The sequence below is a fragment of the Marinifilum sp. N1E240 genome, assembly GCF_009295825.1.
Classification (GTDB): domain Bacteria; phylum Bacteroidota; class Bacteroidia; order Bacteroidales; family Marinifilaceae; genus Marinifilum_A; species Marinifilum_A sediminis.
The window spans coordinates 1-115,343 of sequence record NZ_WHKF01000004.1 but is presented as its reverse complement, the minus strand read 5'-3'; the positions used below and the strand labels follow the sequence as shown (position 1 = coordinate 115,343).

Annotated in this window: 82 protein-coding genes (1 of these 82 running past the window's edge); 38 read left to right on the top strand and 44 right to left on the bottom strand. The window is 34.2% G+C overall.

The window, feature by feature from the left end; all coding sequences use genetic code 11:
* The 7 genes from GCQ56_RS11945 to GCQ56_RS11915 all read right to left on the bottom strand — a co-directional run.
* Window positions 1–297, bottom strand: the 5' portion of a protein-coding gene (locus tag GCQ56_RS11945) for an alpha-amylase family glycosyl hydrolase (protein ID WP_152734706.1). It extends 1,356 nt beyond the left edge of the window; 297 of the gene's 1,653 nt are visible here — the first part of the coding sequence; the start codon lies at window positions 295–297; its stop codon lies beyond the left edge, outside the window.
* Window positions 297–2,708 carry a TIM-barrel domain-containing protein gene (locus tag GCQ56_RS11940; RefSeq protein WP_152734705.1) on the bottom strand — a complete coding sequence of 804 codons (2,412 nt, stop codon included), beginning with the start codon at window positions 2,706–2,708 and terminating at the stop codon, window positions 297–299. Before GCQ56_RS11940 ends, GCQ56_RS11945 begins: the two co-directional genes overlap by 1 nt.
* Window positions 2,709–2,765: 57 nt before the next feature.
* Entirely contained in the window at window positions 2,766–4,628 is a 1,863-nt protein-coding gene (locus GCQ56_RS11935; RefSeq protein ID WP_152734704.1) for a glycoside hydrolase family 13 protein, read from the bottom strand.
* A gap of 73 nt (window positions 4,629–4,701) precedes the next feature.
* Complete coding sequence (locus tag GCQ56_RS11930) at window positions 4,702–7,014, bottom strand: glycoside hydrolase family 65 protein (RefSeq protein WP_152734703.1); 2,313 nt, start codon at window positions 7,012–7,014, stop codon at window positions 4,702–4,704.
* 113 nt (window positions 7,015–7,127) lie between these two features.
* Window positions 7,128–7,775 carry a beta-phosphoglucomutase gene (gene pgmB, locus GCQ56_RS11925; protein WP_152734702.1) on the bottom strand — a complete coding sequence of 216 codons (648 nt, stop codon included), beginning with the start codon at window positions 7,773–7,775 and terminating at the stop codon, window positions 7,128–7,130.
* 19 nt (window positions 7,776–7,794) lie between these two features.
* On the bottom strand, window positions 7,795–9,138 hold the full coding sequence (locus GCQ56_RS11920) for an MFS transporter (RefSeq protein ID WP_152734701.1): 1,344 nt from the start codon (window positions 9,136–9,138) through the stop codon (window positions 7,795–7,797).
* A gap of 520 nt (window positions 9,139–9,658) precedes the next feature.
* Window positions 9,659–10,693: a LacI family DNA-binding transcriptional regulator gene (locus GCQ56_RS11915; protein ID WP_299994044.1), complete on the bottom strand. Its 1,035-nt coding sequence runs from the start codon at window positions 10,691–10,693 to the stop codon at window positions 9,659–9,661.
* Between the two features lie 416 nt (window positions 10,694–11,109).
* Here GCQ56_RS11915 and GCQ56_RS11910 point away from each other — a divergent pair, with 416 nt between their 5' ends.
* The 5 genes from GCQ56_RS11910 (at window position 11,110) to GCQ56_RS11890 (ending at window position 22,454) form a co-directional block, all read left to right on the top strand.
* A complete protein-coding gene (locus GCQ56_RS11910) occupies window positions 11,110–14,076 on the top strand; it encodes a TonB-dependent receptor (protein WP_152734699.1) in 2,967 nt (988 codons plus the stop codon).
* An 11-nt stretch (window positions 14,077–14,087) separates the two neighbouring features.
* Entirely contained in the window at window positions 14,088–15,701 is a 1,614-nt protein-coding gene (locus GCQ56_RS11905) for a RagB/SusD family nutrient uptake outer membrane protein (protein ID WP_152734698.1), read from the top strand.
* 19 nt (window positions 15,702–15,720) lie between these two features.
* A complete protein-coding gene (locus GCQ56_RS11900) occupies window positions 15,721–16,758 on the top strand; it encodes a SusE domain-containing protein (RefSeq protein ID WP_193323772.1) in 1,038 nt (345 codons plus the stop codon).
* Between the two features lie 65 nt (window positions 16,759–16,823).
* Window positions 16,824–18,677 (top strand): SusF/SusE family outer membrane protein, encoded by a 1,854-nt coding sequence (locus GCQ56_RS11895; protein WP_152734696.1) that lies wholly within the window; start codon window positions 16,824–16,826, stop codon window positions 18,675–18,677.
* Window positions 18,678–18,764: 87 nt separating this feature from the next.
* The gene (locus GCQ56_RS11890; protein ID WP_193323771.1) at window positions 18,765–22,454 is read left to right on the top strand and encodes an alpha-amylase family glycosyl hydrolase; all 3,690 of its coding nucleotides are present in this window, start codon (window positions 18,765–18,767) and stop codon (window positions 22,452–22,454) included.
* A 67-nt stretch (window positions 22,455–22,521) separates the two neighbouring features.
* Here the strand turns inward: GCQ56_RS11890 and GCQ56_RS11885 are convergent, their stop codons facing one another.
* From GCQ56_RS11885 to GCQ56_RS11870, 4 genes are all read right to left on the bottom strand, one after another.
* Window positions 22,522–23,967 carry a hypothetical protein gene (locus GCQ56_RS11885; protein WP_152734694.1) on the bottom strand — a complete coding sequence of 482 codons (1,446 nt, stop codon included), beginning with the start codon at window positions 23,965–23,967 and terminating at the stop codon, window positions 22,522–22,524.
* Window positions 23,968–24,148: 181 nt separating this feature from the next.
* On the bottom strand, window positions 24,149–26,590 hold the full coding sequence (locus GCQ56_RS11880) for a PAS domain S-box protein (RefSeq protein ID WP_152734693.1): 2,442 nt from the start codon (window positions 26,588–26,590) through the stop codon (window positions 24,149–24,151).
* A gap of 145 nt (window positions 26,591–26,735) precedes the next feature.
* Complete coding sequence (locus GCQ56_RS11875) at window positions 26,736–28,085, bottom strand: PAS domain-containing sensor histidine kinase (protein ID WP_152734692.1); 1,350 nt, start codon at window positions 28,083–28,085, stop codon at window positions 26,736–26,738.
* Window positions 28,075–29,439: a sigma-54 dependent transcriptional regulator gene (locus tag GCQ56_RS11870; protein WP_152734691.1), complete on the bottom strand. Its 1,365-nt coding sequence runs from the start codon at window positions 29,437–29,439 to the stop codon at window positions 28,075–28,077. The genes GCQ56_RS11875 and GCQ56_RS11870 overlap by 11 nt, the downstream gene beginning before the upstream one ends.
* 260 nt (window positions 29,440–29,699) lie before the next feature.
* On the opposite strand from GCQ56_RS11870, the gene GCQ56_RS11865 reads away from it, so the two are divergent.
* Window positions 29,700–30,398: an ABC transporter ATP-binding protein gene (locus GCQ56_RS11865; RefSeq protein ID WP_152734690.1), complete on the top strand. Its 699-nt coding sequence runs from the start codon at window positions 29,700–29,702 to the stop codon at window positions 30,396–30,398.
* Window positions 30,399–30,410: 12 nt separating this feature from the next.
* The gene (locus GCQ56_RS11860) at window positions 30,411–32,843 is read left to right on the top strand and encodes an ABC transporter permease (protein WP_152734689.1); all 2,433 of its coding nucleotides are present in this window, start codon (window positions 30,411–30,413) and stop codon (window positions 32,841–32,843) included.
* A gap of 198 nt (window positions 32,844–33,041) precedes the next feature.
* Here GCQ56_RS11860 and GCQ56_RS20520 read toward each other — a convergent pair whose 3' ends face one another.
* Window positions 33,042–36,482 (bottom strand): hypothetical protein, encoded by a 3,441-nt coding sequence (locus tag GCQ56_RS20520; RefSeq protein WP_227006067.1) that lies wholly within the window; start codon window positions 36,480–36,482, stop codon window positions 33,042–33,044.
* A 626-nt stretch (window positions 36,483–37,108) separates the two neighbouring features.
* Between GCQ56_RS20520 and GCQ56_RS11850 the strand changes: the two genes are divergently transcribed.
* The 5 genes from GCQ56_RS11850 (at window position 37,109) to GCQ56_RS11830 (ending at window position 43,612) form a co-directional block, all read left to right on the top strand.
* Window positions 37,109–37,945 (top strand): S1 RNA-binding domain-containing protein, encoded by an 837-nt coding sequence (locus GCQ56_RS11850; RefSeq protein WP_299993998.1) that lies wholly within the window; start codon window positions 37,109–37,111, stop codon window positions 37,943–37,945.
* Window positions 37,946–37,969: 24 nt separating this feature from the next.
* Window positions 37,970–39,556, top strand: a complete 1,587-nt coding sequence (locus GCQ56_RS11845) for a dipeptidase (protein WP_152734688.1) — start codon at window positions 37,970–37,972, stop codon at window positions 39,554–39,556.
* 155 nt (window positions 39,557–39,711) lie between these two features.
* Window positions 39,712–40,869 (top strand): FAD-dependent monooxygenase, encoded by a 1,158-nt coding sequence (locus tag GCQ56_RS11840; protein WP_152734687.1) that lies wholly within the window; start codon window positions 39,712–39,714, stop codon window positions 40,867–40,869.
* Between the two features lie 22 nt (window positions 40,870–40,891).
* Window positions 40,892–41,431 carry a glutathione peroxidase gene (locus GCQ56_RS11835; protein WP_152734686.1) on the top strand — a complete coding sequence of 180 codons (540 nt, stop codon included), beginning with the start codon at window positions 40,892–40,894 and terminating at the stop codon, window positions 41,429–41,431.
* Window positions 41,432–41,581: 150 nt separating this feature from the next.
* The gene (locus tag GCQ56_RS11830) at window positions 41,582–43,612 is read left to right on the top strand and encodes an ATP-binding protein (protein WP_152734685.1); all 2,031 of its coding nucleotides are present in this window, start codon (window positions 41,582–41,584) and stop codon (window positions 43,610–43,612) included.
* Here GCQ56_RS11830 and GCQ56_RS11825 read toward each other — a convergent pair.
* Window positions 43,609–45,246 carry an ABC-F family ATP-binding cassette domain-containing protein gene (locus GCQ56_RS11825; protein ID WP_152734684.1) on the bottom strand — a complete coding sequence of 546 codons (1,638 nt, stop codon included), beginning with the start codon at window positions 45,244–45,246 and terminating at the stop codon, window positions 43,609–43,611. The genes GCQ56_RS11830 and GCQ56_RS11825 overlap by 4 nt on opposite strands.
* Before the next feature lie 108 nt (window positions 45,247–45,354).
* Window positions 45,355–46,653, bottom strand: coding sequence for a citrate (Si)-synthase (locus tag GCQ56_RS11820; RefSeq protein ID WP_152734683.1), 1,299 nt, complete (start codon window positions 46,651–46,653; stop codon window positions 45,355–45,357).
* Window positions 46,654–46,943: 290 nt separating this feature from the next.
* Here GCQ56_RS11820 and GCQ56_RS11815 point away from each other — a divergent pair, with 290 nt between their 5' ends.
* Window positions 46,944–47,303, top strand: a complete 360-nt coding sequence (locus tag GCQ56_RS11815; protein ID WP_152734682.1) for a DoxX family protein — start codon at window positions 46,944–46,946, stop codon at window positions 47,301–47,303.
* A 74-nt stretch (window positions 47,304–47,377) separates the two neighbouring features.
* On the opposite strand, the gene GCQ56_RS11810 is transcribed toward GCQ56_RS11815, so the two are convergent.
* From GCQ56_RS11810 to GCQ56_RS11785, 6 genes are all read right to left on the bottom strand, one after another.
* Entirely contained in the window at window positions 47,378–47,707 is a 330-nt protein-coding gene (locus GCQ56_RS11810) for a hypothetical protein (RefSeq protein WP_152734681.1), read from the bottom strand.
* 132 nt (window positions 47,708–47,839) lie between these two features.
* Entirely contained in the window at window positions 47,840–48,208 is a 369-nt protein-coding gene (locus tag GCQ56_RS11805) for a hypothetical protein (protein WP_152734680.1), read from the bottom strand.
* A 4-nt stretch (window positions 48,209–48,212) separates the two neighbouring features.
* The gene (locus GCQ56_RS11800; RefSeq protein WP_152734679.1) at window positions 48,213–48,689 is read right to left on the bottom strand and encodes a hypothetical protein; all 477 of its coding nucleotides are present in this window, start codon (window positions 48,687–48,689) and stop codon (window positions 48,213–48,215) included.
* Window positions 48,690–49,065: 376 nt separating this feature from the next.
* Complete coding sequence (locus GCQ56_RS11795; protein ID WP_152734678.1) at window positions 49,066–49,935, bottom strand: hypothetical protein; 870 nt, start codon at window positions 49,933–49,935, stop codon at window positions 49,066–49,068.
* A gap of 295 nt (window positions 49,936–50,230) precedes the next feature.
* Window positions 50,231–51,193, bottom strand: a complete 963-nt coding sequence (locus GCQ56_RS11790) for an ROK family protein (protein ID WP_152734677.1) — start codon at window positions 51,191–51,193, stop codon at window positions 50,231–50,233.
* A 24-nt stretch (window positions 51,194–51,217) separates the two neighbouring features.
* The gene (locus tag GCQ56_RS11785) at window positions 51,218–52,444 is read right to left on the bottom strand and encodes a sugar MFS transporter (protein ID WP_152734676.1); all 1,227 of its coding nucleotides are present in this window, start codon (window positions 52,442–52,444) and stop codon (window positions 51,218–51,220) included.
* A 257-nt stretch (window positions 52,445–52,701) separates the two neighbouring features.
* Here GCQ56_RS11785 and GCQ56_RS11780 point away from each other — a divergent pair, with 257 nt between their 5' ends.
* Window positions 52,702–53,580, top strand: a complete 879-nt coding sequence (locus GCQ56_RS11780) for an AraC family transcriptional regulator (protein WP_152734675.1) — start codon at window positions 52,702–52,704, stop codon at window positions 53,578–53,580.
* An 11-nt stretch (window positions 53,581–53,591) separates the two neighbouring features.
* Here GCQ56_RS11780 and GCQ56_RS11775 read toward each other — a convergent pair whose 3' ends face one another.
* Window positions 53,592–54,464, bottom strand: a complete 873-nt coding sequence (locus GCQ56_RS11775) for a metallophosphoesterase family protein (RefSeq protein ID WP_152734674.1) — start codon at window positions 54,462–54,464, stop codon at window positions 53,592–53,594.
* A gap of 111 nt (window positions 54,465–54,575) precedes the next feature.
* On the opposite strand from GCQ56_RS11775, the gene GCQ56_RS11770 reads away from it, so the two are divergent.
* From GCQ56_RS11770 to murB, 4 genes are all read left to right on the top strand, one after another.
* A complete protein-coding gene (locus GCQ56_RS11770; RefSeq protein ID WP_227006066.1) occupies window positions 54,576–54,905 on the top strand; it encodes a hypothetical protein in 330 nt (109 codons plus the stop codon).
* Between the two features lie 11 nt (window positions 54,906–54,916).
* Entirely contained in the window at window positions 54,917–55,465 is a 549-nt protein-coding gene (locus GCQ56_RS11765; RefSeq protein ID WP_152734672.1) for a hypothetical protein, read from the top strand.
* A gap of 94 nt (window positions 55,466–55,559) precedes the next feature.
* On the top strand, window positions 55,560–56,600 hold the full coding sequence (locus tag GCQ56_RS11760; protein ID WP_152734671.1) for a low specificity L-threonine aldolase: 1,041 nt from the start codon (window positions 55,560–55,562) through the stop codon (window positions 56,598–56,600).
* 42 nt (window positions 56,601–56,642) lie between these two features.
* Window positions 56,643–57,656, top strand: coding sequence for a UDP-N-acetylmuramate dehydrogenase (gene murB / locus GCQ56_RS11755; RefSeq protein ID WP_152734670.1), 1,014 nt, complete (start codon window positions 56,643–56,645; stop codon window positions 57,654–57,656).
* A 103-nt stretch (window positions 57,657–57,759) separates the two neighbouring features.
* Here murB and mltG read toward each other — a convergent pair whose 3' ends face one another.
* Window positions 57,760–58,830 (bottom strand): endolytic transglycosylase MltG, encoded by a 1,071-nt coding sequence (gene mltG / locus GCQ56_RS11750; RefSeq protein WP_152734669.1) that lies wholly within the window; start codon window positions 58,828–58,830, stop codon window positions 57,760–57,762.
* Between the two features lie 268 nt (window positions 58,831–59,098).
* Between mltG and GCQ56_RS11745 the strand changes: the two genes are divergently transcribed.
* Both GCQ56_RS11745 and GCQ56_RS11740 read left to right on the top strand, forming a co-directional pair.
* Window positions 59,099–60,226: a M14-type cytosolic carboxypeptidase gene (locus GCQ56_RS11745; RefSeq protein ID WP_152734668.1), complete on the top strand. Its 1,128-nt coding sequence runs from the start codon at window positions 59,099–59,101 to the stop codon at window positions 60,224–60,226.
* A gap of 147 nt (window positions 60,227–60,373) precedes the next feature.
* Window positions 60,374–61,354 carry a transglutaminase domain-containing protein gene (locus GCQ56_RS11740; protein ID WP_152734667.1) on the top strand — a complete coding sequence of 327 codons (981 nt, stop codon included), beginning with the start codon at window positions 60,374–60,376 and terminating at the stop codon, window positions 61,352–61,354.
* 555 nt (window positions 61,355–61,909) lie between these two features.
* On the opposite strand, the gene GCQ56_RS11735 is transcribed toward GCQ56_RS11740, so the two are convergent.
* Window positions 61,910–62,956 (bottom strand): nucleoid-associated protein, encoded by a 1,047-nt coding sequence (locus GCQ56_RS11735; RefSeq protein WP_152734666.1) that lies wholly within the window; start codon window positions 62,954–62,956, stop codon window positions 61,910–61,912.
* A 111-nt stretch (window positions 62,957–63,067) separates the two neighbouring features.
* Between GCQ56_RS11735 and GCQ56_RS11730 the strand changes: the two genes are divergently transcribed.
* Complete coding sequence (locus tag GCQ56_RS11730; protein WP_227006065.1) at window positions 63,068–63,754, top strand: prolyl oligopeptidase family serine peptidase; 687 nt, start codon at window positions 63,068–63,070, stop codon at window positions 63,752–63,754.
* 57 nt (window positions 63,755–63,811) lie between these two features.
* On the opposite strand, the gene GCQ56_RS11725 is transcribed toward GCQ56_RS11730, so the two are convergent.
* The 3 genes from GCQ56_RS11725 to GCQ56_RS11715 form a co-directional block, all read right to left on the bottom strand.
* Window positions 63,812–65,329: a PepSY-associated TM helix domain-containing protein gene (locus GCQ56_RS11725; protein WP_152734665.1), complete on the bottom strand. Its 1,518-nt coding sequence runs from the start codon at window positions 65,327–65,329 to the stop codon at window positions 63,812–63,814.
* A gap of 204 nt (window positions 65,330–65,533) precedes the next feature.
* Window positions 65,534–67,180: a hydroxylamine reductase gene (hcp, locus tag GCQ56_RS11720; RefSeq protein ID WP_152734664.1), complete on the bottom strand. Its 1,647-nt coding sequence runs from the start codon at window positions 67,178–67,180 to the stop codon at window positions 65,534–65,536.
* 242 nt (window positions 67,181–67,422) lie between these two features.
* Window positions 67,423–67,785 (bottom strand): hypothetical protein, encoded by a 363-nt coding sequence (locus GCQ56_RS11715; protein ID WP_152734663.1) that lies wholly within the window; start codon window positions 67,783–67,785, stop codon window positions 67,423–67,425.
* A gap of 320 nt (window positions 67,786–68,105) precedes the next feature.
* Between GCQ56_RS11715 and GCQ56_RS11710 the strand changes: the two genes are divergently transcribed.
* The 3 genes from GCQ56_RS11710 (at window position 68,106) to uvrB (ending at window position 71,860) form a co-directional block, all read left to right on the top strand.
* Window positions 68,106–68,699 carry an HAD family phosphatase gene (locus GCQ56_RS11710; RefSeq protein ID WP_152734662.1) on the top strand — a complete coding sequence of 198 codons (594 nt, stop codon included), beginning with the start codon at window positions 68,106–68,108 and terminating at the stop codon, window positions 68,697–68,699.
* A 9-nt stretch (window positions 68,700–68,708) separates the two neighbouring features.
* Window positions 68,709–69,722: a hypothetical protein gene (locus GCQ56_RS11705; protein ID WP_152734661.1), complete on the top strand. Its 1,014-nt coding sequence runs from the start codon at window positions 68,709–68,711 to the stop codon at window positions 69,720–69,722.
* 128 nt (window positions 69,723–69,850) lie between these two features.
* Window positions 69,851–71,860: an excinuclease ABC subunit UvrB gene (gene uvrB, locus GCQ56_RS11700; RefSeq protein WP_152734660.1), complete on the top strand. Its 2,010-nt coding sequence runs from the start codon at window positions 69,851–69,853 to the stop codon at window positions 71,858–71,860.
* A 61-nt stretch (window positions 71,861–71,921) separates the two neighbouring features.
* On the opposite strand, the gene GCQ56_RS11695 is transcribed toward uvrB, so the two are convergent.
* Both GCQ56_RS11695 and GCQ56_RS11690 read right to left on the bottom strand, forming a co-directional pair.
* Window positions 71,922–72,782: an RNA polymerase sigma factor RpoD/SigA gene (locus tag GCQ56_RS11695; protein ID WP_152734659.1), complete on the bottom strand. Its 861-nt coding sequence runs from the start codon at window positions 72,780–72,782 to the stop codon at window positions 71,922–71,924.
* Between the two features lie 114 nt (window positions 72,783–72,896).
* The gene (locus GCQ56_RS11690; RefSeq protein WP_152734658.1) at window positions 72,897–74,345 is read right to left on the bottom strand and encodes a S1C family serine protease; all 1,449 of its coding nucleotides are present in this window, start codon (window positions 74,343–74,345) and stop codon (window positions 72,897–72,899) included.
* Window positions 74,346–74,630: 285 nt separating this feature from the next.
* Here GCQ56_RS11690 and dapF point away from each other — a divergent pair, with 285 nt between their 5' ends.
* Together dapF and GCQ56_RS11680 are read left to right on the top strand one after the other, a co-directional pair.
* Complete coding sequence (gene dapF, locus GCQ56_RS11685; protein ID WP_152734657.1) at window positions 74,631–75,416, top strand: diaminopimelate epimerase; 786 nt, start codon at window positions 74,631–74,633, stop codon at window positions 75,414–75,416.
* 15 nt (window positions 75,417–75,431) lie between these two features.
* Window positions 75,432–78,242 (top strand): cache domain-containing protein, encoded by a 2,811-nt coding sequence (locus tag GCQ56_RS11680; protein ID WP_152734656.1) that lies wholly within the window; start codon window positions 75,432–75,434, stop codon window positions 78,240–78,242.
* Here the strand turns inward: GCQ56_RS11680 and GCQ56_RS11675 are convergent.
* The 5 genes from GCQ56_RS11675 to GCQ56_RS11655 all read right to left on the bottom strand — a co-directional run bounded on the left by GCQ56_RS11675 (window position 78,239) and on the right by GCQ56_RS11655 (window position 86,794).
* Window positions 78,239–78,805 carry a TIGR00730 family Rossman fold protein gene (locus GCQ56_RS11675; protein ID WP_152734655.1) on the bottom strand — a complete coding sequence of 189 codons (567 nt, stop codon included), beginning with the start codon at window positions 78,803–78,805 and terminating at the stop codon, window positions 78,239–78,241. The genes GCQ56_RS11680 and GCQ56_RS11675 overlap by 4 nt on opposite strands.
* 103 nt (window positions 78,806–78,908) lie before the next feature.
* A complete protein-coding gene (gene gyrB, locus GCQ56_RS11670; protein ID WP_152734654.1) occupies window positions 78,909–80,870 on the bottom strand; it encodes a DNA topoisomerase (ATP-hydrolyzing) subunit B in 1,962 nt (653 codons plus the stop codon).
* Window positions 80,871–81,267: 397 nt separating this feature from the next.
* Window positions 81,268–81,768, bottom strand: a complete 501-nt coding sequence (locus tag GCQ56_RS11665; RefSeq protein WP_152734653.1) for a hypothetical protein — start codon at window positions 81,766–81,768, stop codon at window positions 81,268–81,270.
* 132 nt (window positions 81,769–81,900) lie between these two features.
* A complete protein-coding gene (locus GCQ56_RS11660) occupies window positions 81,901–83,631 on the bottom strand; it encodes a TonB-dependent receptor (protein WP_152734652.1) in 1,731 nt (576 codons plus the stop codon).
* Between the two features lie 4 nt (window positions 83,632–83,635).
* Window positions 83,636–86,794, bottom strand: coding sequence for a tetratricopeptide repeat protein (locus GCQ56_RS11655; RefSeq protein ID WP_193323770.1), 3,159 nt, complete (start codon window positions 86,792–86,794; stop codon window positions 83,636–83,638).
* Window positions 86,795–87,075: 281 nt separating this feature from the next.
* Between GCQ56_RS11655 and GCQ56_RS11650 the strand changes: the two genes are divergently transcribed.
* Window positions 87,076–87,804, top strand: a complete 729-nt coding sequence (locus tag GCQ56_RS11650) for a cell division ATP-binding protein FtsE (protein WP_152734650.1) — start codon at window positions 87,076–87,078, stop codon at window positions 87,802–87,804.
* Entirely contained in the window at window positions 87,805–88,485 is a 681-nt protein-coding gene (locus GCQ56_RS11645; protein WP_152734649.1) for a rhomboid family intramembrane serine protease, read from the top strand.
* A gap of 267 nt (window positions 88,486–88,752) precedes the next feature.
* Here the strand turns inward: GCQ56_RS11645 and GCQ56_RS11640 are convergent, their stop codons facing one another.
* Together GCQ56_RS11640 and GCQ56_RS11635 are read right to left on the bottom strand one after the other, a co-directional pair.
* Entirely contained in the window at window positions 88,753–89,559 is an 807-nt protein-coding gene (locus GCQ56_RS11640; RefSeq protein WP_152734648.1) for a M48 family metallopeptidase, read from the bottom strand.
* Window positions 89,560–89,561: 2 nt separating this feature from the next.
* Entirely contained in the window at window positions 89,562–91,709 is a 2,148-nt protein-coding gene (locus GCQ56_RS11635; RefSeq protein WP_152734647.1) for a thioredoxin domain-containing protein, read from the bottom strand.
* Window positions 91,710–91,869: 160 nt separating this feature from the next.
* Here GCQ56_RS11635 and GCQ56_RS11630 point away from each other — a divergent pair, with 160 nt between their 5' ends.
* From GCQ56_RS11630 to GCQ56_RS11615, 4 genes are all read left to right on the top strand, one after another.
* Window positions 91,870–92,469, top strand: coding sequence for a GNAT family N-acetyltransferase (locus GCQ56_RS11630; protein ID WP_152734646.1), 600 nt, complete (start codon window positions 91,870–91,872; stop codon window positions 92,467–92,469).
* Window positions 92,470–92,535: 66 nt separating this feature from the next.
* Window positions 92,536–92,901 (top strand): cupin domain-containing protein, encoded by a 366-nt coding sequence (locus GCQ56_RS11625; protein ID WP_152734645.1) that lies wholly within the window; start codon window positions 92,536–92,538, stop codon window positions 92,899–92,901.
* Window positions 92,902–92,956: 55 nt separating this feature from the next.
* Window positions 92,957–93,829 carry a DMT family transporter gene (locus tag GCQ56_RS11620; RefSeq protein ID WP_152734644.1) on the top strand — a complete coding sequence of 291 codons (873 nt, stop codon included), beginning with the start codon at window positions 92,957–92,959 and terminating at the stop codon, window positions 93,827–93,829.
* 53 nt (window positions 93,830–93,882) lie between these two features.
* Window positions 93,883–94,410 carry a CIA30 family protein gene (locus tag GCQ56_RS11615; RefSeq protein WP_227006064.1) on the top strand — a complete coding sequence of 176 codons (528 nt, stop codon included), beginning with the start codon at window positions 93,883–93,885 and terminating at the stop codon, window positions 94,408–94,410.
* 2 nt (window positions 94,411–94,412) lie between these two features.
* Here the strand turns inward: GCQ56_RS11615 and GCQ56_RS11610 are convergent, their stop codons facing one another.
* The 5 genes from GCQ56_RS11610 to argS all read right to left on the bottom strand — a co-directional run bounded on the left by GCQ56_RS11610 (window position 94,413) and on the right by argS (window position 100,136).
* Entirely contained in the window at window positions 94,413–95,033 is a 621-nt protein-coding gene (locus tag GCQ56_RS11610; RefSeq protein WP_152734643.1) for a CPBP family intramembrane glutamic endopeptidase, read from the bottom strand.
* Between the two features lie 261 nt (window positions 95,034–95,294).
* Window positions 95,295–95,657, bottom strand: a complete 363-nt coding sequence (locus tag GCQ56_RS11605) for a hypothetical protein (protein WP_152734642.1) — start codon at window positions 95,655–95,657, stop codon at window positions 95,295–95,297.
* Between the two features lie 115 nt (window positions 95,658–95,772).
* A complete protein-coding gene (locus GCQ56_RS11600) occupies window positions 95,773–96,654 on the bottom strand; it encodes a bifunctional 5,10-methylenetetrahydrofolate dehydrogenase/5,10-methenyltetrahydrofolate cyclohydrolase (RefSeq protein WP_152734641.1) in 882 nt (293 codons plus the stop codon).
* Between the two features lie 71 nt (window positions 96,655–96,725).
* The gene (gene ffh / locus GCQ56_RS11595) at window positions 96,726–98,054 is read right to left on the bottom strand and encodes a signal recognition particle protein (RefSeq protein WP_152734640.1); all 1,329 of its coding nucleotides are present in this window, start codon (window positions 98,052–98,054) and stop codon (window positions 96,726–96,728) included.
* A gap of 288 nt (window positions 98,055–98,342) precedes the next feature.
* Complete coding sequence (argS, locus tag GCQ56_RS11590; protein WP_152734639.1) at window positions 98,343–100,136, bottom strand: arginine--tRNA ligase; 1,794 nt, start codon at window positions 100,134–100,136, stop codon at window positions 98,343–98,345.
* 383 nt (window positions 100,137–100,519) lie between these two features.
* On the opposite strand from argS, the gene GCQ56_RS11585 reads away from it, so the two are divergent.
* The 3 genes from GCQ56_RS11585 (at window position 100,520) to GCQ56_RS11575 (ending at window position 104,981) form a co-directional block, all read left to right on the top strand.
* Window positions 100,520–103,498 carry a tetratricopeptide repeat protein gene (locus GCQ56_RS11585; protein ID WP_152734638.1) on the top strand — a complete coding sequence of 993 codons (2,979 nt, stop codon included), beginning with the start codon at window positions 100,520–100,522 and terminating at the stop codon, window positions 103,496–103,498.
* A gap of 84 nt (window positions 103,499–103,582) precedes the next feature.
* Complete coding sequence (locus tag GCQ56_RS11580; protein ID WP_152734637.1) at window positions 103,583–104,560, top strand: isoaspartyl peptidase/L-asparaginase family protein; 978 nt, start codon at window positions 103,583–103,585, stop codon at window positions 104,558–104,560.
* A 79-nt stretch (window positions 104,561–104,639) separates the two neighbouring features.
* The gene (locus GCQ56_RS11575; protein ID WP_152734636.1) at window positions 104,640–104,981 is read left to right on the top strand and encodes an avidin/streptavidin family protein; all 342 of its coding nucleotides are present in this window, start codon (window positions 104,640–104,642) and stop codon (window positions 104,979–104,981) included.
* A gap of 43 nt (window positions 104,982–105,024) precedes the next feature.
* On the opposite strand, the gene GCQ56_RS11570 is transcribed toward GCQ56_RS11575, so the two are convergent.
* Complete coding sequence (locus GCQ56_RS11570) at window positions 105,025–105,318, bottom strand: hypothetical protein (protein ID WP_152734635.1); 294 nt, start codon at window positions 105,316–105,318, stop codon at window positions 105,025–105,027.
* Between the two features lie 157 nt (window positions 105,319–105,475).
* Between GCQ56_RS11570 and GCQ56_RS11565 the strand changes: the two genes are divergently transcribed.
* Window positions 105,476–106,291 (top strand): aminotransferase class IV, encoded by an 816-nt coding sequence (locus GCQ56_RS11565; protein WP_152734634.1) that lies wholly within the window; start codon window positions 105,476–105,478, stop codon window positions 106,289–106,291.
* On the opposite strand, the gene GCQ56_RS11560 is transcribed toward GCQ56_RS11565, so the two are convergent.
* Window positions 106,285–109,299, bottom strand: a complete 3,015-nt coding sequence (locus GCQ56_RS11560) for a histidine kinase (RefSeq protein WP_152734633.1) — start codon at window positions 109,297–109,299, stop codon at window positions 106,285–106,287. The two genes, GCQ56_RS11565 and GCQ56_RS11560, sit on opposite strands and share 7 nt — an antisense overlap.
* A gap of 257 nt (window positions 109,300–109,556) precedes the next feature.
* Between GCQ56_RS11560 and GCQ56_RS11555 the strand changes: the two genes are divergently transcribed.
* Window positions 109,557–110,117 (top strand): hypothetical protein, encoded by a 561-nt coding sequence (locus tag GCQ56_RS11555; RefSeq protein WP_152734632.1) that lies wholly within the window; start codon window positions 109,557–109,559, stop codon window positions 110,115–110,117.
* A 12-nt stretch (window positions 110,118–110,129) separates the two neighbouring features.
* On the top strand, window positions 110,130–112,559 hold the full coding sequence (locus tag GCQ56_RS11550; protein WP_152734631.1) for a cache domain-containing protein: 2,430 nt from the start codon (window positions 110,130–110,132) through the stop codon (window positions 112,557–112,559).
* Here the strand turns inward: GCQ56_RS11550 and GCQ56_RS11545 are convergent.
* Window positions 112,556–113,593 (bottom strand): type IX secretion system membrane protein PorP/SprF, encoded by a 1,038-nt coding sequence (locus tag GCQ56_RS11545; RefSeq protein ID WP_152734630.1) that lies wholly within the window; start codon window positions 113,591–113,593, stop codon window positions 112,556–112,558. The two genes, GCQ56_RS11550 and GCQ56_RS11545, sit on opposite strands and share 4 nt — an antisense overlap.
* Window positions 113,593–115,343 (bottom strand): gliding motility-associated C-terminal domain-containing protein (locus GCQ56_RS11540; RefSeq protein ID WP_152734629.1); only part of this gene is annotated, 1,751 nt, incomplete at its 5' end. The genes GCQ56_RS11545 and GCQ56_RS11540, both read right to left, overlap by 1 nt.

The window sequence follows — 115,343 nt, the reverse complement described above, 5'->3', positions numbered from 1 at the left end:
AGTAAACCAAATCGCATTAATTCCTAGCTTGGTAAAATAACCTTCTTTAATTTTCTGAGTGATACCTTTGATATCTCCTCCTTCGAATCCTCTTAATTTACCTGTTGGCAATTCTCGTTCGAAGTTCACATCGTTTGCTGTTGTTCCGTTATTAAAACGATCTGTCAGCAAAAAGTACAAATTAGCTCCTTCCCACACGAAAGGCTTCTTAGCTGTTTCAACTTTCTTTTCCACTGTCGAACAAGCCGAAAGTAAAAATAGTAATGCTGCAAAAATGCTGAATCCTTTAATCCTCATTATTTCGCTAGTTTTATAGTGATTGATTGATTTTTTCCTTCTTCTAATTCTCCACTAAACTGAATAGTTTTAGTTTCTTTATTCCATTCAAAATCGATGGATTTCTTATCCAATTTAATTTGCTTGGGTTCTTTATTGATGTTGTGAATCGTCCAACTTATCTTCTTATTGATAGACTGGTAATTTGCTCCCATTTCTGTACTTACATTCAAAACAATTTTCGATTTTGAAGATTTAGACTCAAATTTCAACAACTCATATTCCCCTTTCTCAAATGCATTTGGAGTTTCTCCGTTATCATTGTATAATTTTCCATTTGCTGATACAACTGAAGGTTCGTAGTAGTAATCTACATTCATATCTTCCAATGAATAATCTATCGTATTTTTCATTCCTTTTTTTGTAGGAATAAAAGACCCACCACGAACAAATACCGGAATATGATCTTCTTTCAGGGCAATTGTATACGATTTTCCTCCTTCATATTTTTTATCCGAAACAAAGTCGAACCAAATCGATCCGTTTGGAAGATACACCTCTTTTTCTTTTAATCCCGCTTCCGTTACAGTAGACACCACAAAGGCATCTCCCCATAGGTAAGTATCAGAAATATGCAAAAGATCTGTATTTGATTGTTCTTCGAAGAACAATGGTCTCATCAAAGGCAATCCTGTTTGATTGTTCTCAAATGCCAATGTGTAAATGTAAGGCATCAATTCATATCTTAATTCGATTGATTTTTTTGCCAATGCTTTTGTCTTAGGCTCACGAAAAACAGGTTCAGATGGAACTGCTTCCTGTGCATGAGGACGGAAAATTGGTTGGAACACTCCATACTGTAACCAACGTGTGTACAATTCATCATCCAAATTATCGCCTGCAAAACCACCTAAATCGGAATGCATGTAGGAAATTCCCTGTAATCCCATCTGTAGGGATATTTCAGTTTGTGGTTTCAGTCCATCCCACGATCGACTCACATCCCCAGTCCATGGAACCATTCCATAACGCTGAGATCCTACAGCACCAGCTCTCATCAAAATAAATGGTCGCTGATTCGTAATCTCTTTTTGATAGCCATCATGTACCAGCTTTGCCCAGTAATGTCCGTAAATATTGTGAACTTCATCGGCACTTCCATTTACATGTTGCAACGCAGAAGGATGAACTTCTGGCTCACCAAGGTCTCCCCACCATCCGGCAACACCTTTATCGGCTAATCCTTTATAGATATTCCAAAACCAATCAATTGCCTCAGGTTTAAACACATCAACCAAACCTGTATTTCCAAAATAGAAATCATAAGTATAAGGATTTCCCTTTGTATCGGTTCCCAAAACCTTGCTATCTACAGCTTCCTGCCATCTTTTTGATGTCGTTAAAATAAATGGCTCGGTAATCAGAACGGTTTTTACACCCTTAGTATTCAAATCTGAAATCATTTTTTCCGGATTAGGAAAAGAATCACGATGGAAAGCAAGATTACCCATCTCGCCTTTCATCTCTTTACCGAACCAAAACAAATCCAGGATTATAGCATCAACGGGTATAGAATCTTTCAAAAACTGATCAATGGTCTCTACCGTTTCTTTCTGAGAATGATATCCAAAACGACTTGAAAAGTTACCAAAACTCCAACGTGGAAGCATAGGTTGTCTTCCTGTTAGATTAGTAAATTCATAGATGAAACGTTCCCAAGTATCAGAAGCAATTACCTGATATACTTTTCTTCCACTAATGGTTTCGTATCGAAGTGTATTTGTTTTTTTGCTGTCTAAATCAAGATAACCTATTGGGGCATTATCGAAATGCACCGCATATTTTTTAGAAGAAATAACAACAGGCATCGTATAATTCATCAACTCAGAACGTGTTCCATAACCATAGTGAGCTCGGTTATACAATTGCAATCTGTTACCACGTCGGTTCATTCCCAAAACCCTAGCACCACCACCAAACAAAACCTCGTCGTTTTCAATGGTAAAATCTATATTTTCGGTACTATCGGTTTTTACGTATCCTTCTTTTTCTGATAAGAGTTCATTCCCTTTATAAAAGTATTCGATATTGAAAGGTGATTTCATTACAACAACCACTATACCTTTTGTTTTATAAACCAACTGATTTTTCTTATCAGACAATTTTGCCAACTGATTGTTAGGCTTTAAAACAACTGCATGAGATTCTTTTACAAATTTTTCTTCATTAGGAACAAATGCCGTTTCTACAATGTTTTGATTGTAAAATTGAATCAGATATTTACCTTGATTGGTTTTTACCAACAAACCATTTTCTCCCACCGAATGAGATTGATAAACTCTTTGGCTATTTTGAGCCTTTACAGTCATCGAGCCAACTGCAAAAACTATTAAAACTATAAGCTTTATTACAATTTGATTAATTCTAATCATATTCAGAGATAAATTGTTCTGTGATCCAAGATCACAGTATGTGCTAATATTTGATGTTTATTCTAATTCTAATATTAAAGATGTGTTTGGAGTCAAAGTGATTTTCCTTGTTGATAAATCATACTTTTTCTCACTTAAAATATCCTCTCCTGTACTGAAATTCTTTAAACTTTCGGAAAATCGATCTAAACTTATATTCTGTGAAATGTCACCACTATTAATCACAACCATTACCGTTTTGTTTTCGTTCGATCTAAAATAAACGTAAACATTGTTTTCTGGAATGTAGTGCATCAATTTTCCGGTATGGATGACTGGATTATTCTTCCGCCAATTCAATAATTTCTTCAAAAAATTAAAAGCTTCATTCTCTTTTTCGGTTCTTCCTACCTTGTTAAATGCATTTCGACCGTCACCATCCCAACCTCCGGGAAAATCGATTCTCATTTTACCATCACCATCACTTTTCTTTCCTTCCATCAAGATTTCTATTCCAGAATAGATTTGAGGAATTCCACGTGTAGTCATTAAAAATGTCATCATGAGCTTAAACTTTTGAATATCTCCCTTTAAAGTTGACATGATCCGATTGGTATCGTGATTTTCTGAGAATACCAACAAATTTTCTTTGTCTAGATAAAGATAATCCGAAGCCAAACTTTTGTAAAGTCTCACCATGCCATTCTCCCATTCCTGTTTCTCAAGAAAAGCTTTTTCCAAAGCAACAAACAATTGGAAATCCATAACGCAAGGCAAATTCGAATTGTATCCATCGGCATTTAGAGCATCCTTTTGCCAATAGGCAATATCAGCAGCAGATTTATACCATGTCTCTCCGACAATATTCAAATGAGGATACTCGTTAAGCAGAGCTTTTCCCCATTTGGACATTCCCTTAGGATCATTATAAGGATGAGTATCCATACGAATTCCATCCAAATTGGCATATTCAACCCACCAAATGCTATTTTGAATTAAGTAAGTCATCAACAATTCATTTTGCTGATTTAAATCGGGCATGCTTTTATCAAACCAACCATTCGAAAATTGAATTTTATCCGCTTTAGAAGCGTATGGATCTTGAAGTGTAGATTTTCGGTGATTTGAATTCATATATTCATCGTGCACATGAACCCAATCTTTTTGTGGCAAATCATTCATCCACCAATGAGCTCTTGCGCAATGATTAAAGACCATATCTTTAATCAATTTAATGCCGCGTTTTTTACATTCTTTGGACAATTGCAAATAGGCTTCATTACCACCATATCGAGCATCAATATTGTAATAATCGGATATTGCATAAGTGTGATAAGAACCTCTGGCTTCATTATCTTCAAGCAATGGTGTATTCCACAAGGCAGTTACTCCCATTTCTTGAAGGTAATCAAGATGATTGATGATTCCTTGAATATCACCACCATGACGTCCATCGTAGTTTTCACGATCAAGTTTTTCAGTCAATCCTTCAACTGAATCGTTTTCAGGATTTCCATTAGCAAACCGATCCGGCATCAACAGATAGATCACATCTGATGAATCAAATCCTTTACGATCAGCAGAAGCCTCTTTTCTCTTTTTTAATTCGTATTGATAGACTAGTTTCTTTCCTTCTTTATTCACAAAGGTCAAATCGAAAACTCCGGGCTTAGCCTTCTTTGTAATCAACAAATCAATAAATAGATAATTCTTATTCTCGACTTCCCGAATACCCTTTAATTCAACTCCTGTAAATGAAAACTCAGGTTTATACTCTCCAATTCCTTCACCGTAAACCAATAATTGTAGATTTTGATTTTTCATTCCTGTCCACCAAAACATAGGTTCCAGCTTCTCTATTTTAGTTTCTTGTGCTAGTGCACCTACAGCTAAAAAAGAAATGAAAAGTAACGTGAATAAAAATTGTCTAACTGAGTTCATACTTTAAAAAACTATGATTTAAAAAATCAGGATAAGAGATGCTTCCCCTATCCTGAAATTTCATTACTAATTATTAGGCATGTTCGATTACCAAACTGCTCTCTTTTTCAATTTTATATTCGTCATCCTTAATGAAAATGCTGATATTTTCACCTTCTTCGTTGATAACGCCAACACCTTCATCCGAAACGGTAACATTAATCAAGTTCCCTCTGAAACGAACTTTGAAAGAGTATGATTTCCATTCTTTCGGAATCAATGGGTTCAATACCAATTGACCATTCACAACGCGTAACCCCCCGAATCCTTCAACAATCGACATCCATGTTCCAGCCATACTTGTAATGTGCAGACCTTCGTGAACCTCTTTGTTGTAATCATCCAAATCGAGACGAGAAGTTCTCAAGTACAAATCGTATGCTCCTTCAATATCACCAACCTTTGATGCAAGAATGGAATGAATACATGGAGAAAGAGAAGACTCGTGCAATGTTCTTGGCTCGTAGAAATCGTAGTTCTTCTTAATTGTTTCCAAATCGTACTGATCTTCGAACAAATAGATTCCCTGCAAAACATCAGCTTGCTTAATGAAACATGAACGCAAAATTCTATCCCATGACCAATGCTGGTTAATTGGGCGAATTGCCGGATCAAGATCAGCAGCTAAAATTTGTTCCTTATCCATATATCCTTCCTGTTGCAAGAAAACACCTGTTTCCTCATCAACCGGGTAGAACATATTTTCAATAATATCATTCCACTTTGCAGTCTCTGTTGCAAAATCGAAATTCAAATTGCTCATTATCTCATTAAAACGAGTAGCATCTGAATCTTTAACAATTTGCATTGCCTCCTGTGCATATTTCATACACCAGGTTGCAATTGTACTAGTGTACCAATTGTTATTGATATTGTTTTCATATTCATTAGGTCCTGTAACACCAATCATCACATACTTTTTCTTAGCTTGAGAAAAAGAAACACGTTGACTCCAGAATCTAGAAATACCTATCAAAACGTCCAATCCAAATTCCGCCAAGTATTTTTCATCTGCAGTATGACGGACGTAATTGTAAATGGCAAAAGCAATGGCTCCATTACGATGAATTTCTTCAAATGTAATTTCCCACTCATTATGGCACTCCTCACCATTCATGGTTACCATTGGATACAAAGCAGCTCCATTGGTAAATCCAAGCTTTTCCGCATTCTCAATCGCTTTTTGTAATTGCTTGTGACGATAAATCAACAAATTTCGAGTAACCTCTGGCTTAGAAGTACTCAAATAGAAAGGAACACAATATGCTTCAGTATCCCAATAAGTTGATCCACCATATTTCTCTCCAGTAAATCCTTTTGGACCAATATTCAATCTTTCATCCTCTCCAGTATAGGTCTGGTTCATTTGGAAAATATTGAATCGAATTGCCTGTTGCGCTGCTACATCTCCTTCAATTACAATATCACTATTTGCCCACTTATCAGCCCAGGCATTAACATGTTCTTCCAATAAAGCACCGTAGCCTTTAGCATAGGCAGCAGAAACAACAGTTTGTGCATCCGATGCAATATCAGATTTACTGTGATTTAATGAACTTAGAACACCTGCATATTTGTAAATAGACAATTCTTGGTTTTGCTCTACTTCAAACTCTAGAGTATTTGAAATGTATTTTTCTTCTTCGTTCAAAGAAGGATTTAGCACCAGTTTCTGACCATCCTTGTAAACATCATATTTTATGCTCATACAAACATGAAAATCTAGTTTTTTGGTTTTGGCAGTTACAAATCCTTCTCCAGATAATGATTTTACCTGTAGGATTTCCCAAAATTTCTCATCGTAATTTGAATCCTCGTTCATAACATCGGCATCGATGTATGGAGTGAAGCTAATTTTACCATCAAAATTTAAAGGAGTTACTGAATAACGAATTGCACCAACTTCCGATGTAACAATACTCAAAAATCTTTTGGCTTCAATCTTTACTTGATTGCCATTAGATAGTTTTGCAATGAAAGAGCGTTCTAAAACACCTTCCTTCATGTTCAAGGTACGTACAAAACCACTCACCTCACACTTTGCCAAATCAAGCATTTCTCCATTGATTTTCACATCAATTCCAATCCAGGTTGGAGCGTTTAATACTTTTGCAAAATATTCAGGGTATCCGTTTTTCCACCAACCTACACGAGTTTTATCAGGATAATAAACTCCTGCAACATAGGTTCCTTGTAATGTTTCTCCTGAGTAATGTTCCTCGAACATGGCACGCTGTCCCATATTACCATTACCCAAACTAAATATGCTTTCAGATGCGCGGTGGTTTTCAGGATTAAATCCCTCTTCAATTATGCACCACTCATCATGCTTTAAATACTCGTTCATGATTAATTTCTTTAAAAATGTAATCCTACCGCAATAACAGTATCAGTAAACAGCAATTATTTTATTCACCGTTAACCACTCACTGTTTGTTTTACACTATTTACTGATTCTTATTAAAAATTTAATTGAGCCATGGTAAATCCTACGAATCCCGGAACAACAATATTTGCTTTTCCGAGTACTTCTGGTGAACCAATCCCAACACATCTCATATTACCATTAATGGCAGCTTCGACACCTGCTTCGGCATCTTCAAAAACGATACATTCCGATGGTGAAAATCCTAATAGCTCGGCTCCTTTCAGGAACACTTCAGGATCAGGCTTTGCATTGCTAACATGAGTTCCGTCAACAACAGCATCGAAGTAATCAGTCAATTCCAACTGATTTAAAATAGTCATGGCATTTTTACTTGCCGAACCCAAAGCTATTTTCACCCCTTCCGCTTTTAGTTCATTAAAGAAATCTTTTACACCTGGAAGAATCTCGTCCGGAGTCATTTTCAAAATAAACTCCACGTAGTTTTTGTTCTTTTTATCAGCTAACTCTAGCTTTGTTTTATCGTCTAATTCAACTCCCCCAATTTCTAATAAGATATCTAATGAAGTCATTCTACTAACTCCTTTTAATCTTTCATTATCTTCCTCGGTAAAGTCAAATCCCAATTCATTTGCTAAACTTTTCCATGCGATGTAATGATACTTTGCTGTATCAACAACCACTCCATCTAAATCAAAGATGCATGCACTAATCTTTCCCATCGGTTTGTTTAAATAAATTTTAATTTTCTGATTGCTTAACAAAAAGCACAGATATGGATCCTAAAATCATAATCACTCCGGCAAAAACAAGAATATAGATTCCTTGTCCACTGAAGAAAGTTCTAAGAATAGGACCTCCAAATACACCACTTAAAATCTGTGGCACAACAACAGTTAAATTGAATAATCCCATGTAGATTCCCATACGCTTTGCAGGTAAAACTCCTGATAAAATCGTATAAGGCATTGCAAGAATTCCAGCCCATGCTATTCCAACTCCAATCATCGAAATCAGAAGCATGTATTGATTTGTAAATAACATTGTAGAAATGAATCCTAATCCTCCAACTAATAATGCTCCAGCATATACAGTTTTACGACTTGTTAAACTGATTAATTTAGGCATTACAATAGAGAACAAAGCTGCAACTAAACTGTACATGGCAAAGCACATTCCAACCCAGTTTCCAGCCTCATTAAAGGCACTTAAAATATTAGTATTCGTCTCTGTCTCGGCATTAAAATCAATTGGAACACCAAAATAATGTTGTGAAATTGCTGTTGTAGAGTAAACCCACAATAAGAAAAGCGGAAACCAAGAAAACAGCTGTACAATTGACAGTTGCTTCATTGTTTTTGGCATATTCATCAATAAAGTCCAAAAGCTTTCTTTTACAGATTTATCTTCTTCAGTAATATTATTGTATGCTTCGAATTCTTCCGGTGGATATTCTTTTGTTTTAAATACAGTAACCAATACACTGATTAAAAGAAGAGATCCTCCTATATAAAACGACCATATAACAGAAGGTGCTACATTACCACCAATAGAATCATTTGAAATTCCTGCAGCTGTTAATATAAATGGCAAAGCCGATCCAATTACAGCTCCAACATTAATTAGGAAACTTTGAACAGAATAACCTACATTTCGTTGTTCCTCTGGTGTCATATCGGCAACCAAGGCTCTAAATGGCTGAAAAGTTACATTAAATGAACCATCCATTAGTGCCAACATTACCACACCAAATATCAATGCGCTTCCGCCTTTAACTATCATAGGAGCGTTTGGCATAAAGAACATGGCTAGCATAGAAACAATAGCTCCAAAAAGAATGTAAGGAGATCTTCTTCCAAGTTTATTCCAGGTCTTGTCACTAGCTGCTCCAACTACTGGTTGAACCAGTAATCCCATAATAGGTGCTACCAACCAGAAAAATGATAATTCGTGTGGGTCGGCTCCCAAACTTGTTAAAATTCTACTTGCATTTGCATTTTGTAGTGCAAAACCGAATTGTACTCCAAGAAAACCGAAACTTAAATTCCAGATTTGCCAAAAGCTTAAACGAGGTTGTTTCTTCATTTGATCAATTTTAATACTCTGTCTTAAAAAATACAGACGTTTGAATTTGCTTATATTAGTATAACTCTAGCCTAATGAGCCTACAATATCGCAACAATTTATTAGGAAGAAGAAACAAAGAAAGGATCGTGAATCAATGTGAAAGAACACACTACAAAGACCAACTAACCATTAAATATCACAACTAACATTTAATAGATTCAGATCGTTTACATTTCCTTCGTCTATCCGGAAATGAGATCATATTTTTGTAAGGAAGTATATTACTTAAGTCGGAAATGAGGTTTCCCTCTGTGAGCAAAATTAAAGAAAATTAACGAATCCATCAAAATTTCTATAGCACACAAAACTCTACAACCCACTAATTACGGGCTGAAACACCTATATCAAACGTTTGCAACAATTTGTAAAAAAAAATCATTTTTGTATCAGGAATTAACAATTTTCCTAGGCTTATTTCATTTTGCAAACAAAAAAAGGCTGCAAAATGCAGCCTGTATATTATTATATAAGTAAAAATTTAAAGTTTCTTTGTTGACCCTCTAACAATCAAATTCGTTTTTACAACTTTGGTAACAGGCTCATAATCCATATCTCCTTCTTTAATACGCCCTACCAACAATTCACTGGCTCTTAAACCAACCTCATAACCATGCTGCTCCAGAGTTGTTAAGTTAGGATCAGTAGTCCTGGACACAAGTCCATCAGTAAAACCAACAATTGAAATATCCTCTGGCACTCTAAAACCAACTTTTTTTACTGCCGTTAATGCCCCTGCTGCCGTTAATTCATTAACTGCAAAAATCGCATCAGGCGGTGTGGATAACTTTAACAGTTCAGGTGTCAACTCAATTGATTCTTCATAACTATCGCACTTAATAATCAAATTTTCATCAATTGGCATTTTGTGCTTTAACAGAGCCTGGCGATATCCTTTTAGTCTGTTTTGTCCTAACAGCATATGCTGCGGTGCAGATAAATGTGCAATACGTTTACAACCTATATTAATTAAGTGCTCAACTGCCGCAAAAGCTCCAGCAAAATCGTCAACAATTACATTATCAGAAGAAAGTTCATTACAAACTCTATCGAAAAATACAATTGGGATACCATTGTCTCTCAACTCTTTAAAATGACTAAAATCTTTAGTTTCCTTTGACATGGAAACCAAAACGCCATCAACTCGACTTGAAAGTAGAGCTTGAACATTGGCAATTTCCCTCTCAAATGATTCATTAGACTGAAACATCATTACATTATACCCAGCTTTATTAGCAATTTCCTCAATTCCACTTATAACCGACGAAAAAAAATGGTGTACAATTTCGGGTATAATAACACCAATTATATTGGTCTTACTATGTCGCAAACTTAAAGCAACAGCATTAGGCTTGTAATGCCACTCCTTAGCTAACTTATTTACAGCCTCTTTGGTTTTTGAACTGATATCAGGATGATCTTTTAAAGCTCTTGAAACCGTCGAAGCGGAAATTCCCAATTCTTTTGCGATATCTTTTATAGTAACTTGACCGCTTCTCATAAAAATTTCATAAATTAATAAATCAGAGAATTGAATGCAACTTTAATGTTATCAAAGCATTAAAACACTTTAATGGCTGTGGTTTTTTTATAGCTGCAAGCTTCGTAAATATAGAAAAAATTAAACAATTTAATCCTTTTAAATACTATTTATTTGGATAATATTCAATTATTTCAATATTTAAATATCAAACGATTGCGGTAACGATTGCGATGATTTATTCACACTTAACTATCAATCATTTATAAGATCATTACGACAATATTTATCTTTGATTACAGAAAAAACTAAGGCTAATTTAAGGTTTTGATAACTTTAACATGATTTTAATGTGGGAAGCTTAAAAGTCGGAAATTTGAGTTCATATTTGCATCTTGTTTAAAGGATCTTAACCTATAACTAATTTCTAATTTATCTTAAATTTCTATTTTATGGAACTTAACATTAGTATGCTAAGAAAACTGCTTCTTATGCTTGTTATGGTATTTTCGTTTACCATTATACATGCACAAGAAAAAGTGGTTAGCGGTACAGTTACCGATGCAAACGATGGCATGGGTATTCCCGGTGTTTCCGTAGTTGTAAAGGGTACTACTATTGGTACAACAACTGATATCGACGGAAGATATACACTTAGTGTAGATGCTAATTCTACAATTGTATATTCATTTGTAGGTTACAGACCTCAGGAAATTTTGGTTGGAGATCAAACTCAAATCAATGTGGTTTTAAGTATTGAGACCGAAAACCTTTCCGAGGTTGTGGTAATCGGATATGGACAAGTTAAAAAGGAAGATAAAACTGGCTCGGTAACGAGTGTTTCTTCAAAAGACTTTAATAAAGGTAATATTACCTCTCCTCAAGATTTATTAGTAGGAAAAGCTTCAGGTGTAGTTATTACATCTTCTGGTGGTGCTCCTGGTGGTGGCGCTACAATTAGAATTCGTGGTGGTTCTTCACTAAATGCTTCTAATGATCCTTTAATTATCGTAGATGGTGTACCTATCGAGAGCGTTGGTAACAATGTAAGTGGTAGTTCAAATGCACTTTCGTTTATTAATCCAAACGATATTGAAACATTTACCGTACTTAAAGATGCATCGTCAACTGCTATTTATGGTTCTCGTGCTTCCAATGGTGTTATTATTATTAACACTAAAAAAGGTGCAAAGGGAAAACCGATGCGAATATCTTATAGTGGTAATGTCTCAATTTCAACACCTGAAGATTATGTAGATGTATACTCTGGTGATCAATTAAGAAAAATTGCTTTCGAACGACCAGAACTATATGATCCTTTAAACTACGACAAATTAGGAACCGAAAACACAGACTGGCAAGACGAAATTTTCAGAACTGCCATTTCTCAGGATCACAATGTTGCGGTATCTGGTTCATACAAAGATCTACCATATAGAGTTTCTTTGGGGTATACTGATCAAGAAGGTATCTTAAAAAACACTGACATGCAAAGATTTACAGCTGCTGTGAATTTAAATCCAAGTTTTTTCGATGATGCCTTAAAGGTTAGTGTAAATGCTAAACTGATGAGCACTAACAATAACTTTGGTGATGATGGTGCAATTGGATCTGCTATTTCAATGGACCCAACTCAACCTGTGTATGATGCCAATGCTCCTGAATTTGGAGGATATTATCAATGGCAAAAGTATGGTGCTTCACTTGGAACTCCAAACCCGGTTGAACAAGCTCTAGCTGTAGATAATACATCTGACGTAACAAGATTTGTAGGTAATCTGAAATTAAACTACAAACTGCCATTTATTCCTGAATTACAAGCTAATTTAAACCTAGCAACTGATTATACTGAGAGTGATGGAAAAAACAATCGTCCTATTACATCTCCTTCAACTTTAGTAACGGCTTGGGGTAAGTTAAGTGACTATTCTGCGGAGAATAAAAATAATCTTCTTGACTTTTACTTAAACTATGTGAAAGAATTAAATGAAGATCATAGAATTGATGCGACTGCTGGTTATTCATGGCAACATTTTAAAAGAGAAAGTAAAAATTATACAAGATCGATTGTAGATGCTGATCATCCTCTAATTGTTGATAATGATACAGAATCTGCAACTGAAAACTATTTGGTTTCTTTCTTTGGACGTTTAAACTATGCTTTCAAAAACAAATATCTTCTTACAGGTACATTTAGATATGATGGTTCTTCTCGCTTCTCTGATGATAACAGATGGGGATTCTTCCCTTCTGCAGCAGTTGCTTGGAAAATTCATGAGGAAGATTTCATGAAAGATTTAGGTTTCCTTTCTGATTTAAAACTAAGATTAGGATGGGGTGTAACAGGTCAGCAAGATGTTGGAAATGATTATCCTTCCCAAGCAAGATACACATCTTCTCAACAAGGGTATTACTATCCAATCGATGGTGTATTTTCTCCAACCTTAAGACCAGATACATATGACCCAGATATTAAATGGGAAGAAACAACAACTCAAAACATTGCATTAGATTTTGGATTCTTAAACAACCGAATCAACGGTTCGATTGAATACTATTTCCGTGAAACTAAAGATCTTTTAAACGAAGTAACAATTCCTAGTGGAAGTAACTTTTCAAACAGATTGTTGACTAATGTTGGTAGTATGGAAAACAAAGGTATTGAGATTTCCATTAATGCAGTACCAATTTCAACACCTGATATGTCTTTAAATATTGGGGTAAATTTCACTCATAATAAACAAGAGGTTACCAAATTATTACTAACAGATGATCCTAATTATATTGGTTTAACTTATGGTAGTGGTATGACAGGTGTTACCCAGATAACAAGAGTTGGTGAAGAAGCTTATTCATTCTTTGTAAACAAGCAAATCTACGATAACAGTGGTAACCCAATTGAAGGTTTATACGAAGATATTGCTGGCAATGGTGGAGTTATTAATGGCGATAATGCTAACAAGTACATTTATCACAGTCCAACACCTGACTATATCTTAGGATTTTCAGCAAGGTTTAATTACAAGAATTTTGATATGTCAACAGCTTTAAGAGCGAATATTGATAACTATGTATTGAATCAAGTGGCTTCCGGAGCATCATATGACCAGATGCAACAAATTGGTTACTGGAAAAATATGCCTACTCACCTAAGTAAAACAAACTTTGTTAAAAGACAGTTTACTTCAGACTATTTTGTAGAGAATGCTTCATTCCTAAAGATGGATAATATTAGTGCTGGTTATACATTTGAAAAATTTGCAGGACAAGACATGAATGCAAGAGTAAGTTTTACAGTTCAAAATGTATTTACAATTACAAACTACAGTGGTCTAGATCCTGAAGTTGATGGAGGTATTGATAGTAATTTTTATCCAAGACCTCGCACATTCACATTAGGAGTGAACTTAACATTCTAAAAAATCACAAAATGAAGATAAAATATTTAATATTAGGAATTCTGGCATCTGCTATGGTATTTACCTCTTGTACAGATGACCTGGATGTGAAACCAATTGACCCTAATCAAATATTAGCTGGTAATCTTGGTGACGATCCTGTATATATGGAACAAACTTTAGCAAAAATATATGCAAGTTTCATAATTTCAGGACAAGGAGATGGAGATGCAGATATAACATCGGATGATGATGGTTTCTTTATCACAATGAGAGCATTATGGAATTTACAGACAATTACCACCGATGAAGGTATAAATGCTTGGGGTGATGTAGGTATTGCGGATTTAAATACTCAAACATGGAGTCCACAAAATCCATTCCTTACAGCGGTATATCAAAGATTAAGCTTAAGTATTACTTATGCTAACGATTTTTTAAATACTTCAGCAAGTAGTGAAAATCCTGATATTATTCAATTCAGAGCTGAAGCAAGATATTTAAGAGCATTAGCTTACTATTATTTAATGGATTTATTTGGAAATCCTCCATTTACAACTGAAGCTGATGGTGTAGGTAAATATTTCCCAGAACAAATTCAGAGAGCACAATTATTTAATTTCATTGTAACTGAATTAAAAGAAATTGAATCTGACTTGGGTGAACCTGGATTCTCTTATCCACAAGCTGATAAAGCTTCTTGCTGGATGTTACTTGCACGTATATATCTAAATGCAGAAGTTTATACCGGAACTCCACAATGGGGTGAATGTAAAACCTATTGCGATTTGGTTATTAACAGTGGAGCTTATTCACTTGCTACAGATTACAGACAAAACTTTAGTGCTGATAATGATAGAGGTCATGGTAATAATGAAATGATTTTTGCCTTTGCTGAAGATGGTCTTAATACTCAAGGTAATGGTGGTACTACTTTCCTTATTCAGTCTTCAAGTGATGGAACTTATATCGATGCCGCAACTATGCATGACCTTCCTGATAATCCAAACTGGAATGGTAACAGAGCAAGAAAAGATTTTATGAATATCTTGGTAGATACTATTGCTACCTATGGTAATGTTCCTGTACCAGCTGATCCATATTTTGAAATGGCTGCTGACGGTAGAGTTTATTTAGCACAAAAAAGATCAATTAATATTCCTTCTCCTTCTTCAAGCGGAGATTTTGGAATCGGTGTTTATAAATTTACTGCTAGAAACCACGATGGTACACGAGCTGATAATTACAGTCCAACTTTTGCCTCAACAGATTTTCCTGTATTCCGTTTAGCAGACGCTTATTTAATGAGAGCTGAAGCTTTGTTTAATACAGATGGTGCTGCTGCTGCTGTTGCTGATATTAATATTATCAGAGAAAGAGCATATGGTGACAATAGTGGGAATGTTACAGCTGGAGATATTGATGCTAACTTCATCCTTGATGAGCGTGCTCGTGAATTCTACTACGAAGGACAAAGACGTACAGACTTAATTCGATTCGGTCAATTTACTGATGGTGCTTACCACTGGCAGTGGAAAGGCGGTACTTTTGATGGTACTGGTACAAGTAGCCACAGAAATCTTTTCCCAATTCCAGGCGATGAAATTTCTGCTAATCCTAATATCAAGCAGAATAGTGGGTATTAATAATTTAAATCCAATAAAAATGAAAAAATACTATATATTTCTTTTTGCATTAGTAAGTATGCTGGGCATTTTCACGAGTTGTGATGAAGATGGAGAGCAACTAGTAATGCGAGAAAACGTCATTGCTCCCTCAATAACATCAATGCCAGATTTGACATTGATTAGAGCAAATGGAGCTAATGTACTAACTTTTACATGTACTCCTGTAGATGCAGGTTTTAATGCCTCAGCTACTTATTTTCTTGAAGCTGCTCCTACTGGAGATAACTTCCAAAATGTCACGCAAATTTATAGTGGATTTACATGTGACAATATTGAAATAACAGTAAGTGAATTAAATACTCTATTGTTAGACATTCTTCCTGCCGATCAAACATCATCTGCAGATTTTAGAATACGTAGTGTATTAGAAACTGATGCTGGTCTTGGAGTGGAAGAATTTGAATATACCTCTGAAATCAACACAGCAGATGCTACTATTTTTGGTTTACTTCGTTTAGATGTAATTATTGCTGGAAAAGAAAATCAAAACATTAAATCCCCGGGAAGCAATGGAATTTATGAAGGTTTTGTAAAAATTGGTGCTGGTGAAGAATTTACTTTACTTGATCCAGATAACAACATCTCTTATGGTGCTGGTGGTTCTGGTTTAGCTATTGATGGTTCTGGAATTTCGGTTGTTGATGCCGGATGGTACAAACTTACTGCAAACATAAATGATCTAACTTATGCGAATGAAGCTCACTTCATAGGACTTGTTGGTAGTGCAACTCCTAACGGATGGGATGCTCCTGATCAAAAAATGGACTATGATCCAGTAACTAAAACATGGTCAATTACACTTGACTTAGTAGATGGTGTAGTGAAGTTCAGAAGAAATGATGGATGGTCATGGAATATGGGATTTGTAGAAGGAGAAACTCCAGGATTTACCGGAGCGTTACAACAAGGTGGTGTTGGAAATGACATTCCACTTCCTGATGGACCAGGAAACTATACTGTGATCTTAAATATCATAAGTGACGCAGCTGGTACTTACGAATTTATCAAGAACTAATTGTATTAGTGAAATAATTTAGTATTCTGTCTTTATACAGGCAGAATACTTAAAAAAGATGAAGTATGAAAAATAATATATTTATCAAATTATTAGGACTAGCTTTCGCTTCTTTGTTATTAGTGTTTGTTGGTTGTGATAAAGATGATCTTCCAAGATTAGATGCCGAAATGGCTACTTGGAAATCGGATGGAATTACATCTACTTCCGTACTCTTAAGCGGTATTGTTGTTGCTGAAGGTGACGGTATTGCAGAATATGGAGTTGTTTGGGGATTAACTGAAAACCCTACAATTGCAGATACTAAAAAAGTAGCTGATAAAGTAGAAAAAGCTGTTTACTGGATAACTGTTGATGGCTTGGAACATTTAACTACATATCAATACCGAGCCTATGTAATAATGGAAGATGAAACTGTGGTGTATGGTGATAACGACACTTTTACAACATTAGCAAATATTGCAACTGTAACGGCCGGTGATGCAACAGGTATTACTGATATTTTTGCACAAGTAGCTGTTGAGGTGCCTTATGATGGAAAAGCAGAAGTAACTTCAAAAGGTGTATGCTGGAATACAGAAACTCTTCCTACTATAGAGAACGATTCAACTCTAAACGGAAGTGATATTGGTGGATTCACAGCAGATTTAAAAGGTTTATTACCAGCAACAACTTATTATGCTCGTGCATATGCTATTAACTCTGTAGGAACCGCCTATAGTAGCGAAATTACATTCACTACTAATATTGGAGTTGCTGTATTAACAACCGATAGTGTAAGAGATGTAACCAAAACAACAGCTAATGTTTATGCTAATGTAATCGTAAATGGTGGTGTTGATATAACAGAAAGAGGTTTTGTATACGCAATGGCCGAAAATCCAACTATTACTGATACAAAAATTTCAGATGCTGAAAACACAACAGGAACTATGACTGCAGCTTTAACAGAGCTTGCTTCAGGAACAACTTACTTTGTTAGAGCATTTGCTACCAATAGTGAAGGTACTGCTTATGGCGATAACATTCAGTTCTCAACAATAGCCGATATTACAACCTGGTATTTACCTGGAGATTATATTGCTGCAAGTTATCCTGGTTCTACATTTGGAGATTGGGATCCTGCAAATTCTCCTATTGTAATGAACACTGTTGACGATGCTACTGCATTAGAGGGATATGTATATATGGCTAACTCAAGTAATGGTTGGAAGTTTGCTTCTCAACCGAATTGGGATGGTCCAAATTATGGTGCTGGTGCAAACGCTGGAGAATTAGATGCTTCTGGTGACAATATCAGTTCTCCAATGGGCTATTATAAAATGAATGTAGATCTTTCTACTACTCCAATTACCTACACTGCAGTAGCAACTGACTGGGGTGTTATTGGTAGTGGAACACCTGGAGGTTGGGATTCTGATACAGACCTAACTTACGATCCTGCTTCAAGAACATGGAGAGGAACAATCCATCTTACAGCTGCTGAAATCAAATTTAGAGCAAATGACGATTGGGGCATTAATTATGGATTAAATTCAGGAGAAGAATTTTTAGGTGAAGGTGATTCTAATATCGCTATAGATCAAGAAGCTGATTACGATATTACTCTTGACTTAAGCACTCCTAATAAATATACCTATATGGCAAACAGATGGGGACTTATAGGTGATGCCACTCCTGGAGGATGGGATACTGATACTGATATGACTTGGGATGCTGGAAACAATGTATTCTCTGTAACATTAGATCTTACTGTAGGTCAGTTTAAATTTAGAGCAAATGATGACTGGGCTGTTAACTATGGTGGCGATATTGCTGCATTAACTGCAGGTGGAGCTAACATTGACGTTGCGGAAGCTGGTAATTATACTATTACTTTTGATACAATGACAAATGTTGCAACTGTAACAAAGAACTAAATCATACAATTTAAAAGAGCATACTTCGGTATGCTCTTTTTTTACATACAACAAGCCAATTTAAAAGGATTCAATACAAAGCTAACTATGAAGAATTTTTACACATACATCCTTTCATTGTTATTACTAGTTCCTGTAATAACAAAGGCACAAATCACAACTGTACCCGAATTTCCTAATGCCAATTCTGAAATCACAATTACATTTGATTCCTCACAAGATTCAAGATTAGGAACATTTACCGGAGAATTATATGCTCATACAGGAGTAATGATTGAAGGAAATGCAGATTGGCAACATGTTATTGGTTCATGGGGAGATAATACTGCACAACCACAACTAACGAATAACAACGATGGAACTTACACTCTTGTTATTACACCAAATATTACCGATTTTTATTCTGTTACTACAGGAGAAGTCGTGACCCAAATTGCTGCTGTTTTCCGCTCGGCAGATGGCAGTCAACAATCCAACGATCTATTTATTGATATCTACCAAGAAGGTTTAAACGTAAGTTTCTCCTCTCCTACTGATAATAAAATGATCGCAAAAAATGAAGAACTTCAAGTTGAAATTAAATCAAATATCAGCGAAAGCTTAAGTCTTTATCTTGATGGTGATTTAGTAGAGAACACAACAAGCGAACAAGAAATTAATACAAGCATACAAAGCACTGTTTCTGGAAATCATGAATTAGTTGCTGTTGCCACCTCTGGTTCAGAAGAAGCCCGAGAAACAATTCATTTCTATGTTAGAGAAGATGTAATTGTAGAAGATATGCCTACCGGAGTAATCGAAGGAATCAATTACATTGATGATAATACGGTAACTTTAGCGATGTATGCTCCTAAGAAAGATTTTGCTTTTGTAATTGGAGATTTTACCAATTGGGAAGTCGACAATGCATATCAAATGAAAAAAGATGAGGATTATTTTTGGATTACTATCGACAATCTTACTGCAGGACAAGAATACGTCTTTCAGTATGTTATCGACGGTGATGTTAAAATTGCAGATCCTTATGCCGATAAAGTTTTAGATCCTTGGAATGACCAATATATTGACGATTCAACTTATCCAGGTTTAATTGATTACCCTTCAGATAAAACTACAGAAATTGCAAGTGTTCTTCAGACCGGACAAACTGCCTTTAACTGGACCGATTCTCAATTTACAATGCCTGCCAGCGATGATCTTGTTATTTATGAACTTCATGTTCGTGATTTTGTTGCAACAGGTAATATAAAAACAGTAACCGATACTCTTGATTATTTAGATCGTCTTGGAGTAAACGTAATCGAACTGATGCCTTTTAACGAATTTGAAGGAAATGATTCGTGGGGATACAATCCATCATTTTACTTTGCTCCTGATAAAGCATACGGCACAAAAGAAGATTACAAAACATTCATCAATGAATGCCATAAAAGAGGTATTGCCGTCTTTATGGATATGGTATTAAACCACACTTATGGTCAATCGCCATTTTTAAGGATGTACTTTGATGGTACAAATCCTACAGCAGATAATCCATGGTACAATGAAAATCATAATTTTGAAAACACTGATGCTCATTGGGGTTATGATATTAATCACGAAAGTGAAGCTACACAGAAATTGGTAGATCGTATCAATGCATATTGGATGAATGAGTACCACATTGATGGTTTCCGTTTTGATTTCACGAAAGGTTTCTCTAATAAGAATCATCCCAATAGTGGATCTGATGTCTGGGGAAGTGATTACGATGCGGATAGAATCAGATTGCTAAAAAGAATGGCAGATGAAATTTGGAAAGTGAATTCTGATGCTATTGTAAGTTTCGAGCATTTATCTGACAATACAGAAGAAACAGAACTTGCCAATTATGGAATTCATTTGTGGGGAAATGCAAATGGAAACTATAATGAAGCCACAATGGGATACAATGAAAATAACAAATCCGATTTAAGCTGGACCTCCTGGAAACAAAGAGGTTGGAATGCTCCGAGAGTTGTGAACTACATGGAAAGTCACGATGAAGAGCGTTTAATGTATAAAAACCTACAGTACGGAAACTCATCTGGTGATTACGATGTTACGGATTTAAATACAGCTTTATCAAGAATTGAAACTGCCGCAGCCTTTTTCTTTACCATTCCTGGTCCTAAAATGATCTGGCAATTTGGCGAGTTGGGTTACGATTTTTCAATCGAGGAAAACGGAAGAGTTGGCAAAAAACCAATTCGCTGGGATTATCAGGATAATGCCAATCGCAAAAGACTGTATGATGTATTTTCAGCCTTAATCAAACTTAAGAAAGAGGAAATTGCATTCGAATCAGATGATTTTGTTCTTGCTACAAGTCAGGCACTAAAAAGAATTGAGATTAATCATTCTGATATGAATGTTCGTATCATTGGAAATTTTGATGTTGTAGCTGGAGAAATCAATCCTAATTTTAGCGAAACAGGAAGCTGGTATGATTATTTCACAGGAAAGGAAATTACGGTTAGCAATCCAACTGAAACAATAGCATTAGAGCCTGGTGAATATCACATTTATACAAACAAACAATTAACTACACCTGATATTCCTGCTGCACCAATTGCAAATAATGTTGTAATTAATGGTACATTCAAAGAGTTAGAGACATTAACAGCTAGTTACGATTACTCCGATATAAATAATGATTTAGAAGGAAGTTCAATTCTTCAATGGTATCGAGCTGATGATTCAAATGGAACAAATGAAGAATCAATTACCGGAGCGACGCAATTGACCTACACATTAGCTGCCGCTGATAGAAATAAATATATTCGTTTCTCGGTTACTCCTGTTGCTGCCACCGGAGAACCTGCTAGTGGTGAAATCGTATTTAGCAATTATACCGATAAGATTGTATCAATTGTAAATCCTCCTGTTGCAAGTAATCTTGTCATAAGCGGAACAGAACGTGAAGATGAAATTTTAACAGCAAGCTACGATTACTCTGATATTGATGGCGATTTGGAAGGAAATTCCACTTATCAATGGTATCGTGCAGATGATGCTTCCGGAACAAATGAAGAAACAATTGCCGGAGCAACTGATTTAACTTACACTTTAACTGCTGACGATAGGAATAAGTTTATTCGTTTCTCAGTTGTTCCAGTTGCAGCAACTGGAGATCCTTCAAATGGCGAAATTGTGTTTAGTATTTACACCGGTGAAATTGTGTCTTTGGTAAATAAACCACTTGCTAGCAATGTATCAATTAGTGGAATTTACCGTGAGGATGAAACCTTAACAGCTAACTACGATTATTCTGATATTGATGGCGATTTGGAAGCTAGTTCAATTTATCAGTGGTATCGAGCAGATGATGCCAATGGTACCAATGAAGAAGCAATTACCGGAGCCACAGAACTAACATATACATTAGTTAGAGATGACAGAGGAAATTTTGTTCGATTCTCAGTAATTCCTTTTGCTGCAAGTGGGGAATTATTACAAGGAGATATTGTATATAGTTCTTACTCGGATGAAATTTCGTATTCCACAGGAATAGATGATGTTCTTAAGAAAGAACTAAGGCTTTATCCAAACCCAGTGAGAGATATTCTTCATTTGGAGAATTTAAAAGATGTGAAAACTTTATACTTATTCAATACATCTGGCAAAGCAATTGTATCTGTAAATATGCCTAATGCTTCCACAGAATTAAATTTACGGAATTTGGCTAGCGGCGTTTACATATTGATTTTTGAATTGGAAGATGGTTCCAAATTGAGTAAGAAAATCATAAAACAGTAATCAAGTTTTCTTTATAGTTTATAAATCAGTAAAATCCCGCAAGTCATAACTGGCTTACGGGATTTTTTTATTTTATTTCCAACTCCAATCTATAACGTATTTCTGAATCACCAGGCTGCATTATCAACTGATAATTCCCAGGAATTAATGGATCATCAGGCATCGAAATCTTAAATACAAAAGGAGAATCTCCATAGCTTCCAATCTGTTCCCGAACCAAATTCTCCTTAGCATCGATTATCTTAAGATTAAGCTCCTTATCAAAAAACTGCATCAGATGAAATTGCACAAATACATTTTCCGATTCTGAATAATAGTAGTCCTGATCTGCCCCCATAAACTCTTCTCTCTCCTGCTTATTGTTTTCGTTAAGGTCAATAAATCCGGTAAAAAAGAAAAATCCTTCTTGCCCTTTTTTAAAGTTTGGAGCCATATTATCTACATTTTCGCTTATCCCCATAGCCATTTTAGGAACTTCTGGTAAAGAATCTGTTACTACAACCAATTCTGGTTCCGAATCAGCACTATCTTCCATTTCCGGGTCAGAAATCAATTTTTTAATGGTATCATTCACCTGAACTAACAATCGGTATTGCTTAGGAGTATCCTGCCCGAAAGATGCTGTTATCATATACTCACCTGCTGGTGCTTCTTTCAATATCCTTAAAAACTCATTTCCCTTACTCAAAGTATCTCTATTCATTGTATAATGCTGCAAACTATCCATTTTAGAAATGTTCATAGCAATGAGATCATATTTTGAATTCCATATCTGATAAACAACTTCTTGATTGCTCATAGGTAAATTTAATCCTATCTGAAAGTTTACATTTCCCAAATCAAATTGATACTGATTTAACCCTAATACTTCAGTACTATCCATTTTCATATCTCCATCTTCATCTATCCATTCTCCAAACAGATGAAAACTCTCTGGCAGCAGCTTCTTTCTTATTTTTAAGAAAGCTTTTCCATTGGGTTCTTTTAATGAAAAGTTTATTTGGTAGGTTTCGGCGTTATTTTCAGGATTTATAGTTAATATGTAATCGCCTACGGGTAGAAACGAATCAAAATTTGAATAAGAGAACATTGGATTACTAGTATATATCTTTCTTATGGTTCTTATGAGGTTACCACCTGTATCCCAAATTCTCAATTTTAAACTTGTTCCTTCTTTTATTTTAGGATCGTATAAAGTTGCGCTAATGGATTCTCCTTTAGAAAATGATTCTTTGCCTAAACCAAAAAACTCATTGCGCTCTACAATTTCATTTTCATTCAAATCAACCCATTTATTATAGGCAAACAATCCTATGGGAATATCATTCTTTTTTTGAATAATTTCAGATTCTACATTAAACACTTGTTGATCTTCTATCTTTTCTTTTTTCTCTGTTATTGGAGGATCATTTGTAGCCTGCTCCTGGCTAAACGAAATTATTACACTAAAGAAAAAAATGGCAAGTGCCAACAAACACCTGCCAAAAATACTTTTGAATATTCTTTGTATCATGGCTAAAGGTTTAAAGCTGAAAAAAGGTTGCTATTAATTTAAATACGTTCTTAATAGCCTATATGTTTTAGCTTTACGCCATTAGTTTGATGAATTGCAGGTGAAAAATGGTTAAAATTCCTTAAGAATTGTTACACAGGAACTAATGGCGATGAAATTCCAGTAAATTTCGGCTTTATAACTAATAGGGATGCGTAAAATTAAATGTTGTTCCCACATCTAATTGAGATTCGATACTAATTTCCCCACCTAATAATCCGACTAAACTTTTGGTAATAGACAAACCAATACCAACCCCGTCGTGTTGTCTATTTGCTTCAGCATTTACCTGTCTAAATTTATTAAAAATGGTATCTTGCTGATCTTCTGGAATACCTATTCCCGAATCCTTCACAAAAAAATACAATTGATTATCTATACTCTCATTAGCAATCAAACCATATTCAACACTTCCTGTATCCGTAAATTTCAATGCATTTTTCAGCAAGTTCAAAAAGATCTGTTTTATACGATTAGAGTCAGTTAAGATGTTTTTACCAATAAATTTTTCAGGAATATTTAATATTAAATCTATATTTTCTTTACCTAATAGTTTTTGTTCAATTTTAATTACTTCATCAATGTCTTCAAACAGTTCAGTAAGTAGGCATGTCTTCTTATTTATTTGCATAACTCCCGATTCAATAAGAGATATATCAAATAAATCTTCAACAATACTAAGTAAATGATTCCCACTTTGATTTATCATTTTACAATAATCTATTGCGGTATCCATTGTAGTGTACTCATCCACTAAATCAGAAAAACCAATTATTGCATTCAAAGGAGTTCTTAATTCATGCGACATAGTGGCTAGAAATACCGATTTTAAACGATCCGATTCTTTAGCTTTTTGCAGTGCCACTCTCAAATCATCTTCTATTCTTTTCTTTTCAATAGATATACTAATTTGATGAGAAACCAACTCTAACACTTCCTTATCTTCTTCCGTAACCGCTGTTTCATCATCATAACTTTGAATAACCAAAACCCCAATTGTTTTACCATTTCCTTTCAATGGCATTCCTAGCCAAATTTTAGAAGGGACTCCCTCAAGAGCTAAATCACCTTTCTCTGCCATTTTCTTCAAGGTTTCAGCTGTAGCTAAAAGTGGTTTACCATTATCTATAATCCATCCTGAAATTGTCTTCCCTTTAGGAAATTTATCAATCGAATCGAATTCATCGTTATGATAGGGCATGTGAAAATACTCACTTTCCTCATCATATAATGCAACGAAAAAATTAGTCGTATCAATTATTTTACTTAACTCTTCCCGAATAAATTGAATGAATTCAACCAATGTATAGTCTGACAGTACGGCATTTGATATATTTAGAATAATTTCCTGTATCTCATCCTGTCTCTTTTGCTCGGTGATATCTTCCTTAATCGCCAAAAAATTTATGATGTTACCATCATCACCTTTTATTGGAGAAATACTCGCTCGCTCCCAAAACAATCCACCATTCTTCTTTTTGTTATGAAACTCTCCTCTCCATTCTTTACCAGAATTTATAGATTCCCACAAAGACTCATAAACCTTTTTTGAATTTAATCCCGAACTTAAAATTCTAGGATTTTCCCCAACGATTTCTTCTAAGGAATAACCTGTTAACTCAATAAACTTTGGATTAACATATTCAATGGTTCCTTCCTTATTTGTAATAATAATTGATACTGGACTTTGAATAACAGATTGAGAAAGCTTAAGAACTTCAGCCCTGGCATTTTTGTAATTGGTAACATCGCGTATAGAAAGTAGACAAACCTCTTTATTTTTAAATGTGGAATTCTTAATCTTAACTACAACATCTATTCTATTGTCACTTTTACTAATCCCAATTCCTTGAATTTTATGCCTAAAATTTCTTGATTTCTCAGTAAGAGTATTTACCCAATATTCTTCCTTAATCAAATTAAAAATTGATTTTCCAGATAAATCTTCTTCAGAATACCCAAACATCTCTTCTGATTTCTTATTTACCTCTATTATCTTATCTCCTTCGAGAATAAATACCGCCTCATTGCTAGCATTTGCTAATGTTTTAAATTTATTCTCACTTTCTTTTAGTTGATTAATAATTCGATGACGATCCAATACAATTGCTGTAATTTCCGCCAATTCTAAAATCAATTCGTAATCTTGTACATGAGGAGTATTTGGAGAACGATGATATATTGCAAAAGTACCTACAACTTTACCCGAAGGATCTTTTATTGGTTCAGACCAACAAGATGCCAAATTTGCTTTATTAGCTAACTCCCTATAATTCAACCAATAAGGATGCGTATTTATATTTTCAACGATAACTCTCTCGCCTCTATAAGCTGCCGTTCCGCATGATCCTTTGCAATCCCCAATTGGAAATCCATTTATAGCCCGATTGTAAAAATCTGGTAAACCAGGAGCAGCTTTCGACAATAAATATTTTCCATGATCATCAACCGTTAATATTGAGCATATTGAATTTTTTCCTGTTTTTTCAGCATTTTCAATAATTTCTAATAATATCGCATCTTCCGAATACCCATTATACAACATCTCTAAAATTCTCGATCGTAATGCTTTTTGCTCTCCCATTTTCCTAAAATATCATTTTTTTTGCTTCACAAACACTTTCTAAATCCCGAAAAGAGCTATTTTCATTTGTTATAAATAAGATTGGAACTAAGGTTTCTAAAAATTTATTAACAAAACATATAATAATTATGTTTATTTTTTTGATTCATATCTGTTTTGATTTTAACAAAACAGATACTGTAGTACCTTGTTTCAGGTCTGATTTTAGACTGATATTCCCCTTATGCAAACGAATTATTTGTCGAGCAACACTCAATCCAATTCCCGAACCTTCCTCTTTTGTCGTATAAAAAGGTACAAATACATTTTTAAGGTCCTCTACAGTTATTCCACAGCCAGTGTCTGCAATACTAATCTTCACAAAATGATCTTCCTCAAATTCTGCATTAATCTTAATTTCGCCCTCATTATGAATTGCTTGTTGAGCATTTTTAATAAGGTTAATAAGCACTTGCTTTAGTAAGATTTCATCGGCATGAACATTCAAATTTTCGGGATATACATTAAAATGAAACTGTATTTTCTCATTTGACTCTAAATTTAGTAACTCCTTAAGATGCAAAAACAGTTTGGCAACCGAAACACTTTTTAGCAATGGCTTTGGGATACGAGACAATTCACGGTAAGCCTCAACAAAATACATTAAACCTTGCCCCTGCTCTTTAATAACCTGAAGACCATCTCTGGTTTTATTAAGAACGGATTCGGTAAGAATTGTACCGGCTTCTATTTTTCGATAGTTGTTTTCCAATTTTTCAGATAAACAAGTTAAAGGTGAAACCGAATTCATAATTTCATGCGTGAGAACATTTATTAATTTCTGCCATGATTCAAGTTCTTTGGCATCTATTTCATTTTTAATATCTGCAATTGATACCAATTTAAACTCTACATCAGTTAATACTATACTCGTACAGGAGATCAATAAATATCTATTAATCTGATTTTTTTGAAAATTATGAGCTTGTGTTTCTCCAGGTTTAATCCTCATCATTAACTTCACCAACTCCTCATCGATCTTTAGCAAAGCTTTAATATTTATCAAGTTATGAATCCCCAGCAACTCCCTCCCTTTTATATTTATACATCCAACAATTCCATCTTTATTAAAAGAAAGCAAGCCAATTGATGCGTGCTCTATTATGGCTTCACTATGCATTTCTTTACGTTGAAATTGCAAACGCAAATCTCTTATGGTTTGATTAATCTCGTACATACTTTTATGCAATTCCTCAAACGATTTTCCCTTTACATTACGAGGAACCTTTATGCTTATATCATCATTTTTTACCGAGAGAAAAAACTGAGTCAACAAACGATTGGTTGCATTTAAATAATGAATTAATCGATAGCTAAACCATATCAAAACAAGTAAAAGAAGATAAGCTATTAATTGAAATTTTGTTTCCCAATAAATAAAACCTGCAACAAAACTTAATAAAAGAATCCCCACTAAACGAATCACAATCTGAACAAGTAGATTTTTATAAATCATATTTTTTTATTTTGTGATAGAGAGTCGGACGAGTAACACCTAATTCCTTTGCCATATGAGTAAGGTTGCCTTTGTATCGATCCATTGCCATTATTATCATTTGTTTTTCCATCTCTTCAAAACTTTTAGGCGATATCCTAACAGCTTGTCCATTGATTTGTTTAAATAGAAAATCATCACTGGTAATCATATTTTGTTCTGAAAGAATTACTGCTTTCTCAACAGCGTGTTGCAACTCCCTTACATTCCCAGTCCATGAATAATTTCGAAGCTTATCACGTGCTTCTATTGTAAAACGCAGCTTTCCTTTATTGTATTTTTTCGCATATTTCAGAAGGAAATATTCAGCTAGCAAAACAATATCTCCGCCGCGATCACGTAAGGCCGGTACATCAAGCCGAATGGTGTTAATTCTATAAAGCAAATCTTCCCGAAAGCTTCCTTCTTCCACCATCTTTTCAAGATTTTTATTGGTAGCACATAACAAGTGAATATCGATATTTCTTGCTTTATGATCACCTACGCGAGTCACTTGTCTACATTGCAATACGGAAAGAAGTTTCGCTTGCATTTCCAGACTTAAATTCCCTATTTCATCCAAAAAAAGAGTTCCTCCTGATGCCAATTCAAAACGTCCAATTTTCGCTTCTTTAGCATCGGTAAAGGCTCCCTTTTCATGTCCAAACAATTCACTTTCAAATAATGATTCGCTAATTGCTCCCATATCAACCGAAATAAATACATTTTCACATCTATTTGACAATCGATGCATTTCTCTTGCAACAACCTCTTTTCCCGAACCATGCTCGCCTAATATCAACACATTAGCATCGGTTTTCGCCACCTTCGAAATTACTTTCTTCAAATCCATCATAACTTTCGATTGTCCAATAATCTCAGTCTGATTGTGATTTAACTCTTTTGACAGTTCCCTTTTATCAGATTCTAATTTTTGAATCTTCAATTTAGAATTGCGCAATTTCAATGCTGTTTTTAGAGTAATAATCAATTTATTATTGTCCCAGGGTTTCAATACAAAATCACTTGCTCCATTTTTTATGGCATTAACTGCCAATTCAACATCGCCATAAGCTGTTAATAAAACAACAACTAGATCTGCATTCTGTTTTTTTATTTCCTGCATCCAAAACAATCCTTCATTTCCTGTATTTATACCTGCTGAAAAGTTCATATCCAAAAGAACAATATCATATTGGCAAGACTGGAGTTCACTTAGTAAGCTTTTAGGGTTCGAAAGTGTATTTACAAGCTCAAATTCATCCTGCAATAACATTTGTAAGGAAACACGAACTCGTTTGTGATCGTCGACAATTAAAATTTTTTCTGATGACATATTTTAGAATTAAGACAACCAAATGTAGAAAAATGAGATTAACAACTCAACAAAATGTAAAGAAACTATACAGTTAAAATAAAAGAATTTTACATTTTTTTTATCACTAAAAATCCACCATTACACTCTAACGACCTATTAACAGATCAATTAACAAACATGGCACATCAATTGGTTATTGTCAGATAGAATTGAAATCATAAAATAATTTGTGATTGTAGAGTTTAACATTTAGAATTGTAATTCAAAATCCAACACTAATGATTAAAATTGAAAATCTGACGAAAGTTTTCAAAACTGAAGACATAGAAACAACAGCCCTAAACAGTATAAACTTAGAGATTAAAGAAGGTGAATTTGTCGCTATTATGGGACCTTCTGGATGCGGAAAATCAACACTTTTAAATATCTTAGGAATACTTGATAGTCCATCTGATGGACGATATTTCTTTTGTGATGATGAAGTTGGAATGCAAAAGGAAAATCAAAGAAATAAGCTTCGAAAAGGAAACATCAATTTTGTTTTTCAATCGTTCAATTTAATTGATGAATTGAATGTTTATAAAAACGTAGAACTCCCTTTAAAATATTTGCACTATTCTTCAGCAAAAAAGAAAGAACGTGTTTTGGAAATGTTAGATCGAATGAAAATAGGTCACAGAAGAAATCATTATCCACAACAACTGTCAGGTGGACAGCAGCAAAGAGTTGCCATTGCTAGAGCTGTTGCAGCAAATCCAAAACTTTTACTTGCCGATGAACCTACTGGTAATCTGGATTCGAAAACCGGGCTGGAAGTAATGAATTTATTAAGCGAATTAAATAATGATGGAACTACAATAGTAATGGTTACCCACTCAGAACGAGATGCCGAATTTGCTCATCGTGTTATTCGATTGTTCGATGGAGAAATTGCGCTTGAAAATACTAAAAAGGAAATTGCACAAGTTGTATATTAATCAATAAAAGCTATGAAAATACTATCTCAAAAAAACAAGTGGGCTACGATTAATATTATTGGTATTGCTATTGCGTTTGCTGCTATTTTATTGGTAAGCACCTACACCATACACGAATTGTCATTTGACAAATTCCATTCAAAGGCAGATAATATCTACCGATTAAACGTAGATAAACCTGGAAGAGTAGGATTTATGGAAACTGCTGACAATCTTCAAACAGCTTCCTTAAATGGTTATTACACATCGAGTTTATATGATTATTTTCCCGAAATAAAAGATGTTACCTTACTAACTAATACTTACAATTTAAGCTTGAAAGTCGGAGCTGAAACATATAGTATTGAAAAATCGTTTTACACAGATCATTCCTTTTTTAACCTATTCGATTTTAACCTTCTACAGGGAAATAAAAATGATCTTTTTAAAAATACCAATGAAATTGTTTTAAGTAAAAAAGCCGCGCTTAAGTATTTTGGCGATACTAAGGTTGTTGGTAAGGAAGTAAAAATAAAATCGGAATATGATAATAATGATGGAACAAGCTATACCGTGAAAGCTGTTTTTGATGATTTTCCATCTAATTCTCATATGACTTTCAATTTACTGATTTCAGAGAAAACAGAAAACCTGCAAAGTCCATATGGTACTGCTTTTACTTATTTACTTCTGCAAAAAGAGAGTAATCCAATTCAACTAGCAGATGCTTTAAATCTGTATTGGAAAAAAAATGTAAAAGAGAGTGAATTAGCGCCCACGTTCAAATTAATGAATCTAAAAGATATTCATCTAAAAAGCCACATGCGTGATGAACTGGGATCAAATGGCAATTTGAATTCCATTATAATTCTGGTTATTGGTGCATTAATAGTATTCCTAATCGCCATTGTAAATTATTCAAATTTAAATTTTGTACAGTTTACTACCAATCTAAAGGATTTAAAAATAAAAATCATTAATGGAGCTTCGCTTTTGAATTTATCAACAAATCAAATTGGTGTATCTCTTTTTCATACCTGCATTGCTATTGTTATTGGAACTTTAATTGCTATAAATTTTGATAATATTTCTAATTTTAATCTGCAGTTTAATTTCTCAATAAAACTCTTTTTATGTGTATCGATTTTTTTTGCAATTCTATTTAGTTTTATTGCTTTGCTGCCTCTTTATACAAAAAACATATCGAATAACTTAAGTAAAACTCCTGATCAAGGATCCAAAAAATTTATCATTTCACTTGTATTCCAATTTGTATTGTCAATATCAGCAATAATACTTACCATGGTATTACACAAGCAAGTTGATTATATCCAAAAAACACATCCAGGAGAAGATAAAGAATCCATATTAACCATTAGCAATTTTCCATATGAGGCTATAGCTAAATTTGATTTGTTAAAAGAAAAAGTGCAACAACACTCCGAAATTGAATATTTAAGTTCCACATTCATGCCACCTGGAATCTTTCCTGATTTCGAGCACTCTTTCGAAATGGAAGGAATTGAAAACAGCAAGGAGAATAGAATCATGATTAATTCAGTAGAAAAAGACTTTTTCAAACTATTCAATATTAAAGCCTTAGTTGGAAATTTAGAATTACAGAATGGATCAGATTTTATCTGGGAATGCAAAGCAATAACACCCAATAGCGAGATAGCACTCCAGAATTTAGAAAAACTCGATCCTATCCACAAAAATTTTAAAGAGCAATACATATTAAATGAATCAGCGGTTAAAAAACTAGGGTTTAAAAATCCCGAAGATGCTATCGGAAGACAATTTCAATATCATTTTAGAGCTCCTCGGTATTTTAAAAAGGGGGAAATTGTAGCTGTAATTAAAGATTTACACTATGCTGATCTTTTTTCGAAAGAATTACCAATGGTGATTGGTCTTAAACGTATTTTTAATGGAACTTTTCTAGTGAAAATTAATAAAAACAAAAAAGCCGAAGCAATCCAGAAACTTACTAAAGAATGGAATCAGTTATTTCCCGATTCGCTAATGAAATATAAATTTCTTGATGATATTTACGCCGAAATTTACAAAAACCAATACAAGGAAATGAAAGCACTTACATTGTTCGCTATTCTTTCCATATTACTATCAATTTTGGGAATGTTTGCATTATCATCCTACAGCATTCAGCACAAAACCAAAGAAATTGGAATTAGAAAAGCAAATGGAGCTAGTTCTTTGGAAATTATGATACAATTAATTAGGGAATATGCTATTTGGGTTGCTCTGGCATTTATTATCGCCTGTCCGCTAGCCTATTATACTGCAGAAGACTGGTTACAGCACTTTGCTTACAAAACAGATTTATCATGGTGGATATTTGCCCTTGCTGGTATCATAGCTTTGATCATTGCAATTGTTACGGTAAGCTGGCAAACCTGGAATGCAGCAAGAAAAGATCCGATTTATGCTCTTAAGTACGAATAATAAATACACAGACTTGAATCGTGGGAACTTGTTTCATGAAAAACCGTAATTCGGATTAAATAAAGTCCGGACTATCATAAAAAGTTGTCCGGACTTTTTTTTCTCAGATCAAGAGTTTTGCGCTAAATTTTATTCAAAAAAAGTGCCACTCCGAGGAGCAGCACTTTTAGGTTGCGTGTAAAATATATAGAGAAAACTTTACCCTACTAATCTGCTTTTAGGCTTCTGTGCCATAAGCATTTCTTTTGTTTTGATATCAAGCTTTGATTCTTTCTCCTCAGGCTGAGTAATTTCTCCGGTTGCTTGAGTAGAATCTCCTCCCATACTATACAATCCCTTAAGCATCATAGCTTCTTTCTCTTCTGCAGGAATTGCTCTGTAAGCAGCTTTCTTCTCGTCAATGATTCTTTGTTTTTCTTCCTCTTCAGCATTTACTTTTTCGTAGTAAGCATCGGCTTTTCTGTTTTTCAAGAAAGGACCAGCAACAGTTGGGAATAATTCCAACAATAGCATTTCTTTTTCGTTTTCAGCCAATTTAACTCCACCAAACTCATCCAATACTGGATTCTCCGGTGATTGATATTTACTTACATCAAAGTCAGTTGCTTCGCTCTGACCACAGATCTTATGACGGTATTCCGGATCGATATCGATTGGAGTTTCACCGTACTCCCCTTTTACAAGGTTAAAGAACTGGTTATTTACGTTTGTATATGGAGCTTTACCGCTGTTCACATCCAATACATAGTTTACTGCCTGTACACCGATAATTTGCGATGATGGAGTAACCAATGGAGGACAACCTGCTGCAACTCGTACTTCCGGTACTTTCAATAATACAGTTGGCAATAAATCTTCCAAACCTAAGCTTTTCAACTGAGCCAACATATTGGTGTACATGCCACCTGGAATTTCAGCAGCTTTGACCTCTTCGTTTGGTGCCGGGAAGTTGAAGAACTTATCAATAGCGTTACAAACCTCTAACAATTCTTCTTCCTTATCAGCTTTAGCTAATTCAATAGCTTTATCGAATAATGAATCAATCTCTTTTGGAAGATAATCAGCAGTAATATCAAATTCTAATGGGAACATTTTGTAAGAATCGAATTCTGCAATTCTCTCACGAATTCCCTTTAATTCCTTGTTGATTTCAACAACAGCCTCCAGATTCACACCTGTGTCCAAACCTAACTTATCAGCAAAAATCTGAATGATTTCGAATGCCGGAGCAGCTGGTCCACCTGCAAAATTCAAGATGTTTGTATCAACAATATCAACACCATTAACAATTGCCATTAAAACAGCACCTAAACCATAACCTGGAGTACAGTGAGTATGAAAATCAATAGGAAGATCAATCTCTTTCTTCAAACGCTTGATAATCTTACCTGATAATGATGGAGGAATCAATCCAGCCATATCCTTTACGGTAATCATATCAGCTCCCATTGCTTCCATTTGCTTCGCTTTGTTAACAAAATAGTCAACATCGAAGATCTTCTTAGGCAACTTCTTACCCGCAAGTAATGCTTTCCATCTTTGCTTTCTTGTAAACTTAGGATCTACAGTATAACAAACAGCACAGTCGGCAATACCGCCTGCCTCTTTCATATACCTAATGGTAGTTTCCATGTTCTTCACATCGTTCAGACAGTCGAAGATACGCATGATACCCAAACCGGATTTCACAGCATTCTTATTGAAACCTTCGATTACTGACTCTGGATATGGAGAATAACCAAATAAGTTTCTACCACGAGATAGAGCTGTTAAATGTGAAACATCACCAATAACTTCTTTAATAGACTCTAATCGATGCCATGGATCCTCATTCAAGTAACGCATTACAGAATCAGGAATTGCTCCACCCCATACTTCCATTGCATAGAAGTTAGCATCTTTGTACAAAGGCAGAACTGTTTCAATTTCAGCCTGAGGAACACGAGTAGCAAATAATGATTGCTGACCATCACGAAGGGTAAGGTCACGAATCTTTAATCTACCTGTACGTTTGATTGCAGCTCTTTCAGCAGCAATTTTCTTGCGATTTGCTTCTCTTTGTGCTTCGAATTCTACTTTACGCTTTCCTTCTAAGTAACCTTTAGCTACCAATGGGAAAAGTTCTAGCAACATGAATTCTTTATCGTCCTTAGCCAATTTTACGTTTCCGTACTGTGGCAATGTTGGATTTTCAGGAGATACATAAGCATCTACATCATATTCTACTTTTTCAGCTTTTCCTGTGATTTTTTCACGAAATGCAGGAACAATATCAATTGGAGTTGTTCCATATTCACCTTTAACCAAATTAAAGAATTGGTTGGATACGTTAGTATAGAACGGACGACCAGAGTTCTCATCGATTACACAGTTTACAGCCTGTACACCTACAATTTGAGAAGAAGGGGTTACCAATGGCGGACAACCTGCATCCAAACGAACCACCGGTACCACTTCTAACACTCTCTCAAGCAGGGTTTCCAAACCTAAAGCTTTCAACTGGTTTAGCATGTTAGTGTACATACCTCCAGGAATTTCCGCATTCTTAACCATTTCGTTAGGAGCTGGGAAATTAAAATATTCTTCAATTGCATGACAAGCTTTCAACAATTCTTCCTCGTTGTCTGCTTTTGCATGCTTAATTGCCACATCGAATAATTGATCAATGTTTGCTGGCAATTTATCTTTTGTAATATCAAATTCAATTGGGAATTGCTTGTAGCTATCTACATCAGCCAAAGCATTCGTACGAATCTCTTTCAGAATTTTGTTGATTTCTACAACAGTTTTCGCATCACCATCTAATTCAATGCCCAATTTCTGGCAGAATAAATATACCAATTCGTATGCCGGAGCTGCTGAACCACCAGCAAAGTTCATGATGTTTGTGTCGATAATATCAACACCATTAACTATCGCAGAAAGAGCAGAAGCTAATCCGTATCCAGGTGTAGAATGTGAATGGAAATCAACAGGAATACTTAATTCTTCTTTAAATCGGCGAATGATTTTACCTGCAAATGAAGGTGAAGCTAATCCAGCCATATCTTTAAGTGAAATCATATCGGCTCCTAAAGCTTCAAGCTTCTTCGCCATGTTCACAAAGTAGTCAAGATCAAAAATTTGCTCAGGAAGATCCTTAATTGTTAATCTTTCCAAATCTTCTTTTTTAGTAGGAAACTTGGAATCTACAGTGAAACACACAGCACAATCAGCCAAACCTCCAGCTTCTTTAACGTACTTAATTGTAGATTTCATATTTTCGATATCATTCAAACAATCGAAAATACGCATGATACCCAAACCTGATTTTACGGCTTGTGTATTAAAATTCTTAATTACTGTTTCAGGATAAGGGCTATAACCAAATAAATTTCGTCCACGAGATAAGGCGGTAAGTTTGGAAACATCACCAATCACCTCTTTAATGGACTCTAGACGATACCAAGGATCCTCATTCAAATAACGCATTACAGAATCAGGTACTGCTCCACCCCACACTTCCATTGCATAAAAGTTTGCTTTCTTATACAGGTGCAATACTTTCTCGATCTCTGCTTGCGGCATTCTAGTCGCAAAAAGAGATTGCTGTCCATCTCTTAATGTTAGATCCCTGACTAATAGTTTCCTTTTTTTCATACCCTGACTTATTAAATATTCAAATCAATATCACTCGAGAGAGTTCTTTTTTTGGAATCAAATCTGATTGATGATTGTTTCCGGATCAAAAATAAAAACTATTTTTTATTGAAGAAATATTTCTTCAATAAAAGCTGTGTGTTGTACGATATCAAGATTAATGAGTATAAACACCCACCTTAATTAGTGATTTTTTTCCTTAATAACTTCGTTTCTATTTCGCAATCGATAGCAAAAACTGTAATCCAGAGATTGCAAAATATGAAAATCTTAATAAATTCGGGACGATGGTGAGATCGATATAAATTCATACCAAAATTAACCGATAGAACCTACTGTTAACTAATAATAGGGGTAAAACACCCATTCTTATTTTTTTAATTTCAAAAAACTGCTAAACAACATATCAATACTCGACTTTTGTAGGAAGAGAATTTCATTCAAAGCAAATTTTAGGTGTAATATTTAAATCCCATATCCACTAAATTAAATCAAAAGTTCAGTTTTGATCAATCTCCTATTCATTTCGTAAAAAGATGATTACTTTTGCCCTGTTAAAATTGAATCAATAAAAACCGCATTTGCTCTTATTGTAAAAATGGGAGCAAAGCACTAAATAGCAGGTCGTGAGTATAATCGGACAATACGCAGAATTAAAAGTTGCCAAACTAGTTGATTTCGGAGTTTTTCTGGAAGGTGAAGATGAAGCTTTAATATTGCTTCCAAATCAATATGTTCCAGCCAAAACACAAATTGATGACACTATTAAAGTCTTTATTTATCGTGATTCTGAAGATAGAATTATTGCTACAACACTGACTCCAAAAGCTATTGCAGGAGAATTTGCGGTTATGAAAGTTAAATCAGTAACCAATGTTGGTGCCTTTTTGGATTGGGGTTTAGCCAAAGATCTTTTGGTACCTTTCAGTGAGCAAAGAGATAAATTGCAAGAAGGGCTATCCTATCTGGTTTTCGTGTACATAGATGAATCAACGGGAAGAATTGTTGCAACTGCTAAAATTGAAAAAATTCTTAAAGATGTAGAGTTATCTTATAATGAAGGTGATGAAGTAGATATTTTAGTTGGGAAGAAAGGAGATTTAGGTTTCCAAGTCTTAATTAATGATGATGCATTAGGAATTATCTACAAAAATGAAATTTTCGGTCACTTAAAAACCGGAGATAAAAGAAAAGCTTACATCAAGAAACTAAGACCTGACGGAAAAATCGACATTAGCCTTCAACAGCAAGGATATCAGAATGAAGTACCAAAATCGGGACAACAGATCTTAGATATGCTTAAAGATGAAGAAGGATTTCTTCCTTTAAATGATAAAAGTTCTCCTGATGACATTTACTACACACTAAAAATGAGTAAGAAAAACTTCAAAAAGGCTATTGGACTTTTGTACAAGCAGAAACTAATTACAATTGAAGATGCCGGAATTTATCTGGTTCAATAATACTAAACCACAACTAACTTAAACATGAACAATTACCTTAAAACATTATCTCTTGCCGTTGTAATGCTATTTTCAGCTACAACAATGGCACAAGACAAATCAGATTGGAAAGCTGGTGTTCCTGAAGGCTGTACTACCATCACAGTTGGAAAAATGGCAACAGTTGACGGATCTGTTATTACATCACATACTGATGACAGTCACCGAACTCGCGCATGGATGAATGTAATGCCTTCAAAAAAGCACGAAAAAGGAAGTAAGTTTGATCTTTACGAAAGATCGGCATATGATAGTTTAGCTATGCCAACTTATCAGCATAAAAAAATTGGAGAAATTGATCAGGTTGAAAAAACCTACCAATATTTGAATACTGCTTATCCTTGTATTAATGAAAAGCAGTTGGCAATTGGTGAGTCTACATTTGGTGGACGTGAAGAACTCTTCTCTAAAGAATGTTTGATTGATTGCCAGCGTTTGCAACAATTAATGTTGGAAAGGTGCACAACAGCACGTGAAGCGATCACCTTAGCAGGTGATTTATTAGCTAAATACGGTTGGAGAGATTATGGAGAATGTTTGACTATAGCCGATAAGAAGGAAGTTTGGCATTTCGAAGTTGTTGGTCCAGGTGAAGGAAAAATAGGTGCAATTTGGGTAGCACAACGTGTTCCTGATAATCATATCTCAGTTAACGCCAATGCTAGTACAATAAAAGAAATTAATCTTGAAGACAAGGAGCATTTTATGGCTTCTAAAAACGTCTATGCTTTAGCAAAAGAAAAAGGATGGTGGAAAGAAGGTGAAACATTCAAATGGAATGCTGTTTATGCTCCTAAAAGCAGACTATCATTAGCTTCAAGAAGAAGAGAGTGGAGAGTGCTTTCAATGGCGGCTCCTTCTTTAAATTTAGATGCGAATGATAAAAATTATCCTTTTTCGGTAAAACCAGATGAAAAAGTTAGCATGGATAAATTGGTAGAAATTTTTAAGGACTACTATGAAGGAACTCCATACAACTTTGTAAAAAACATCAAACAAGCCGATGAAGATGGTAAGGAAGTATTGTCTCCATTTGCCAATCCATTTATGCCTTATGGTATGAATCGTCTTTTCCGTGTAAACGGAGGTTGGGGTGAACTTGGAGAAAGAACCATTGCTCGTTGGTACACTATGTATGCGACCATTATTCAGTGTCGTGACTGGTTGCCTGATGATATAGGAGGAATTGTTTGGTTGGCTCAAGATAATGTGGCCACATCAATTTATATTCCGGTTTATGCAGGAACAACTGATTTAGCGGAAAGTTATAAAGTTAAAGCAAGAAGAACTGGTTATACTCGCACATCTGCATGGTGGGCATTCAACCGTTTAGGAACACTTACAGCTCAACGTTGGGGAGATATGAGACATGATGTAGATAACGTTTTTGTTCCTCTTCAGAAAAAATATTTTGAAGAGCAAGCTAAAATTGATGATGAATATCTAAGTTTGAGCAAAAAGAAACGTAAAAGTTTCCTTACCAATAGAAGTATACAATTAGGTAACGAAGTTGTAGAGAAAGCCTGGGAAATTGGCGATGGACTTTGGACCAAATACGACGAGAAATTTTAAGATTAAAATATTTTGAGAGTAGCTTTTTTAGCTACTCTTTTTTTATGCAAAAAAATCGAAACCTTCAATAAACAACTCTTTAATAGACGCTTATTGCTTACAACACTTTAATATCTATCCTTATAGAAGATTTTAAACTCTTTTTATCTGCATAAATGAAGAAAGGTATTATTATTGGCGGTGGAATTGCCGGGTTAACAGCTGCTATAACAATGGAACAAGCCGGTTTAGATTTTACTGTATACGAAGCAGCACCTGAACTAAAACCTTATGGAGCTGGTATTTGGATGGCACCTAATGCCATGCAGGTATTCGATAGAATTGGTGTTAAGAATGCCGTTTTAAATGCTGGTATTGAATTGGAAAGAGTAGGTATAACCAATGAAAATCTACAGCTAATCCATGGATTGGATATGAGCAGAATGAAACGAAAGTTCGGTTCTTCAATAGTGGCTGTTCATCGTGCCAAACTTCAACAGGTTTTATATTCGTTTGTTAGCCCTGAGAAAGTAATATTAAATAAAGCATTGGTTTCAGTAAGCGATAATAGCAATAAAGTTGAAGTAGAGTTCGCAGATGGAACAAAAGCTGAAGCTGATTTTGTGATTGGTGCAGATGAGATGAATTCTAAAGTTAGAGCTCATATTTACCCTGAATTCCCATTGCGCTATTCTTCTCAAACCTGTTGGAGAGGTATGGTAACTCATGATCTTTCGAAAGAGTGGAAAAATTCTACTCTTGAGTTATGGGGTAAGCAATTGCGATTTGGAATGGCTGAAATGGCAGACAATCAAATTTATTGGTTTGCTGTAAAAACTGCACCTGTAGGAGAACAAGATACAACCGTCAACATTAAGGCTTATCTTTTAGACGAATTCTCTCAGTTCGATGGACCTGTGCATGAATTAATAAATGCCACTCCTGATTATATGATTCGAAGGACTGATTTGTTCGATCTTCCCGGATTAAAACAATGGCATAAAGGAAAAGTGTGTTTAATTGGAGATGCAGCACACGCAGCAACACCAAACTTGGGACAAGGTGGAGCACAAGCTGTCGAAGATGCTTATTCTCTTGTTACCAAATTGAAATTTGAAGGTAACATAGAAAAAGCATTCTCTACTTTCAGAAATGAAAGGTATGGTAAAGTGAGAAAGATAATATTCGGATCCTATTGGATTGGAAGAGTTGCACATTGGAAACACTTTAGAGGAATTCGTAATTTCTTCCTAAAGTACACTCCATCTTTCATGGAAAACATCCAACTGGATAGTATATATAAAATCAATTCGTCGAACAATAAAACTATCTGATTGTTTCTAAGAAAAATCAAATATGAAAAAATTAATAATTTTATTAACGGTTATGTGTTTTGCATTCGCAATTACATATGCACAAAGTAATATTTATCAATTTAAAGTTGAAGATATTAATGGTAACGAATTTGACTTTTCTCAGCTAAAAGGTAAGAAAGTAATGATTGTTAATACGGCGTCAAAATGCGGACTTACTCCTCAATACAAAGATTTAGAAAGCTTGTATCAAAAGTACAAAGATCAAAATTTTGTCGTTATAGGTTTTCCTGCAAATAATTTTCTACGACAAGAACCGGGGACGAATGAAGAGATAAAATCTTTCTGTTCTCAAAATTACGGAGTAAGTTTTCCTATGATGTCCAAAATTTCTGTGAAAGGTGATGATATGCATCCTGTTTATCAATGGCTAACTCAGGAATCATTTAATAAAGTTATCGATTCCAAAGTAAAATGGAATTTTCAAAAATATCTTCTCAACAAAAATGGAGAACTGTTCAAAGTTATTTCTCCAAGGGTAAATCCGATATCAGAAGAAATAACATCCTGGTTGGAGAATTAATTTTCATTTCTAATTAAGAACAAAAGGCTTTAGTGTGATTCTAAAGCCTTTTGTTGTTTCATAAAAATTTATTATTAACTTATCAGATACTTTTATTATATTTATTTAACCATTGATGATTTACTGAAGACCAGCAATTAGCAAAAAAAAATGACATCAAAACTTAAAAATAATTTAAATAAAAGCATTGCCCCAAAAGATATCTCTAACCGATTCTTTTTTTCATTGCTTCTTATCATTTTGATATTTACAACCGTCTTTGTTTACACGTATAAAAAAAATACAGACAAATTAAATGAAGATCATTTACAACAAAGTAAGGAACAAATTATTCAGGCTAAAAAAGATTACCTGAAAGCAGTTGTTGACAGAACCATTTCTGAAATTGAGTTGATTGAAAAAATGCATCTTCAGCTGAACAACAATCCCGATGAATCCACTTATAAACTAATTAAAGAACAAGCCAAGGCATTTATTCGAAACACCATACTACAAGATTCAGGCTACATTTGGGTGGATGAAGTCATTAGTTACAATGAAGGAGACAAATTTGCCATAAGAATGGTTCACCCTAATCTTCCAGAAACTGAAGGTGACACTATTTCTACCTCTACCAAAGACATCAAGGGAAATACTTTTTATCTAACTGAATTAGAAGGTGTAAAACGATATGGAGAATTATACTTTTCATATTGGTTTAAACATTTTGGCAATAATAAAATTTCCCAAAAACTCTCTTATGCCAAATTATATAAAAAATACAACTGGATTATAGCTTCAGGTGTTTATTTAGATGATGTTGATGAATTTATAGCCAGCGAAACAAGTAAAAGCGTACTAATAACCACCGAACACAATAAGCTAGCTGTTATAATTGCACTAACAACTATTTTGCTATCAATAATTAGCGCCCTGTTTTATCGCAAAAGAATCACCAATATTTTAAAATTCTACATGAATAAAGTACATGAGCGAGAAAATGCCTTGAAAGAAATAAATTTGTCTTTGGAAAATATCGTAGAAGAAAGATCAAGACAGCTTTCTGAAAGCGAAAAGAGATATCAGGTAATTTTTAGAAACAATCAATCAATTATGATGTTACTAAATCCATCAAACGGTGACATTTTAGATGCAAATGATGCGGCCTTAAATTTTTATGGCTATTCTTTAGATGAAATTACCTCAATAAATATAAGTAAAATTAACACCTTAAGTAAAAAGGAAGTTGAACTGGCAATACACGAAACCAATAAATCCGGATCCAAGTATTTTTTATTTAAGCATCGCCTTTCGAACGGAAAAATAAAAGATGTAGAAGTATACACAGAGAGAATGACAATAAATAGTAAAGAGGTATTTTTCTCAATCATTCATGATATCTCTAAATTGCGCAAAACCCAGCAGGAATTACTAATTGCAAAGAAAAAAGCTGAAGAAAGTGACCAATTAAAAACCGCTTTTTTAGCCAATATGAGTCATGAAATTCGTTCCCCTTTAAATTCTATTTTAGGATTTACTGATTTACTGTCTGGATCAAACATTAGCATCGATCAAAAATCACGATTCACACAAATTATAAATAACTCAGGAGAACAACTCATGAGAATTATTGATGATATTATTGATATTTCGCACATTGAATCAAATCAACTCACCTTATCAATTTCTTCAATTTCCATTAACAATAGCTTAGAAGAAATAGTCACCGGATTTAAAAACTCAAGGATGACATCAAAGAATAAAAACATTGATTTATATTTGCAAATACCTAATAAAAAAATTGATTATAAGATTAAAACAGATGAAGTAAGATTTACTCAAATTTGTAATAACTTATTAAATAATGCATATAAATTTACTGAAAAGGGATCTATTGAAATTGGATATACTCTTGGTGATTCATCACAAAATAAATATCTAAATTTCTATGTTAAGGATACCGGACTTGGTATCCCTAAAAATAAATTCAATTTAATTTTCGATCGTTTTTCTCAAGTTTCGCATAATGATTATCGAGAAGGAAATGGTCTCGGACTAAGTATTACAAAAGGTTTGGTACAGCTGTTAGGTGGTGAAATAAATGTAGAATCGACCTTAGGTAAAGGCACAACTTTTTATTTCACCATTCCAATAACTTACAAAAGCCAAAAGCAAGAAAAAGTTGATTCTGATTATGTCTAGTTCTTGCGTTCAAGCTCCTTTAAGTTTTCCATCTTTTTAATTGATAGATATGAATTAATATCACCAAGGTGCTCTTTCACTTTTTTATTACCAAACTCATATACCTTTTCAACCAAACCATCAAGAAAATCTCTATCGTGAGAAACTACAATTATGGTTCCATCAAAATCTTTAAGAGCTGATTTTAAGATATCTTTGGTTTTCATATCCAAGTGATTCGTAGGCTCATCCAGAATCAATAAATTAACTGGTTCCAAAAGAAGTTTAATCATTGCCAATCTGGTTTTCTCTCCACCTGATAAAACTTTCACCTTTTTGGTTGAGTTATCACCTCCAAACATAAAAGCACCTAGTAAATCCTTAATTTTAGTTCGGATATCTCCTATTGCCACATGATCAATGGTTTGAAAAACAGTTAAATCTTCATCCATTAATGATGCTTGATTTTGAGCAAAATAACCAATCATACTATTGTGACCCAAAGTAAGTGTCCCACCATGATCAATTTCCTGCATAATGGCTTTAACTAAGGTCGATTTTCCTTCTCCATTTCTTCCAACAAAGGCAATTTTCTCTCCTCTTTCAAGCGTTAAGTTCACATTCTCGAAAACAAGGTGGTCTCCATAATTTTTAGACACATCATCCATAACAACTGGATAATTACCCGAACGAGGCGATGGTGGAAATTTTAATCGAAGAGCTGAAGTATCTTCCTCATCCACTTCAATTATTGTAAGCTTCTCCAACATTTTAACACGCGATTGAACCTGCAAAGTTTTTGAGTAAGTTCCTTTAAATCGCTCTATAAAAGCTCTATTTTCAGCAATCATCTTTTGTTGCTCATCGTAAGCTTTTTGCTGATGAACTCTTCTCTCCTTTCTCAACTCTAAATATTCAGAGTAAGATGCTTTATAATCGTAAATTCGCCCCATTGTAATTTCTACAGTACGAGAGGTGATATTATCAACAAAGGCACGGTCGTGAGAAATTACCATCACAGCTTTTCCTGAATTAATCAGGAAATCCTCTAACCACTGAATCGATTCAATATCCAGGTGATTTGTCGGCTCATCTAATAAAATTAAATCAGGTTTTTGTAATAGAATTTTAGCCAATTCAATTCTCATTCTCCATCCGCCACTAAACTCATTGGTTGGTCGGGTAAAATCTCCACGCATAAAACCCAATCCCAAAAGGGCTTTTTCCACTTCCGCATCATAATTAATCTCCTCAATAGAGTAAAAATTTTCACTCAAAGCAGAAACATCTTCAATCAACTTGTAGTAACTTTCCGATTCAAAATCAGTACGGGATGCCAATTGTGCATTCAACTCCTCAATTTGCTTTTCCATATCAAAAATATGGGCAAAAGCCTGAGCTGTTTCCTCAAATACTGTTCTTGTATTTGAAGTTATAAGATGCTGTGGCAAATAGGCAATGGTTTTGTCTTTAGGAACCGAAACTCTACCTCTTGATGGAGTATCAACACCAGCTATTATTTTTAACAAGGTTGATTTACCAGCACCATTCTTACCCATTAGGGCAATACGGTCCTTTTCATTAATAACAAAGGAAATATCTTTAAATAGAGTTGTTCCACCAAACTCAACAGCTAATGCATCTACGCTAATCATCTTTTCAATTTTATTAAGCCGCAAAGATAATTACTTTATACAATTCCTAAAGAACCAAAGTCATTTACGTAAATTTTTAATTGTTTTCTATTTAAGATCCTCAAGAATTTAAGCATTAATTTTATTGTTTTTGAGATGTTCAACCACCCATTTGTTGGTAACACTTTTAGGTCTTATAATAGGCTGACCTAATCCTTGCGCAAGAATATTTTGTGCGCAAAATCCTAAAATTCTTGAAACTCCAAACAAAACTGTATAATAATCAAATTGATCCATACCAAACTTTAAAAGAAGTGATCCAGAAGCAGCATCAACATTTGGCCATGGATTTGCAACTTTTCCACCATTATAAGTTTTAAGAATATTAGGTGTAACCGCAAAGAGCATTTTTGCAATTTTAAAACAATAATTCTCCTGACAATATTCGTCACCAAATTTCATAAATGCTGTAAAACGTGGATCCGTAACTCTTAAAACAGCGTGTCCGTATCCTGGAATCACTTTTCCAGAATCAAGAGTTTTCAAGACAAAATTCTTCACATTATCCAATGTTACCGCAACACCATACCTCTCATGAATTTTTAAAATAAACTTTAAACACTCCTGATTGGCCAAACCATGCAGTGGACCTGCCAAACCATTCAATCCTGCAGAAATTGCATAATACAAATCCGATAAGGCAGAATTTACCACACGAGAAGTAAAAGCACTTACATTCCCTCCTTCATGATCACAGTGAAGAACCAGGTACAATCGAATTAGTTTAGCAAATTTTTCATCCGTACCGGAGATTCCCAACATATTTGCAAGATTTCCTGCCCAATCTAAATTAGGGTTGTGCGGAATTAACTCACCATCTCCGAAACGAATTCTATATATTCCAGCAGCCAATTCAGGCAGTTTCGCAAGCACATTTAAGGCATCTTCCAATGTATATTTCCAATATTCAGTCTTTGCTATCCCTTTCTGATATTCACGTTTAAAAATCGATTCATTCTCCATTGACAAAATTCCTAAACTTAACATCGTCATAGGATGTGTGTCTTTAGGAAGAGCCCTAAGAACATCCCAAGTATACTCAGGTACACCTGTTCGCTTATTTAGCTCAATCCTAAACTCGTCTAAAAAATCGCTTTCGGGAAATTTCCCCGTACATAATAGGAAAAAGATCTCTTCGGGGTAACGAGATGAAAAATCTTCTGTGGTGTATTCTCCAATATGCAAACCTGAATATGGATCAACATAGGAAGTATTGCAGACTAAAGCTGTTAATCCTCTCATTCCACCATAAACCTGACCCACTGTCACTTCAGATAAAACCGCACTTTTGCCCTGTGCAAAAATGGAATCTATTTCGTTTTGTAAATTATTTAGATTTAATCGTATTTCTTCTTTTAAAATGGACATATCCTACCGTTTTAATCATTACACCAACTATCCAAAAAAAAGTACGTTATACACGTCATTAAGAGACTTATGAAGTCTTAATAAGTTACAAAAAAAAGATTAGAATATCGGTTAAATAGAAGTCGAACATATGGCTTATAAAACACAATAAGGAAGTTCTGTAATAGAATTGTCTTCTTAATTACATTTCAGGTTTTTTTTATCATCCTTTACTGATACTTCATTGAATTTACCTAACTTATAAGAAGTTAATAATCAACGAATCTAAAATCAACATTAATTTGGATCAAATGAAAAAGAAAAATAAAATTATCTACTGGATAGCTACAGGATTACTTACGGCGCTCATGCTTATGTCGGCAAGCATGTATTTTTTAAATTACGAAATGGTAAGCCAAACTTTTAACAATTTGGGCTTTCCAACTTTTGTTATCTATCCATTAGCTATTGCTAAGATTCTAGGTTTAATTGCAATTTTAAGTCGTAAATCTCAACTATTAAAGGAATGGGCTTACGCCGGATTTTTCTTTGATTTCCTTTTAGCCTTTGGAGGACATTGGATTGCTCAAGATGGGGAATATCTTATGGCACTAGTTGCTATGATTCTACTAGTTGTATCGAGAATATACGACGGGAAAGTATTTAAATAGTAGGATTCTATAAATAAAAAGGCTCCAAATATAGTTTTTGGAGCCTTTTCTTAATATAAATCGTTAATTACTGCTTAATAATTTTCCAGATACTCCTTTCTTCGCCAATAACAATTACCATGAGGTACAAACCAGCAAAGTTTATCACTCAAGTTAATGTTGTTGGTTTGTGAAAGTATGTTGGTTCTGTAAATTAAATTCCCACCCGAGGCAAACACCTGTATGGAAGAATTAGTACTTAAATCTTCGTATCCTAAAATATCCACCCGAAGTTGCCCTCTGGTTGGATTAGTATAAATTTTGATTTCTTTCTCTGCCAAAACTTCGGTAAAGAAATCTTCTATTTTCTCAGAAGTAAATCCCTCTGTTCCTGCACCGTTTATTTCTGTTTTGGCGCCGCCCAAATCAATGGTTCGGCTTACTCGGTTGCCTGCGGCATCGTAAGCGAAATTTATGGTGTTTTAGCTCTTCCCACTTACATCACATACAAAGCAAAAATCAATATTGTATTAATATGCTTCATATTCATTTAATAGTTAATTTATATTCCAATACATACGAAAAGATTTTAGATGTAAACCTTCTCTATAAACATTTATAATTTCGGAGCCCGAGTTTTTTACAATACTATCACTCTCATTTACATATTCAAAGAAACCACTTTTATCTGCATTCCAAAATGTTTTCATGATTACTCCTGATCTATCCAAAATAAGAGTTTTATTATTATGGTTTTTCTGGTCAATATATTTCTTACTAACAATTCCAATATATTCCTTTTCAACCTGTCCTTTAAATAATTGAGGTAATTTGGAACTCTGTTTTTCTATAGTATAAGTGAAAAATAAAATTCCACTGATAATTATTAAGCCTATATAAATAGACTTGATCCAATTTCTCTTCATATTTTCAACTCTTGAAATCTTTCAATAATAAATCCTTTAATTCTGGAGTAAAGTGAGACCAAACAAGGTAAAAAAAATTACCATTGTGAAGAATAATTTTACACCCCTCTTCTTTTTCTTTTAGGGTGAACATTATCGTCTCATTTTTAATTTTCACTTTGTTGATATCAAAAACTAATTGCTGACTTTTATAATTTAGTATTTTAAAAGTTTTTATAATTAATTTATCGTTAGCTATTGTAATATTACTCACTGTGTTGTTAACTGTCCGTAAACACTTAAGCAATCCTCCAATATTAAATACTACCATAACCACGGTAAGAAATATTCCTAAGTATTTTATACCTTCGCTTCTAGCACTAAATATCATGAGAAAAGAGAAGATACCTATAAATAGTGGTGAAAGGTAAAAATATTGATTGATATTTTTTTTACTCTTGCGCAAATAGGAATCTCCATTTGAGTTTAATTTATATTCCATTTTTAATGATTATAATTATATAATACTTGAACCTCTGAAACTACAGAATAAGCTATACCAACTTGAACATCAAAACATTTAATGGTATTAGCAGGATTGAGGCTTATAACCATACTCCTCAATGATAATACACTTCCACCAACAACAATAAATATTGTAAAATCATTTAAACAACTCCATTCAAAATGGGAAAATACAAAAAAGCGCCTCATTTTTACCACAAGACGCTTTTTATGTTTACACAAGCATTACTGCTTAATAATTTTTCTGGTCCTCCGCTCCTCAGCAATGGTAATTAGACAAAACATTTGAGACCTAAGCATAAAAAAAGCATCCCAAAATGGGATGCTCTTATAACAAGCTCTGTTTGTATATATTATTTCACTGCAACTACTAAGTATTTAGAAGCTTTCCAGAATTCTTCAGGATTTAAGATTGTAATTGCTTCAATCTCTTTTTCTGTTCCTTCAATTCTGTATGAATCACTTGGGTGTGAAGTTACCAAGCTAACTTTCTTACCAGAAACCGGAATGCTTGTTGTTTGAGTAATATCAATTTCGTTGAAGTTCTCAGGATTAATTTTTTGGTTCAACTTGTTAGTTGCTCCAATTCCTAATAAACCACCTTCGCTAGTTACAACTTGCTTCATCTTCAATTCCTTGATATCTCCAATTACGTAATGTGCTGTATTCAAGTCGGTAGTTTGCTCTTCAATCACTTTTGCTTTGTTGTCATTTTCAGTGTTTAATGCTACAACTGTACCATTCAACTCAGTCACCTGACCATTCAAATTCTCTACTTCAACATTTAACTGTGCAACTTGATCAGTTAAAGCCACTAATGATGCATCTTTCTCTTCGATTTGAGTTTTTAATCCAGCAACTAATTTCTTCAATTTCGAATTTTGATACCAACTATTCTTTAGTTTCTTATCTAAACTCTCAACCTTAGCTCTGTTTTCTTCTAAAAGATCACGAACCAAATTCAAATCGTTAACAATTTGCTCTTTCTGTCCAACTGAAGGATTTTCATTTGCGTTAACTGCAATAATTTGTTCCTTCTCTTTAATAATGTCCAAATTTGCTGCGATCACATCAAATGATTCAACAAAATCATCAATTGTAGAATCCTTTTCTTGAGCCATTTGTGTAAGCTGTACATTTTGCTCACGTAATTGTTTTAATTCTTTCTGGTTACAAGCTGTAAAAAACGGTAACACTAATAATGCAAATACTAACTTTCTCATAATTCTTAATTTTTAAACAGGTTTACATCAATTCAAATTCACGATTACATATGAGAATACTGTGCCGAAAATATTTTCAATGCCATTTTCACACACCTATAATATTTAATCATCTAGTTTTCAGTCTATCAATAAAAAATATTTATTTGGCACATACAATTATTGGTTGTTCGTGTATTAAAAATGTGTGGGAAAGATTCCACACTTTGTAGAAATCCGCTCTACAAAAAAAGCCTGCACATGGCAGGCTTTTGGGAGGGGACTTTTGGTTTTACCCAAAAGTTATCGATTTTCGTTAATTTCTTTCATCCTTTTTATTCCAAATTAAAGCTGCTGCACCTAAAACTGCTGCATTGTCTTTAATTCCCGAAGGCAATACTTTTATTTTATCCTTATAGATTGGTAAAAGATGTTTTTCCAGTGTTTCTCGAACCGGATCAAAAAGAATATCTCCAGCTTTTGTCAGACCACCAAATAAAAAGATGGCTCCCGGACTGGTAACAGCTACTACATTCGCCAAAACTTCACCAAGCATTTGAGCAGTATAAGCAAAGGTTTCATTTGCAACCAAATCTCCTCGATCAGCAGCTTCGGCAACCATTTTTGCGGTAAGCTGACTGAATGGCACATCTCTCAATTCGCTATGCCCAAGATGACGAGCCAATAATTTATAAACAGTTCTTTTAACTCCTGTAGCCGAAACGTAAGTTTCTAAGCAACCTTTACGCCCACAACCACATTCGCGTCCACTTTTACGAACAATCATGTGTCCAACTTCTCCAGCAAAACCATCATGTCCATATAGTAAATCACCATTTACCACAATACCACTACCCAATCCTGTACCCAGAGTGATCACCATGAAATTGTTCATTCCTTTAGCTGCTCCAAATACCTTTTCTCCCATTGCCGCAGCATTGGCATCATTGGTAATAATTACCGGAACATCTAATCTTTCTTTCACTAGAGAAACTAAAGGCACACTTCCCTTCCATCTTAAATTAGCAGCTTGTTCAATTGTTCCTGTATAATAGCTTGCATTTGGTGCTCCAATACCTATTCCAATTATTTCTAATTCCTCATTCGACTCTTTAAGTTTTACCTTAACACACTCGAACAACTCATCTAAATAATCATTAATATCTGCATGCTTTTGAGTTGGAATACTTCCTGTCACCAAACATTTCCCCTCTTTATCTATGCATCCAAACACAGTATTGGTTCCACCAATATCAATACCTAAAGCGACTTTTTTCATTTCTACTTTTTTCAATATTTTATTCTAGTGTTTATGCCCTTTAAATGCATAATACAATATATAAGCATAGCATAAAATGGCTACTACAAAGGAATTGGCTAATCCAAAACTATCTGCTAACATTCCCATAACCATAGGAACTACCGCACCTCCAACAATTGCTAAACAAAGAATTCCCGATCCCTGGCTAGTATGCTTACCTAATCCATCAATAGCCAATGTAAATATTGTAGGGAACATGATTGAATTGAATAAGCCAACCAAAACAATACTCCAAAGTGCAACATATCCTGTGGTAAGCATGCTAATAACAATTAGAACAACTACCATTACAGAATTAAAAGCCAATACTTTTGCTGCAGATATTTTTTGCATTATTGCAGAACCAACAAATCGTCCTACCATAGCTCCACCCCAAAAAATAGATACATATCTTGCTGCATCGGCTTCACCAAACAAGTGCAAACCCTCATCTCCAAAATACATCACTAATGCACTACCGATCGATACTTCGGCTCCCACATAAGTAAAAATACCAACTGCTCCTAAAACAAGGTGACGAAATTTCCAGGCAGAACCTTCTGCTTTTGCATCCTCAGTATCCTGTATCTTAGGCAATTTTACAAAAGCAAAAACAAGAGCAATTAACACTAAAGTTAAAGCTAAACCAACATAAGGCAACTGCACAGCTTCAGCTTTACTTGCCAAATCCTGATTTGTATTATCCAAAATTAACCATGCTCCAAACATAGGAGCTACAGTTGTACCCAAAGCATTAAACCCTTGAGTTAAATTCAATCGACTCGATGCCGTTTCAGGAGTTCCCAATTCTGCAACATAAGGATTTGCAGCTACCTGTAAAACAACTATTCCAGATGCTAATACAAACAAAGCAAACAAGAAAAATGGATAAGAATGAAATGCTGCTGCCGGATAAAACATTGCTGCTCCAATTCCTGCAACTCCCAATCCTGTAACAATTCCCATTTTATAACCAATCTTTCCAATAATCCATCCTGATGGAAGTGATATTAGAAAATAAGCACCGAAAAATGAAAACTGAACCATCATTGCCTGAGTGATAGTTAAATCGAACAGACCTTTTAAATGAGGTATTAAAATATCATTCATACAGGTTAAAAATCCCCACATGAAAAACAGAGATGTAAGAAGCCATAGTGCTCCTTTATAATTCATTCCTTCTTTTGCTCCTGATGTATTCGAAGCAACATTTGTGTTAATAGAGACCATATTGTAATATTTTCAATCGTTTGAGTAAGTGTTGACAAATCTCTACTATTTTCTACAAACAACATTTTACTATTTTACCATTTAATTGTACTATATTTGCACTCGATACATACAATGATATATATCGTGGTAATTTAATACACCTACTAGCTTTCAAGCTAGCTTTGATCCTCTTTTTAATTGCACTGTGATTGGATAGTATTATATTAGCAAGGTACAAGCTAAATACAACACGAATAAGATAAAATAATACAAGTATGTCTTTAATCCTGGAAGAAATATCTGTTAAAAATGAACATTCTTTTCGCTCAAAAGTTGATGTATTGCCACATATAGAAGTACCCTGGCATCATCATCCGGAATTTGAATTGATTTACATTGAAAAGAGTAAAGGAACTTTGGTTGTTGGTGATTGTATTGACCACTTTAAAGATGGTGATATGGTTTTTATTGGTCCTAACACACCGCACGTAATGAAAAACGATGATCCGTACTATCAAAACAATCCAGAATTAAGAGCTATCGCTTGGGTGGTTCATTTTAAGGAAGATACTTTTGGTAAAGAGTTTTTCCTTCTTCCCGAAATGCAAAGAATTAGAAAATTCTTAGTTAAATCATTCCAAGGAGTAAGAATTGAAGGCAGCACCAAATACAAAATCATACAACATTTAAAAACTCTTCATTCATCAGATTATTCACAAAGAATTATCGTCCTGCTTCAAATACTTCAAATCATAGCTCAATCAGAAGATTTAGAGTATTTGGCTTCTGACAATTTTGTGGAATCATTCAGTCAAACAAGCAATCAAAAGTTATACAAAATATACGAATACGTAAGTAAAAATTTCCAGCAAAAAATAGAATTAGACGAAGCTGCAAAAGTGGCTAATATGAGTAAGACAGCTTTCTGTCGATTTTTCAAAAGCAAAACAAAGAAAACCTTTTCAGAGTTTTTGAATGAAATGCGTATCAACTATGCAAAGAAATTATTAGCCGAAGGGAAATTAACCGTTTCTCAGATTGCCTACGAATGTGGTTTTAATAGTCCTTCGTATTTTAACAAGCAATTTAAAGCCAGTACGGGAAAGGCTCCGTTACAATTGCGCGGTCAAAATTTCAATGAAACTATTCATTAAAAGATGTAAGTTTAGAATAAGTCTCGACAATATTCGATTAGTTCCAAAGAATCCTGATACTTTTTTGAGGCATCAATTAACAAGAATTTCTTTTCCAAATCACGCAAGCATCCTGCACTGGTGCAAACTCTCAGCTGATTGTCTCCAACCATTTCGGCTCCATAATCGGCTGCAATGTGTCCGCAAACTATATTGTTCATTGGTGTTTCTAATCTATCTTGGCTGGTAACTCTCAACAAATCCTCTACATAATTCAAATATTCATCATTGAATTGTTTCTCGTTCCCATTCATTAAAATGTCCCACAAAAAATCTCCCTTTTCAGTATTCATAAAATCTGAACCTATTTGTGGATCAAACTTTTTTATATTTTCTATATGCCTGGTAAATTCATCCTGATGATTGAAATTCTTTAGATATTGTAGATTAAATTTCTCATCATCTTTATATCTGTTCGATGCACCAGTGTGATTTATTAATGTTCCTCCATCAGTTCGAAGCATTAAAGGCATATTCATAAAAAACTGAATCACCTCTTCCCTACACTTTTGAATTCTGTATTCGAACCATGAAGTAAATTCTAAAGGACCTTTTGCCAAAGGAATATGGTAAATGTGTACAAACTCATGATTCCCCAACAGACAAATTACATCACTATCAGGATCATTGGCTTTCAGATCCATCAATTCTTCTATCATCTCAAGCGATTCATCCTTCTGCTTGCCAGGATATGCATGAATTAAATCACCCAAAAACACCAGGTAATCGGCTTTTCCTTTTGATTTTAACTCTTCGTATGTTTTCAAAACTTTCCTAAAATCAAATCCATTTCCATGTAAATCGGAAACAATCATTAATTTTCCAAAGGAGATATCTCTAATCATTTTAAAAATAATTTATGATGACGACCCAAATGATCTGCAAAAGTTCTAAATTTTTAATAAATTAAAAAAGTCTGAGGTATTTTTATGTGGAACTTTAAAATGATTACGATTATGCTGGAAGAATTAATAAAAAATACACACAAATATTACTGGCGAATTAATAAGGATGGTGATTTAATACTTGGCAGTTCGGATATAGAACCAAAAGCCAAAGTCATTTTCACACGCACTAAAAAATGGGTAAATCTGGCTCCTATTGTGGAAGAATCTCCTGGAGTTTACCTGGGTAAACCACATAACTATCTAAAAAAAAGTGAGGAGTATGAACAAGTCACTGAATTATTTAAGCTGGTTAATGCATTTTTGAAAGATGATCCTAAAATAGACCACGATAAAGCTTTCAAAAATACAATGAGATTACTTCAAGAGTATTATCACTAAAATTAAACTTCATGTGTAAATCCATCCTGATATTTATTTTATGCAGTTTACTTTTTATTCCGAATGGAAATGGTCAAACTGTTGATAAGTTAAAACTTGGAGATACATTTCCTAATTTGAATGGTGAGCTTCTGTCTTCGAAAAAAATAAGTCTACCTGATCATTGCAAAGGAAAAGTTTCCATTTTGATCGTAGCCTTTAAAAGAGGAACCCAAACTCAGATTGATACATGGGCAAAACCTTTACTTCATGAATTTAGCATGATGGAAGATTTTCGTTTCATAGAGATACCTATGATCAGTAATTTTTATTCATGGATATCGAGTTACATTGACAATGGCATGAGAAAAGGCATAGTACCTTCTATGCACAAAAATGTGATGACCTATTACGGTCCTTTATCAGATTATTACAAATACTTTGATGTTGCAGATAAGAAACTTTGTTACCTGTTTCTGATAGATCGAACCGGTAAGATTCAATTTCTTGAAAAAGGAGAAGCAAAAGAAGAAAACCTACAATCACTAATAGAAATAATAAAAGATCTAATCAATTCATAAAGCCATTACAATTGCACTTTCACCTTTTTATGATTTTTTTCTGAAGTTTAGCTAATAAAATATAAATTTACGCTTTAAATTAAACTCAGACAAAATGAACAAAAGAGGATTTGCAAGCGATAATTTTTCCGGAGTTTTGCCAGAAGTAATGGAAGCAATTAACCAAGCCAATAACGGACATGTTATGGCATACGGAGGTGATCCATATACTGCATCTGCAATAGAGAAATTCAAAAAACTATTTGGAGATAAGATAGATGTTTACTTCGCATTTAATGGAACAGGAGCTAATGTTATCGGCTTATCGACACTAACGCAATCCTATCACTCAATCATTTGTCCATCAACAGCTCACATACAAGTTGATGAATGTGGTGCACCAGATAAGTTTACTGGCTGTAAGGTTATTCCTATTGATACGCCAAATGGAAAATTATCTCCTGAATTAATCAAGCCACAACTGCATGGTTTTGGCTTCGAACATCACTCTCAGCCTAAAGTAATTTCTATTACTCAATGTACCGAATTGGGAACCGTTTACACTCCCGAAGAAGTTAAAGCGATTTGCGATCTGGCTCATGAACATGACATGTACGTTCACATGGACGGAGCTCGTTTGGCAAATGCTGTTGTTAGTTTAGATGTTGATGTAAAAGAATTTACAACAAATGCAGGTATCGATGTTCTAAGTTTTGGGGGAACCAAAAATGGAATGATGCTAGGCGAAGCTGTAATTTTCTTTAATCCAGAACTGTCGAAAAATGCTAAATACATTCGCAAACAGAGCATGCAACTATGTTCTAAAATGCGATACATTGGTGCTCAGTTCGATGCCATGTTAAGCAACGATCTTTGGTTAAAAACGGCAAAACATGCCAATGCAATGGCAAAATTACTAAAGACAGAAGTTGAAAAAATTCCACAAATCAAAATCACTCAGGAAGTGCAAGCCAATGGAATTTGGGCTCTTATCCCTAAAGATAAAATCGAAAAACTTCAAGAAGAATATTTCTTTTGGATTTGGGATGAGCATGCGGGAGAAGTTCGCTGGTTGTGTTCTTTCGATACGACCAAAGAAGATATTCTGGGATTTGTTGATTTATTAAAAGAAGAACTGTCTGTAGTTACCGAATAACATCGATTTAATTATTACTGAAATAAGCTTTTAGCTATACATATGGCAGAATTATTAGAGAATTATTCTCTTAAAAAACACAATACTTTTGGAATAGAGGCAAAAGCCCGATATTTCTTTCGTTTTTCTTCAACCGAAGAGATCAGCACTTTCATGCAAAACAATGAAATTGCAAACACCAGTTATTTAATTTTAGGCGGTGGTAGCAACATGCTTTTTACCGAAGATTTTGATGGATTGATATTGCATCCCGATATAAAAGGAATCGAACTCCTTGATGAAGATGAAGACAGTGTATTACTGCGCGTTGGTTGCAACGAAGAGTGGGATGAATTTGTTGGATGGGCTGTTGACAACAACCTTTATGGAATCGAAAATCTTTCACTAATTCCTGGTGTTGTGGGTGCTGCACCTGTACAAAACATTGGCGCTTATGGTGTGGAAGCTAAGGAAGTAATTGAAAATGTTGAAGCCATTTCTATTGAAAGCAAACAACCGGTAGTTTTTAGCAATATGCATTGCGAATTCGATTATCGAAATTCAGTTTTCAAGAAAGAATACAAAAATCTCTTTATCATTACACACGTTCAGTTTCGTCTAAAAAAGAAAGCCGAATTAAAAGTTCATTATGGTGCCATAAGTAAAGAACTGGAGGCTTATGACGAAGTCAACTTGAAGAACATTCGAGAGGTAATTATTAAAATCCGTGAAAGTAAATTACCTGATCCTGAAGAATTGGGTAATGCTGGTAGTTTTTTCAAAAACCCTGTTGTGGATAAAGAAAAAGCTGATGCCTTAAAAGCCAAATACGAAAACATGCCAATATATGAGGTGAACGATTCGGAAACAAAAATTGCAGCCGGATGGTTAATTGAACAATGTGACTGGAAAGGCAAACGGTTTGGCGATGCAGGCGTTCATAAAGATCAGGCATTGGTCCTGGTGAATCATGGCAATGCGAAAGGCTACGAAATTTTGAAATTAGCCAACGATATTCGAAAATCTGTTCTCTTTAAATTCGGTATCAAGCTGGAAATGGAAGTCAACGCGATATAATTAAAATATCTTGATATAAAAAGACCTGACAGGTGTTGAAAACCTGTCAGGTCTTTTTTATTTATTAGTAAAGGCAATACCTTGGCTTTACATGTTTTATATCTTATTTCATAATTCCACGCTTATTTAACGCATTCTGATAGTTTCTAGCATTTCGATTGTGTTGTCGAAGTGTACGTGCGAAGATGTGATATCCTGAAAAGTCGGGATTGGCACAGAAATAAATGTACTTGTGTTTTTCGTAATTCAAGACTGCATTCAGCCCAGAAACTGAAGCTTGTCGTATTGGTCCCGGAGGTAAACCTCTGTATTTATACGTATTGTAAGGCGAGTCTATTCTTTTGTGCTTGTTTAACACTCGTTTAATGCTAAAATCGCCTAAAGCAAACTTAAGAGTTGGATCAGCATCCAGTTTTATTCTGCGATTCAAGCGATTCATATACACGCCCGCTACTCGGGATTTTTCATCGCTCTTAATGGTTTCTTCATCGACAATAGATGCCAAAATACTTACCTCTGCGGGTGACAATCCAATTTTCTCCGCCTTTCTCATTCTATCGACATTCCAAAATCTTGAGTACTCTTTATACATTCTATCCATAAAGGATTTTGAATCTGTATTCCAGTACAATTGATAGGTATTCGGAATAAACATCCCGATTATCGTTTCAAGTTTAAAACCGTACTTCGAGATCAATTCTTCATCCTTCAAACTAGTCAATATACTAATTGAATCTGCCTCGATTTGTCCTGCTATTTTCCCAGCAAAATCTTCAAGAGTTCTTGTGTTGTTAAAAGTAAGTTGAATGGGAACCTGTGAACCCGATCTAAGTACGTCAACCAAATCGTTATTACACATTCTATTCTTAATCAGGAAACGACCTGCATGAATTCGACGTGCATAATTCTTCTTATTCATTACCCATTCCAACGAATTGATATTTTTAATGCATTCATCTTTTTCTAAAATGGCGAGTATATCTTCCTGACTAGCACCTGTTGGAATGTATAAGAATGTACTTTGCTTATCTCCTAAATCTATATTTGTAGAAAATATTTTCATGTAAAAATTGAACAGAATAGCTCCTGCTACAATTAAAATCAACATGATTACTGCAATTAAAACTTTCCATTTTCCTGAACGAATATCGCGTAGACGCAAAAGATTTATCATTTGTTTAGTGTTGAATGAGAATACTAAGTTCGCAAAAATAAAAGAAATAATCAGATCATATTGATCTGAGAAAAGATTCTGATAAAAACATATTTATAAATAATCATACCTCTGCCTAGCTGCATCTCCTCTAAAAGGGAGAAAACCATCTCTATATAGTCGAAAAATAATACAAATTCATCATTTAACTGATAACTGTTAACCCATAACTGTTCCCTGATAACTGAGAATTATTATCTTTGGGATGCACACAATTAAAACAACGCACATGAACATTTCAGCCAATTTTGATAGTGGTAAGATTAAAGTAATCGATGCTACTGATCCTCAAAATATTCAACTTGTAATTCCTAATGATACCAATTCGGAACATTTCCAGTGGTTTCACTATCGCCTAAGCGGAATGCAAGGTCAAGCCGTAAAAATGACCATTACCAATGCACACGAAGCATCTTATCCTGAGGGATACGAAGCATATTATACTGTTGCATCTTACGACAGAGAACATTGGTTTAGAGTACCTACTTTTTACAATGGGAAAGAACTAAGCATTGAGCACACTCCTGAGTTCAACTCGGTATATTACGCTTATTTTGCGCCTTACACCTACGAGCAACATTTAGATTTGGTTCACAATGCACAACTATCACAAGAGTGTGAATTGGTTTCTATCGGTCAAACTATAGAAGGGAAAGATATCGACATGTTAATTGTTGGCGAAGCTGATGAAGCGAAGAAAAAGATTTGGGTAATTGCTCGTCAGCATCCGGGAGAAAGTATGGCTGAATGGTTCATGCAAGGCTTAATTAGTAAATTATTGGATGAAGATGATCCTGTATCGAGAACCCTGTTGAACAAAGCTGTTTTTTACATTGTTCCTAACATGAATATCGATGGAAGTATTGCCGGAAATCTACGTGTTAACACAAAAGGATTTAACTACAACAGAGAATGGGCAGAGCCAAGTATTGAGAATAGTCCTGAAGTTTTCCATGTTCGTAATCTAATGGACGAATACGGATGCGATTTGAATCTGGACATTCATGGTGACGAAGCTTTACCATATAATTTCATTTCGGGTATAGAAGGCATCCCTTCTTTCAATGAAAAATTGAAAAATTTAACAGAAAATTTCATTGGCACATGGATGGATACTTGCCCTGATTTTCAGGACACTCACGGCTATCCAAAGAACGAATCTGGCAAAGGAAACTTAGCAATTTGTTCAAAACACATTGGAGAACGATTTAAATGTTTATCTTTGACGATCGAAATGCCATTCAAGGACAATAATGATTTACCAGAACCTGAATGTGGCTGGTCACCAGACCGAAGCATTTTACTGGGAGAATCGGTTCTTCAACCAATTCTTAAAGTGGTAGATCACCTAAGATAATAAACGATTATACTTTACTAATAAGTATATTACTCGAAAGGCCCATACTCAAGCTTCCGTGAGCGTGGGCTTTTTTTTATTCCTCAATTTCACACAATATTCAGGCTCGATTCTTGTTATCATTTTTTATATTTTTAGAATCGAATCATGAATACAAATATGAAATACAAGATAAAAACACTCCTCACCTTCCTATTCGCTATTTTATTTTTTCAGGTACAGGCACAAGTAGATAAAGTTGTTGCTCAATATCCGAATCATTTTGCTTCAACCAATGAGTTGGTCAGTAAAATTGAGAATGATTTTACAACGGATAAAGACAAAGCAAATGCTGCTTTTAGCTGGATTGCCATGCATGTGGCTTACGACACCAAACAAGTTAACCGTTCGCAACGAGTTCGTTTTTCGTACCGAACAGAAGAAGAGTTGGCTGCCAAAAAAAGACAATTTCGAATTGATCTGGCTGAACGTAGCCTGAAAAAGAAAAAGGCATTGTGCGAAGGCTATTCGACCCTTTATCAGGAATTGTGCAATCAAATGAACATTGAATGTGAAATTGTTCCCGGTACTGCCCGCAGATATGTCTCAGAAATCGGAAATGAAAACCTCCCATCGAATCATGCCTGGAATGCTGTAAAAATTGATGGTAAGTGGCTATTACTCGACGTTACCTGGGCTGCTGGATGGGTCGATTATTCCAAGATGAAATTCAATAAAGAGTATTCTCCTGCCTATTTTGCCTCTGCACCAGAAGAATTTGCCATGAAGCATTATCCGGATGATCAAAAATGGTTGCTAACTCAAACCATCCAAAATACTTCTGACTTTGCGCTTCAGCCTATTGCTTTTAAGGCTTTTTTGGGTAAAGATATTGAGTTAGTCTCCCCAAAAAAAGGCATTCAAAACATCAAAAAGGGAGCTGCTCTTGAGTTTCAATTGTTAAATGTAACCGAAGGAACCGAAGTTGCTTATCATTTTAAAAGAGACAAATTTGGACAAAGAGTAAAAGCCATCCGGAAGAATGATTCCTTAATTTTTAAAATCTATCCTGAATTTAAAGGCTCTGATGAGTTGGTGATCTATTTCAACAATGAACCAGCCTTAGGCTATAAAGTTAAAGTAAAGTAGTTAAGCTTTAAAGTGCAATCTTATTTATTGTAAGACTTTGTTTATCACTAATAAATCAACTTCTTTACTTAAAACTTACACATCTTCGATAAAATGCTACTGCTCTGTAATGTGTTGGTTCATCTTTAAGTATTGTCGACACTTCTCTTAGATTTGTTGACACAAGCCAATGCCATTCCGAAAGAAGCCAAACTCTTGTCATTACATCCCATTGCCTTGTCGTCGCTTCCCAATGCCTTGTCGCTACACCTCTATGTCTTGTCGTCGCTTCCCTAAGGCTTGTTGGCACTCCTTTAACAATCCGCGTCTTCGACAACACTTAAATGTACACCTACAATGCTTAAAGTAGCCTCGACCATTTATAAATGCAGGCTTACCATCTTCAGATTAGCAATCAGAAATCTTGAACTTCTAAGCAAAAACAAAAGAAGCCTTCCCACAATTGAGAAAGCTTCCACTTTATACTTTATACTTTATACTTTATACTTGCTGCATTATACTAGTTAGCTTAAACTATAAACTTGTACAATAGGACGCAAAACATTGCGTCTCTACTTAATTCTCTTCTCTGAAAAACAGTTTGTAATAACTTAAATCACGAGCTGCGTCGTATCCTTTCTCGATAAACTTGCGCTGACCATGAATATAAACATGGAAATTTTTATCCAATTTTAGAATGTGCTTAAAGTATCGCTGCTCGCCTTTCACTGCATCATTATTAATATCGAATTCCTGCTCAATGGCAGTACCATGTTCATTCTGATAGTAATCTTTATACTCTTCGAAGGCAGAAGCTACCTCAGGCTCTTCAATCACTTCTTGCTTGAACAAATCCTCGTTAAATTCCTTCTTATCCTTAAAAAAGTTAATCGACTTGTTCATTAAATCAATCTGATCAGCCTTTGCTACTTCGTTCTCATCGTTATATACATCACCAATAAAGCCTTTACACATGTCCAAATAGTTTTGGGTGTGATAGAAGTTATCTTCTCTCAGTTTCAAATCCAAAAATTCGTCTTTCCAATACACAGCATCCTTGTTAGGATTGGTTTTATCAACGATACAAACCTTAAAACCTTTGTCTTTTTCGGTATTGAATATCAAACAACCCTTATCCAATTTCTTGATATTGATACCATGTTCGCAGCCCAGCTCAAAATTCTCTTGTTTCTGATACACTTTCAGGAACGTATCTTTGTTCTCCGATTTAAAAATACCAAGAGCGTCGCACACCTCTCCATCGACCACACAGCCCGAAAAAGCCACCAAGTAAAACTCTCCCCCTTTAATGTTCGGGTGATTCGATTTCTCGAACAAATGAACAGCAATACTGGTTGATTGATCGTAAAAACTCTCATTATTCTCGAAATATTCCGAAGCATAACAATACACTTCGTTCATGCTTAAACCAGCTTCATTCTGGAAATGATAGAACTCCTCCTTATTAAAAGCAGTCAAAAAATACTTTAATAGGATATCTCTAACATCTTCATCTTCAATCTGAATTTCCGATTTTGAAAGTTTCAGATCTTCTTCTAAATGCTTATTACCAACATTATGAACCACAATACGGTCCAAATTTATATCATCAAAATTAAACATGTACTAAATATTTAAGAACGCCACAAAGATACTCACTTTCGTTAAATAATAAATTTCCTTTTTCACATATCAATATCTATTACTAGATTTAGCTAAACTAAAATACTCAACATGTTTAAATTTTATTTTCTAAGCATTGTCTTATCAGTCTTATTTATTGGAAAAATGCAAGCACAACAAACAGAACAAGTCTCGAAATTAGGTGTTAAATATCTTGAATACTTTCCCGAAATTAACGAAGGTGATGAGAACTTGCCTTTATTAATATTCCTACATGGAATGGGAGAAAGAGGCGATGATTTGACTAAGTTAAAGCTTCATGGACCGCCATCATTTTTAGATGAGAAGAAAGATTTTCCTTTCATTACCATTTCTCCTCAATGTCCTGATACCATTTATTGGAACGAAGAAATTCTGCTTCCATTTTATGAAGAAATCATTGCCAAATATCTTATCGATAAAAAGAGGATTTACCTTACCGGATTAAGCATGGGAGGATTCGGGACCTGGGAATCGATTGTTGCCAAACCTGATTTATTCGCAGCCGCTGCACCCATTTGTGGTGGTGGAGATCCAAGTAAACTTAAGGCTGTAAAATCTATGCCTATATGGGTATTTCACGGTGCAAAAGATCAAGTTGTACCTCTTTTAAGATCAGAAGAGATGGTGAATAAACTTAAAGAAGTAGGCAGCAAAGTAAAATTTACGATATATCCAGAGGCTACTCACGACTCATGGACTGAAACCTATGCTAATCCTAAATTATACGATTGGTTGTTGTCCCATCAAAAGAAATAAGAAGAATCTATATTAGTTGCTCAGAATCTAAGAGATTCTAAGCAACTTCTTTGTAAATCACGCACTTCTTTTTCTCTGTTTTCTATATAGCAAATAACCAACTATCAAAATCCATAAAATGGATAAACCTGCAATGGGAATAAAAAGAATATAAAATTTACCAAAGATGTATTGATAAATTCTTCCGGTATGGATCTCTAGGCAAAGATTCCATAATGACATCCGACTACTTTCTATTTCCTGAGGCATTTGAGGAAAACCACTATTGTCGGAAAGATTGCCTGCTCCAAGATTGTAATCGAATAATATTTCCTTCCCCTCGGCATCTTTTAAATATCCCGCAATTGGGTGAGATGCAATTGGAGGTCCCATTCTTTTAACCGGGACATGTGGTTTTTTGGTAATATAATCGAATACCAAATTTCTTTCGGGCATCCAGTAAAATATCCCACTAAAAGAACCTACCAGATATTGTCCTTTGCCGGTTTTCTCAAGCACATTAACTCCCATAACCGATAATGGTGGTTGAGCTAAGTATTTTTGTGGAGGTAATGTAAAGAAATCATCACTATAGTAAATTCCTTCGTTGGTAGCCAGAACAATACGATTCAATTCCTCATCAAAAAGTACTCTTCTTAACTGATCGTACCATGGATTGGGGTGATCGAGGTGAGTGAAAGGAATTTTATCAACACGTCCACTTGCAATAGCAATCAATAGTGGAGGTCTTAAGAACATTCCAGTAAGAGTGCTTAAAATTAAAAAAATGATTAACCAGTTTCCCAAATGATTGTGCCACTTCAAATTGAATTTCAGAAAACGAACTTTCCTTTTGGCAATTCCTCCTCTTTTCTTAATGCGTTTAATCCATTTGGGAAATAGAAAATAAACCAGTCCGCTGAAACTCAAAAATAAAAATACAAGTCCAAGAAAATCAACAAATAGTTTTCCTAATATTCCAAATGCTTCACCACTGTGAATCTCCCAAAGGGTTCTAAACACACTTGTTTTCCCGTCATAATCGTCACTTGCCTGAATTTCAATAAGCTGAAATCCTGATTCGCTTTGTTTTAACAAATTGCTTCTGGTTAGGACATACAAATTCGAATCAACTTCCATTAAATCGACAACCCGCATTTCATCTACAGGCAATTCAATCTTATTCCATTTCTGATTCACTAATTGATACAGACCAAATAAAGTACCTGCATAAATTTCACCTGAGGAGGTCCGAATCATTTTCTCAATCTTTCTATTATCTACCCCCTTTGGAAATCCACTATTATAATCAGAATAGGTTCGAAAATTATCCGATGTTTTCCAAACACCAATATTCCCATAAATTAATACAGTGTCTCCATTCAATTGAATAGCTGATTTTACAGCAGCCTTGTTCCAATTCTTATACTGATACTCGTTTCCCAAATACCTTCTATTCACATCAATAGACGAAAATAGAGAACGATGATTCATAATGATCCCCGAAATGGAAAAAAAGATAATGAATAAGGTAAAAACAAGAGAAGGATACTTGTGATACTTTTTTAGAAAAGAGATAGTTTTATTGGCAGCCATTTAATCTGTTTAATTTGTACAAGATAGTAAAACAAAAAACTGCCTGAAAAGAACTTCTACAAGTACTAATCAGGCAGTATTCTTCTAACCCTAAAATCTTTCTAATTCAATAAAAATTAGATCAAAGTAAAAGCATTCCGGAAACAAAAACTCCTCGTTCCTAACCCAAATCCAGAATGCTTTTTTATATAGTTTGAAACTCTACTAGTTCAAGAACATTTTCATGTCTTCATCTACAGTACCGATTCCGCCAATTCCGAATGTATCAATTAATACTTTAGCTACGTTTGGAGAAAGGAAAGCTGGCAATGTAGGTCCTAGGTGAATGTTCTTAACACCTAAAGAAAGAAGTGCTAGCAATACGATAACCGCTTTTTGCTCGTACCATGCAATGTTATACGCAATTGGCAACTCATTGATATCGTTCAATTCAAATACTTCCTTCAATTTCAATGCGATAACTGCTAATGAATAAGAGTCGTTACATTGACCTGCATCTAATACTCTTGGAATACCTCCGATATCACCAAGCTCAAGCTTGTTATAACGGTACTTAGCACAACCTGCAGTCAAGATTACAGTATCTTGTGGTAAAGCAGCAGCAAATTCAGTATAGTAATCACGACCTTTCATTCTACCATCGCAACCTGCCATTACAAAGAACTTACGAATAGCACCAGTCTTAACAGCGTCAACAACTTTGTCAGCTAATTGCATCACCTGGTTGTGAGCAAAACCTCCAACGATAGAACCATTTTCAATCTCAGTTGGAGCAGCACATTTCTTAGCCACCTCGATAATTTCAGAGAAATCTTTCTTTCCATTTTCATCAGCAGTAATGTGCTTGAATCCTGGGAAACCAGATGCTCCTGTAGTATATACTTTATCTTGGTATGTAGAGTTTGCCTTTGGAGGAACAATACAGTTAGTAGTAAACAAGATAGGTCCGTTAAAAGTTTCAAACTCTTCGTTTTGCTTCCACCATGCATTTCCATAGTTACCTACAAAGTGCTCATACTTTTTGAATGCTGGGTAGTAGTTAGCTGGTAACATCTCAGAGTGAGTGTAAACATCAACACCTGTTCCTTCAGTTTGCTTCAATAAATCTTCCATATCCTTAAGATCGTGACCTGAAATTAGGATACCTGGCTTGTTAGAAACTCCGATATTTACTTCAGTAATTTCCGGGTTACCATAAGCAGTTGTATTTGCTTCGTCAAGAGTTGCCATAGCAGTTACACCGTTAGCACCACACTCCATAACAAGAGCTACTAAATCATCAGCAGATAATGTATCGTCAGTGGTAGCTTTAAGTGCTTTTTGCATGAATGCATACATTTCAACTTTTTCAAGACCTAAGTTGTAAGCATGCTCTGCATAAGCTGCAAAACCTTTCAATCCGTAAATTAATAATTCTCTTAATGATCTAACATCTTCGTTTTCTGTAGCCAAAATACCAACTACACGAGCTTTTGCATCAAAGTCATTCTCTGTTTCAGCAAACCATGTTGCAGAATGGTGAAGTTCACCGAAAGAAACGCCAGCCTCTTCAGCTTGATTTTTAATTTCTTCCTTTAATCTAAGACCTTCGCGAATGAACTCAACAAATTTTACTTTATCGAAGTTAGCATTGGTAATAGTCATGAACAAACCAGTCATGATGTAATGATTAACTTTTTCATTTTCAACACCAGCTTCACGTGCTAGAGTACTGTACTGAGAAATTCCTTTCATCACGTACATCAAAAGATCTTGAATGTTTGCAACCTCATCGGTTTTACCACAAACTCCTTTTACTGTACAGCCAGTTCCTTTAGCTGCTTCCTGACATTGATAACAAAACATGCTCATAATATTATATTTTAGTGTTATTGATATTTGATTATTCAAGTTACAAAAATCAAAGGAGCTTCTCGTAATATTCTCTCCCTTTGACACCACAAATATGCGACAAGAGATTTCCAAAAAGTGTAACGGATGTTACAAAGCTCATCTTTTTTCAGATTTTTTTATCTTTTTTTCTTTTTTAATCATTTTACCATTAAAAAATCCCAATCGTTAATGATTGGGATTGATATATATTACTATAAGCATTAAAGTCGTTTAAACAATTTCTTGAGTTTTTCTTTTAATTCACATTTATTCTTCCTGTAACTTGTCAACTGCTGAGTTGTAAGAATTTCCTTAAAATTATTTTCTTTTTGTAACAAACTATCTCTTACTGCTTGCATACATAGAAAACCATCTTTTTCCGAAGTTAACCTTTCAATTTCCTTCTCACATTCCAAATTTAATACTTTCACTTTAGATGTTTGCTCAGAATTCAATTCGAGTTTTTTCTCCATCCAATCGGTGATTAGATCAGCTCTTTTTTCAGCCACAGAAAAACTCTTAGCACTAAGTGTAGAACTTATAAATATAAATAGTAGAATCAAACTTCCTTGTACAATCTTCATATCCTCTCTTTTAATTCTTACTCCAATAACACTCCTTAAAAACGTTAGTTCCTCAAAAATGTTTTCCAAATCGATTGAAAATTATAAAATATAAACGAGAACAACAAATACACCCTCAGTACAACACACTGTTTTTCAGGATATTTTTCCTTATTCAAAACAGAACTAAATTATAAAGTTCTGCATGCAATTATTTGAAAAATATTTAATAATTTGGGCTTCCTTTTCTATCGGTTCTGTTCCGATTATTTAATTGCCAGATAAGGGATAGTTAATCTCAAAAATCATTTGTGAAGTTGAACAAGAAAAATAGTTAGATAATGAAATCGATAGAAATATATAGCAATACAAAAGCATTAATTTTTGATTTGGATGGAACTTTAGCTGATACAATGCCTATTCATTTTGAATCTTGGGAAAAGACTGCTAAAATAATGGGAGTGGATTATAGTAATGATTTCTTACTAAGCTGTGCAGGAATGCCATCCTCCAAAATTATTAATTTGCTAAACGAAAAAAATAACCATTCTATTGATCCGCAAGAATTCTCCACTATTAAAGAAGAATTTTTTGCAAAGGATATGCATAAAATAAACGAAATTAAAGCGGTATGCGATCTTGTATACAAGTACCATAACATCTTACCCATGGCGGTAGGAACTGGTGGAAAAAGAAACATTGCAGCAGATACAATGAAACTTTTGGGATTGGATAAATACATTCCTATTTTGGTGAGTGCTGATGATGTGGAAAAACACAAACCAGAACCTGAAACATTTTTAAAATGTGCCAGTCTAATGGGAATTGCACCTGAAAATTGTCAGGTTTTTGAAGATGCTATATTGGGTATACAAGCTGCAAAATCGGCTGGAATGATGGTTACTGATGTAACTCCTTTTTACTTAAATCAATAATACCATATCATGTTAAAAAAATTACTTTTCATTATTCCAGTAGCATTACTACTATACTCATGTAAGGTTGAAAAGAAAGAGTACACGATTGCCTTTTACAATGTAGAAAACCTATTTGACACAATTAATGATCCAATCAAATGGGATGATGATTTTACTCCAGAAGGGAAATTAAAATACGATTCGAAAAGGTATTTAAACAAACTAGAAAAATTAGCAAATGTATTATCTACTATCGATACCGTAAACTTACCGTCGGTAATAGGATTGTGCGAAGTAGAAAACAGAACTGTTCTGGAAGATTTAAAAGTACAAAAAGGATTAGAGACTGGTAATTATGGCATTGCTCACACTGAAAGTCCTGATAAAAGAGGTATTGATTGTGCCCTTTTGTATAAAAAAGATGATTTTACCTATCTAAATCACAATGTAATCGATATTGAATTTCCATGGGAACCTGAATATGAAACCAGAGACATTTTACATGTGAAAGGAATTATGGAAAAAGACACATTGCATATTTTTGTAAATCATTGGCCATCGAGAAGAGGAGGACAGGAAAAATCTGAAAAGAACAGAGTTTTTGTAGCTGAACAATTAAAAAATGCAGTAGAGAATATTCAAAATAAAAATGAAAATGCGAAAATCATTATTATGGGTGATTTTAATGATGAGCCAAATAATGTTTCCGTAACTGAAAGTTTGGTAGCAACGAACAACAAAAATGCAGATAAAGCTAGCGATTTGTACAATTTAATGTATGATTTAAAAGCTGAAGGGAAAGGAACATACAACTACAGAGGCAACTGGAATATGCTTGATCATTTAATTGTTTCCAATGCTTTAATCAATTCAAAAAAGGGTTTACATACCGATTACAATGCTGGAAGCATATTCAAAGAAGAATGGATTTGCTATAAAAATAAAGATGGCGTTTATCTGCCAAGCAGAACTTTTGCAGGTCCTAAATACTACGGAGGATACAGCGATCACTTCCCAGTATATTTCAAATTAAAAAAATAAAATTCTATTAAAATATTTAGGATGCCGATTGTAATATGCAATCGGCATTTTTATTGGGAAAACATTCCATGGTTCGCATTGTTTCTCTATTTTAGCAATTCAGAATAGAAACGATTGAAAAGTGCTGCATGGAATTTAAAATAGAATCAAAATTTAAACCTACAGGAGATCAACCAAATGCCATTGAGGAATTATCGAATGGCTTAAATGAAGGTGCTCCATTTCAAACCTTGCTTGGTGTTACTGGTTCTGGTAAAACATTTACCATAGCAAATGTAATTGAGAAAGTGCAGCGCCCCACTCTTGTATTAAGTCACAATAAGACTCTTGCAGCGCAGTTATATGGAGAGTTCAAGACATTTTTCCCAAATAATTCAGTCGAATATTTCGTTTCCTATTACGATTATTATCAACCAGAAGCTTATTTACCTGTAACAGGAACCTATATTGAGAAAGATCTTTCCATCAATGATGAAATTGAAAAGCTACGCTTAAGTGCTTCTTCTGCTCTACTTTCAGGCAGAAAAGATGTTATCGTGGTCTCTTCCGTTTCCTGTATCTACGGAATTGGTAATCCTGATGATTTTCATGCGAATGTTACCGAGATTAAGAAAGGACAATTGATTTCCCGAAACAAATTACTTCATTCATTTGTTGATGCTTTGTATTCGAGAAATGAGGTAGAGTTCGATCGTGGAAATTTCCGTGTAAAAGGAGATACAATAGACATCTATCCAGCTTACGCTGATTTTGCTTATCGCCTTATTTTTTGGGATGATGAAATTGAAGAGATCTATTCATTTGATCCACTAAACGGATCGAAAATAGAATCTTATGACAGAATCACCATCTATCCTGCTAATATTTTTGTTACCAGTAAAGATCGCGTACAAAAAGCCATTCATCAAATTCAGGATGATATGGTAGCCCAGATTGCTTTTCTAAAAGATATAGGGAAACATCTGGAAGCAAAACGATTGGAAGAGAAGGTTAATTTTGATTTGGAAATGATTCGAGAATTAGGTCATTGCTCAGGAATTGAAAATTACTCTCGATATTTTGATGGTAGAAAAGCTGGAACGCGTCCTTTCTGCTTAATGGATTATTTTGCCGATGATTTCATGGTGGTAATTGATGAAAGTCATGTTACAATTCCACAGATTAGAGCCATGTATGGTGGGGATCATTCCAGAAAAATCAATCTGGTGGAATATGGATTCCGCTTGCCATCAGCACTAGATAACAGACCATTAAAATTTGAAGAGTTTGAGCAGATTGCAAAACAAACGATCCACGTAAGCGCCACTCCTGCAGATTATGAACTTGAAAAATGTGAAGGTGTTGTTGTGGAGCAAGTCATTCGACCAACAGGATTACTCGATCCGGAAATTATAATTCGACCTAGTCTGAATCAAATAGATGATTTAATTGCTGAAATTAACAAGCGCACAGAAATTGATGAAAGAGTGTTGGTGACGACCTTGACCAAAAGGATGGCAGAAGAGCTTTCGGAGTATTTTACCAATCTAAGCATTCGTTGCCGTTACATTCACTCAGATGTTGACACCTTGGATCGCGTTAAAATCATGGAAGAGTTACGAAATGGTGTTTTCGATGTTTTAATCGGAGTCAACTTATTGCGTGAAGGTCTTGATTTACCCGAAGTTTCTCTTGTTGCAATATTAGATGCAGATAAAGAAGGTTTTTTGAGATCGACCAGATCATTAACTCAAACAGCCGGACGTGCCGCACGTAATGTCAACGGTAAAGTAATCATGTATGCTGATAAAATTACTCGATCAATGCAAGAAACTATAGATGCAACAGATCATAGACGAGAAAAACAGCTTGCATACAATTCTGAACATGGTATTACGCCTCAACAGATTGTGAAATCGAAAGGAAGTATCATTGAACATGGACGAGAGGTAGAGTCTAAAGCTTACAGTGGTCCTGAAACAATAGAAATTGCGGCAGATCCTGTTGTTCAGTACATGAGTAAAGATAGTTTGGAGAAAACCATTGAGAAAACTAAAAAAGCAATGCAAAAAGCTGCCAAGGAAATGGATTTCTTACAAGCTGCACAATATCGTGATGAGATGTATAAACTGCAGAAACAACTTGAAGAGAAGAGCTAAAATTTGAGGCAATAAAAAAGCAGTTTCTTTCGAAACTGCTTCAGTTATCTCTAGGGATCTGTTATCCCAAATATGATTTCAACAACTTGCTTCTGGAAGTGTGACGTAAACGACGAATCGCTTTTTCTTTAATCTGACGCACACGCTCGCGAGTCAAACCAAATTTTTCGCCAATTTCTTCCAAGGTCATTTCTTGAATTCCAATTCCAAAGAAAAGTTTTATTATATCGCTTTCTCTCTCTGTAAGAGTAGCTAAAGCTCTATCAATTTCTCTGGTTAATGATTCATTCAAGAGACTTCTGTCGGCGATTGGAGAATCATCATTCACCAAAACATCCAACAAACTGTTATCCTCTCCGTCAACAAACGGAGCATCAACAGAAATGTGACGACCAGAAACACGTAGAGTATCTGCAACCTTATCTGCAGGTAATTCTAGGGAATCGGCTAATTCTTCAGGAGATGGCTTTCTTTCATGTTCTTGCTCGAATTTCGAAAATGCTTTGTTGATTTTATTCAACGAACCAACCTGGTTCAATGGTAATCGTACAATTCGAGACTGTTCTGCCAAAGCCTGAAGGATAGACTGACGAATCCACCATACAGCATAAGAAATGAATTTGAAACCACGAGTTTCATCAAATTTTTCTGCTGCTTTAATCAAACCCAAGTTACCTTCATTGATCAAGTCAGGAAGACTCAAACCTTGATTTTGATACTGCTTAGCTACAGAAACAACGAAACGCAAATTCGCTCTGGTTAATTTCTCCAAAGCTCTTTGGTCGCCTTTTTTGATACGCTGCGCCAATTCAACTTCTTCTTCTACTGTAATAAGATCTTCTTTACCAATCTCTTGCAAGTACTTGTCCAAAGACGCACTCTCACGATTGGTAATTGATTTAGTTATCTTTAATTGTCTCATAGTCCCTTTTCAATCGAAAATATGCCGCAAAATTAAACTTTTTAATAAAAAAAGTCAAAATTAATTGTCATTTTATTCAAATATTTATATTTTTCTCGTTTGATACTATCATTTTTATTTTTCATCCTTTAAGGAGAATGCATAATACTTAACACTTCCATTAGGGTAAATTCCAGAAATAAAAATACCTCCATCCTTTACATCTTCAATCGCTACTTTAATATCATTAACTTTATAAATTGGAGTATTATTAATTTTATAAATAATAAATCCTTCTTTTACATTTTCTTCCTTTAACTTCCCACTTCGCAGATTCTTCACCTTAACTCCTCTGTTTATTTGAAGTCGATACTTCTCTTTTGATGTTATTGGTTCGAAATCGGCTCCCAGAAAAGCTAAATCACTTGGTTTAATGACCTTTGTATTTCCTAACCTATTACGTAAGACTACATTAAATTGTTTCCTTTTCTCATCTCTTTTTATTAATACTTCAATTTCATCACCCGGACGGTACTTGCTAACCTGCTCCTGAAGCTCAGAACTTGAGTTAACATTTTTCCCATTTATAGACAATATAACGTCTCCTTGCTTAATACCAGATTCTTTTGCAGCACTTTCTTCAGTTAATCCAGATATATAAACTCCTTCTATTTTCTCACTTTTCAATCTTTCAGCCAATCTAGCATCAACAGTTTGAATTGATACACCTAGTACTGCGCGCTGCACCTGACCAAATTCTTTTAAATCTGCAATTACTTTTTCTACAATAGCAACTGGAATTGCAAAGGAATAACCAGAGTAAGATCCAGTTCTCGATTCTATTGCCGTATTAATTCCTACTAGTCTTCCTTGCACATCAACCAAAGCTCCTCCACTATTGCCTGGATTCACTGCCGCATCAGTCTGCAAAAAAGACTCAATACTCATTCTGTTGTTCATGATTCCAAGGTTTCGCGCCTTCGCACTAATAATTCCAGCAGTTACTGTCGAAGTTAAATTAAATGGATTGCCTACAGCCAAAACCCATTCTCCGAGTTTAAGGTTATCTGAATTACCAAATGCCATACTTGGCAAATCTTCTTCATCAATTTTAATCAATGCTAAATCTGTATACGGATCCTGTCCAATCAATTTTGCTTCGTATGATCTTTTATCCTGAAGAACAACGGTAATCACATTTGATCCACGAACAACATGATTATTTGTTACAATATATCCATCATCGGAAATAATAACACCAGACCCTGATCCCATTGAAGGCTGAGACTGAGCTCCTCTTTTGCTATTTCCGAATAAAAAATCGTAAAACGGATTCGATTGATATTCTTCGTTGGTATATATTGTTGTTATATGAACAACCGATTTTACCGATGATTCTGCAGCTACCGTTAAATCAATAGAACCAGTTGCGTTTTGAGAAATTCCTGCCAACTGTATGGTACGTGGTTCTGTAACTGTTACAATCTTCTCATTTCTATCCACAAAAAGAATAAACAAAATAATAGCAATTCCACCACCAAATAGAGCAGTTAAAAATCTTCCAAAAAATGCCTTAATCTTCATTTGCAATACTATTTTTAAATGTCAACAACTAAGAATTAACCTTACTTGAACAAAACATTACATTTAGAACATAAAAAGTTACAAAAACAAACTCATTTAATCAACAATAATTTAGAGTGAAACTAAACTGATTTAGTTCCCATCAAATTCTTAAACTTTTCAAGTACTCCAAATAAGGTTATCCCAATAAGATTCTTACTTTTATACTACAATTGTAACGATATAAGTTCATAAGTGTTTTTCATTTTAACGTATTTAACACTTCTTAACACGATTTTAGACAAAATGCAGATTGAATTCTCTAAATACCAAGGTACCGGAAACGACTTTGTACTAATAGATAACCGCAATGGTATTATTTCACCCGACAATATTAAATTAATTGAACAATTATGCCATAGAAGATTTGGTATTGGTGCAGATGGATTAATGCTATTAGAAGATGCAAAAGGTTATGATTTTAGAATGAGATATTTCAATTCAGATGGTAAAGAAGCCAGCATGTGTGGAAATGGTGGAAGATGCATTGTTGCTTTTGCCTATCATTTAGGCATTATCAAAAATGAAACAACATTTATTGCTGTAGATGGCGAACATGAAGCGAAAGTTGAAGATAAAAATAACTTTGTTCAGATAAGCTTAAAAATGATAAATGTTTCCGGAATTGAAAAAATTGGTGATTCATTTTTCATGAATACAGGATCACCACATTTTGTACAGTTTATTCAAAATCATGATGATTTTGATACCTATTCAAACGGAAAAGCCATTCGGTACAACGATAGGTTTGCTGCAGAAGGAACTAATGTAAATTTTGTTTCCTTTAAGAACAACGAAATTCAAGTTAGCACTTATGAGCGTGGGGTTGAAGATGAAACTTATTCTTGTGGAACTGGGGTTGTTGCTTCTGCTATTAGTGCCGGCGCAATAAAAAACTCAAACAGCTTTAAAATCAACACAAAAGGTGGAAAACTCGCAGTGCATTTCAATAAAATAGATTCGCAAAATATTAATGATATTTGGTTAATTGGTCCTGCAACAAAAGTTTTTTCTGGCAGTTTAAATATTTAAAATAGATCACTTTTTATGAAGTTTATTCTCTCTAAAATTTTCGAAGACAAGAGTATTTCTAAAGTATTTTTGATTTCCCTTCTTTCCATTTCACTATCACTAATTCTTATAATAGGAATTTTTACCATACAACAGGAAAGGCAACAATTTGAAAGAGAAACTATTCGTATTCATGATGACTTCTTAAAAAATCAAAAAAAAACACTTCAACAAGAAACTCAAATACTCATTAATTTTATTGAAAATGAAAGACTTCAAACCAGAAAACTATTAAAAAAAGACATTAATAGTCGTGTACAAGAAGCGCATGCAATTGCAACAAGTCTCTACAACAATTACAAAAATAAACTTTCTACAAAAGAGCTTAAAAAACTTATTTCAAACTCACTTGAATCGGTTCGCTTTAATGAGGGTAAAGGATTCTTCTACATCAATAGTTTAGAAGGAACTGTAATTATGGATCCGGAAAATCCCAATTGGATTAACAAAAATAAACTTTCGATAAAAGATGTATTCGGTAATCCTATTATCCAAAATGAAATAGAAACGGCAAAAACTCAAGGTGAAGGCTATACTGATTATTCTTGGCAAAATGAAAGTAGTCAGAAAATTCATCCTAAAATTTCTTTCGTAAAATTATTTAAACCTTTTAACTGGTATATAGGATGTACTCAATATGTTGAAAGTTATAAACAAGCTATACAAAAGGATATTCTTAACCGAATTACAAAACTTAAGTTCGACGAAAATTTTACAATTTCCGTTCTAAGTTTTGATGGAACTTGTTTGGCTCATTCAAAACAAGAGCTAATTGGAAAAAACCTTTGGAATCTAGAGGATGGTAAAAAGAATAAAGTAATCCAAGAATTCATTTCAAGAGGAACAGATGAAAATGGAGGCTTTATAGAATATCTTGATCCTTTTACCGAAAAAGATGATACGGCACTACCAACTATAATTCACACAAAAGCATATAAAGATTGGCAATGGGTTATTGGAACTGGCATTCATTTAGAAAAGCTAAACATTGCCATTGATGAAAGAAAAAAAGAATTACAATCCAACGTTAACGGATTTATTATCAGAGGTAGTTTAATTTTTCTTTTGAGTATCGTATTCATTATTATTTTCACTCGATTTGTAATCAGGATAAGCAATTCAGGTATAAAAATATTCAATAAATTTTATAAAAATGCTGCCACTCAATCTCTTTTAATAGACACTTCTGCCCTTCACTTTAAAGAATTTAAGCAGTTAGGAAACCTAGCAAATCAAATGATTCTTGACAGGCAAAACATAGAACACCAATTAAATATAGAAACGGCTTATTTTGAACAATTATTTGAAAATTCACCAGAAGCCATTGCCATTACAAATAGAGAAAGTAAAGGAATCAAAATCAATAAAAAATTTACCGAACTTTTTGGGTATACTCTAGAGGATATTAAAGGAGTTGTTCTCGACGATTTAATTACGGATGATTCCAGACAAGGCGAAGCCAACAAATTAAACGCACTAACTGCAACAGGACAGCTTGTTGAGATTGACACCAAAAGAAAATGTAAAGATGGTAAAATGGTTGACGTTTCAATCATGGGAAATCCAATTGTAATTGATGAAGAACCAATTGCCATTTTCGGAATTTACCGTGATATCACACAACGTAAAGATTATGAAAAACATTTAAAAGAAGCCAAACAAAAAGCCGAAGAATCGGATCTGTTAAAATCTGCATTTTTAGCTAATATGTCTCATGAAATCAGAACTCCAATGAACCACATTATTGGTTTCACAGATATCATGACATCTCAACAAATAGAAGAAAGTGACCGACAAGAATATGCTGAACTGATAAAGCAAAGTGGAAACAATCTTCTCCATTTAATTAACAGCATTATTGATTTATCTAAAATTGAATCAAAGCAAATCAAACTTCAAGCTGAAGATGCTAGCTTAAATGGTATCTTATCTGTTCTTTATGAAAAATTTTACACCTATAAAAATGAACGAAATAAAGCCAATTTGACTTTAAAAATTCAAAAAGCTTTAAGCGATAAAGATTCAGTAATATATACCGATGCCAGACGCCTTGAACAACTCTTGTCAAATTTAATAGAAAATGCTATTAAGTTTACCAACGAAGGAAGCGTAGAGTTTGGATATCATCTAAATGATTGTGCTAATTCTATTGAAATTTACGTAAAAGATACTGGTATAGGTATACCCAAACAATCCTTAGAAAATATTTTTCAATCCTTTAGACAAATAGACGGATCCGACACCAGACAATATGGTGGAACTGGACTTGGCTTAACAATATCACATCGATTAGCAGAATTACTGGGCGGTGAAATTAGGGTTGAATCCAAAGAAAATAAAGGAACCTGTTTCTATATCACACTCCCATACAAAACCAACAGTAACCAGTCTGATTTAAACAGACAAATTAATTACAACTGGTTTGGAAAAAAAATATTAATAGTAGATGATATTAAAAACAATTTCACCTATTTCAAATCAAGTCTTGAAGGAACAAATGCTGAAATTATATGGGCAAAAAATGGTGCCGAAGCTGTATCTATATGTGAATCGAAAAATGTTGATGTCATTCTTATGGACATGCAAATGCCAGTAATGAACGGCTATGAAGCAACAAAAAAGATTAAAACAAGAGATGCTTCTATTCCAATAATTGGACAAACAGCATTTATCCAACAAGAAGATAAGAAAAAAGTAATTGCTGCTGGTTGTGATGATTACATCACCAAACCTATCAAATCAAAATTATTACTGGATTCTATTAGCAAACAAATCTCTGTTAATTAGTCCCATTTAGTACCTCTTTTTTCCTGTGCGTAATTTTCGATATATTCTAATGCTTGTTTGTAATCATTAGCAAAAATAAACATTTTACTATATTCTGGTTTAGCAAACTTTTCAATATAAGAAATTTCAAACTGTGATTTTAAATTGTCGTAAAATCCATTGGTATTAATAAAAACGATAGGAGCATTATGATATCCCAATTGCTTTAATGTAATTACCTCTAAAATCTCTTCTAAGGTACCAAATCCACCTGGCAAGGCAACAAAAGCATCCGATCTATCACGTAAGATCTTCTTCCTCTCTGCCATATCAGGAGTAACAATTAATTCATCCAAATAGTTAGCTGAAATTCCATAATCACTAATTAATTTAGGAATTACACCCAACACTTTCCCTCCTGAAGATTTCACCGAAACAGCAACTTCATTCATTAAACCAACATTTGTACCTCCATAAACCAAACTATGACCATTATCTCCCATTTGAGATCCCATTTTTTTTGCCTCTTCAAAATAAATAGAATCAAGCGAATTGCTTGATGAACAAAATACACAGATATACATTTTACTTTCGTTTTAATTTGACTAACGAATTAACCAATAATTATTTTAGCGCACAAAAAAGCCCTTGAGAAAACTCAAGGGCTTGTAACTATTTAATCACAAATTATGCGTCAATATTAGCATAAGTTGCATTTTTCTCAATAAACTCTCTACGTGGAGGAACTTCATCTCCCATTAACATTGAAAATACATGATCTGCTTCGGCAGCATTCTCAATTGTTACCTGACGTAGTGTTCTAACCTCAGGATTCATTGTAGTTTCCCACAATTGCTCAGCACTCATCTCACCAAGACCTTTGTAACGCTGAATGTGCATTGATGATTCTTTACCACCACCCCACTCGTCAATTAAACGTAAGCGTTGATCTTCATTCCAACAATATTCAGAGTTCTTACCTTTTTTCACCAAATACAATGGTGGTGTAGCAATATACAAATAACCATTTTCAATCAATGATTTCATATATCGGAAAAAGAAAGTCATAATCAAAGTTGCAATGTGGCTACCGTCGACGTCAGCATCACACATGATTACAATCTTGTGATAACGAAGCTTTGCAACATTAGCCGCTTTACTATCCTCTTCTGTTCCAATAGTAACACCTAAGGCAGTAAAAATATTCTTGATTTCCTCACTCTCGAATACCTTGTGCTGCATTGCTTTCTCCACATTCAAGATCTTACCTTTCAATGGCAAAATAGCTTGAAACTTACGATCTCTACCCTGTTTAGCAGTTCCACCCGCCGAATCTCCCTCGACAAGAAACACTTCACAGTTTGCAGGATCTTTATCCGAACAGTCAGACAATTTACCAGGAAGTCCCGAACCACCCAATACAGTCTTTCTTTGAACCAATTCTCTTGCTTTACGAGCTGCATGACGAGCTGTAGCTGCCATAATTACCTTTTGAACAATGGTCTTTGCATCTTTTGGATGCTCTTCCAAATAGTTCGATAAAGATGAACTTACAGCCTGATCAACAGCAATTGAAACCTCAGAATTACCTAATTTAGTTTTTGTCTGTCCTTCGAATTGAGGTTCTGCAACTTTAACAGATACAACAGCTGTTAATCCTTCACGAAAGTCATCACCACTAATATCAAATTTTAATTTTGATAACATTCCAGATTTCTCAGCAAATCCTTTCAAAGTACGAGTTAATCCACGACGGAATCCAGTTAAATGAGTACCACCTTCAATGGTATTAATATTATTCACGTATGAATGAATATTTTCCGAAAACGAAGTATTGTACTGAAGTGCAATCTCAACAGGAACCTCACCTTTTTCAGTAGAAACATGAATTGTTTCTTCAATTAACCTCTCACGAGTATGATCAAGATATTCAACAAATTCTTTCAATCCTTCTTCAGAATAAAAAGAATCTGATTTGTAAACACCTTCCTCCGATTGCTCTCTTTTATCGGTAATAGATAAACGTATATTTTTATTAAGGAAAGCTAATTCTCTTAGACGAGCAGCCAAAATATCGTATTTATACTCTAATGTTAAGAAGATAGAATCATCTGGTTTAAAAGAGATAATTGTACCCGTAACATCGGTAGTGCCAATCACTTTAATATCCTCTAAAGGTTTACCTTTTGAATATTCTTGCAAATGAACCTTACCATCACGGTGAATTTCTGCAGATAATAAAGTTGACAAGGCATTTACACATGAAACACCAACACCGTGCAAACCACCAGACACTTTATAAGAGTCTTTATCAAACTTACCTCCAGCATGCAATACAGTCATTACAACCTCAAGAGCAGATTTGTTTTCCTTTTGGTGTAATTCGGTTGGTATACCACGACCATCATCCTTTACGGTAATCGAGTTATCCTCGTTAATAAAAACCTCAATATTTTTACAATATCCTGCTAAAGCTTCGTCAATGGAGTTATCAACCACCTCGTATACCAAGTGGTGTAATCCTTTTACATTAACATCTCCAATGTACATGGAAGGGCGTTTACGAACCGCTTCCAAACCTTCCAACACCTGAATACTATCAGCGGAATATTCAGCATTCCCATTTGGTTTATTCTCTAAATCACTCATCTAACAGATCTTTAGTTTTTCGAAATAGAATTTAGTAAACAATCAATTTTATCCATTGTTTGTTCAACAAAAACTCTAATATTTTTTTGTGCAAAATTCAGAATATCTTTTAGTCGTTTATCAAGTTTGATAAAAGTGCCTTATAATGCAATTAGCAACACGATTAAATCGTTTAATAATCAACACCTTATACACCCTTCTTTTCTAAAAGATAAAAGTCTAACAAAGATAATAAAAATGATGAATCCTAAGGTAGTAAATTCAGGAAAAATAGAGCTTTTAAACAGTTTTTGACGAAGCGATTTTCCAAGTGTAAATTTACAAAAACTTTAAAAGCTTTATGTTTAACCCTTTATTGAAAAATGATATAGATTAGAATAATAAAACTATTAAAAATTTAGAAGGAAATAGATTGACTTCTTCTAGGTCGTTTCATTTTAAATCTGATAATAAAATTATTGATTTTATCGCCAGATTCACTTGTTCCATATTCGTGTAGTTCGAATAATGTAGTTACATTCTTAAAACCTTTTGGCATAGCTTTCCACATTCTATAAAAAACTACCTGTACGTTCTCCAAGTCAGCATCATCAAGCTTCAGTTTTAATATTTCTTTTCCCTTTGGCATTGCAAAAACACTAACCCCATGCTTTTTCCAGCTTATGGCTTCTTCTGCTACAAAAGCCATATTTAAGGTATCACGAGTTATATCAAACAAATAAGTAATCCCCTCACTATTTTCTCCAAATTCCATTAAAATGTCCAAAGGCTTTCTATCATTATTAACAGAAAGTTTCCATCTGTCCGAGGTTTGGGCAGATAGTAGATTTGGAAGTAATAAGGATGCTATAACCAATATTACCTTAACCATATGATAAATCTTATTTCGTTGAATCATTTTAATAACGAGTAGCTTATTAAATTAAAGCTAATAAAAACAATTAAAACAACAATACATTATCTTAAATAAAAAGCAAAGGGATACCTAAATACAATGGCATCCCTTCTATATATTGATTCAAATAAGTACCTAAAAACTCACTTTAGCACCTAACAAAAAATTAAGCCTTTGCGAAGGATATCCTTCCCATTGGTAATATTTGTCAGCAAATAGATTATTTACTCTACCAAAGACAGTAAAATGCTCACTAAATCGATAATTTGCTCCAATATTTAAGTCGTAAACTGCATCTAGTGTCTTTTTCTCATTATCAGCCCAGGTTTTTCTTTCACCAATCATATTAACTCCAGCCTGAAATGTTAATTCATTAGTAAATTTATAACTGGCATTTGCATTTACTTCAAAGTTTGGTTTGTGCCAGGCTTCGTCTAATATATCCATTGCATAAGAATTGTAAACTACTTTAGAACTTAGACTTAATTTCTCATTCCATGCCAAATTTAACTCAGCAGATAATTTCAATAAGCTGATATCATCATACACTACACCAAATTTATTTGAATATGCAGTAACTGGAGTCGCTTCAAATGTAGAAAAGGAAATATTTTGTGCATTTACGAAAAAATACTGATTGTCTATGGCAGAATATTCAGCCGAAAGATTAAACGATGAAGTAGAAGATAAACTGCCTCTAATACCTCCAAACAGCCTGTATTTCTGATTTGATGGCATGACATCCAGACCTGAAAAAACGAATGGATTCTCTGAAGTAATATCCTTTGAACGATTCATATTCAAATCTCCGTCAAGTCCAAAAAACAAGCTTAAGATATTATCAATTGCTTCAAAATCAACTTTTACATCAGGATAAATTTTCGTTTCAGAATCATCACCCATTACAATTACCGGCTTAACGCCCAGCTGCAAGTTTAGTTTACCTGTTTGCAATAAATAACTTGGCTGCAAACTCCAAACCATAGTTTTTCTATCATTATCAAGATTGTTTTCTTTCCAATTGTACAATCCATCTATTGAAAAATAATCAAACTTTGAGCATAAAGACCAGAAACCATCTCCTCTGCGGATTTTCGCATTTGCAAGAACGGCAATATCCGTTTCTTTTAAATCAATATCATCTGAAAAGTATTCGTATTTCAGACCCAAACCAAAATTCAGTTTCTCCTCATCGTCAAACATGGTCTGAAAATCAGCTGACAAGCCAAAATTATTCAATTTTTGTTCATTATATGGGAATCTAAATCCAGGATTACTCATACTATAATCGTTCTGAGGAGCACCAAAATAATTATATGCATTTCGCTCGTAAAACAAACGACCATTCACTTTTGCCTCATCCAGATAAACCGTTCCATATACTTCAGCCAATTGCTCTGTCCAATCCGGTTTCACTTTATCATCGTTCTCGAGTGTCAACTTCCCATTTGTTGAATAATGTCTCAAATGCACGCCAAAATCTGTCGTTTTTGATCGTTGGTTATTGAATCGATAATCGCCAAAGAGAGTAGAATAATTTCCTCCTGCAAGTGTTAAATCGTGAGAGTTTAATTTCTTCAAAGGTTCTCCAACAATTTTTGCAGCTGGAATCTCAACTGGAGAAAATCCCACTGTTAATGGTTTTGTTTGCACAAAGTAATTGAATGTAGGCGTAAAGCTTGCCGTATCTTTTACTACAGGCAGTTCACCAATTCTTTTTGCTTTATTTATTTTAGGTTGATAAGTTGTTCTAACTTTCACCTCTTTATCCAAATCGCGTTGTTCCTGGGCTTGAGCTATTGAGAATGCAAACCCGATAATTACAATTGCTAGTACTGTTTTTTTCAACATTGCTTCTATATTCATGGTTTTACTCAATTTCTTTTTCTTCTTTCAACATATCCTGCAACATCATTCTCTCTTCGTCTAATCCAAGAGTGTCGCTTTTTGTTGTTTTATTTTCGAATAATTTCTGATTTTCCAAACTATCGGTTCCTTCAAACTGCACTTGAACTTCTTTAGTAAGAATTTGTTCTTCACTCTTCTTTTCTGCTGCTAAAAGAACATTTAGTTTTTGCTGAGCTCTTTCCAAAATTCCATCATCCTTTACTCCATAATTGTCAATTATACTTTGCAAAGTATATTTCGCCTGAAACTCATCATTCTTTTTCAGGAACACATCCGAAAGAAGTAGAAAACTCTCTGCCAACCAATAATGGTGAGGTGAATTCATTTCAATAAATCCATTAATTTCCTTTTCAGCATCATCAAATTTTGATTGAGAAAAATAGATTTCGGCAAGTCGATATTTAGCTTCCGCACCTTCTACACTTTTAGTTTCTGTTGCCAAACTCTGAAAATCAGTTAAAGCATTTTGATTCTGATTCAATGCCAAGAAGGATTTTGCTCTTTTGTACTTCGCTTCACGAATCATTTCCTCCTCTATCTTTTGCATTTCCAATACATCTTTAGCTGCTTCAACAAGATTAGAATATTCTTTCAATTCATAAACCGATCTCATTAAACCTACTTTAGCCACATCTATATTTTCAGGAATCTCAGCTGATTTAGCCAATCGAGCATATTGATCTTTTGCCTTATTAAATTTCTTCTCTCTAAAGTTCAATTGAGATGCTGCCAACAAGGCTTTCTCGGTAAATAAATTACCTGGTTTATTTAAAACCTCTTCAAATCCGAGTAATGCAATATCATATTTCCTTTGATTTAAAGCTGCATCAGCTCTGTAGTATTGTGCATTTAAACGGAACATTCCGTTAGGAAAACTTGCCAGATATTCATCAAATGCCTTTGTTCCACGCTCTGTTTCACCCGACATATATAATCTTTCTGCAGAAATATAACTCAATGAATCTTTCTCGCTTGTCCGAATAGTTCCACCGTCAGAGAAAGATTCAGCAAATGCAAAATAGTCATTCACTCTATTCAGATCCACGTATACATTTTTCAATCCTATAAAAGCACTTTTCTTTTCCTGGCTTTGTGGATATTTCATTACAACCGCTTTATAATTTCGAATTGCCTCATCGTAATTCTTTTGATTGTAATTTAGCTGTCCCAATTGTAACATCGATTTTGCTGCATAAGAACTTTCAGGATAATTTTCAGCCAAATCTTGATACAATTTAATCGCAGAGCTCTGATCATCTAACTTCACTCTTGCCTTTGCCAATTCATAAAGTGCATCATCAGAATAATCCGATTGAGGATAAGTATTCTTCAAATCAACCAACAAATCTGCCTTTTGAGCAGATTGCCCTAACAATCCCAGACAAAAGGCTTGCTGATAAAGTGCATAATCAGCATCCCATCCACCTGCTACCGCAGATTTTCCATAAAACTCTGCAGCCTGAGTATAATTTCTATTCAGAAAGAAACAATCGCCAATACGATTGTTCGCATCCAATACAAATTGATCCTTTTTATCTGCCTGATTCACGAACTTTCTGAACCAATCCGAAGCCTCTGTATAATTGTTCTGATCAAATTCGGCGTAAGCAATATTGTAATAAGCTCGTCCAAAATATTCCGATGTTCCTGCTCCTGGGGAAGTTAAAAAAGTTTTGAACTGTGTTATGGCTTTACTTAAATTTCCTAAACGATAGTTGGCTTCTGCAGTCCAGTACAATCTGTTTGCTGATATACTTGAATTGTACATTCTATATTTCCACGATAAACCAAAAGATTGAATGGCTTCTTCATATCTTAACTGCTTCATCAGTTCTAATCCTCTTAAATAAGAAACTCTCTGATAAGCTCTTTCAATTTCAGGAGTTTTATTTTTGATCTTATTCATTGAAGCCAATGCATCACCATAATTCTTGGTAGTCATGTATACTTTTACCAAATAATCATAAGCCTCATCGTTTCTGTCCGAATCAGGATATTTCTGCAAATATTCATCAAATGCTTTTATGGTCTCGTTAAACGGAGAATACGACAATTCATAGGTCAACTTAGCGTAATTAAACAAAGCATCTTGTTGCATATTCTTATCAAAATCCATTCTGGCTGTAGCTGCAAAGGCCGCTTTAGCACCATTTTTATCTTGAGTTTTCAAATAGCAATCTGCCAGACAAAATGTAGCTACCTGCAACATTTCATCATCTTCTCCTCCAACCTTCTCGAATTGATTCACTGCTTCGGCATATTGCTTTTGCTTATACAAACAATATCCATAAGCGAATCTATCCTCACGAATCAAACTTTTCTTTCCCTTCTCCAAAAATGGAATTGCCTTGGCATATTCTTTCAACTGATAATGCGACAAACCAATCATTTTGGCAATCTCATCACTTCTCTTTACACTTGCATCATCCAAATACTTTGGGGCATAATTTAAAAGTTCCTGATATTGTTCTTGCAAATAATAAATCTGGCAAATGTAGTAAGGTACAATTGGTGCGAATGTTTCATTCTTTTCCAATTTGCTAAATCCATTAAATGCCGTTTGATAATTCTTATTTAAATACGCGATGTGCGAATAGTAGTAATTAGCTGGAGCATTATAATCTCCTGAAACATCTATAATTTCATATAAATTTTTTCTAGCCTCTTCGTAATCCTTTTGCATAAAGTACGAGTAGGCTACTTTAAATCTGTATTCCGTTAGATCTTCCGATTTTAACAGATAAGCATCAACTTCCTTAAACCACAGAAGTGCTGCTTTGTATTTTTTATTTCTGTACTGCTGTCGTCCCAATTGAAAATAAGCAGATTGAATTTTATTGCTTTCCGGATAGTTTCGGATGAAGGATTTCATTTCCTCTTCAGCTTCTGGTCTGAATAGTTCAATAGAACACCAAGCCATATAGAATTCAGCCTGCGATTTTCTATCTGAATAAACCGATTCTCCTCGATTAATAAATTCTTGTAATTCGTGTCGAGCACCTCCAAAGTTATGATTTTGGAATTTTTCCATTGCCGATTCCCAAATTTGCGAATCAGAATAATGGTTCAATGATTTTTGTGCCTGTGAGGAATACCCGGTACAGAATAAAAGTACGGACATAAAAATCCACAATAAACATCTGCTTCTCATACTGTTGTGTGTAGGTAAAATTATGTGTGTTAATTTTCTTGAAACCCTCTATTTTCATAGCAGGTTTGAATTTTTAAACCAGCCTTAAAGGTAAAAATAATATATCATCTTCACCGTAAATTCAAACGAAGGATATCAATAAAAATTGCACTTTATTTGAATAATAATTATTGGATAAGAAAGCCTAGGGTGAAATTATTTTTTAGATTTGTATTTCGAGGCACTAGTTGCAACACTTTAATTTATTACACATGTCAGAATCTGCTATCATAGAATTAAAAAATGCTACTATCCGTCAAGCGGATAACATCATTCTTACCGATGTTAACTTACAAATTGAAAAGAATGAGTTTGTATATTTAATTGGAAAAGTTGGTAGCGGTAAATCTAGTCTTTTGAAAACTTTATATGCAGATTTACCCTTAAAAGATGGTGGTGGATCGGTTGCAGGATTCTATCTTCCTATTATCAAACGTAAGCAAGTTCCTTTTTTAAGACGAAAAATTGGTATTGTTTTTCAGGATTTTCAACTTTTGACAGATCGTAGTGTTAAAGACAATTTGCAATTTGTATTGAAAGCTACCGGATGGAAGAATAAAAAAGAGATTGAAAACAGAATTGAAGAAGTATTGGAAAAAGTTCACATGGGAAACAAAGGCTACAAAATGCCTCATGAACTTTCGGGTGGTGAACAGCAACGTATTGTAATTGCTCGTGCACTCTTGAATTCTCCTGATATTATTTTAGCCGATGAACCTACTGGAAATCTCGACCCTGAAACTTCTGATGAACTGGCTCAGTTGTTAATGGATATCAGTAAAAATGGACGAACTGTTGTTATGGCAACGCACCAACACGATTTATTGAAAAGATTCCCTGCAAGAACAGTTGAATGCATCGATGGTAAATTAGTCGATTTATCAACAAATGAAACTGAAGAAGTAGAATCACAAGAAAGTGAAATCAATCCACAAGAATAATTGAGATTAAATCAACCATACAATAAAGATCTGGAGAAATTAAAACTGAAACACAGTTTAATCTTTCCAGTCTCATTTTTAGTATTGATTTGGGCAATTAAAATTTTTGAGTGGGGATTAGGACTAAATTTCACTCAACTGGGAGTTTTCCCTCTTCATACAAAAGGCTTAATTGGAATACTAACAAGTCCGCTAATTCATAGAGATTTTGCTCACTTAATAGCTAACTCAGTACCATTTCTGGTCTTAAGCTGGGGAATCTTCTACTTTTATCGTCCACTGTCATACCGTATTTTTCTACTATGCTATTTCACTACAAACCTATTGGTTTGGATTGGTGCACGTGAAGCCTATCATATAGGTGCCAGTGGTTTGGTTTATTCTTTTGCTTCCTTCTTGTTTTTAAGTGGAATTATTCGCAATTATTATCGACTGATTGCCATATCATTCATTGTTGTATTCCTTTATGGTGGTTTGTTCTGGGGAGTTTTCCCAATACTGAAAGATGTTTCGTGGGAAGGGCACTTATTTGGAGCAATATCAGGTTTAACTTATGCTTTGGCTTACCGCAACAAAGGACCACAAAAACCAATAGTTATTCTGCCTGAAGATGATGACAGTATTCCTGAAGAAATCTGGAATTCAGATCATCTGGAAAATAAAGAAGAATTTAGAAAATGATATTTACTTCTTAAAGGGGTATCTTCCAACCCCAAAAGAGTATCTAAAAAACATCCTCGAGGATGATTTCTAGGTTCTCAAGGATGTATTGGAGATCTTCGAGGATATATTTTAGTTCTTCGAAGATGTATTTTAGATCCTCCAGGACGATGCTGACATCTTAAAAGATCTAAATTTGATCCTCCAGGATGTATTTTTGGTCCTGAAGGATATATTTTTGATGCGTAAAGATCATTTTTTTTATCCTCCAGGATATTTTTTAGCTAATTACCTCTTTTTATAATATTTCATAGCTTCTGGAAGGTAAGCTCGAAGATTCTGAACACGTGTATCATCAGCTGGATGAGTAGATAAGAACTCAGGTGGTTTTTGTCCTCCACTCTCGCCCATTCTTTTCCAGAACTCAACTGCTTCGGCTGGATCGTATCCTGCCATTGCCATGAATATTAAACCCATTTTATCTGCCTCTGTTTCATGCGAACGAGAAAAAGGAAGCATTACACCAACATTGGCACCAACCCCAAATGCAGTCATCCAAATTTGTTGAGTCTCTGCTGGCTTCTCGCTAAGAGCAATCGCCAATCCCTGACCTAAAGCCTGAATTCCCATTTGCTGACTCATTCTTTCGTTACCATGACGAGCAATTGCATGAGCAATTTCATGTCCCATCACAACAGCCAATCCTGTTTCGGTTTGCGTGTAAGGTAAAATTCCTGTGTAAAAAACCACTTTTCCTCCTGGCATACACCAGGCATTAGGCGTATCATCTTCTACTAAATTAAATTCCCATTGAAAGTTTTCAATTCTATCACCCATTCCATTCGAAGTCATAAACTCTTCAACGGCTTTGGCTATTCGATCACCACAAGACTTCACCATTGCGGTTTTTGCTTTATCTGTGGACAGTTTATTCTCCTTTAAAAAAGTATCATACTGAGTTAAACTGGTAGCGATCATTTCACTTTCGGGGAAAAGGTTCATTTGTTTCCTCCCTGTAATAGGAACAGTAGCACATGCTGCCAATATCAGAACTAATCCTGATAACAATACATTACGAATTTGTTTGCTTGTCATTCTTATTTGGTTTTTAGTTTTTTCACTAAGTTCAAGTTAGTTATTTCTTCTCTTAATTGTTCTAATAATTCATCAAAAGAGGTAAGGGGTAACTTGCAGGTTTTGTTTTTACAAAGATAAAAAGTTGTTTGATTGGAAACGTAACGATTTTGCAACAAAGGCAATTCGCTACTCGTTTCGCTTCCTGCAACAATTACATTTGGCAAGAATAAAGATTCAACTTTCTGTTTTTCATTGCGTGCATTTTTGCCAATAACTACAAGTTCGAATGGGGAATTTTCAAACCAGAAAAACAACTGCCCCCAATTGGAATGATAAGAAGGAAGTTTTTTCATTCTATCCAATACATTGCTTAGCATCTGTTTCGATCGAAGTATATATTCCTCTTTATCCAAATATGTTCCAAGCAAGTAGAGACATTTAGCCATTGACGAATTAGACGATGGAATTACATTATCGAGAAGTTCCATTTTTCTTGCGATCAAATCCGGATCTTCATCAGATGTATAATAGAACATTCCTGATTTTTCATCTGAAAAGTGTTCAAATACATACTCATAAAGGTCATTCGCTTTTCTCAACCATTTCTCATCAAAAGTAGCTTGATACAAAGCAATAAAAGCTTCAATTGTAAAACTGTAATCATCTAAAAAACCATTGATCTTAGTATCACCACCTTTATAATTTCTATGTAAATGCCCTTTTCCTTTCCAAAGGTTTTTCTGGATAAATTCTGCTGCCTCAATCGCACGATTCAAATAGTTCTCCTCACCCAAAGCTTTGTATGCATCAACATATCCTTTTATCATTAAAGCATTCCAACTTGTAAGTGATTTATCATCTAATCCAGGTCTTACTCTTTCCTCTCGTTTTTCCAGCAAAACTGCATTCAATTTCTTAATTCTCTGATCAAATTGTTCAACCGACAGTTCATATTTCGATGCAAGTTTCTTTTTATCCACATGAATCATTAGAATGTTGCCTTCCTCCCAATTTGCTCTCTCTGTTATACCATAGAATTCACAATACATTTCAGCATCATTTCCCAAAAGTTCTTCAATCTCATGTTTTTCCCATACGTAAAATTTTCCTTCTACGCCTTCACTATCCGCATCAAGCGATGAGTAAAAACCACCTTCGGGCAAACTCAATTCTCTATCTACAAATGCCAAACTTTCCTCTATTACTCTTTTATATTCAGGAATCCTGGTCAACTGATAAGCTTCAGAATACAAACTCACCAATTGAGAATTGTCATATAACATTTTCTCAAAATGAGGAACCTTCCAAATTTCATCCACCGAATAACGGGCAAATCCGCCACCAACCTGATCGTAAATTCCTCCCGCAGCCATTTTATCAAGCGTTAACACCACATGATCGAGAGCTGATTGCTCCTTTGTATGATAATAATATCTAAGCAAAAACTGTAAAGAATTGGGCAATGGAAATTTTGGAGCTCTATTGTTTCCTCCTTCTCTGGTATCAAAATCTTTTTGCCAATTTCGATATCCCGATTTTAAATCTGATAAGTCAAATTCCTTAGTTTCTGCTTTTACTTCAATTAACTCATTCATTCGAATGCCTTCAGAAATTTGATTTGCTACATTCTTTACTTTCTCGGGTTCGTTCAACCAGGCATTTTGGATTCCCTGTAGTACTTTCACCCAATCGTTTGGTCGAAAGTAAGTTCCTCCGAAAAAGGGCTTTCCATCTGGCATGGCAAAACAATTCAATGGCCAACCTCCACTTCCTGTCATTATCTGCACAGCATCCATATATATCTGATCGATATCGGGACGCTCTTCCCTATCAACCTTTATGCAAACAAAAAACTCATTCATAATCTTCGCTATCTCTTCATTTTCGAAGCTTTCGCGTTCCATTACATGGCACCAGTGACAAGCTGCATAACCAATGCTAACTAATATTACTTTATTTTCCTTTATTGCCTTACCTAAAGCCTCTTCACCCCATGGATACCAATTAACTGGATTGTGAGAATGCTGTAAAAGATATGGGCTATTTTCGTTTATTAAACGATTAGTATGTGTTGTTTTCATTTTATCTCTCTTATTCTGGGAACAAGCCGAAGTCGTTAGTACCACACCAAGCAAAACATATAAAATAGTATGATATATTTTCTTCATTTCTCCCAAATTGAATCAATAAATTAAAGATAGAAATTATTTTTAATCATTTTAAATAAGAATAGCCTGTTATTATTTTTCGTGTACAAAAGGTGACTTATAAAACGAATATTAAGAGTAAATTTAATAATGAAATAACCTATAAACTTCCATTCTAAAAATGGTGAAACGAGCCAATTTATCTGATGAAAATGTAGTTGTAGATATTATTACTGAGTCATTCAGGAACAATCCCAGTGTAATATCTTCAGTAAAAAATGATGCCAAACTAGATACGCGAATTAAAGAGTTGGCGAGATATGCTTTTCGAACGGCAATATCAAGAAATGGAGTATTACTTTCATCCAATAATACAGGAGTAGCCATTTGTTACCAATTCAATATCAAGAAAAACTCGTTTCTGGATTATTGGAATCAAATTCGATTGGTTTGCAAGGCAATTGGCATTTCTAAGGTTTTCACATTATTGAAAAGAGAAAAATACATTAATAAAATCAGACCTAAAGAAGGAAATTACCTGTATTTCTGGTTCTTTGGAGTAAAAGAATCCTACAGAGGAAGTGAAGCAGCAAAGGAATTAAAAACTGCCATATTTAAAGCATCAGAGGATAATCAATTACCTATTTATCTGGAAACTTCAGTTGAGCAGAACAAAATTGTATATCAACGATTTGGCTTTAAAATATACCATAGCTGGCATAGAAAAGATCATACCTTGTGGTTTATGAAACGTGATCCTAATTTTACAAACTCTATTTAGAATCCTACGGTAGGATATTTTCTATACTTTAGATATTTCAGTCTAAAACTAAACATTTACTAAGAAATGAAAACAAACCTTATAGAAAGCTTCAAGAATATCGACAACTATTTTTCACCAAAAATTATGGGTGAAGTAAACGATGCCTATGTTAAAATTGCCAAAATAAAAGGCGATGAAGTTCCCTGGCACGATCATAAAAACGAAGATGAGATGTTTTTTATTCTTGAAGGAAATTTACTTATGGAAGTGGAAGGCATGGACTCTTTTACAATGAACAAGGGCGATATGTATATCGTTAAAAAGGGCGTGCAGCATAGAGTTTCATCTGCAGATGAGTGCAAAATCATGTTAATTGAGAATAAGAGCACTGCACATACAGGAGATGTAAAATCGAATATTACTAAGGATATTAAGGATCAACTATATTAATATCTAAAAATAGCTTCTACCTTAGCTGACTCTATTTACCTAATAACAAAACTCTATGAAAAGGGAAGGTTCTTCCTATGGCATATTCCTAATGATTTTATCGGTACTTGCCTTTGGTATAATGGCAAGTTTGGTACGCAGTATGTCTCATGTTAGTACCTACATTACTGTTTTTGTACGTTTTGCAATTGGTGTTGGCATTGTTGGAATACTGGCGATGTTGCGCAAAATAGATTTGAAATTTGTCCGCAGTCCATTACTATTATTACGCGGTATTACTGGAACTGCTTCGGTGGCACTGTTTTATTTGGCTATTGTTAAAATTGGAATGGGTAAAGCATCAGTTTATTCCTATTCCTATCCCTTATTTGCCTCCTTATTAAGCGTAATTATCCTCAAAGAAAAAATTCAAACTACCAAATGGCTAATGATACTTTTAGCTTTTATTGGCATTGCTATGGTCTCCTTTCAATTTACTGAATCAGGTAAATCGTGGAATTTTGGTTGGTTTGATTTTTTAGCAATGCTAAGTGCTATAACCAATGCCATCTCCATTATTATAGTTAAAAAACTACATGGCACAGATAATTCATATGCCATATTTTTTGCTCAATCGATTGTTGGCTTTTGGCTATTTTTAATCCCTGCAAATTTACCTGAACTAACCGGCCCTGTTACAAGTAGTTATGTATTGATATTTATTGGCCTAGCGTCGGCTTGTGCGCAGTTGCTTAACACCGAAGGATATCGACATGTTTCTGTAGCTACCGGTTCACCTTTTCACATGTTAATTCCAATTGTAAATGTAATTGTTGGTGTTTTCGTTTTTAACGAAGTATTCAGTTTACAGGAAATTATAGGTTCAAGTCTGGTGGTTATAGCTTGTCTTGGCATCCTAAAACAGAACAGCTCATCAGCTTTAAAATAAAGATTTCTTAAATGTTTAAATGAACATTTATTTGTTTGAACTGTTATTTCGGTATGATTACACAATTCTTATTCATACAATTGCTACTAAGCAATAGCACCATGCTATTAACCGATTTTTCCAATAAAGATCTCTCCAATTGGTATATCGTTAATGATGTAGTTATGGGAGGAAGATCAGATGCCATCTTTTATATGAACGATGACTCTGCTGCTGTTTTCAAAGGATCTGTTTCTCTCGAAAACAATGGTGGATTTTCAATGGTAAAATACAATTTTGAAAATCGTGATATTAAAGATTACTCAAAAATCGTGTTTAAGGTAAAAGGTGATAACAAAAGATATCAATTAAGATTGCAATCGGATATCAATCAAATGCATTCTTTTATACAGTACTTTCAAACAACAAACGATTGGCAAATTATTGAATTGGATCTTGAAGATTTTTATCCAAGCTTTAGAGGAAGAAAACTAAACCTAGAAAATTTTGAAGGGAATAATCTGGAAGGAATCGCCTTATTAATTGGTAATAAAAAAGCTGAGGATTTTGAATTGATGATTAAATGGATTGCCCTTAAATAGATCTACATCGGCAAATAAAAATAAATACCTAAACCATTTGTAAATAAGATATTTCCATAAAGAGAATGCTCGAGGAAAGCTGCATTTAAAGATTTGTTTCTAAGATAAGTGTAGGAAAATATCAAGCTACCTACAAAGGTGAAAATTAATGCCAGCCAATTTCGGAAAATAATATGAGCCATTGCAAAGCAAAAGGCATTAATAAGCAACATTACCAAAGGACTACTAAAAAGGATCTTGTACCTGTGAAAGAAAAATGCTCTGAAAATAAATTCTTGCGTGTAGGCTGACCAAATGGGATACGAAACAATGACTGCAATCCAAATCCAAAAATTATTTCTTGGCAAATGGAAAAAGACATCGGCTCGAAAAACATACACCCAAATAGAAGTAATAACTAATAATACAGATCCTTTTAATAGTATATCCTGCCAAGGGTAATCTCTCCTGATACGAAAAATTTCTCTATCAAAATTTTTATCTTTTATAATAATAAAAAGACAGTATAGGAATACAAGTACAAGTGGAATAGCTTTGTGAACCGGGATCAATTCGTAAAAATACAAAACCGGCAAACCCAGAAACATAAATATCATCTCTATCCACAAATACAGTCTTCTCATATCACCCCAATAAATTAAAGAATCAAATAGAATAAATCGGCAATAAGGAGGATTCTCCCTATTAAGAACCGTTCTATATAATTTACAAAAAACAAGGTGAATTTGTTTCAAAAAGGGCTTAAAAATTTAGGAATGAAGCCTTTTTGATGACAAATGGAAAGCAAGTATGAAAAGCGCTCCAAAAAGCATGATAAACGCATCTATTTTAATGATGGAATTTATTTAAAATCAGATCAATTCACATAAGATATAGATTGGAGGCTATGAAGCTTTACGTTGAGCTTTTCTTGCTGCAACAATCATTAAATATCCGGCAATAACGGGTCCGTAAGCCACAATATGATATCCCTTAACATCGAACCATTGAAAATAAGTTCCCAAAGTAGCAACTCCTCCAATAATCATTAGGGTCCAGCCAATTAATCGTAATTCTCTAGCCTTTAATTTACCAGCTTTTTTTACATCGCCAGCAAGAATTTTATTATCAATTTCGCGCACAACATTCTTAATGGTAGTCTCATCAATACCTTTATCATTCAACTCTTTTCTAATTTGAGAGAAATCCATTCCATCAATTTTCTTTCCATGATAGAATTCTACCAATTCTTTAAAATCTTGTGCCATAACTGTATTTTTGTGTTCTACAAATCTAATCAGATTGAAATAATATTCAAAAAAGAGATCAAATAAAACAGGCTCCTCAAATGAGAAGCCTGTCTATTGAATATATATCAACAATTTACTTGTAGATTTCTTTTTTAGATGCCAACAATGTATTCTGAAGTAGAGATACAATTGTCATTGGACCAACACCACCTGGTACCGGTGTGATGAATGATGCTTTAGGAGCCACTTCGTCGAATTTAACATCTCCTAAAAGTTTCCAACCTGACTTGGTTTTATCAGACTTCACACGGTGAATACCTACATCGATAATCACAGCTCCTTCTTTTACCATATCTCCGGTAAGAAATTCCTTCATTCCCAAAGCAACGATTACGATATCAGCTTCGCGAGTAATTTCGCCAATGTTCTTTGTTCTACTATGGCATAAAGTTACTGTACAATCGCCATAAGCAGCCTTACGAGACATTAGAACACTCATAGGAGTACCGACAATGTTACTACGACCAATCACGACACAGTTTTTACCAGAAGTCTCAACTTTGTAGCGCTTTAGCAACTCTACAATACCCGCTGGAGTAGCTGGTAGGTACGTAGGAAGACTAGCAACCATTTTACCAACATTCATAGGGTGAAAACCGTCAACATCTTTCTCTGGACGGATAGTTTCGATTACCTTAGTTTCAGAAATGTGCTTTGGAAGAGGCAACTGAACGATTAATCCATCGATATCATCATTGTCGTTTACCTTGCGAATTTCTGCCAACAATTGCTCTTCGGTAATATCATCCTCGAAACGGAATTCCGAAGATTCAAATCCCACTGCATGGCAAGCTTTTACCTTTGCCGCAACATAGGTTTCGCTGGCTCCATCGTGTCCAACAATCATAGCTGCCAAGTGAGGTTTTTTTCCACCGGCTTTTGTAATTAATTCAACTTCGGCAGCAATCTCTTGCTTCACCTCGTTAGAAATCTTTTTTCCGTCGATTAGTTCCATTGTCCTTTGCTTTGTTTGTATAGTGTAAAAAATGCCTGACACAGAGTATCAAGCATTTCAATCTTTTAATATTATCGTCTGCCCATATTTCCCATCATCCTGGACATGTTTCCGCCTTTCGACATCATCTTCATGAGCTTTCTAGTTTCATCAAACTGTTTTATCAGTCGGTTTACATCCTGAATGGTGGAACCACTACCATCGGCGATACGCTTTCTGCGCGATCCATTAATCAATTTCGGATCGTCTCTTTCTGCGGGAGTCATTGAAAAAATGATTGCTTCAACACCTTTAAATGCATCATCATCAATATCAATATTTTTCAAAGCTTTTCCTACTCCAGGAATCATTGATGCCAAATCTTTCAAGTTACCCATTTTCTTGATCTGAGAAATCTGAGACAAGAAATCGTTAAAGTTGAACTGATTTTTCGCAATCTTCTTCTGAAGTTTTTTAGCTTCTTCTTCGTCGAATTGCTCTTGAGCACGCTCTACAAGTGAAACGATATCACCCATACCCAAAATACGATCAGCCATACGTTCCGGGTGGAAAACATCCAATGCTTCCATTTTTTCCCCAGTACCCACAAACTTAATTGGTTTGTTTACTACCGAACGAATTGATAAAGCAGCACCACCACGAGTATCACCATCCAATTTGGTTAAAACAACACCATCGAAATTCAAACGATCATTAAATTCTTTGGCTGTATTAACAGCATCCTGACCTGTCATTGAATCAACAACAAAAAGAGTTTCAGCTGGATCAATTGCCTTTTTAACGGCTTCGATCTCTTTCATCATCTCTTCATCAATAGCCAAACGACCAGCGGTATCGACAATTACAAGATCATTTCCATTTGCCTTTGCTTCTTTAATAGCAGCCTTGGCAATTTTTACAGGATTCTTATTTTCTTTATCAGAATATACAGGAACACCAATTTGCTCTCCTAATACATGCAACTGATCGATTGCAGCAGGACGGTAAACATCACAGGCAACCAACAGTGGATTCAGAGAACGTTTTGTTTTTAGCATGTTTGCTAATTTCCCTGAAAAGGTGGTTTTACCCGAACCTTGTAATCCGGCAATTAATATAACGGCAGGTTTTCCCTCTGTGTTGATATCAACATGAGTTCCACCCATTAGCTTAGCCAGTTCATCGTGAACAATCTTCACCATTACCTGGTTAGGCTTAAGAGCTGTAAGTACGTTTTCTCCTAATGCTTTTTCTTTTACGGTATTGGTAAACGACTTGGCAATTTTAAAGTTAACATCGGCATCTAAAAGCGCACGTCTTACGTCTTTCAAAGTCTCAGCAACATTGATTTCAGTAATTTTCCCCTGTCCCTTTAATATTTGGAACGATCGTTCAAGTCTTTCGTTAAGATTTTCAAACATTATTCTACGTATTTATATTTCACTGCAAAATTAAAAAAATATGTGTACAGCAAAAGGGCTAAGTGAAGAAATATCAATCTTTGGAGAAGAAATTTTAATAAGCTTTTAGTCTTTGACTATTAGCTATTGATTTTAGAAAAGCCAAAAGTACTTTCTTTACAATCCTTTTGAAGGTTCTGAATTGATTCATTCAACAAATTAATTGCTATAAAAAAAGCGAAGTCCATTTCTGAACTTCGCCTTTTCTATATTCTTTATTGCTATCAGCTTTTAGCTCAAGCTTTATTTTTACATTCTTTCCGGTACGCCAATTCCCATAAGATCCATACCCGATTTAATAATTTCTCCAATTTGTTTCGAAAGAACCATACGGAATGCTTTAACATCTGCATTTTCTTCTTTAGCAATTGGGAAATCGTGATAAAACTGATTGTATTCCTTCACCAAGTCGTAAATGTAATTTGCAATTTGAGCAGGACTAGTCTCGTTTCCAGCTTCCTTAATTACTGTTGGATAACTTGCAACCATCTGAATCAAGATTGATTCCTTTTCAGCAATATCTAGATTTGTCATCGCAGCTTCCGGCACTTCCACTCCTGCATCAACAGCTTTCTTCAACACCGATTGAATTCGTGCGTAAGTATATTGGATGAATGGTCCTGTATTACCGTTAAAATCAATAGAGTCTTTCGGATTAAACATCATGTTTTTCTTAGGATCAACTTTAAGGATAAAATATTTTAAAGCACCCATAGCTACTTTATTATATACATCCTCAGCTTCTTCCTCCGAGTATCCTTGCAGTTTACCCAATTCTTTTGATGTATCTCTGGCAGTATTTACCATTTCATTCATCAAATCATCGGCATCAACAACAGTTCCTTCGCGTGATTTCATTTTCCCTTCTGGCAATTCAACCATACCGTAAGATAGATGCTGAATTTTATCATGCCATTCATAACCAAGTTTGCCCATAATTAAAGACAACACCTGAAAATGGTAGTTTTGCTCATTACCTACAACATAAATGTGCTCATCGATATTGAATTCATCGAAACGCTCGTAAGCTGTTCCAATATCCTGAGTCATGTAAACCGAAGTTCCATCATCACGAAGTAATAATTTATGATCTAAACCGTCTGCCTCCAAATTCGCCCAAACAGAACCTGTATCTTTCTGATACAATACTCCATCTGCTAATCCTTTTTCTACAATTGCTTTACCTTGCTTATATGTATTCGATTCGAAATAAACTTTATCGAAATCAACACCCATTTTTTTGTAAGTGATTTGGAATCCTGCTAAAACCCAATCGTTCATCTTACGCCACAAAGCAACAGTTTCTTCATCTCCGGCCTCCCATTTGCGTAACATTTCCTGGGCTTGCAACAATAAAGGAGCTTGCTTTTTAGCTTCATCTACTTCCATTCCGTCAGCAACCAAAGTTTCAATTTCCTTTTTGTATTCCTGATCGAATTTCACATAGTATTTTCCAACCAAGTGATCCCCTTTCATGTCTGTTGATTCAGGAGTTTCACCTTCACCAAATCTCAGCCATGCCAACATCGATTTACAGATATGAATACCACGGTCGTTTACCAAGTTCACCTTGATTACTTCGTAACCATTAGCTTTTAGGATCTGTGCAACCGAATAACCTAACAGGTTGTTACGGATGTGTCCCAGGTGAAGTGGTTTATTGGTATTCGGTGAAGAATACTCAATCATCACCTTCTTAGCACCTTCCGCTAAAGGAGTAAATCCATAGTTCTCTGTTTTAAGGGCTGAATTTAAAACTGAAATCCAATATGAGTTATCAATAACCAAATTAAGGAATCCCTTCACAACATTAAATGCTGAAACAGATTCGATATTTTGAGTCAAAAACTCACCAAGATCATTTGCTGTTTGCTCCGGTGACTTTTTAGAAAAGCGCAAGAAAGGAAAAACAACAACTGTTAAATCTCCTTCAAATTCACGTCTTGTTTTCTGAATTTGTACCGTTTTCTCCTCAATATCCTGACCGTAACAATTTTTTACGGCTTCAATAACTTTGCTTTTTATTAAACTTTCAATGCTCATTTGGAAATTCTGTATTTCGAATTTTAATTCTTTACTGTTAGGTAATTAATTATTCTAATCTTTGCTAAATCAAATGATAAGATTCTAAATTAGAATAAGTCCCTCAATCTGAATTCGCAAAGATAATAGGAATAAAATGAATTGCTATCCATAAATTAAAAAAAGTCATTCACACGTCGCTTTACTCAGTCTCTCAAAAACAAGACAATAATTAAGATAATAATGATTAACATTATTTATATTTGAACAAAACAATATTGCCCTAAAAAGATCGTTGTACTTATTTAAAATTGATTGATTTCAATTGTACTCTGTGCTTTATAACAAGCACTTTTTTTATAACATTGCGAAAGTATCTGAACATTCAACATGCCCCTTTTAGAATGAAGAACTTTATTTTAATTCTTTTGATTGCTTTTATTCCAACAACTGTCTTTGCCAGTCCTGGAATAGAATCACTACCTCGAAAAGTTAACCCTGCTGATTTAAGTCGCCTATTTCTTTTAGCCGAATCATATTATTACCAAAATGATTCTAAAGCTTTAGAAACCGCAAATCTTGTTAGCGAAAAAGCTCTTGAATTTGAACAGATGGATAAACATGCTGCTTCGAGTGAACTAATGGGTCGCATTTATTTGTTCACTGGAGAAATGCAAAAAGCACAGGAATGCTTCGAAACTTCATTCTCCTATTGGGAAAGTGTACAAGACACAACTCGCATGAGTCATCTATATGGCTATTTTGGAGAATTAAATTATCTACGATGTAATTATGCAATAGCAAATGGCTTTTATAAAAAAGGTTTGGAATACAAAAAAGCAGTAAGCGATAGTTTGAGTTATGCATATAGTTACAATGCTTTGGGAAACATTCAGTATCAAACATGTCATTATTCCGAAGCCCTTTCTCTTTACTTTAAATCTTTACAATTAAACAAAAAACACAACAATACTATTGGAATTTGCTATTCTCTTAATGCTTTAGGAAGCACCTATGCAGAAATCAATGATAACAAATCTGCGATTAAGTATTTTGAAGAAGCTTTAGTAATTGGTGAAAGTAATAATCTGAAAAAAAATATTGCGTACAGTTTGAACCAATTGGCGAGTGTTAAGAATAACTTAGGCAATCGAAATTCAGCAATTGAACTGTACAACAAATCCCTCTTAATAAGCAAGGAGTTAGGATCAAAAAATGGTATTGCTCGTTCATACAGAGGAATGGGAGAAGTCTTCCAATCTATGGCTCAAAACGACAAAGCAATTGAATATCTGCACAAAGCACTGAAACTATTTGAAGAAATCGAATCGAAAAAAAATATTGCCCAATGCTATGAGAATTTGGGTTTAATATTGTATTCGATGAAAGATTATCCATTAGCTCGAGAAAACTATTCTAAAGCCAAAGAAATTTATGATGAAATAGGTTTTGTAAAAGGAATTGCAGATGTTACTCGAAAAGTTGGCAATACATTTTTACAAGAAAAAAAATATGTGCTCGCACTAAATGAATATGAACATTCATTGAAAATTCAGAAATCAATTGGCAATTTAAAAGGAATAGCTTCATGCTATACCAATATGGGATTGATTTTCGTAAAACAAGAAAATTTATCTAATGCTGAAGAATTATTCACAAAATCGGTTAGTATCAATCGGCAAATAGGAAATTTAGGCGGAATTGGATCTGCTTACAACAACCTTGCTTCTTTACATTTAGCCAAAAATGAAACCTCACAAGCCATACACTATTTGCAGAACAGTTTAGATTTAGCAACAAAGATCAATAGAAAAACTTTAATGGCTGAAAATTTCCGAAACTTATCTGATATTTATGCAGATATAGGAGATCATCAAAAATCATTAAATTGTTACAAAAAATATGTTGAACTCTACAACCAACTGTATAATGCACAAGCTGAAAACAGAATTGGCTGGATCCAAATGCAAAATGAAAGAGACAAAAGAGAAAATCTGGTTCGATTACATGCGAAAGAACAGTTTCTTAAAGAAGAAAAATTAAAAAAGGAACAACTTAACAATACATTTTTAATTCTAATTGTTGGGTTGATAATTGTATTCTCGGGAATTATTTACAGGTTTTTACATGCAGTAAAAAAAGCCAATGGAAAACTTAATCTAGAGGTTGAGGAAAGACGAAAAGCTGAATCTCTTTTGGAGGATCATCAAAGAAATTTGGAGAGTCTTGTCAAAATAAGAACATTAGAATTACTAAAAGCAAAAGAAAAGGCAGAACAAGCAGATAGGTTAAAAACTTCATTCCTGGCAAATATGTCACATGAAATCAGAACACCTATGAATGCAATTATTGGCTTTTCAAAATTAATGTCTCTAACAAACTCAAAAGCAAAACACGAATATTATACTAATATTATTAACGATAACGGTCATTTATTACTGACTTTAGTTAATGATATTATTGATATCTCAATGATAGAATCGAAGCAAATAAAAATTAAAAAATCGAATTTCTTTGTTTTCCCAATAATGGAAGAGTTGCAATCTATCTTTGAAGAACAGAAAGAAAAAGCTGGAAAAAAGAATTTAAAAATCAATTTACATATTCCTAAGAACATTAAGGATATTTCTATGCATTCGGATCAAATTCGTTTGAAACAAATACTTAATAACCTAATGCGAAATTCACTGAAATTTACTGAATCTGGACAAATTGATTTTGGAATTGAAACAATTAACGATAAACTTCGCTTCTTTGTAAAAGACACAGGCATAGGAATTCCTCACAATGAACAAACTCATATTTATGAGCGTTTTAGGCAAGCCAGTAACAATAAAGTAGAACATGGAGGAACAGGTCTGGGATTAACAATTTCTAAAAGTTTAACCGAACTTCTAGATGGGAAAATCTGGTTTGTTTCCGAACCACAAAAAGGAAGTAAGTTCTTTATTGATTTTATAATTGACGATCAAACTATATTGCAAGTAAAATCAGATTACAAATCAAGTGAATATCACGATTTCTCTGGTAAAAACATACTGGTTGCTGAAGATGTAGAATCAAATTTTCTATACATAAATGAGGTCTTAAAAAAGGTAAATGCAAATGTTACCTGGTCGCAAGATGGTATTGAAACTGTTGAAAAATTTCAAGATGATCATTACGATTTGGTTTTAATGGATATCCAAATGCCTAGAATCAATGGTTATCAAGCTACACGAGAAATTAAAAAACAAAATCCAACTGTTCCCATTGTGGCTCAATCAGCATATGTTTTCAAGGATGAAAGTTCAAAAATGACCGAAGCTGGCTGCGATGCATTTATAGCCAAACCATATACTGAAGAAGAACTTTTGGCAATCATTTATAAAAATATGAGTTAATATTTATTTACAATTTATTATACATTTATGGTGCTATTCAGTTAATGAATTAGCACCTTTCTTTTTACAACAAAACTCAAACACATGAAGCCTACTCTCCTTTTATTACTAATCAGTCTGTTTATTGTATCAAGTTCCTGCAAAAAGGAAAAGTTAGAATATGCTCTTGCTATACATGGTGGTGCAGGAACTATTTTAAAGAAGAACATATCTCCCGAAAAAGAAAAAGAGTATTTAAAACTTCTTGACAGAGCACTAACCGTAGGAGATTCAATCCTTAAAAATGGAGGCAGCTCTCTTGATGCCGTAGAACAAACCATTCATATTCTGGAAGATTCACCCTTGTTTAATGCAGGAAAGGGAGCTGTATTTACAAACGCTGGAAACAATGCTCTCGATGCATCAATTATGTGGGGAAAAGATTTAAATGCTGGTGCAGTAGCTGGAGTTGGTGATATTAAAAATCCCATAAGCGCAGCAAGAAAAGTTATGGAAGAATCGGAACATGTTATGCTTAGTGGCGCCGGAGCCTCCCAGTTTGCCGCTCTTCAAAATCTTGAAATGGTTGATAGCTTATATTTTTTTACAGAAAAACGTTGGAACTATCTGCAGAAAATTCTTAAAAAAGAACAAAAGATGAAAAAGGGTGACAGACATGGCACTGTTGGATGTGTTGCTCTCGATAAAAATGGCAATTTAACCGCTGGAACATCAACCGGAGGAATGACAAACAAGCGTTTTGGAAGAATTGGTGATTCTCCTATTATTGGTGCTGGAACTTATGCCAATAATTCAACATGTGCGGTATCCTGTACAGGACATGGGGAGTATTTCATAAGACTTGGTGTGGCTAAAGATATTTCCTCTTTAATGGAATATCAGAAAATAAATTTAGATGACGCAACAGATATTGTTATTAACAAATTAAATAAAATTGGCGGTACTGGTGGTTTTGTGGCTGTTGATCGGTTGGGTAATATTTCCATGAAAATGAATACATCCGGAATGTACCGAGGATTTGTAAATTCAAATGGAGAAAAAGGAAAATTTATCTATCAATAGAAATAAAATATTTTGATGAACCATTTTTTCGGATTAATTTAAACTTACAATTCAAAAATCACCTTAAAACCTACTTGATATGAATATCAATTTAAACGGAAAATGGAAAAACCAATACAACTCTGAAATGGATTTAGCAGTTGTAGATAATAGGGTTAGTGGTACTTTTCAAACAGCAATAGGTCAGCCTATGTTTGATGAAAAGTTTGAGATCTCCGGAAAAATCAACAACAATGTAATTGCATTTATGGTTGATTTTGGAAAATATGGTTCTATAGCTTGCTGGACAGGTAGATTTGAAATTGACGAAATTGGTCCTGTAATTCACACCATGTGGCATTTATCACAAAGCGAAGGTGGCGAGGAAGAACAAATGGCAAAAGCAATCCTAACTGGGGTTGGAACTTTTAGAAAGCCTTAATTCAATAAAAAGGAGCATGAAATCATGCTCCTTTTTTGTTGTATTATTTTACCGGAATATCCAGTTGGTCAATTTTACCTAACAGATCGTGAGTTGAATTTAACAAATCATCGTAAATCAATTTAAAATGAGCTTTTACTTCCTTAGTATTTTTAGGATTTACATTTTGATTGATACGCGATATATAATTATTTCTAGAAATAACAGCTTCATTCATAATCTCAAAAACTGATTCAGAATTTTTCTTACCAAAAAATTCCAAATGAATCATTCCTCTCATAAGTATCTCGTTGGTAAGGAAGTTAACATCTTTTTTAAACTCTCTTTTACTTGCCATAAATTGTATTTTAATTGTTGATAAAAGCTAAAATACAAATAATGATACGAAAAATAAGATTTACGGCATATTATTATTTCCTCTCCTCAATCTTGCAAAAGGAGCATAAAAGCACTTAATTTGCAATAATACCAACCTGAATTGAGGCGACTGCGATATGAGTGAATGTTATCGATATCTTTTTTTACACAACGAAAAATTAAAATCAACTGAACTTTTTAAGGACAGTTACCTCCAAAGTGGACTTTCGTTATATGAAGTTGTAAGAGTGGTATCAGGCAAAGCAATTTTTCTGACTGAACATTACTCTCGTTTATGCAATTCTGCTAAAAAAATCGAGACTGAAATTTGGTATAGTTTTGAGCAAATAAAAAGTGCCATACAATCACTTATTACCAAAAACGACATTACTGAAGGTAATATCAAGTTGATTTTCAACATCAAAAAAGAATCACGAAATTTTTACGCTTACTTTGTAAAGCATTCATATCCCACAAAATCTCAATACGAAAATGGGGTTAGAACTTTTATTCATCAAGCGGAAAGACCAACTCCAACTGCAAAAATATATAATCATAAACTAAGGTCTAAAACAAATAATATAATTAAAGAGGCTAATATTTTCGAGGTCATATTACTAAACTCGTTAGGATACGTAACTGAAGGAAGTAAATCTAATTTATTTTTCATTAAAAAAAATACAATTTACACAGCTCCCGACAATGAAGTTTTACATGGCATTGTGAGAGGAAAAGTGATACAAATAGCCCAAAAATTAGGAATCCCTATTGTTAAAACTTCGATTTCCTATGATGATTTACCAACATATGATGCTTGCTTTTTAAGCGGAACATCTCCAATGATACTTCCGATAAATAGAATCAATTCTTTAAGTTTCTCCTGCAATCATCCTGTGTTAAAACAAATTTTATTGGAATATCAACAATTGGTACAAGCCAATTTGAATCAATAATTCTTTGGGAAACCAATCTCGGTAATTGTTTTATTATTGTTTTTGGAGTCAACAGTTTTTTTGATTGAATAATGATAAGTTCTGCCATTTGAAATTACTTTATTCAATAATTTCATTCTATCCTGTGTAATTTGAAGAGAATCATTGCCAATTCTTACACTTTCTTCTCTCCTATTATTAGTTAATGTTCTATCATTATTACCATTATCAGTAATTACACACCTTACATAACCATCTTCTTCCTGTCTAAAATTCAAACTTAATTTCCCTTCACAGTCAACTCCTCTTAATCCAGTTCTAATGATATTTTCCAAAAATGGTTGAATAATCATTGGCGGCAATTTCACTTTAAGAGGATTTATAGTAGGATCAATTTCGATTTGAAAAGTAAACTTATCAGAAAAGCGCATCTGCTCTAACTTAAGGTATAATTTCAAATAGGATAATTCATCTGATAATTGAATGAAATTCTCATTGGCATTTTTGATATTCTTCCTTAAGACCATCGAAAAGTCGGATAAATATTCCAATGCCAAATCTTCTTCATTATCCAAAATATAGCTTTGAATCGAATTCAAAGAATTAAATATAAAATGAGGATCCAATTGATACTGTAAAGCTTTAATTTTTAATCCAATTACACGATTAAATTGTTTTGTCCTATTCTTTTCTTCTTTCCTAATTCTCTTTTTATAAAACTTAAGAATAAAAAACATTAAGCTAAAGAACGATAACACCACAACGGCAATAAACCAAATTGTTCTCCACCAAGCTTTTTCTATTACAATATTAATGTTATAATTTGCAATATTTCCCGTACTTAAACATTTTCCTTCAAATTCAAATCTATACTCTCCACCTTGTAAATTTGTGTATACAGCTTCTGTAGAATTTTTCCACTCGGTCCAGTCTTGATTAAAACCTATTAATCGATATCGAAATAAAGTATTGTTCGGGTTTTCACAATAAAAATATCCGAGTTCAAAAGTTAAATTATCCTGCTTATAAGATAGGACAATTGGATCTTTCAAACTTTTTCGCCATTTATCTCTATTGCTAAAATCGGTATGCCAATCCTTGTTATGAACCTGCAAGTTCATTAATGCCATCTCACAATTTCCATCTTCCTTAACAGAACAATCTGTTTCTATCTTAACCAATTCGTCCGTTGTGTTTACCCAAATATTCCCATCCAAGTCAACTAACGATTCCTTTCCACTGTTCTTAAAATTGGCATCTTTTAAATTCCAAAAACGATTCTCGATCCTTGAATTTTGGGACCATGAAGAGTATTTAAAACGGTGAACTCCTAAATTTGTCCCACACCAAAGAGATCCATCATTTAAAAATTGAAAACCATGAACTGACGTACCTATCAAACCATCCTCTTTGGTAATGGAATCCTTAATTATCAATTCGTTTTTATTACACTCAAGTTTATAAATAATACCATTATTTCCGCCTACAATAATTGATGAATCAGGCAATATCAAAAGATCATTAACTACATTATGAATTCCAGAGTTTCCACGATTGTAGTTGTAAAACTTACCATTTGAATCAAATCTTAAAATCCCTTTACTTCGCGTTGATATCCATACTTCACCATTACTCTCAACAATTTTGCTAATCTCAAGCTCTTTTGCCAACAAGCTGTTCAATAAATAATCATTCGCTTTTTCACCTTTGCCATTAAATATGGCTATTTTTTTATCCAATGCGCAGAACAACCTCCCATCACTTAATATTATAAAATCATTAGCAGTCGCAATTCCTTTATATTTTAATTTTCCCAAAATAAAATCGTATGTATAAAAGCCATAATTACTAGCAATCCAAATCAAACCGTTTCTATCCGACTCTAAATCATAAATTTGAAGATCTAACTTGCAATTCTCCTTTCCGGATAATTTACAGAAATCGATTTTGGAAGCAACCTGCTCCACTTTTCCGTTTTTTATTTTTTTCAAATATTGCTCCGAAGCAACAATAATATCACCTTCCGGTAATATTGCAATATCAGAAATGGTATTCGGCTTAATCTCTAGATTATGAGCGTCGATGTATGAGAACCTTGAATTTTTAATACAAATTAGACCTTTACCTTTGGTACCCAGCCACAATTCTTTACTATTTTCTCTTTGGTATAGACATTGAATAAAGGTATTATTCAAATTGTATTGATCAGATAAATCAGAAACAATCCCCTTTTCGAGTAGAATAAGTTTTCTATACTCCTTACCCTTATCAAAAAAGCGAAGTAGAAAATAAGTTTTATTATCCGTTTTTATTCGTTGTAGTATTTCACACCTCTGTTTGATTTTATCAAAAATCAGTTCAACCAATAAATCACTTGTTTCCAATGATTTTAAATCGGCTCGAACAATTATTTCAGGGGAGCGATCAAAGTTAGTACCTGTTAATTTATTTTTATTGAAATCAAAAATCTGGTAAGAATCATTTTCTTTCGAATGTATTGCTAATAAATTTTTGTTTGCAGAAAGTTTTAAAACATTAGTATTATTTAATTTTCGAGAATCTTTTAAACTCCTGAAATCCTTTATGTAAGTCGTAAAATAGAATCCATTAGAGGTACCTATGCATAAACTGGTATCTCTCAATACAAAATGATGTATATCTAGAAAATCATCGTTCAATTGATCATTCACAGTCTTTACTTTTTCACCATCAAACTCACACAAGCCAACTCCTGTGACTGCAAACAGTAGATTGCCATTTTTCTTTTCTTGAATACAATTTACTTGCTCTCCATTTAAAATAGATAATTCGGATCTAAATTTAACTTTTGCACCAGTAAATTCACAAACACCAGCATCTGTAGCCAACCAAACAATTCCTCTGGAATCTTCATAAATATCTTTAATATTATTTCCAGGCAAGCCATCGCGCATGCTAAATTCATTTTTGGAACTTAAACCGGCATAGCAAGCGATACTCAAAACTGAAAACCAAATTATTAATACAAATTGCTTAAATGAGAGATTCATACAACAAAAATAATTATTAAATCCTTATGTTATGCGTGTCAAATGTGTCAAATTAAATCACTTCCGTTCAAACTCGTAACTCAACAGGTAAAATTCCCAAGAAATCTTTCTAAATATCCAACTATAATATAAAAACTGTAAACTATTTGTTTTCCATCTCGTATAGTAAGATTGTTCAACAAAAATAAGCGGAAGACTAGCAATTATAAATCCTTTAGATATTTTTGCATAGTAATTTAATATTATGATTTAGGAGTATGAAGTTTACATTTGATAAAAATAACTTAGAAAAGGTCAATCAACTATTTTCAAGCAACCAGAGTTTTAACTTTACTGCACTGCCAAGGTTGAAAATGTTCTATGCTTTGAAAAAAGAATTGAAAGAAATTTCTGGGTTAGAATGGTTTTTTGAATTTGACCATGTGAATTTAGCAAATAACAGAATTATTATAGAACACTCTCAAAACAAGAGTAAAGACTTCAATTTTTATTATGAGATCCCTTTAACATCTAAGTTTGAACTAAGAGTGTTTCTTGCCAATTCATCAGTACACTTTTTAGATATCTATAATTTTCTTTTAAAAGAAGATATAATCCATGAAAAACAATTTTCTTTAAAAGCAGAATATCATACAATTCCGCATTTTATTCTAAATGATAACCTAAAAAAGTACAATGCTGGTGTTCTTAAACATTACCTAAATAACGAAGATTTTGACGGAGAGCAAATAGACGGTAGTATAAAGAAGGAAATAGAACGAGGAATTCAAATTTTTAATCCTATTTTTAATCAAATCCTAAATCAATTTAATATTTGATTTAATTTAAGTATGACCCCTAACCAATCTAAAAAAAACATAATAAGTATCAGCAGAGCCTATTTCTTACTCTTTTTGGTTCTAACCATTGCTTTCCTGGTAGGCTTTGGAGCGATATGGATGTACAGTAAAATCTCTGATTTCAGTCAGGAATCTCAAAATCTTCGAAGTGATTTTATTGAACAACAAAAAGATATTTTGGTTCAAAAATCTGAGGAATGTATCAACTTCATAAAATATCAAAACACTCAAGCTGAATCAAGGTTAAAAAACAGGTTGAAAAATTTTGTAGATCAATCGCATGCTGTTGCAATGCATATTTACAAACAAAATAAAGGGAAAGCCTCTGATAAAGAAATTAAAAGAAGAATTAAAGAAGCAATAACCCCTGTACGTTTTACCGAAGGACGCGGTTATGTATTCATAAACACACTAGGTGGCAAAGGTGTATTATATCCATTTTCGAAAGAAAATGAAGGTGCAAGTTTAATTAACTTTCAGGATGTAAATAAAAACTACATTGTAAAAAATGAAGTTAATTTAATGAAGTATAAAGATCATGCATTCACTAAGTATGAAAATAAACACTTTGTAAAAAATAAATACAACGCTTACACCAAAGTATCATATATTAAGAAGTTTGTTCCTTACAATTGGTATTTTGGTAGTTTTGCCTACTTAGATGATTTACAGGATGAAATACAAAATGAAGCATTAGTCAGAATTAACCAAATAAGTTTAGGAGAAGGGAATTACTTTTACGTCTATAAAACCGATGGGACCTGTTTACTACACCCAGATTCAACAAGTATTGGTAGAAACTATAAAGAATATAAAAGTTCCCAACGAAAAAAAAATATTGAAAAAATGCTGGAGGCGGCTGAAGCTGAAGAATCAGGTTTTATTGAATATAAAGATCCTAAAAAAGATAACAGCAATAAAATATCATACATAACATCTGTTAAAGATTGGAATTGGATTATTGGTGCTGGAATTTACACGAGTGAAATAGATGAAAATCTAGCTATTGCAAAAGCCTCACTTACGCGTAAAGTTAGACGTTATGGGTTTCAAATTGTTGGTCTTATTATAATTGCTATTATAATTCTATACATAACTTCGAAGACCATATCTGTTAAAATGAACAAAAACTTTGTTTCATTTAACAACTTCTTTAAAAAAGCATCCACTCAATCATATAAAATAAATGTTGAAGAATTGCATTTTTCTGAATTTAAAGATTTAGCCATTACGATTAATCGGATGATCGACATAAGGACACAGAAGGAAAAAGAACTGCAAGTTGCACGTGAGAAAGCAGAAGAGTCAGATCGTTTAAAATCTTCTTTCCTTGCAAATATGTCGCACGAAATTCGAACTCCAATGAATGCGATAATTGGCTTTTCAGAATTACTTCAGGAAGAAGATTTGCCATTTGAAACCAGACAGCAATTTTTTACACACATAAGAAACAGTGGAAATTCACTTCTTAATTTAATTAATGACATTATCGATTTTTCAAAAATAGAGTCTGGCGAACTAAAAATATCTCAAACATTATACAGTCTGAATCAGTTGTTTGACGAACTGTTCTATACTTTTGAAAAGATTAAATCGCAAAAAGGAAAAGATTATATTGATTTAAGTTTTTCAAAAGGACTTGACGATGAAAAATCTATCATTTACACAGATCCGCTTAGATTAAAACAAATTATAACCAATCTGGTTGAAAATGCTCTAAAATTTACCGAAAAAGGGAGTATTCATGTTTCCTATCAGCTAAGTGAAAATAAACTAATTTTTGCCGTTAAAGATACTGGTATTGGTATCACTCCTGATAAGCAAAAGATAATTTTCAGCAGATTCAGACAAGCTGATGATTCTCATGCAAGAAGATATGGAGGAACTGGTCTTGGGCTTTCAATATCTAAAAAATTAGCTGAACTTTTAAAGGGTGAAATGTGGGTAGAATCTACTCCAGATATTGGAAGTAGCTTTTTTGTTAGCATACCTTATTTAATAGATGATAAGATTAATTCTGTACCTGTTGAACCTGTTCATAAAAATGGTTACAACAAAGATCTTACAGGTAAACGAATTCTTATTGTGGATGACTACAATGTAAATTTGACACTGATTAAACAAATGCTGCAATCTACAGGAGTTGACTTGGCTCTTGCTGATAACGGTAAAAGCGCGGTTGAATGCTGTATAAAAGACAAATATGATTTAGTTCTGCTAGATCTTCAAATGCCTGAACTAAATGGTTATGACACTCTAAAATTGATCAAAAAAGATCAACCAGAAATTAAAATTGTTGCACAAACTGCATATGCATTAGCAAATGAAAAAGAACAAATAATGAATTCTGGTTTTGATGGTTATATCGCAAAACCAATTATTAAACAAAAGCTACTTCGTTTAATTAACGAAATGATTTAAAAATGAGGACATTTTATTCTTCCTATTTTTCTTCGTCTACGTAAAGATTTTTCCATACAACTAGATCGACTTCTTTTGCTATTTTTAAATCTCATTAGAAATGAAATCTCGTGCGCTCCCGTATTGGTATGAATTAATTTTGAAACTGTCTTGTCGTAACTGTAAGCTACTTGCCACCAGTCTCTCATTATTCCTAATTGTAAAATAATAGCATCATATTCAAGTTCTAAATTATCTCTGTACCACATACCATAAATCAACGATCCTTTCGAAATATAAAGTCCATAATTGAGCTGTTTATTGGTTGATTGCTGTTGATACAAAAAATTAGGAGCGATGGAAAAATCCGATTGATGTAGTCCATTTCTAAAAACAGGAACATTTACACCGCAATGTAGAGTGTATTTTCTAGGAAGTTTAGAATAATCGCTTTCATCCTTATAGGATTCATCCGGTTCTGTTAAGTGATGTGCTGCAAACCCAATAAACCAATTTTTATAGGATGCGATAATACCTGATGAAAAATCAAAATAATTCTTATTCAAATGATCTACTGCACTCTCTCCTGTAAACGGACTAATTAACCCGTTAATATAGAATTCATCCGTTTGATCGGGAAATGTAAAATTGGCATCATTCAATTTACGTTGAATATAAGACAACTGAAAACCAGCTTTTAATGATAATTCTCGACTAACCCTAAGCGTATAAGCATACATACCACTCACAGTAGTGGTGCTAATAGTTCCATCACCTTGCTCATCTTGCATTACTTGCAATCCAACACCACCATTTAAAACATTTACATACTGGTCATAGGCAACACTATAAGTAACGTATGCCGAACTAATTTCTGGCCACTGGTTTCTATAGTTCATAGATATTCTTGCGTCGAAATCGGAACCTGCAAAAGCAGGATTTAAATATACTTTATTAGCGTAGAACTGAGAGAATTCAACATCTTGAGCAAACAAAATCATTGATTTCATCACCAGTACTAATACAACTAATATTTTTATTCCTTTTCTATCCATTATCTAAACAATGTAACCGTTCCGTGATCACGCTCTTTTCCACCGTAAAAAATAATCCAAACATAAACTCCAATTGGAGATTCTGTACCTTTATAAGTACCATTCCAACCTTCATATTTAAGCTCATTATTACTTACCATATCTTTTTTCAACTCAAAAACCTGCTCTCCCCATCTGGTATAAATATACATTTCGAAATCTGTTACAACACCTTTAAAAACCGGATAAAATATCTCATTTGGTCCTTTACCGTTTGGCGTGAACACATTAGGAACAACCATCTTTGGCTGTAATAATTTAACTGCAATAGCTGCCTGTGCAACACAACCATAATCATTTGTTACCTCAACAGTATACTCCCCTTCATCATCTACTTCAATACTTCTCCAATCAGAACCCGTATTCCAATAGTAAGAAACATATCCTGAGCCAGCATCTAGAGTAATCGTTTGTCCTTTATACATACTCAATGTATCTGAATAAATTTCCACCTCTGGTGAAGGATAAACTTCAACATTTATTGTATCCACACCCATAATTCCATACACATCCCAAACTTGTACGGTATATTGTCCAGATTTGTTCACAATGATAGTTCTTGTTTCTTCTCCAGTACTCCACAAATACTTTTCCCAATTACCAGCATCAAGCATTAATGCTGTACCTTCACATATACCTGCATTATCTCCTAAGTCAATTGTAGGTACTGGATTCACAGCAACTTTAACTTTTCCGTTACCTCTACATCCATTAACATCTACTACAGTAACAGCATATTCTCCGTCTTTCTGAACTTTTAAATATTGAGAATCTTCCTGATTACTCCATTCATATTCAACGTAACCGCTACCTGCATCTAAAATAATCGTACTTCCTTCGCCTATCACTGTATCTCGACCCAAATAAACTTCAGGATTCTCGTGTACAAAAATGTTTATATCATCTTTCCCTGTACAACCAAATTCATCTGTTGCGAACAGCTCAAAACTACCTTCTTCATATACATATATTGATCTGGTTGCTCCTCCTGGATTCCATTCAGTATAATATCCTTCTGGCGCTTCCAAAATTAATTCTTCACCTTCACAGATATATAAATCTGGACCTAAATCAACTATTGGTAAATCATGTACAATTACCTCAACAGAATCATAACCTATACAGCCATTGATATCATGAACTTCAACGTGATACATTCCACCACTACTAACTTCTCTGGATTGTGTTGTTACTCCATCACTCCATAAAAATCTTTCTCCATCACCAATATCTAACTTAACCGATTCACCATAACACATATCTACTATTGATGGTAATGGATTATTTGGTAAGTTTATAATCTCAACATCCACACTATCTGATGCATGACAACCGTCACTATTAATGATTTCAAGAATATATCTTCCCGATTCACCCGTTGTGATCGAAGAGTTTGTTGCTCCATTAATATTTATTCCATCTTTTTTCCACTGATAAATGTAGTCGGCTTGATTTGGTCCTTCAATATATGTCGAATCTCCATGACATACTAAATTCGTTGAATACATTAATTCAAAATCGAAATTCGGTAATTTGGTAAACCGAGTAGTATCTATATTCGAACAACCATTTCCATTAGTTACAACTACTGAATAGTTTCCACTTGCATTTACTGTTATGGTTCGAGTAATCTCACCTGTACTCCATAGATATGTCGATCCTGCATTGCCTGCATCCAAAGTAATTATATTACCATCACAGGTTTCCTGGT

Excerpts from the sequence above, each read along its gene's own strand:
- GCQ56_RS11775 (WP_152734674.1), bottom strand. The coding sequence starts at position 54,464 with ATGATTAGAGATATCTCCTTTGGAAAATTAATGATTGTTTCCGATTTA.
- GCQ56_RS11705 (WP_152734661.1), top strand. The coding sequence starts at position 68,709 with ATGTTAAAAAAATTACTTTTCATTATTCCAGTAGCATTACTACTATAC.
- GCQ56_RS11740 (WP_152734667.1), top strand. The coding sequence starts at position 60,374 with ATGAATACAAATATGAAATACAAGATAAAAACACTCCTCACCTTCCTA.
- GCQ56_RS11910 (WP_152734699.1), top strand. The coding sequence starts at position 11,110 with ATGGAACTTAACATTAGTATGCTAAGAAAACTGCTTCTTATGCTTGTT.
- GCQ56_RS11555 (WP_152734632.1), top strand. The coding sequence starts at position 109,557 with ATGAAGTTTACATTTGATAAAAATAACTTAGAAAAGGTCAATCAACTA.
- GCQ56_RS11735 (WP_152734666.1), bottom strand. The coding sequence starts at position 62,956 with ATGTTTAATTTTGATGATATAAATTTGGACCGTATTGTGGTTCATAAT.
- uvrB (WP_152734660.1), top strand. The coding sequence starts at position 69,851 with ATGGAATTTAAAATAGAATCAAAATTTAAACCTACAGGAGATCAACCA.
- GCQ56_RS11840 (WP_152734687.1), top strand. The coding sequence starts at position 39,712 with ATGAAGAAAGGTATTATTATTGGCGGTGGAATTGCCGGGTTAACAGCT.
- GCQ56_RS11680 (WP_152734656.1), top strand. The coding sequence starts at position 75,432 with ATGAAGTTTATTCTCTCTAAAATTTTCGAAGACAAGAGTATTTCTAAA.
- GCQ56_RS11650 (WP_152734650.1), top strand. The coding sequence starts at position 87,076 with ATGTCAGAATCTGCTATCATAGAATTAAAAAATGCTACTATCCGTCAA.
- GCQ56_RS11725 (WP_152734665.1), bottom strand. The coding sequence starts at position 65,329 with ATGGCTGCCAATAAAACTATCTCTTTTCTAAAAAAGTATCACAAGTAT.
- GCQ56_RS11845 (WP_152734688.1), top strand. The coding sequence starts at position 37,970 with ATGAACAATTACCTTAAAACATTATCTCTTGCCGTTGTAATGCTATTT.
- GCQ56_RS11805 (WP_152734680.1), bottom strand. The coding sequence starts at position 48,208 with ATGAAGAGAAATTGGATCAAGTCTATTTATATAGGCTTAATAATTATC.
- GCQ56_RS11745 (WP_152734668.1), top strand. The coding sequence starts at position 59,099 with ATGAACATTTCAGCCAATTTTGATAGTGGTAAGATTAAAGTAATCGAT.
- GCQ56_RS11885 (WP_152734694.1), bottom strand. The coding sequence starts at position 23,967 with ATGATACAAAGAATATTCAAAAGTATTTTTGGCAGGTGTTTGTTGGCA.
- GCQ56_RS11815 (WP_152734682.1), top strand. The coding sequence starts at position 46,944 with ATGAAAAAGAAAAATAAAATTATCTACTGGATAGCTACAGGATTACTT.
- GCQ56_RS11760 (WP_152734671.1), top strand. The coding sequence starts at position 55,560 with ATGAACAAAAGAGGATTTGCAAGCGATAATTTTTCCGGAGTTTTGCCA.
- GCQ56_RS11585 (WP_152734638.1), top strand. The coding sequence starts at position 100,520 with ATGAAGAACTTTATTTTAATTCTTTTGATTGCTTTTATTCCAACAACT.
- ffh (WP_152734640.1), bottom strand. The coding sequence starts at position 98,054 with ATGTTTGAAAATCTTAACGAAAGACTTGAACGATCGTTCCAAATATTA.
- GCQ56_RS11770 (WP_227006066.1), top strand. The coding sequence starts at position 54,576 with ATGCTGGAAGAATTAATAAAAAATACACACAAATATTACTGGCGAATT.
- GCQ56_RS11550 (WP_152734631.1), top strand. The coding sequence starts at position 110,130 with ATGACCCCTAACCAATCTAAAAAAAACATAATAAGTATCAGCAGAGCC.
- GCQ56_RS11865 (WP_152734690.1), top strand. The coding sequence starts at position 29,700 with ATGATTAAAATTGAAAATCTGACGAAAGTTTTCAAAACTGAAGACATA.
- GCQ56_RS11880 (WP_152734693.1), bottom strand. The coding sequence starts at position 26,590 with ATGGGAGAGCAAAAAGCATTACGATCGAGAATTTTAGAGATGTTGTAT.
- GCQ56_RS11920 (WP_152734701.1), bottom strand. The coding sequence starts at position 9,138 with ATGAAGAAACAACCTCGTTTAAGCTTTTGGCAAATCTGGAATTTAAGT.
- GCQ56_RS11675 (WP_152734655.1), bottom strand. The coding sequence starts at position 78,805 with ATGTATATCTGTGTATTTTGTTCATCAAGCAATTCGCTTGATTCTATT.
- GCQ56_RS11860 (WP_152734689.1), top strand. The coding sequence starts at position 30,411 with ATGAAAATACTATCTCAAAAAAACAAGTGGGCTACGATTAATATTATT.
- GCQ56_RS11580 (WP_152734637.1), top strand. The coding sequence starts at position 103,583 with ATGAAGCCTACTCTCCTTTTATTACTAATCAGTCTGTTTATTGTATCA.
- GCQ56_RS11660 (WP_152734652.1), bottom strand. The coding sequence starts at position 83,631 with ATGAATATAGAAGCAATGTTGAAAAAAACAGTACTAGCAATTGTAATT.
- GCQ56_RS11615 (WP_227006064.1), top strand. The coding sequence starts at position 93,883 with ATGATTACACAATTCTTATTCATACAATTGCTACTAAGCAATAGCACC.
- GCQ56_RS11820 (WP_152734683.1), bottom strand. The coding sequence starts at position 46,653 with ATGTCCATTTTAAAAGAAGAAATACGATTAAATCTAAATAATTTACAA.
- GCQ56_RS11790 (WP_152734677.1), bottom strand. The coding sequence starts at position 51,193 with ATGAAAAAAGTCGCTTTAGGTATTGATATTGGTGGAACCAATACTGTG.
- dapF (WP_152734657.1), top strand. The coding sequence starts at position 74,631 with ATGCAGATTGAATTCTCTAAATACCAAGGTACCGGAAACGACTTTGTA.
- GCQ56_RS11605 (WP_152734642.1), bottom strand. The coding sequence starts at position 95,657 with ATGGCACAAGATTTTAAAGAATTGGTAGAATTCTATCATGGAAAGAAA.
- GCQ56_RS11940 (WP_152734705.1), bottom strand. The coding sequence starts at position 2,708 with ATGATTAGAATTAATCAAATTGTAATAAAGCTTATAGTTTTAATAGTT.
- GCQ56_RS11655 (WP_193323770.1), bottom strand. The coding sequence starts at position 86,794 with ATGTCCGTACTTTTATTCTGTACCGGGTATTCCTCACAGGCACAAAAA.
- GCQ56_RS11835 (WP_152734686.1), top strand. The coding sequence starts at position 40,892 with ATGAAAAAATTAATAATTTTATTAACGGTTATGTGTTTTGCATTCGCA.
- GCQ56_RS11800 (WP_152734679.1), bottom strand. The coding sequence starts at position 48,689 with ATGGAATATAAATTAAACTCAAATGGAGATTCCTATTTGCGCAAGAGT.
- GCQ56_RS11610 (WP_152734643.1), bottom strand. The coding sequence starts at position 95,033 with ATGAGAAGACTGTATTTGTGGATAGAGATGATATTTATGTTTCTGGGT.
- mltG (WP_152734669.1), bottom strand. The coding sequence starts at position 58,830 with ATGATAAATCTTTTGCGTCTACGCGATATTCGTTCAGGAAAATGGAAA.
- GCQ56_RS11600 (WP_152734641.1), bottom strand. The coding sequence starts at position 96,654 with ATGGAACTAATCGACGGAAAAAAGATTTCTAACGAGGTGAAGCAAGAG.
- GCQ56_RS11620 (WP_152734644.1), top strand. The coding sequence starts at position 92,957 with ATGAAAAGGGAAGGTTCTTCCTATGGCATATTCCTAATGATTTTATCG.
- pgmB (WP_152734702.1), bottom strand. The coding sequence starts at position 7,775 with ATGGGAAAGATTAGTGCATGCATCTTTGATTTAGATGGAGTGGTTGTT.
- GCQ56_RS11625 (WP_152734645.1), top strand. The coding sequence starts at position 92,536 with ATGAAAACAAACCTTATAGAAAGCTTCAAGAATATCGACAACTATTTT.
- GCQ56_RS11635 (WP_152734647.1), bottom strand. The coding sequence starts at position 91,709 with ATGAAGAAAATATATCATACTATTTTATATGTTTTGCTTGGTGTGGTA.
- GCQ56_RS11730 (WP_227006065.1), top strand. The coding sequence starts at position 63,068 with ATGTTTAAATTTTATTTTCTAAGCATTGTCTTATCAGTCTTATTTATT.
- GCQ56_RS11690 (WP_152734658.1), bottom strand. The coding sequence starts at position 74,345 with ATGAAGATTAAGGCATTTTTTGGAAGATTTTTAACTGCTCTATTTGGT.
- GCQ56_RS11830 (WP_152734685.1), top strand. The coding sequence starts at position 41,582 with ATGACATCAAAACTTAAAAATAATTTAAATAAAAGCATTGCCCCAAAA.
- GCQ56_RS11795 (WP_152734678.1), bottom strand. The coding sequence starts at position 49,935 with ATGAGAAAGTTAGTATTTGCATTATTAGTGTTACCGTTTTTTACAGCT.
- GCQ56_RS11575 (WP_152734636.1), top strand. The coding sequence starts at position 104,640 with ATGAATATCAATTTAAACGGAAAATGGAAAAACCAATACAACTCTGAA.
- GCQ56_RS11785 (WP_152734676.1), bottom strand. The coding sequence starts at position 52,444 with ATGGTCTCTATTAACACAAATGTTGCTTCGAATACATCAGGAGCAAAA.
- GCQ56_RS11875 (WP_152734692.1), bottom strand. The coding sequence starts at position 28,085 with ATGATTTATAAAAATCTACTTGTTCAGATTGTGATTCGTTTAGTGGGG.
- GCQ56_RS11890 (WP_193323771.1), top strand. The coding sequence starts at position 18,765 with ATGAAGAATTTTTACACATACATCCTTTCATTGTTATTACTAGTTCCT.
- GCQ56_RS11545 (WP_152734630.1), bottom strand. The coding sequence starts at position 113,593 with ATGGATAGAAAAGGAATAAAAATATTAGTTGTATTAGTACTGGTGATG.
- GCQ56_RS20520 (WP_227006067.1), bottom strand. The coding sequence starts at position 36,482 with ATGAAAAAAAGGAAACTATTAGTCAGGGATCTAACATTAAGAGATGGA.
- GCQ56_RS11710 (WP_152734662.1), top strand. The coding sequence starts at position 68,106 with ATGAAATCGATAGAAATATATAGCAATACAAAAGCATTAATTTTTGAT.
- GCQ56_RS11900 (WP_193323772.1), top strand. The coding sequence starts at position 15,721 with ATGAAAAAATACTATATATTTCTTTTTGCATTAGTAAGTATGCTGGGC.
- GCQ56_RS11935 (WP_152734704.1), bottom strand. The coding sequence starts at position 4,628 with ATGAACTCAGTTAGACAATTTTTATTCACGTTACTTTTCATTTCTTTT.
- GCQ56_RS11905 (WP_152734698.1), top strand. The coding sequence starts at position 14,088 with ATGAAGATAAAATATTTAATATTAGGAATTCTGGCATCTGCTATGGTA.
- murB (WP_152734670.1), top strand. The coding sequence starts at position 56,643 with ATGGCAGAATTATTAGAGAATTATTCTCTTAAAAAACACAATACTTTT.
- GCQ56_RS11695 (WP_152734659.1), bottom strand. The coding sequence starts at position 72,782 with ATGAGACAATTAAAGATAACTAAATCAATTACCAATCGTGAGAGTGCG.
- GCQ56_RS11780 (WP_152734675.1), top strand. The coding sequence starts at position 52,702 with ATGTCTTTAATCCTGGAAGAAATATCTGTTAAAAATGAACATTCTTTT.
- hcp (WP_152734664.1), bottom strand. The coding sequence starts at position 67,180 with ATGAGCATGTTTTGTTATCAATGTCAGGAAGCAGCTAAAGGAACTGGC.
- GCQ56_RS11765 (WP_152734672.1), top strand. The coding sequence starts at position 54,917 with ATGTGTAAATCCATCCTGATATTTATTTTATGCAGTTTACTTTTTATT.
- GCQ56_RS11630 (WP_152734646.1), top strand. The coding sequence starts at position 91,870 with ATGGTGAAACGAGCCAATTTATCTGATGAAAATGTAGTTGTAGATATT.
- GCQ56_RS11870 (WP_152734691.1), bottom strand. The coding sequence starts at position 29,439 with ATGTCATCAGAAAAAATTTTAATTGTCGACGATCACAAACGAGTTCGT.
- GCQ56_RS11560 (WP_152734633.1), bottom strand. The coding sequence starts at position 109,299 with ATGAATCTCTCATTTAAGCAATTTGTATTAATAATTTGGTTTTCAGTT.
- gyrB (WP_152734654.1), bottom strand. The coding sequence starts at position 80,870 with ATGAGTGATTTAGAGAATAAACCAAATGGGAATGCTGAATATTCCGCT.
- GCQ56_RS11930 (WP_152734703.1), bottom strand. The coding sequence starts at position 7,014 with ATGAACGAGTATTTAAAGCATGATGAGTGGTGCATAATTGAAGAGGGA.
- GCQ56_RS11895 (WP_152734696.1), top strand. The coding sequence starts at position 16,824 with ATGAAAAATAATATATTTATCAAATTATTAGGACTAGCTTTCGCTTCT.
- GCQ56_RS11715 (WP_152734663.1), bottom strand. The coding sequence starts at position 67,785 with ATGAAGATTGTACAAGGAAGTTTGATTCTACTATTTATATTTATAAGT.
- GCQ56_RS11640 (WP_152734648.1), bottom strand. The coding sequence starts at position 89,559 with ATGACAAGCAAACAAATTCGTAATGTATTGTTATCAGGATTAGTTCTG.
- argS (WP_152734639.1), bottom strand. The coding sequence starts at position 100,136 with ATGAGCATTGAAAGTTTAATAAAAAGCAAAGTTATTGAAGCCGTAAAA.
- GCQ56_RS11565 (WP_152734634.1), top strand. The coding sequence starts at position 105,476 with ATGAGTGAATGTTATCGATATCTTTTTTTACACAACGAAAAATTAAAA.
- GCQ56_RS11825 (WP_152734684.1), bottom strand. The coding sequence starts at position 45,246 with ATGATTAGCGTAGATGCATTAGCTGTTGAGTTTGGTGGAACAACTCTA.
- GCQ56_RS11570 (WP_152734635.1), bottom strand. The coding sequence starts at position 105,318 with ATGGCAAGTAAAAGAGAGTTTAAAAAAGATGTTAACTTCCTTACCAAC.
- GCQ56_RS11665 (WP_152734653.1), bottom strand. The coding sequence starts at position 81,768 with ATGATTCAACGAAATAAGATTTATCATATGGTTAAGGTAATATTGGTT.